The sequence below is a fragment of the Caldicoprobacter faecalis genome (assembly GCF_900115765.1).
Classification (GTDB): Bacteria; Bacillota; Clostridia; order Caldicoprobacterales; family Caldicoprobacteraceae; genus Caldicoprobacter; species Caldicoprobacter oshimai.
The window spans coordinates 57,672-156,898 of the sequence record NZ_FOXR01000003.1 but is presented as its reverse complement, the minus strand read 5'-3'; the positions used below and the strand labels follow the sequence as shown (position 1 = coordinate 156,898).

The 99,227-nt window shown below is 41.8% G+C and carries 90 protein-coding genes, 1 pseudogene and 1 CRISPR repeat array (1 of these 92 only partly in view); of the genes and pseudogenes, 14 read left to right on the top strand and 77 right to left on the bottom strand.

The annotated features are described in order from the left end of the window. Positions 1-238 precede the first annotated feature (238 nt). Positions 239-1,591, top strand: a complete 1,353-nt coding sequence (locus tag BM241_RS02395) for a sn-glycerol-1-phosphate dehydrogenase (RefSeq protein WP_025748573.1) — start codon at positions 239-241, stop codon at positions 1,589-1,591. A gap of 88 nt (positions 1,592-1,679) precedes the next feature. On the opposite strand, the gene BM241_RS02390 is transcribed toward BM241_RS02395, so the two are convergent. The 33 genes and pseudogenes from BM241_RS02390 to BM241_RS02245 all read right to left on the bottom strand — a co-directional run bounded on the left by BM241_RS02390 (position 1,680) and on the right by BM241_RS02245 (position 36,565). After that, complete coding sequence (locus BM241_RS02390; RefSeq protein WP_092281950.1) at positions 1,680-2,636, bottom strand: aldo/keto reductase; 957 nt, start codon at positions 2,634-2,636, stop codon at positions 1,680-1,682. 322 nt (positions 2,637-2,958) lie between these two features. Continuing rightward, positions 2,959-3,177 carry a hypothetical protein gene (locus BM241_RS12600; protein WP_025748575.1) on the bottom strand — a complete coding sequence of 73 codons (219 nt, stop codon included), beginning with the start codon at positions 3,175-3,177 and terminating at the stop codon, positions 2,959-2,961. 96 nt (positions 3,178-3,273) lie between these two features. Then, the gene (locus tag BM241_RS12595; protein ID WP_207648950.1) at positions 3,274-3,774 is read right to left on the bottom strand and encodes a hypothetical protein; all 501 of its coding nucleotides are present in this window, start codon (positions 3,772-3,774) and stop codon (positions 3,274-3,276) included. An 80-nt stretch (positions 3,775-3,854) separates the two neighbouring features. Further along, entirely contained in the window at positions 3,855-4,037 is a 183-nt protein-coding gene (locus BM241_RS12590) for a hypothetical protein (protein ID WP_207648949.1), read from the bottom strand. A gap of 288 nt (positions 4,038-4,325) precedes the next feature. Beyond that, entirely contained in the window at positions 4,326-5,000 is a 675-nt protein-coding gene (locus BM241_RS02380; protein WP_025748576.1) for a hypothetical protein, read from the bottom strand. Between the two features lie 60 nt (positions 5,001-5,060). Beyond that, positions 5,061-5,885 (bottom strand): RAMP superfamily CRISPR-associated protein, encoded by an 825-nt coding sequence (locus tag BM241_RS02375; protein ID WP_025748577.1) that lies wholly within the window; start codon positions 5,883-5,885, stop codon positions 5,061-5,063. Beyond that, the gene (gene csx7 / locus BM241_RS02370) at positions 5,869-6,717 is read right to left on the bottom strand and encodes a type III CRISPR-associated RAMP protein Csx7 (protein ID WP_092281949.1); all 849 of its coding nucleotides are present in this window, start codon (positions 6,715-6,717) and stop codon (positions 5,869-5,871) included. Before csx7 (BM241_RS02370) ends, BM241_RS02375 begins: the two co-directional genes overlap by 17 nt. Then, positions 6,710-7,477: a type III CRISPR-associated RAMP protein Csx7 gene (csx7, locus tag BM241_RS02365; RefSeq protein WP_025748579.1), complete on the bottom strand. Its 768-nt coding sequence runs from the start codon at positions 7,475-7,477 to the stop codon at positions 6,710-6,712. The genes csx7 (BM241_RS02370) and csx7 (BM241_RS02365) overlap by 8 nt, the downstream gene beginning before the upstream one ends. Positions 7,478-7,494: 17 nt before the next feature. Next, positions 7,495-7,836 carry a hypothetical protein gene (locus BM241_RS02360; protein ID WP_025748580.1) on the bottom strand — a complete coding sequence of 114 codons (342 nt, stop codon included), beginning with the start codon at positions 7,834-7,836 and terminating at the stop codon, positions 7,495-7,497. Continuing rightward, complete coding sequence (locus tag BM241_RS02355) at positions 7,837-8,997, bottom strand: RAMP superfamily CRISPR-associated protein (RefSeq protein WP_025748581.1); 1,161 nt, start codon at positions 8,995-8,997, stop codon at positions 7,837-7,839. Beyond that, positions 8,994-9,545: an RAMP superfamily CRISPR-associated protein gene (locus BM241_RS02350; protein ID WP_025748582.1), complete on the bottom strand. Its 552-nt coding sequence runs from the start codon at positions 9,543-9,545 to the stop codon at positions 8,994-8,996. Before BM241_RS02350 ends, BM241_RS02355 begins: the two co-directional genes overlap by 4 nt. Next, entirely contained in the window at positions 9,535-11,370 is a 1,836-nt protein-coding gene (locus tag BM241_RS02345) for a Cas10/Cmr2 second palm domain-containing protein (protein ID WP_051456405.1), read from the bottom strand. Before BM241_RS02345 ends, BM241_RS02350 begins: the two co-directional genes overlap by 11 nt. A gap of 106 nt (positions 11,371-11,476) precedes the next feature. Further along, the gene (csx20, locus tag BM241_RS02340; RefSeq protein WP_092281948.1) at positions 11,477-13,189 is read right to left on the bottom strand and encodes a CRISPR-associated protein Csx20; all 1,713 of its coding nucleotides are present in this window, start codon (positions 13,187-13,189) and stop codon (positions 11,477-11,479) included. Further along, positions 13,183-14,445, bottom strand: a complete 1,263-nt coding sequence (gene csx2 / locus BM241_RS02335) for a TIGR02221 family CRISPR-associated protein (RefSeq protein WP_177206068.1) — start codon at positions 14,443-14,445, stop codon at positions 13,183-13,185. Before csx2 ends, csx20 begins: the two co-directional genes overlap by 7 nt. Positions 14,446-14,805: 360 nt before the next feature. Then, entirely contained in the window at positions 14,806-15,354 is a 549-nt protein-coding gene (locus BM241_RS02330; RefSeq protein ID WP_143094037.1) for a hypothetical protein, read from the bottom strand. 458 nt (positions 15,355-15,812) lie between these two features. Continuing rightward, a pseudogene (tnpC, locus tag BM241_RS02325) lies at positions 15,813-17,383 on the bottom strand (IS66 family transposase). Between the two features lie 150 nt (positions 17,384-17,533). Further along, positions 17,534-17,803 (bottom strand): IS66 family insertion sequence element accessory protein TnpB, encoded by a 270-nt coding sequence (gene tnpB, locus BM241_RS02320; protein WP_092281945.1) that lies wholly within the window; start codon positions 17,801-17,803, stop codon positions 17,534-17,536. Continuing rightward, positions 17,797-18,075, bottom strand: a complete 279-nt coding sequence (gene tnpA / locus BM241_RS13075) for an IS66 family insertion sequence element accessory protein TnpA (RefSeq protein WP_394328172.1) — start codon at positions 18,073-18,075, stop codon at positions 17,797-17,799. Before tnpA ends, tnpB begins: the two co-directional genes overlap by 7 nt. Positions 18,076-18,212: 137 nt before the next feature. Continuing rightward, positions 18,213-19,712: a CRISPR direct-repeat array (repeat unit 30 nt; unit sequence GTTTCAATCCCTCATAGGTAGACTAAAAAC). A 302-nt stretch (positions 19,713-20,014) separates the two neighbouring features. Continuing rightward, positions 20,015-20,278, bottom strand: a complete 264-nt coding sequence (gene cas2 / locus BM241_RS02315) for a CRISPR-associated endonuclease Cas2 (protein WP_025748592.1) — start codon at positions 20,276-20,278, stop codon at positions 20,015-20,017. 42 nt (positions 20,279-20,320) lie between these two features. After that, positions 20,321-21,313: a type I-B CRISPR-associated endonuclease Cas1b gene (gene cas1b / locus BM241_RS02310; RefSeq protein WP_025748593.1), complete on the bottom strand. Its 993-nt coding sequence runs from the start codon at positions 21,311-21,313 to the stop codon at positions 20,321-20,323. Then, positions 21,310-21,804, bottom strand: coding sequence for a CRISPR-associated protein Cas4 (gene cas4 / locus BM241_RS02305; protein WP_025748594.1), 495 nt, complete (start codon positions 21,802-21,804; stop codon positions 21,310-21,312). Before cas4 ends, cas1b begins: the two co-directional genes overlap by 4 nt. Then, positions 21,798-24,170: a CRISPR-associated helicase/endonuclease Cas3 gene (locus tag BM241_RS02300; protein WP_092281944.1), complete on the bottom strand. Its 2,373-nt coding sequence runs from the start codon at positions 24,168-24,170 to the stop codon at positions 21,798-21,800. Before BM241_RS02300 ends, cas4 begins: the two co-directional genes overlap by 7 nt. Beyond that, positions 24,145-24,861 carry a type I-B CRISPR-associated protein Cas5b gene (gene cas5b / locus BM241_RS02295; RefSeq protein ID WP_092281943.1) on the bottom strand — a complete coding sequence of 239 codons (717 nt, stop codon included), beginning with the start codon at positions 24,859-24,861 and terminating at the stop codon, positions 24,145-24,147. The genes BM241_RS02300 and cas5b overlap by 26 nt, the downstream gene beginning before the upstream one ends. A gap of 12 nt (positions 24,862-24,873) precedes the next feature. After that, a complete protein-coding gene (gene cas7b, locus BM241_RS02290; RefSeq protein ID WP_025748597.1) occupies positions 24,874-25,782 on the bottom strand; it encodes a type I-B CRISPR-associated protein Cas7/Csh2 in 909 nt (302 codons plus the stop codon). Between the two features lie 39 nt (positions 25,783-25,821). Continuing rightward, a complete protein-coding gene (locus tag BM241_RS02285) occupies positions 25,822-27,603 on the bottom strand; it encodes a TIGR02556 family CRISPR-associated protein (protein WP_025748598.1) in 1,782 nt (593 codons plus the stop codon). Positions 27,604-27,839: 236 nt separating this feature from the next. Beyond that, positions 27,840-28,595, bottom strand: a complete 756-nt coding sequence (gene cas6 / locus BM241_RS02280; RefSeq protein ID WP_025748599.1) for a CRISPR-associated endoribonuclease Cas6 — start codon at positions 28,593-28,595, stop codon at positions 27,840-27,842. Between the two features lie 989 nt (positions 28,596-29,584). Beyond that, complete coding sequence (locus tag BM241_RS02275) at positions 29,585-29,773, bottom strand: ferredoxin (RefSeq protein WP_025748600.1); 189 nt, start codon at positions 29,771-29,773, stop codon at positions 29,585-29,587. A gap of 226 nt (positions 29,774-29,999) precedes the next feature. After that, positions 30,000-30,176 (bottom strand): cupin domain-containing protein, encoded by a 177-nt coding sequence (locus BM241_RS12735; RefSeq protein ID WP_242948228.1) that lies wholly within the window; start codon positions 30,174-30,176, stop codon positions 30,000-30,002. Positions 30,177-30,273: 97 nt separating this feature from the next. Continuing rightward, a complete protein-coding gene (locus BM241_RS02265) occupies positions 30,274-30,558 on the bottom strand; it encodes a 4Fe-4S binding protein (protein WP_092281942.1) in 285 nt (94 codons plus the stop codon). Positions 30,559-30,716: 158 nt separating this feature from the next. Then, positions 30,717-31,247, bottom strand: a complete 531-nt coding sequence (locus BM241_RS02260) for a nitroreductase family protein (protein ID WP_092281941.1) — start codon at positions 31,245-31,247, stop codon at positions 30,717-30,719. A gap of 170 nt (positions 31,248-31,417) precedes the next feature. Continuing rightward, positions 31,418-34,279: an AAA family ATPase gene (locus BM241_RS02255; RefSeq protein WP_092281940.1), complete on the bottom strand. Its 2,862-nt coding sequence runs from the start codon at positions 34,277-34,279 to the stop codon at positions 31,418-31,420. Further along, positions 34,276-35,562, bottom strand: a complete 1,287-nt coding sequence (locus BM241_RS02250; RefSeq protein ID WP_177206066.1) for a metallophosphoesterase family protein — start codon at positions 35,560-35,562, stop codon at positions 34,276-34,278. Before BM241_RS02250 ends, BM241_RS02255 begins: the two co-directional genes overlap by 4 nt. 55 nt (positions 35,563-35,617) lie before the next feature. After that, the gene (locus BM241_RS02245) at positions 35,618-36,565 is read right to left on the bottom strand and encodes an N-acetylmuramoyl-L-alanine amidase (protein ID WP_092281938.1); all 948 of its coding nucleotides are present in this window, start codon (positions 36,563-36,565) and stop codon (positions 35,618-35,620) included. A gap of 599 nt (positions 36,566-37,164) precedes the next feature. On the opposite strand from BM241_RS02245, the gene BM241_RS02240 reads away from it, so the two are divergent. The 5 genes from BM241_RS02240 (at position 37,165) to BM241_RS02220 (ending at position 44,333) form a co-directional block, all read left to right on the top strand. Beyond that, a complete protein-coding gene (locus tag BM241_RS02240; protein WP_242948227.1) occupies positions 37,165-39,237 on the top strand; it encodes a glycoside hydrolase family 65 protein in 2,073 nt (690 codons plus the stop codon). 127 nt (positions 39,238-39,364) lie between these two features. Further along, positions 39,365-40,852 carry a glycoside hydrolase family 43 protein gene (locus BM241_RS02235; protein WP_092281937.1) on the top strand — a complete coding sequence of 496 codons (1,488 nt, stop codon included), beginning with the start codon at positions 39,365-39,367 and terminating at the stop codon, positions 40,850-40,852. A 214-nt stretch (positions 40,853-41,066) separates the two neighbouring features. Then, positions 41,067-42,428, top strand: coding sequence for an ABC transporter substrate-binding protein (locus BM241_RS02230; protein WP_207648948.1), 1,362 nt, complete (start codon positions 41,067-41,069; stop codon positions 42,426-42,428). 139 nt (positions 42,429-42,567) lie between these two features. Continuing rightward, complete coding sequence (locus BM241_RS02225; RefSeq protein ID WP_092281936.1) at positions 42,568-43,455, top strand: carbohydrate ABC transporter permease; 888 nt, start codon at positions 42,568-42,570, stop codon at positions 43,453-43,455. 38 nt (positions 43,456-43,493) lie between these two features. Next, on the top strand, positions 43,494-44,333 hold the full coding sequence (locus BM241_RS02220) for a carbohydrate ABC transporter permease (RefSeq protein ID WP_025748616.1): 840 nt from the start codon (positions 43,494-43,496) through the stop codon (positions 44,331-44,333). A gap of 60 nt (positions 44,334-44,393) precedes the next feature. On the opposite strand, the gene BM241_RS02215 is transcribed toward BM241_RS02220, so the two are convergent. Both BM241_RS02215 and BM241_RS02210 read right to left on the bottom strand, forming a co-directional pair. Next, positions 44,394-46,166 carry a sensor histidine kinase gene (locus BM241_RS02215; protein WP_092281935.1) on the bottom strand — a complete coding sequence of 591 codons (1,773 nt, stop codon included), beginning with the start codon at positions 46,164-46,166 and terminating at the stop codon, positions 44,394-44,396. 1 nt (position 46,167) lies between these two features. Then, on the bottom strand, positions 46,168-46,998 hold the full coding sequence (locus BM241_RS02210) for a response regulator transcription factor (RefSeq protein WP_242948225.1): 831 nt from the start codon (positions 46,996-46,998) through the stop codon (positions 46,168-46,170). Between the two features lie 289 nt (positions 46,999-47,287). Between BM241_RS02210 and BM241_RS02205 the strand changes: the two genes are divergently transcribed. Continuing rightward, on the top strand, positions 47,288-48,016 hold the full coding sequence (locus tag BM241_RS02205) for a pseudouridine synthase (protein ID WP_092281933.1): 729 nt from the start codon (positions 47,288-47,290) through the stop codon (positions 48,014-48,016). Positions 48,017-48,092: 76 nt separating this feature from the next. Here the strand turns inward: BM241_RS02205 and BM241_RS12885 are convergent, their stop codons facing one another. The 23 genes from BM241_RS12885 to BM241_RS02105 all read right to left on the bottom strand — a co-directional run bounded on the left by BM241_RS12885 (position 48,093) and on the right by BM241_RS02105 (position 71,229). Next, positions 48,093-48,224, bottom strand: coding sequence for a hypothetical protein (locus BM241_RS12885; RefSeq protein WP_278291843.1), 132 nt, complete (start codon positions 48,222-48,224; stop codon positions 48,093-48,095). After that, positions 48,187-48,486 (bottom strand): family 20 glycosylhydrolase, encoded by a 300-nt coding sequence (locus BM241_RS13070; protein WP_207637403.1) that lies wholly within the window; start codon positions 48,484-48,486, stop codon positions 48,187-48,189. The genes BM241_RS12885 and BM241_RS13070 overlap by 38 nt, the downstream gene beginning before the upstream one ends. Further along, positions 48,458-48,544, bottom strand: coding sequence for a hypothetical protein (locus BM241_RS13065; RefSeq protein WP_394328171.1), 87 nt, complete (start codon positions 48,542-48,544; stop codon positions 48,458-48,460). Before BM241_RS13065 ends, BM241_RS13070 begins: the two co-directional genes overlap by 29 nt. An 81-nt stretch (positions 48,545-48,625) precedes the next feature. Beyond that, positions 48,626-49,057, bottom strand: coding sequence for a hypothetical protein (locus BM241_RS12575; protein WP_207648947.1), 432 nt, complete (start codon positions 49,055-49,057; stop codon positions 48,626-48,628). Between the two features lie 17 nt (positions 49,058-49,074). Continuing rightward, positions 49,075-50,790 (bottom strand): DUF4855 domain-containing protein, encoded by a 1,716-nt coding sequence (locus tag BM241_RS02195; RefSeq protein ID WP_092281932.1) that lies wholly within the window; start codon positions 50,788-50,790, stop codon positions 49,075-49,077. A 103-nt stretch (positions 50,791-50,893) separates the two neighbouring features. After that, on the bottom strand, positions 50,894-53,902 hold the full coding sequence (locus tag BM241_RS02190; RefSeq protein WP_092281931.1) for a DUF4962 domain-containing protein: 3,009 nt from the start codon (positions 53,900-53,902) through the stop codon (positions 50,894-50,896). Between the two features lie 21 nt (positions 53,903-53,923). Further along, positions 53,924-54,862 carry an ABC transporter ATP-binding protein gene (locus tag BM241_RS02185; protein WP_025748623.1) on the bottom strand — a complete coding sequence of 313 codons (939 nt, stop codon included), beginning with the start codon at positions 54,860-54,862 and terminating at the stop codon, positions 53,924-53,926. A gap of 61 nt (positions 54,863-54,923) precedes the next feature. Further along, positions 54,924-55,883, bottom strand: a complete 960-nt coding sequence (locus tag BM241_RS02180) for an ABC transporter ATP-binding protein (protein WP_025748624.1) — start codon at positions 55,881-55,883, stop codon at positions 54,924-54,926. Positions 55,884-55,917: 34 nt separating this feature from the next. Further along, positions 55,918-56,838 (bottom strand): ABC transporter permease, encoded by a 921-nt coding sequence (locus tag BM241_RS02175; RefSeq protein ID WP_025748625.1) that lies wholly within the window; start codon positions 56,836-56,838, stop codon positions 55,918-55,920. 6 nt (positions 56,839-56,844) lie between these two features. Continuing rightward, the gene (locus BM241_RS02170) at positions 56,845-57,804 is read right to left on the bottom strand and encodes an ABC transporter permease (protein WP_084054765.1); all 960 of its coding nucleotides are present in this window, start codon (positions 57,802-57,804) and stop codon (positions 56,845-56,847) included. Positions 57,805-57,903: 99 nt separating this feature from the next. Further along, positions 57,904-59,724: a peptide ABC transporter substrate-binding protein gene (locus tag BM241_RS02165; RefSeq protein WP_092281930.1), complete on the bottom strand. Its 1,821-nt coding sequence runs from the start codon at positions 59,722-59,724 to the stop codon at positions 57,904-57,906. Between the two features lie 283 nt (positions 59,725-60,007). Continuing rightward, positions 60,008-61,366, bottom strand: a complete 1,359-nt coding sequence (locus BM241_RS02160) for an FAD-dependent oxidoreductase (protein WP_092281929.1) — start codon at positions 61,364-61,366, stop codon at positions 60,008-60,010. Between the two features lie 11 nt (positions 61,367-61,377). Beyond that, positions 61,378-62,907 carry a DUF4127 family protein gene (locus BM241_RS02155; RefSeq protein ID WP_092281928.1) on the bottom strand — a complete coding sequence of 510 codons (1,530 nt, stop codon included), beginning with the start codon at positions 62,905-62,907 and terminating at the stop codon, positions 61,378-61,380. Positions 62,908-62,952: 45 nt separating this feature from the next. Next, positions 62,953-63,831: an ROK family protein gene (locus BM241_RS02150; RefSeq protein ID WP_025748630.1), complete on the bottom strand. Its 879-nt coding sequence runs from the start codon at positions 63,829-63,831 to the stop codon at positions 62,953-62,955. Positions 63,832-63,870: 39 nt separating this feature from the next. Next, positions 63,871-64,722 (bottom strand): MurR/RpiR family transcriptional regulator, encoded by an 852-nt coding sequence (locus BM241_RS02145; RefSeq protein ID WP_025748631.1) that lies wholly within the window; start codon positions 64,720-64,722, stop codon positions 63,871-63,873. After that, positions 64,695-65,438, bottom strand: coding sequence for an N-acetylmannosamine-6-phosphate 2-epimerase (locus BM241_RS02140; protein ID WP_025748632.1), 744 nt, complete (start codon positions 65,436-65,438; stop codon positions 64,695-64,697). The genes BM241_RS02145 and BM241_RS02140 overlap by 28 nt, the downstream gene beginning before the upstream one ends. A 236-nt stretch (positions 65,439-65,674) precedes the next feature. After that, positions 65,675-66,334: an SOS response-associated peptidase gene (locus tag BM241_RS02135; RefSeq protein ID WP_025748633.1), complete on the bottom strand. Its 660-nt coding sequence runs from the start codon at positions 66,332-66,334 to the stop codon at positions 65,675-65,677. Positions 66,335-66,431: 97 nt separating this feature from the next. After that, positions 66,432-66,926: a ferritin family protein gene (locus BM241_RS02130; protein ID WP_025748634.1), complete on the bottom strand. Its 495-nt coding sequence runs from the start codon at positions 66,924-66,926 to the stop codon at positions 66,432-66,434. 116 nt (positions 66,927-67,042) lie between these two features. Continuing rightward, positions 67,043-67,519: a hypothetical protein gene (locus BM241_RS02125; RefSeq protein WP_025748635.1), complete on the bottom strand. Its 477-nt coding sequence runs from the start codon at positions 67,517-67,519 to the stop codon at positions 67,043-67,045. 166 nt (positions 67,520-67,685) lie between these two features. Continuing rightward, positions 67,686-68,807 (bottom strand): epoxyqueuosine reductase, encoded by a 1,122-nt coding sequence (locus BM241_RS02120; RefSeq protein WP_177206065.1) that lies wholly within the window; start codon positions 68,805-68,807, stop codon positions 67,686-67,688. Positions 68,808-68,850: 43 nt separating this feature from the next. Then, positions 68,851-69,846 carry a tryptophan--tRNA ligase gene (trpS, locus tag BM241_RS02115; RefSeq protein ID WP_092281926.1) on the bottom strand — a complete coding sequence of 332 codons (996 nt, stop codon included), beginning with the start codon at positions 69,844-69,846 and terminating at the stop codon, positions 68,851-68,853. 92 nt (positions 69,847-69,938) lie between these two features. Next, the gene (locus tag BM241_RS02110; RefSeq protein ID WP_242948224.1) at positions 69,939-70,577 is read right to left on the bottom strand and encodes a uracil-DNA glycosylase; all 639 of its coding nucleotides are present in this window, start codon (positions 70,575-70,577) and stop codon (positions 69,939-69,941) included. A 70-nt stretch (positions 70,578-70,647) separates the two neighbouring features. Then, positions 70,648-71,229 (bottom strand): uracil-DNA glycosylase, encoded by a 582-nt coding sequence (locus tag BM241_RS02105; RefSeq protein ID WP_025748639.1) that lies wholly within the window; start codon positions 71,227-71,229, stop codon positions 70,648-70,650. Positions 71,230-71,683: 454 nt separating this feature from the next. Between BM241_RS02105 and BM241_RS02100 the strand changes: the two genes are divergently transcribed. Beyond that, complete coding sequence (locus tag BM241_RS02100) at positions 71,684-71,980, top strand: DUF6951 family protein (RefSeq protein WP_092281925.1); 297 nt, start codon at positions 71,684-71,686, stop codon at positions 71,978-71,980. Positions 71,981-72,078: 98 nt separating this feature from the next. Here the strand turns inward: BM241_RS02100 and BM241_RS02095 are convergent, their stop codons facing one another. The 12 genes from BM241_RS02095 to BM241_RS02040 all read right to left on the bottom strand — a co-directional run bounded on the left by BM241_RS02095 (position 72,079) and on the right by BM241_RS02040 (position 81,775). Continuing rightward, positions 72,079-73,014, bottom strand: coding sequence for a thiamine pyrophosphate-dependent enzyme (locus BM241_RS02095; protein ID WP_025748641.1), 936 nt, complete (start codon positions 73,012-73,014; stop codon positions 72,079-72,081). A 12-nt stretch (positions 73,015-73,026) separates the two neighbouring features. Then, a complete protein-coding gene (gene porA, locus BM241_RS02090; protein WP_092281924.1) occupies positions 73,027-74,208 on the bottom strand; it encodes a pyruvate ferredoxin oxidoreductase in 1,182 nt (393 codons plus the stop codon). A 16-nt stretch (positions 74,209-74,224) separates the two neighbouring features. Continuing rightward, on the bottom strand, positions 74,225-74,530 hold the full coding sequence (locus tag BM241_RS02085) for a 4Fe-4S binding protein (RefSeq protein ID WP_025748643.1): 306 nt from the start codon (positions 74,528-74,530) through the stop codon (positions 74,225-74,227). Then, on the bottom strand, positions 74,527-75,105 hold the full coding sequence (locus BM241_RS02080; RefSeq protein WP_025748644.1) for a 2-oxoacid:acceptor oxidoreductase family protein: 579 nt from the start codon (positions 75,103-75,105) through the stop codon (positions 74,527-74,529). The genes BM241_RS02085 and BM241_RS02080 overlap by 4 nt, the downstream gene beginning before the upstream one ends. Positions 75,106-75,391: 286 nt before the next feature. Continuing rightward, on the bottom strand, positions 75,392-75,667 hold the full coding sequence (locus BM241_RS02075; RefSeq protein WP_092281923.1) for a pro-sigmaK processing inhibitor BofA family protein: 276 nt from the start codon (positions 75,665-75,667) through the stop codon (positions 75,392-75,394). A 229-nt stretch (positions 75,668-75,896) separates the two neighbouring features. Beyond that, positions 75,897-76,169 (bottom strand): DUF2508 family protein, encoded by a 273-nt coding sequence (locus tag BM241_RS02070; RefSeq protein ID WP_025748646.1) that lies wholly within the window; start codon positions 76,167-76,169, stop codon positions 75,897-75,899. Between the two features lie 211 nt (positions 76,170-76,380). Further along, positions 76,381-76,968: a rubrerythrin gene (gene rbr, locus BM241_RS02065; protein ID WP_025748647.1), complete on the bottom strand. Its 588-nt coding sequence runs from the start codon at positions 76,966-76,968 to the stop codon at positions 76,381-76,383. Positions 76,969-77,051: 83 nt separating this feature from the next. Beyond that, positions 77,052-77,435, bottom strand: coding sequence for a desulfoferrodoxin (locus BM241_RS02060; protein ID WP_025748648.1), 384 nt, complete (start codon positions 77,433-77,435; stop codon positions 77,052-77,054). A 178-nt stretch (positions 77,436-77,613) separates the two neighbouring features. Further along, entirely contained in the window at positions 77,614-78,459 is an 846-nt protein-coding gene (locus tag BM241_RS02055) for a glycosyltransferase family 8 protein (RefSeq protein WP_025748649.1), read from the bottom strand. Between the two features lie 36 nt (positions 78,460-78,495). Beyond that, a complete protein-coding gene (locus BM241_RS02050; protein WP_025748650.1) occupies positions 78,496-79,320 on the bottom strand; it encodes an MBL fold metallo-hydrolase in 825 nt (274 codons plus the stop codon). A gap of 33 nt (positions 79,321-79,353) precedes the next feature. Continuing rightward, positions 79,354-79,857, bottom strand: a complete 504-nt coding sequence (locus tag BM241_RS02045; protein WP_025748651.1) for a GAF domain-containing protein — start codon at positions 79,855-79,857, stop codon at positions 79,354-79,356. A 250-nt stretch (positions 79,858-80,107) separates the two neighbouring features. Then, positions 80,108-81,775: an FAD-dependent oxidoreductase gene (locus BM241_RS02040; protein ID WP_092281922.1), complete on the bottom strand. Its 1,668-nt coding sequence runs from the start codon at positions 81,773-81,775 to the stop codon at positions 80,108-80,110. Between the two features lie 201 nt (positions 81,776-81,976). Between BM241_RS02040 and BM241_RS02035 the strand changes: the two genes are divergently transcribed. Further along, positions 81,977-82,852, top strand: a complete 876-nt coding sequence (locus BM241_RS02035) for an EamA family transporter (protein WP_092281921.1) — start codon at positions 81,977-81,979, stop codon at positions 82,850-82,852. A gap of 92 nt (positions 82,853-82,944) precedes the next feature. On the opposite strand, the gene BM241_RS02030 is transcribed toward BM241_RS02035, so the two are convergent. The 5 genes from BM241_RS02030 to BM241_RS02010 form a co-directional block, all read right to left on the bottom strand. Further along, positions 82,945-86,694, bottom strand: coding sequence for a right-handed parallel beta-helix repeat-containing protein (locus tag BM241_RS02030; protein WP_242948231.1), 3,750 nt, complete (start codon positions 86,692-86,694; stop codon positions 82,945-82,947). A 74-nt stretch (positions 86,695-86,768) separates the two neighbouring features. Next, positions 86,769-87,662 carry a carbohydrate ABC transporter permease gene (locus BM241_RS02025; RefSeq protein WP_035147463.1) on the bottom strand — a complete coding sequence of 298 codons (894 nt, stop codon included), beginning with the start codon at positions 87,660-87,662 and terminating at the stop codon, positions 86,769-86,771. Positions 87,663-87,678: 16 nt separating this feature from the next. Continuing rightward, the gene (locus BM241_RS02020; protein WP_035147509.1) at positions 87,679-88,617 is read right to left on the bottom strand and encodes an ABC transporter permease; all 939 of its coding nucleotides are present in this window, start codon (positions 88,615-88,617) and stop codon (positions 87,679-87,681) included. A gap of 117 nt (positions 88,618-88,734) precedes the next feature. Beyond that, the gene (locus tag BM241_RS02015; protein WP_177206064.1) at positions 88,735-90,405 is read right to left on the bottom strand and encodes an extracellular solute-binding protein; all 1,671 of its coding nucleotides are present in this window, start codon (positions 90,403-90,405) and stop codon (positions 88,735-88,737) included. Between the two features lie 208 nt (positions 90,406-90,613). Further along, positions 90,614-92,926 carry a helix-turn-helix domain-containing protein gene (locus BM241_RS02010; RefSeq protein WP_092281918.1) on the bottom strand — a complete coding sequence of 771 codons (2,313 nt, stop codon included), beginning with the start codon at positions 92,924-92,926 and terminating at the stop codon, positions 90,614-90,616. A gap of 550 nt (positions 92,927-93,476) precedes the next feature. Here BM241_RS02010 and BM241_RS02005 point away from each other — a divergent pair. Beyond that, on the top strand, positions 93,477-94,349 hold the full coding sequence (locus BM241_RS02005; RefSeq protein ID WP_025748657.1) for an EamA family transporter: 873 nt from the start codon (positions 93,477-93,479) through the stop codon (positions 94,347-94,349). A gap of 126 nt (positions 94,350-94,475) precedes the next feature. Here BM241_RS02005 and BM241_RS02000 read toward each other — a convergent pair whose 3' ends face one another. Next, positions 94,476-95,321, bottom strand: coding sequence for a metallophosphoesterase (locus BM241_RS02000; RefSeq protein WP_092281917.1), 846 nt, complete (start codon positions 95,319-95,321; stop codon positions 94,476-94,478). A gap of 208 nt (positions 95,322-95,529) precedes the next feature. Here BM241_RS02000 and BM241_RS01995 point away from each other — a divergent pair, with 208 nt between their 5' ends. From BM241_RS01995 to BM241_RS01985, 3 genes are read left to right on the top strand one after another with little or no spacing between them, the layout of a single operon-like run. Beyond that, positions 95,530-95,907: a GntR family transcriptional regulator gene (locus BM241_RS01995; RefSeq protein ID WP_092281916.1), complete on the top strand. Its 378-nt coding sequence runs from the start codon at positions 95,530-95,532 to the stop codon at positions 95,905-95,907. Continuing rightward, the gene (locus BM241_RS01990) at positions 95,900-96,598 is read left to right on the top strand and encodes an ABC transporter ATP-binding protein (protein ID WP_025748660.1); all 699 of its coding nucleotides are present in this window, start codon (positions 95,900-95,902) and stop codon (positions 96,596-96,598) included. Before BM241_RS01995 ends, BM241_RS01990 begins: the two co-directional genes overlap by 8 nt. Further along, positions 96,592-97,383, top strand: a complete 792-nt coding sequence (locus BM241_RS01985; RefSeq protein WP_092281915.1) for a hypothetical protein — start codon at positions 96,592-96,594, stop codon at positions 97,381-97,383. The genes BM241_RS01990 and BM241_RS01985 overlap by 7 nt, the downstream gene beginning before the upstream one ends. Before the next feature lie 334 nt (positions 97,384-97,717). Here BM241_RS01985 and BM241_RS01980 read toward each other — a convergent pair whose 3' ends face one another. Next, positions 97,718-98,254 (bottom strand): immunoglobulin-like domain-containing protein, encoded by a 537-nt coding sequence (locus BM241_RS01980; protein ID WP_092281914.1) that lies wholly within the window; start codon positions 98,252-98,254, stop codon positions 97,718-97,720. 527 nt (positions 98,255-98,781) lie between these two features. Between BM241_RS01980 and BM241_RS01975 the strand changes: the two genes are divergently transcribed. Beyond that, a protein-coding gene (locus BM241_RS01975) for a cupin domain-containing protein (RefSeq protein ID WP_025748662.1) crosses the window boundary here: on the top strand, positions 98,782-99,227 show its 5' portion. It continues 88 nt past the right edge of the window; only the first 446 of its 534 coding nucleotides appear in the window; its start codon is at positions 98,782-98,784; its stop codon lies beyond the right edge, outside the window.

Genomic DNA, 99,227 nt, shown 5'->3' with positions numbered 1-99,227 from the left:
GCTCTTTAAGCCTGGTAGTAGGGCTATTGGCTTGCCCCACAGGTGTGAGGTACACACCACACCTGTGTTGCCCTATTGAGTGGAATATCCACCCAATAGGGAAGACGGCCTGAAATTCGGAGCTGTCAAGAATCCTCGCCCCTTCCAGGGCGGGGAGAAGTCAATTGTAATATGCAATATAGTGTTGTAAAATGGATTTGATCTACTAAAAATAAACATCAGAAAGGGCGAATCCAAAATGTCCATACTATCATCCTACAAAGACATGTTTGGCTCTTCATTTTACTGTGAATGCGGCAGACAGCACACAGTACCTCTAAAACATGTGGTCATAAAACAAAACGCTGAAAAAGAGATTCCTCCAATCCTCGGTAGAGAAAATCTGGGAAAGCGCGGCCTGATGGTGTGTGACGACAATACCTGGGAATTGGCAGGCAGGCACATAGCCCAAACGGTGTCCTATTACGGGTACTCTATAAAAGCATGCATACTTACTCAAAAGCCCATAGTAAAACCCGACGAAAAAGCCATTACGCAAATACTGCTGGAATTTGAGCCCTCAATGGATTTCTTGATAGCAGTAGGCTCCGGCACCATCAATGACTTAACGCGTTTCATAAGCCACAGGACAGGCAAGCCCTATATCGTATTTGCCACCGCCCCTTCAATGGATGGTTACGCTTCCACCGTGTCCCCTCTCCTCATAAACGGATTCAAGCGTACATATATCACAGTTCATCCACTTGCCATAATAGCCGACATCGATATGCTGTGCTCGGCTCCGGCCGATATGATATTGGCAGGATTTGGCGATATACTGGGCAAGGTTACCTCCCTGGCTGATTGGCAGCTGGGCATCATCCTGGCACAGGAAAGACTTTGTCCTACGGCTAAAAACATGGTCAAAAGCGCTATGGAAGAGGTGATCTCCAGAGCATCCGAAATAGGTCAAAGGGAGCCTGAAGGCATACAGTCCCTGATGGAAGCCCTCATCGTATCGGGCATAGCCATGATGCTGGTGGGCAACTCCCGGCCGGCTTCTGGCAGCGAACACCACATATCCCACTATATTGAGATGAAATATTTTATGGAAGAGCGCCAGCCGCTTCTGCACGGCACAAAGGTCGGCCTGGCCGCGCTTTATACGGTGGCATTATACAACCAACTGGCATCCTTGGATCCCGAAAACATAGACATACCGCAGCTAATGAGAACAAGAATTTCGTACGAAGAATGGTGCCAGAAGATAAAAAAAGCGTTCGGGCCCATTGCTCAAGAGGTAATAGACTCCAACAACAGGCAAAACTGGGATGCAGCATTTTATGAACGCAGGCTACACGACATCAAAGAAAAATGGGAAACTCACCTTAAACCGTTGCTCTCATCAGTACCCCAACTCGATATGGTAAAGGAATGGCTGCACAAGGCAAGAGCTAATTTTACCCCCCAGGCCCTGGGTATAGAACAAAACCTGGTCGAGGAAGCCCTGCTTTACGCTAAAGAAATTCGGCCTCTCTATACCATCCTCCGCCTGGCAGATGATCTGGGCATTTTGGAAGAAAAAATAAAAAAGATAATAAGTCTTGTATAAGGAATTATAAACCAAGAGAGCACCCACGATAAGCCGTGAGTGCTCTCTTGTAATTTTAAACCGGGAAAGCTAACAGCCTTTTATGAGATTAATTCATATCCTCGGAACCAAAAATCTTTTTATAAGCCGCTTCAATTCGTTCCAGCTGCTCTTGAGACAGCTCCCATTCACCAGCTCCCGCATTTTGCTCGGCCTGTGCAGGGGTTTTGACACCCACCAGCGCTGTCGTCACACCATCCTGCTGATTTACCCAGTTGATGGCAACATGTGCTACAGGCTTGCCCACCTCTTCAGCAATCTCCCTCAGCACGTCCACCAGCTGCATGGCCTTACTCCATAAAGGTTCACGGAAAAACGGATAAAACTTATCCCTGTTGTCGCCTTGTTCGAACTTAGGCTTCTCCTTAAACTTACCAGTCAAAATACCCGCTCCCAGAGAACCGTATGTAAGGATGCCAATCCCCCTCTCTTGACAGAAAGGCAGCACGTCCTTCTCTATACCTCTTTCCAGTAAGGAATACTGCGGCTGCAGGCTGACAACCTCCGTCATAGACGTAATCTCCTCCATAAGCTTCCTGTCAAAATTGGAAACCCCGAGATATCTGAACTTGCCAGCCTGTCTCAGCTTAACCAGCTCATTCACTGTATCTTCCAGAGGAGTATTTTTGTCAGGCCAGTGGATCTGGTACAGGTCTATTACATCAACGCCCAAACGTTTTAGAGACTCGTCAATCTCTTTTCTTATGGATTCAGGCTTTAAATTGCGTATAAAGCGTGGCCCTTCACGGACAATGCCGCATTTGGTGGCAATGATTACTTTGTCACGCCTTCCCTTTATGGCTTCACCTACAATGCGTTCAGCATGGCCATTGCCATACGCCGGCGCCGTGTCTATAAGGTTTATACCACAGTCTATCGCCCTCTGAATGGTTTCAATGGAGCGCCTGTCATCCACACTACCCCAGAAATCTCCTCCAATAGCCCAGGTTCCCAGGCCTACCACTGAAACCTCAAGGTCGCTTGTCCCAAGCCTTTTATACCTCATTATGCATCCGCTCCTTTTTATGTTTCTGTCAAATTACAGCTTATTATATTTTCAGCTGCTTTTCAACCATTTGAACGCCACTATCGACAACTTATTCTTACCCAACCTTTAGCATATATTCCCTATCGCCACATAAGAAACATCTTTCAATCTCTTATAGGTAGACTAAAAACTTTTCAACATCTTTGAGAAGTTGCTGCATCTGTGACCGGTTTCAATTCCTTATAGGTAGACTAAAAACCGTTACAAGTTGCTTTTGACAAGGCTTGTTATTTTTTGTAAAAAATATTATACCTCTAGGTTCTAGTGTTTATTATAGCATTTATTCCCCGAAAAATAAAGGTTTTATAGCAAAAATCAGAAATTTCGCATCTAATTTCCAGCATAAATTTTTTCGTAATAAGGAATTAGCGTTTTTCCATATAGTCTCTGCTCTAATATCCTTGCTGGTGGTTACTACCCAAATCTCTTTTAGCTCCTTGTTATCCCCTTCATAAACCTCCTCTAAAAACCTTATAAATCTTACTTTAATCTCCTCCATACCCCCCACTTCAAATCCATCTTCATCCCATGCTCTAACAATAATTCTCTTCCTGCTCCCCTCTTCTACTTCCCATTCCCTGTCAGCTTCACGGTTTCAATACAAACCTAACGCATCCTTTACAATATGCAACCTCTCATCCTTTACCCTGACAACTGCATCCATCCCAATCAAAACTACTTCCTTAATCCATGTCGCTCTGCAATACAGAGCATCTGCTACTATTACATCCGCAAAATGATGAAATTGCTTGTATAGTTTCCTAATAAGCCTTTTACCCCCAGTAAGTTCTCCTTCATCCTTATCACAACAATCTTTTTTAGGTTCTAACATCTCATAACCCAATACAATATGAGGATCAGAACCCACAGTTGCATAGACTACTGCTTTATGAAAATAATGGGTTACTCCTTGTTTATCAACGCGCGTAAGACATCTCTCACAACTCTTCTTGGTACTCTCAAATACCTCCACTCCGTCAATAGCAGCAACCTTTAACCCATCTATTGTGCCATTCTTAAATACCTTATTCCTAAATGCAGTCTTTACTATATGCTCATGCATGCCATTTAAACTGTCTATATCAAAGCTGCTCAACGAACGCCTAATAGTATCCTATTCGAGGCAATCTTACTTACTCTCTTATGAAATAAGTTTTTGAATCTTCCCTTCTCTAGTCAACGTTCCAGCCTATTGAAACTCTTCAGCCCACAGATAAATGCAAACAAAACTATAACTGCTATAGTCGAGGTTTCTACTTGGGGTTTTATCCTCCCGTCTTTTAACCTCTTGACTTCTTCTCCAAGATAATATATCTTGGAGAAGTAAGAGAACATCCTTCTTATATGCCTTTTTATCATCTTGGACCATCCTTTCTTTTTTTGGATTTGTTACACAAAATTTGATTATAGAAAGGATGGTCCTATTTTTTAACCCTAAATTTTTTCCAGTAAAAATCGGAATTTATATATTCCTACTATTATCCTTTCTAAACCTCTAAATACCAAAGGATTACGCCATTTTTATTTATCATTTTGCGAAACTTCTGTGAAAACTGAAGCAAAAAAATTGTCGTCGATCTCCAGGAGTTTTTACGCTATTGGAGGTCGACGACAGGTGAAATTATGTTCTATTACGCTCTACCTTCTTCAAGACTTTTTGTTTTTATGCACCAGCTTTGCCAGCTGTTCCTGCATCTGAGTATTAAAAATTCCTTTATCGGCATTCTGAGAGCTGCCTTTTGAAGTATCTCCTAAAGAGTGCCTTTTCGCTGCACCACCGCGTTGGGAAGTATTCAAACCTGAACGTTGTAAAGCACCATCCACATAATTACTCGCATAATTACGTGGGTTACCATACCTGTTATTACAAGAAGAATCCTCCATATTCCTTGCCTGTTTTTTCTCATGTCTTCTCCTATCTTCCTCATCTAACCTTGAACTTCCTTGCGCCTTTATCAATCGTCTAACCCAACCAAACACATAATGAAGCTCGTTTAAGCTCAAATCTCTAAATTCTTCATTATCAACATTATATTTGTTCGGATAGGCTGATACCTTTGATAGCTTCAAAAAATTCTCAATAAAATCAACATAAGCTCGCTTGAGCCTATTTCCCCCACCTATAACTTCCATATTAGAGCTTTTAACGTTATAAAGTATCTCATACAAATTCTGGACCTTTTCGATATCATGCTGCTCCGTTTCGGACACAAAGTCTATCATATCCAAAATAAAACTTACAAATCCACCGCCTCCTGTTTGATTTATATAATCGGCGGCGCTTTCTGCACAAAGCAGAAGCTGTTCTTTGCTTTTGGGCATGGCAACCACCTCTGCTTAGAAAATCAAAACATCCCAATCATATGCGGTTCTCAAGTACTTCTAATCATAAGACCTCAAAGCATTTTTATAATTTAATACGCTAATTAAAACATTGATGTTTTGCCTTATATCATCACTACAGGTATCGATATACTCCCTGGCAAATTTTGCCCATTCAGATTGTGAACTCACCTCAATGCTGCCGTAAAAATACGATTTTCCATAACCTATCTTGGGGTGTATATCCCCGCTTAATCCCAAAGAAAAACACAAAAGCCTGAGCTGTTCAATGGTCAGCCCTTTAAACATCACCTCTCCTTCAAATTCAGCACCTACCCCTACGAATTCGCAGAGAACAGGGCCTGTAAGCTGGATACCGTTTATACCATGTTTATAAAACTTGTATCCCTTATATTTGCCGTTTTCAATATAAAAACTGTTGTCAGGATGTGGCCGAAAGCTTTTCGGTATCCCCCTTATCTCTGTTCTATATTCTATCGCCTTAAGATCGCTAAAGCGCACTTTGCTTTTACTCCCCATCGTCCCAAACATATCGCATATTATGCATTTTTGACCCCCAACATGGCTTTTGTTAGCAGGCAATTTGCTACCATCCCGCAAAGCGGTCTGCAAACAGCTGTATGACACGCTTTCGGCAATGGTCCTTATACACCCTTTAAAGCTAGTACCGGGAATAACTATTCTGCCGTTAACTTTGACAAATTCTTTATAAACATTTTTATTGTCCTGTATCCTGTAACGGCCTGAGGAAATATGAACCGGAGTTAAAGTTTTTACTTTAATAGGGATCCGCCCTTCCAAATCACCTTTCTCGTTATACCCCTCACATCTTAAAAAAGGCACAAAATCATAAGGCTTTGTCATCTTCCAACTCACATCCTTGCAAAACAGCATTATCATTGATGGATACATCGATCAATAGAGCTAAAATTGTCTCTCTACCCGTCAATTGCTTTTCTATATAAAATCCTTTGTCAATATAACCCTCTGCTTGCTTTTTCTTATCGTAATATTTAACTTTTAATGCCACATTTTGAATTTTCATCTGCCCAAAACCCTTGGAAGTAAAACCTCCAAAGGTAACAAACCCCTGGTCTATTCTATCAAATACCTCAAACAGCAGTTTTAGATGCCACCTAAAAAAGTTCTTAAGCCTTATTTCACATTTAAACGAGGCATCCTCCACATATTCAAATTCGTAAAGCGCATTTGTTTTTGCCGCTCCTGTTATGCGGTCTATAGCAACCGACGTCCTATGGCCTACCCTAAAAGCTCCTACTGGATAAGCGTCATTGAAAGCTATACGGCTCTTAAGCACGGTTGAGCCAAACAGCTTACAGGCCGGGCAGCTAGCCTTATATCGTTCTTTTCCAATTTCATTTTCCTTTATTTCCTCCGTTTTTGTCTTTTCCTCCTTTTTTTTCATTTTCTCTTTTCCTTCTATTTTCTTCGCACAGGGATCCCTGAATATATCACAGCTGCCGGGAAGCAGCTGTTCAGCACTGCTTCTGAAAACCCCTTTTAAAGACGAACCCGGGATGACCGGTACCAGCTTTCCGTCCCTGTACATGGTCAAAAATGTGTTGTCAGCTGCAGTGGGATCTAACTGGTCCTTATCCCCTGCATTGATAAAAAGCGGACTTACGGTCTTCATTTCAAAGTATATACTGGCTTCATTGTATAACCTCTTAAACATACTGCCACCTCATTTCATCCTTCAATCCTTCAAGTAGATATTGTTTAAGGTTTTTATGCTCAATTTTATATGCGCTCACATCTGTAAGCCGTATACAGCCTAATCCCACCGAGGTTTTACCTCCCACTCTTAATTCACCGCTTTTAAGCACGTTTATCATAAGTTTCAGCAGCTCCTCATATTCGGGTTCCAGGTTATCCACCGTCATACAAAAGTCAAACTTGGCACCCGCTGCAAGCTGTTCAAAAGTATACTTTTTCTTATCGGCTGCCGTACCCGTATCCCGATCTATACCCACGCCATCCCTTCTCTCAACATAAGCCTTGTCTTCCTTCAAAGTGCAATCATTCACCACCAGTTTGGATGCAAAGTATTGGTTGCCAAATATCCTGCACACAGTACACATTTTTTTGTATATCTCCTCAGCAACTAAACGATCCACGTTTTGATTGCTTTGGCTTGATTTACAGGTTTCCTTTATGCTCTTTACATCATCGTTATCCAAGCAAGGCTCGTTTACTATAAGGCAAGCATTAAACCTTTCATCAACCCCGCTTATGAGAAGAGTCTCTAAATAGCTCCTCAATACCCCTTTAAGAGAGCTGCCCGGAATATAGGGATTGCCATTGCTGTCCCTTATGACGGAGTTATCAACCTGCACCGGGTCAAAGCTCTCTTCCCCTGAACCGATATGTATAGGTGTGTCCGCAATCAACGTACCTTTTATTATGTATTTATTGTAAAATCTATCAAGCAACATCACAGAATCATCCCCCCTCATCTCTCCAAGGCTTTCAGCTTCCAGTACAAATAGCCGAAAAACTTGCCTATGTGCTTAAGCGCTTCTTTGTCATCTTTCTTACATTTTTCATATATCTCATCCATATAGCCCAGTATGACATCACCAAAAAGCTTGTTACCCTCAAATCTTTCATCCCAACCATTGCCCTTACCCTTTTTGTATTCTATGAACAGCCTGAACTCCTTATAGCAGTCGGCATTAGTGGCCATTGCAGCCAGGTTTCTTATATTGCTGCTTCCGATTCTCCTGCCGTTGTTACGCCAAAAACCCGTATTTCTCCCCAACTGCTCCACATAATTCAACAATAACTCGGTCATTTAACACACACCTCCAAAATGGTAATCGAATTTTCCAAAGCCATCACTGGTATCCATACCAAACCCTTCTATAGAGCCGAAATAATCAACCACATTACCGAAATCCAGAGAAGTTTTGAAAACTATCACGCTGCCTTTTTCAACCATATGGATCGGCTGTTCCCTTTTGTCATCTTCCACCTTGGAAGTATCATAGCCCCTGAAGTTGATAACCTCGGCATACACCTTCTCAATCTCGACATCCAAATCAATACCCAGGGCTTTAAACCACAATGCCTTATACTCATCAGTGGACATGTACTTGTCTATGCCATTTTGCTCAAAATTCAACTTGGCATCCGACACGAACTTAATCGCAAAATACCTCCTGTTAGCATCATCTATACCGTTGTACTCTTTATACTTAGCATCAAACTCTTCCATCCTTTGCACAACCTTCTTTACATCCAGTAAGATATCCTGCCCTTCATCTTCAACTGAAATGCTGCACCTACCAAAGCCAACTGAGGTGTATTTCCCAATTCTAAGCTCATCTATCACTCCAAGCTCTTCTGGCGTAAGTCCCTGAATTTGTCCAACAAATACATTGTCCTCATAATCCTTATCCTTATAAGTTGCAGATACAGCAAGTACCGAGTAAAGCGCACCATCTTTGGCAGTACCTGTATACCTGTTTATTGCCGTTTTAGTGATAAAACTCTTTATAACGCTGTAATTCTTTCCGTCTTTTAAAAAACCCGATACAAACTCTACTCTACCCCTTCCACCTTCACATTTAGTACATTTAGGTTCTTGTATGAGCCTATCTATAAATCCATGCTGAGGGTTTATCTTACACACCATAACAGTGGAAGGGATTACCTTTGTGGCCTCAGGATAGAAAAACGAAAACTTGATGCGGTCAAACTTTTGGCACAAGGCTCTGACCAGGCACTCGGCACATTTAGGCTTGTCTTTAAAATACACCCAGTTTTTTCGCTTTGAACCTCTTACTATAACAACCTCGTTTGGGTCATAATAAAAACAGTTGTTTAGTATGTATCTAGCAAAGGCTGCCCTAACGACATTGCCCGGTATGTAATCTATACTTTCAATATAATTCGAAACCTGCTTTATCCCTCCCACTATAAACGGAGAGGCAAAATTTAGCTTGACATTCATTGTGTCACCTCCTCCAGATAGACCTTTACCCTGCCGTATCCTCTACTCCTTCCGTTACCCACGCTGTCTATCATCCTTATTGCAAGCTCCAGATCTTCCTTATAATTCAAAGTGTTTTCATCGAAGTACACGGTTATCTGTCCAGTAAACAAGGCAGGCCTTGCAACTTCAGTTACAAACAATGCATCCTCTTTAGCAGTCTTTTTATACCTATCCATGGCATTGCCGAATCTTATGAGCAGGTTTTTTCTCTCTTTTGCCTCACACTTTTCAAGCGTAAAATCGTTTACGTATATTCGCGATGGCTTAAAGCCCTGACCGCCAAAGATGTTGCATGCCGGGCAATCGCAAATGCCATCAATATGTTCTATCGATGCTATCTTGCAGAAATTGCTACGAATCTTCCCTTTTATGGTGCTACCGGGTATATAAGGTTGACCTTTAAACAACACGGTTTTTTTATCCACAAACCCGTCGCTGTCCTCTCCCGATGCTATATTAAATGGCGTCATAACTTCTATCTTAACATCGTATCTTTTAAGAAGCACTGCTCCCACCTCCTCTAATGCAATCCCACAGTACCACGATATCCTCCCACGGCGATTTAAACGGCTTATCGGCCTCTCTGTCTGTATTCTCGATAAGTCCGCTAAACTTTTCAGGCCTTACATCAAAAAGCTCAGCCACAAGGGAGCTATACTGCTGTGAAAGCCTGGTTATCTGATATGCATAAAAAAGCTGAAATTCGTATGGGTTTAATGTTCTGGAAGCATGCCTCAGCTTATAAAGCTGGGAGCGTTTTACCTTAGAGTTCTTCATTCTCTTTATGATATTTATAAATTTAGATAACTGCGTACTGTCAGCAGGAAACAGGTTCAAGGTTGGCTTTGATAGGTCTATGTTTATATTGCTCTGTATGACTTCTATATCCACCGTACCCTGGTTTGCCCCTATGTTTCTGGCAAGGTTTTTGGCGCTCTTAAGCTTGTGTTGTGCCACCTTAAACATGTTCTGTATAGGAGTGGTGTGTTTTGCTATACATATCCCTGCTGACATGGTAATTATATGGTCAAAGCTCTCATCAAACCCTTTTACTATTTCATTGGCTATCTCAAGGCTGACATCGCCCGGTACAATTATGAATACGTCATCACCGCCCAGAGCAATTGCCTCAAACCTTGCATCATCTCCCATAATACTGCGTATAGCGTCATATACACACTTTTTAGTAATATAATCCACTTTTCGGCTGAAATACATGTGTTCAAACGGGCTTTGGATGTTCATGACCACGTTACCCATGTTGTTGCCGTCAGCATATATGACAGCAACACGGCCGTTTTTATCTTGCAGGTCCGATATGCTCGACACTTCCATATTGGGATATGCCCCTGTAAACTGTTGATATTCCTCATAAAATATGGCTTTATAGTTACCGGTGAGGCTCTTTCGCATACACGAGGGACAAACAAAGACCTCGCCTTCGGGAGTAAACAGCTTATACTTTGCATCCCTCACAGCACATAACTTGCATACCTCACGTTGACCTTCTATGCGCTCAACCCTGCTAAAATCAATCTTTTTATCCCCTATTTGGATAAACTTTAGCTCGTTATCGGGATTTATAGGATAAACTTTTATCTTCTTCCTCTCTTCTAAAAGATGATTGAGCTGATTCATTTTCCGGTTGTAATTTCTAAATAACTCATTAAGGGTACAGGATATGTACTCAAAAGCAGTTTTAGCTGTCAGCGATATCTCTGCATACCGACTTTCCAGCTGCTTGCATATCACTTCACCGTGCCCTTTAGGCACCAATACCAAGACATTGCCACCGCCGCAGTATACAGCGCATTCTTCTATATAATTTCTGGACAAGAATTCCATCGTAACATCTTCATTCATGTATTTAATAATAGCGCTGGCGCCCCTTATATCCTTTATCCGATTGTTCTCCAGAAAATATCTCTTTATCTTATATATTGAACCCAATACTACATCCACTTCTACATCGCTTTTCAGCATAACAGGTTTTTGAAAAGCAATGTCGCAAATACACTGCTTGACTTCATCCATCTCATCTGTGAAAAATTGCTCATAGTACCTTTTTCTATCAAAGCTAGAACCGGGCTGCCCGTACAGCAGATAATTGATCAATACGTAAAGGCGTGCTGCATCCCTTATAGAAGGCATAAAGCTGTTTTCCTGTTCTTTTGTAAAATAATATGGCACATCCCAGTAATCCTCCAGCAATGGTACAATGTCCTGATCTCCTCTTTCGATTTTTTCTATAATGCCTTTTTTCACCTTTTCAAACTGCGAAAAAGAAATGGGGTTTGGATTTAAAAGGCGAATCATATCCTGGCTTCTCATAAGCATTACCTCTCTCCAATTCTTCTATTTTTATCATCTGAGAACACAATCACATTGCTTCGGTCATTGTTTCGCGTATCCCAAATGAAACATACACATACTTCCATCAGAACAGTTTATATTCCCTAAATTCCACATGCTCAAATTCCCTTGTTGTCAACACTTTGTCCCCCTCTTTTTCCTCGCTTACCACTCTGCGAGTGGTTGCATATACTGGCCTTAAATTGCGCTTTAAACAATGCGCCACAACTATCATGGTGGCACCATAGTCCCCCTGTACCAGCACATAATCTCCACCGCGAGCGTTATGGTCAATCCACTTCAGCACATCCTTCAAATAATCATCCAATTTGTCCAGTTCAGGCGGAACATTGCTCCATTTATTTAGTAGTTCTGGGCTGAGCGGCACAAATCTTGATATACCGAGCTTCTCCTTCGCTTGCCGCTGCTGCGCATCGGTAAGCTGATGCGAAAAAACAAGGAGCATTTGTCTTTCAGATGTACGAGAACGCAAAATATCCTCCGCCTTAACTATAAATTCCTCCAATTTTTCTTTGAAAGTGACCGGCCTTGAGTAATGCTTTGCCCAGCCGGCATGATTTATGTCATTTCGGATATTACCTAGATTATAAAGTAACTTATAGAATTCTTCAGTAGCATTCAAATCCAATCCATCGCACAACCTTACTGTCGCGGTTCCTTCTTGAATTTCCTTATAGTAACCGCTATATCCTTGCCTATTTTCCTTCTCCTTCTTGTCCACCCCATACATATCACAGGCAAAGCTTATAAGCCCCTCTTCCAGTATGGTAAGCCCTTGCTGGTACATATTGTTCTCAAGGCACCACCTGACCGCTTCCAACATGTTCACATATTCATCCTGTCCAAACCTGTCAAAGCGGTTTTTCAGCATATCCATTATATACGCAAGCGGTTTTACATAGTGGTAGGCATCACTTTCCACCACGTCATTGATAGCTTTTTTAAGCTTTAGTGCTGCTTCTGACAATTCCTGACCTCTGCAAGTAAAAATCGTGTTGCCGAATTCTATCATAGCTCTTGATAGATCTCGCAGAAGGTTGGAGTTTCTAAACAAAGAAGCCGGATTAGCAGGCAACTTCCCCTCAGAAATATCCTGACGGATGCGTCTGGACAACTTACCGCTTTCCGAACGGGTTAACCTCTCTACTATAGAAGCATCTCCCGTTGCAATATACCTATCAATCCCTAAAATCCAATCAAACAAAACCACAAACGGCGTTAAATCAAACACAGGGGCATTGCGCACACTTATATCCATCGCTTCTACTTCTTTCGTACTTCCCAACACTTCAAAAGCCCCATAGTATATGCCTTTTATCTCGCATCGCTTGACAATTCTCGCAAAGCTAAAAACTATAAAAGCAAGCATGGGCAAAAAACGAAATGAATGCGTTATATCCAGTATTATCTCGTCCCCTTCATCAATTTGAGCCAATAGTATATCAAACAACTTCCACAGCTCTTCTTCACTGTTGCCACTGGGGATAAACACATTCTTCACTTTATCAGGGCAATCCTTAAACACATCCTTTAAGACCATCTCAAGCCCAGGCCTCTGTTCGTTATATCGCTTGTTGTACGCATTATCCACCCAGTTTTTAAGATAAGCCTCCTGAGTTGTAAAAACCAACACATTATCAAATTCCATCCCCTTTTTAGTCAATATCCTTATAAGCGCTTCTTGGATATAACAGCAGTCCTCTGCTTTTATGTCATCTAAATAATAATTACAAGGCAAATAAGCATTTGTCCCCAAAAGAGAAATGAACTTTAACATCCATACCTCTCTCCTTCACAATTTACTATATCTTCATAAAGTTTGACTCCTTGCGTAAACAACTGTTCAAAGCTATCAAGCTGTTCTAAGGTATCCTGAGTACCCCTAGGAGGTGTCCCATGTACAGCAGCATTCCTTGTATATTCAAGTTTGTAATATATTTCCTTTTGATGTTCAGTAGCAAAAACCAATTGTACGTTATTCTTAATGAATTCCCTTATTCGTTCTCTTGCATCATATTGCAAATAATCGCTAAACTTGTGTTTTCTGCCTATGCCTATTATTAATCCCTCATATAAAAGAATAAGCGCCTTCAAATACTGCTTTTTGTCGAAGAAAAATTTTGCCCTTTCGATCATTCTCTTATCCAGCGTAGCTCCTATCAAAGGTTGTAGTTGCTGATTCAAATAATTTGCAATAGGCGACCGATAACTATTTTCATCAGAAATTGCACTTAGTCTCTGAATTATTTGAGTAAGCTGGCTTCTGGGCTGTCTGTTCATCTCAAGCCAAAAATATGTTTCCTCAGTATCGTGTATATCCAAAAGCTTTAAGAGGTCCACAAAGTATGCCGAATTGTTAAACGTCGCAAGGCTTTCAGCGAATGAAACCAGCTTTGTAACAAAATCAATCTTAAGCACCGGGACGCAATTGTTATGTGAACCATTTATAAAATTCTTCATGTCGAGAGCACCATAATATACGGTAACATCAGATATATTCTTAATATATTTCAAGACTATTAAAGAAAAAGCTATTATTACAGGCATATGCCTAAATGCATGGGTAATATCAAGCACTACTTTGCGTTTTTCGTCTACTATTTCATTCAACATGGCGTTTATGTAAACCTTATAATCAAGGGGATCAACCGGCAGAAGGCGTATACCCGGGATATCGTGTCTAAGAGCCTTTTCCCATCTTTTGAGAAGTTCGTCAGAAATACCTGCCTTTTCTTCTTCATATACTCTTTCACAAAGTTCCAGCAGATAATCATGATAACATTTGTCGCTTGTACTATCTTCGATCGCGCTTAAAAGCTCAGACCAATTGGATTGTTTTGTACCAAATATAAGCCATTGGTCAATTTCATAATTCTGTTTTTTTAAAGTTCGATATAAAGCTGAGCCAAAAAATGACGTGCTGATTACATCACCGGTCTCTTCGAAAAAATAATCTGCTTTTTCATAACCTTTTTCTTTTATTTTGCCTTTGCCTATTAAAGAGATGAGAATGATTTTATCTTTCGTACACATCGTTACCATCCATCCCCATCAAAAGTTCATTAGTTATTTAACATCACAAAAAAGCTAATATTGCTTTTTCACAAACCAAATAGGATTACTTTAATTTTTATATTTCTACTTATATTTCTACATTTATGAACAAAATCCTTCTTAAAAAACATCTATTTATGAAAAATTTACAAGTTTTTCATAAATAAATGATAGACAGTTTCAGATTTGATGTTTGAACAGAAAGGCAAATTAGGAAATCTATAAGCCTAAATTGGAATTGTTGACATGAAAGCTTGAGGCTTAATCTAAAATTTTAAGCCATAGATTGAACATTTGAAAAATTTTTAGGCTAAATCCTATACAAACAAAAAATATGCTCTACTTCAATTGTAAAACTGTTTTAGCAAAAGCGTTATCCCCTTCAAGCGTAATTGTGGCTCCCCAATAGTTTCGCGAGCCGCCACTTACTGTTTCATAATTAAACACCCAATAGTCAAGGTCATGAACAATCCGGTGTGCCCATATGAGCAGATCAACGTCTTTTTCCTCATAAGCTTTTGAAAATGCCAATACAAACGCTTCCAAATCCTGCTTCAAGGTTTCCGAATCAATCTTAGCAATAATATCATATACTCGATCAACGATATTTTCTTCACCCGCTAGATATGAAGCAACTGTATCCCATCCAGAGCCGTTTTCATCTGAATATTTATCAAGTTGGCCCCAACCTGTAAGGTTATTCATTATAATATGGAGCTGTCGAACTTCTTCTTGAATTGGTGGTAGCTCTTGGGTCTCGATGCTCTTCAACTCCTGTTGCGCTTTCTCTACTTCTTCGTCATTTGGTTTTGCTGATTTTGACCTTTCTGAAAGATTTTCCGGCAGAGGGACACCAAAACATCCAGTCAAAAGTACTACGATAATCAAACTTATCATCAATAAAAAATACTAACGTTTTATCATTATATTTTTGTATCCTCCCACATTGTTTTTTGTCAAAAAGCATTTCCTTAAAAATATTTCCCACAAATTCATCACAAAACTTTTATCAGCCAAATTATATTATCACCATATTTTGACTATTTCAATCCCTACTCGTACAGTAAAAACTGCTATAGCTAGAAAAAATACATATATGGAGTGTTGATTCTTTAGAGATAGACTGAAAATTATGCTACTCCCGATCCAGGCTTAGATATAGCCAGAATTTCAATCCCTTCATAGGTAGACTAAAAACTGACGCCGGCCTCTGTGAGCTGGTTAAGCTCTTCCGCGTTTCAATCCCTCATAGGTAGACTAAAAACAGTACCTTCGGGGAAAGTAACCACATTGCTACATAAGCGTAAAATAATACCCACCTTATGTAAGGCGGAGATTTCATATCTTTATTTCACCCTGCAACAGACTAGCAAGCTGGTTAACCATGGTAAAACCTCATCCATCGCTTCCTTATCCTCTACATCCATATTCGGTAGCTTTTCAAACAAATACTTCAGATACTCAAAAGGATTTAACCCATTCTCCTTGGCAGTCTCAACTATACTGTAGATCGTCGCGCTGGCTCTTGCACCCTTCGGCGTATTGCTAAATAGCCAGTTCTTCCTCCCTATCACAAACGGCTTTATTGACCTCTCGCTTATATTGTTATCTATCTCCAGCCTACCATCCAATAAAAATGCTGTAAGCTTATCCCACTGGTTTAGGCAATACCTAATAGCCCCACCTAACACGCTCTTAGGCAGTACCCTCGACATATGGTATTTTAAACACGAATAAAACTCATCCAGTATCGGCTTACTCCGCTTCAGCCGCTCTTCATACCTCTTCTCGGGTGTAACATCTCGAAGCTCCCGCTCAATTGCAAACAGCTTATTGCAGTAATCAAGCCCCTCCTTTGCCACGCTTGCTATACCTTCACTCGTCTCAGGTATCGCCTTTAATGCTTCATCAAACTTCCTTCTCGCATGTGCCCAGCATCCAACCAATATTACATCAGGTATACCCTTGTAGCCTTCATATCCATCTACATGCAGGTATCCTTTGAATCCCTCTAAAAACTTCTTCGCATGCCTCCCTGCCCTCGTCGTCTGATAATCATAAAGCACTATTGCCGGACCATCCCTGCCTGTACGATAAAGCCACATGTATGATACAGTGTCAGCTGCCCGTCCTGGCTCGTGTAATACCTGCAACGTCGTCTCGTCTGCATGCAGTATATCCCTCTTAATTAGATGTTCCCTCATCCTCTCATATACAGGCCTCAACCACCTCTCTGACCCCTGTACCATCCAATTAGCCATCGTCTGCCTTGATAGCTCTATCCCCATTCGTTCCCACTGCTGTTCCTGCCTGTAACGCGGCATCCCTTCCACAAACTTCTGTGTCATTACATACGCAATAGCAGATGGTGAGGCAATGCTCCCAGGAAGTGCAGCTTTAGGCATTGTTGCTGTTACTATGGGCGTGCTCACTTCATTTTGCTCACAATTGCGGCAGGCATATACATAGCGTACATGCTTCACTATGCTTACCTTGGCAGGTATAATCTTTAGCTCTTCCCTCACCTCTGTGCTCATCTCATGAAGCTTACCACCACAACATGGCATATCTGTTCTTCTTCTGGTAAACGGTACTCTATCACCTCAAGAGGAAGGTCCTTTATGTTCTCTTCTCTGTATCCCTTCCTCTTACGGCGCTTGTATGTTATCTCCTCTATAGCAGGCTCGGCAGCTTCTGCGTTCGATTCCTTCTCCGCTTCATTGAAAAAGCTGAGCTGTTCCCCCTCCCCCGAATTCGTCTTCTCGCTCGAACGCCCGTACATCTTTTGCCGACTTAAGCGAAACTGCTCCTCAAACCACCTCAATTTCGCTTTAAGCTCCTCTATCTCCTGCTTTAAAAGGCTGTTCTCTTTCATTAACTCTTCAATTGTAACTGCAGCAGTTGATGTATTTCCCATAATATTTATTGTATTCGACATCAAATGCTAAAAACCTTCAATTCTTCAAAAAATTTTTAAAAATTCTTTATATTACCGTATTCACAATGACTTTTTTATGAGCACTTCTCTGCTCCAGCGATAATCCATCCAGTAACCATCTCAGCTCCCTTATGCTATCTCTGCTGTACCGGTACCTCCCTTCGACCAATCAAACTTCCCTTTCTCCAGCCTTTTGTAGTAAAGCCAGAATCCATTGTGGTCCCACTGCAATATCTTTATCTTGTCCCTGCTCTTATTACAGAACACGAACAAGGCTGCCCCAAAAGGATCCAATGCAAAGCTTTGCTGTACGATAGCTGCCAAGGAATCTATTGATTTCCGCATGTCGGTACTCCCGCATGCAAGATAAACCTTTTGAGTACAAGCCAGCCCTAACATAGAGTACTCAACACCTTTACTACATCCAGCAGCAGTTTCTCATTAAAACCCTGTCTTACCTCAATTACAACAGGACCTACTTTTACGGTTAAAAAGTCGCATCCAGATGTGTCTTCTTGGCCACTTAAACTAACAGATAACCATTGCACTGTATTATCAGTTTGTTCTTTTGGAGATTCTTTTCTTAGCCAATAGTACAGCTGTTTTTCGCTTATGTTGTGCTGTTTGCAAAATTCCTTCGCACTTAAGCCGCTGGCTCTGTAGGCTTCAATCCTAGCTTTCTATTGCTGCCTACGTTCTGTATGCGTCATAGACAATCCCTCCTTATCATTTCTATGGAGGAATTATCTCACATTTGCTTGCAAATTTTTAGGTGTGCTCTATTTGACGCTTACATTGCTACTATTTGGTTTCAATCCCTCATAGGTAGACTAAAAACAACATTCAAAAAGGGGCAAAAGAGCGCTGCCCAGTTGTTTCAATCCCTCATAGGTAGACTAAAAACTTATTTTTATATGTCCCTTTAACAAAAGCGCCTTAAAAAGTTTCAATCCCTCATAGGTAGACTAAAAACTAAAATTCTATCGTGTTCCAGCCGGATTTGAGATATCGGTTTCAATCCCTCATAGGTAGACTAAAAACGCGGTTGGGGTATCAAAGTGGGGTTGTTACGAGAAGTGTTTCAATCCCTCATAGGTAGACTAAAAACGCAGCTTTGAGCGTATGGGGGGAACCCGAGGAGCTTAGTTTCAATCCCTCATAGGTAGACTAAAAACCGGGCCTGTATGCCCGTTTGCTCATAGGCTGGGAAGGGTTTCAATCCCTCATAGGTAGACTAAAAACTAGGATATAGAACAAGCTCAAAATCATCAGGTTTAGTTTCAATCCCTCATAGGTAGACTAAAAACGCACAAGTACCACTAGTCAAGATAGAGTGCAGGCCCTGTTTCAATCCCTCATAGGTAGACTAAAAACTGGGATTCATTTGTAAACCTAATTAGGAAATATGGAAGTTTCAATCCCTCATAGGTAGACTAAAAACGCAAGCGATGAGGAAAAACACCAAGGAGGCTGAGAGCAGTTTCAATCCCTCATAGGTAGACTAAAAACTAATATACTGCTACTGCTGCAGCTGCAAGTCCTGCTAGTTTCAATCCCTCATAGGTAGACTAAAAACTGGAATTGTGCAGTTACGTGCAGCGGTGTAATGATAGTTTCAATCCCTCATAGGTAGACTAAAAACACAACCTTAATCCAAGGTTCCAAAGTGCAATTAGAGTTTCAATCCCTCATAGGTAGACTAAAAACTTTCTTTTGTACCATGATGTGTAACAATAATACTTGGTTTCAATCCCTCATAGGTAGACTAAAAACTTAGAAATGTGAAAATTGAGAAAGGCAACAAAGCCACGTTTCAATCCCTCATAGGTAGACTAAAAACTTTATCTGATATGCATATTGCGTATTCTGCTGTACATCGTTTCAATCCCTCATAGGTAGACTAAAAACTTTGTTCAAATAGAACGCCGTCAAAATAAACAGACGTGTTTCAATCCCTCATAGGTAGACTAAAAACTATTTGCAAGGTATAGGAATAATGCGTTTAGGAGGGAGTTTCAATCCCTCATAGGTAGACTAAAAACGTTTACCCGTTGCCTTATTAACCGTTACGGGGAGGCGTTTCAATCCCTCATAGGTAGACTAAAAACGAAGTAGAAACGATGCCAGATGCGTAGAAACGAGCAAGTTTCAATCCCTCATAGGTAGACTAAAAACGTTTGCGTGAAAAGGTTGAGGATACAGCAGGTAAGGGTTTCAATCCCTCATAGGTAGACTAAAAACTATCCCGAGGACGGTGTTTTGTATCTCGGGATAGAATGTTTCAATCCCTCATAGGTAGACTAAAAACCAATTACAATCCGCTTATAATAAGGGTTTGTTATTTTTTGTAAAAACATTATCACCTTCGACTTTGAGTTAATTATACCACTCTTTCCCTAGAAAATAAAGGTTTTGGTGAAAATTGAAGCAAAAAAATTGTCGTCGATCTCCAGGGGTTTTTACGCTATTGGAGGTCGACGACAATTTTAATCTTTCCTATTTCAAACTCATGCGCATTTATTGACTAAACAAGTCCAGTGTTATATAAAAAACATTATCTTCACTTTATTCTTTGTAAATAAATTCAATGCCACCAACGGGGATCCATTGTCATATAAAAATATCATCCCCACCCTTCTTTATCCCCATAATCTGGCGTTCAGAATATTTAGTCGTTCTTAATATATAAAAAATAACAGAATCTTCCTCCTCAACTATAGCTTTTTTAAGTTCAAACTTCAATTTTTTGAAATTTGCATCCGATATCTCTCCTTCAAACACCGAGTTCTGTACCCAGTTTAAATATTTTCTGCAAATTTTGAGTACTTTTCCAACTCTTTTTTCTCCTACATCATAAACTAAAATCAAGAACATCAATATCACCTATATACCAAAATATATATAAATCTACAATATTTACCACCTTGCAACAAAGGCCTTGTACTCCTCCTCTCCAATCAAATGCTTTTCCAGCTTATACAATTCAAGCCTTATAAGCCGCCTGTAAGACACATTTCTCCCCAGATGTCTGTGATTGAACGTGGTCTTAAGCTTATTCTCCATCTCCTCTACAAAGGTTTTCTGTGCTTTTTCTTTAAGAAGTAGGCCTTCCGTACTTTTTTCAAAGTGGTCCTTGGTTATCATGTTTTTACCTATTAAGGTAAAAATAACCCTATCAACAATTATGGGTTTAAATATTTCGGCTACATCCAAATTTAGTGTAAACCTCCTGAAATTAGTGGCATGCAAAAATCCGATGCGCGGGTCAAGATGGGTTTTATAAATCTCACTCAGTATAATAGTATACAATAGCGAGTTCCCAAAACTTATGAGGGTATTCAAATAATTTTGAGGTGGCCTTTTTGTGCGCTGTTCGAAAGCAAACTCCGCTTTCCCCAGAATTAAATCAAATGCTTTATAATAATGATCTCTTATGTTGCCTTCAATAGCCATAAGCTCTTCAATATCTGTGCAACAGCCAATCCTATCTTCCAACCTCTTTATGGCCTGTTCTATCTCTTCCAGGCTCTTGCCTCTGTTTATGTAATACCTGAGAACCTGCTGAATATTTCTTGACGCACCAGTGACAAACTCCGCAGCTATCCTAAATCTCTTTTCGAAATCGAGATAATGCTCGGCCTGCTTCAATATCATATACCCCGAATTGAGATGCTCTCTGGGATAAAAGGTGCCCACATAGTATCCATAACGATTGAAAAAATGCATTATTATTTCAGCCTGTGTTAAAAACTCAAGAAACCGCTTGTTTATATCCACCTCGCCAAACACATATATTTCACCAGTGTTTTCAACTGGTATAAACTTTTTCCCTTCTTCGTTTTCAAAGTAAATGGTGTTATCTTTCCTCTTTAGCTCACCACTTGAAAATATGTAAATCGCCTTTTTCATGACCAACAAAACTCCCTGTATCCACAATTTTTGCAATAACCAATTTTCTCAGGCGGCGGTGGCGTATCTCTCAATACCACCGCATTAATTCCCTTGAAGATACTCTCCAACTCGTTTTCCAAATCAGGAGTAAGCTCCACAGGTATTCTTTTTCTCTCTTCAGGAAATAGCAAAAGCCCCTTGGCATCTACACCGCTTTGTTTTAACTTATATAGGTAAAAGGCGAGCTGCAGTCTCGCGCTTTCCTGGGCCTTTGAGCTCTTTTTGACCTCCCCGACTACTATATCTCCTTCATCCGACCTTATGATATCCAACACGACGTTTTCAAAGTTGATCTTCTTCTTATCCCTGCTGTATGTTTCCTGGTCAAGCAGCCGGCCTATCTCTATATACGGATGTTCCTGATCAGGGATTATCTGATGAGCCATAAGCCATGTCTGGCGCTTACATATGCCATAGCTCTGTACCAAAGTGCCCGTTATGGCTACCACAGTGCCGTCACCCCTTGGGTTATAAAACCGGTATTTTTATCATAGTACTCGTCCAAGTTGTTATTAGCAACATACCTAAAACCGGCTACTTCAGGAGGGAGATTGTCAATCTTCAGTGGAACCGAAATAGTATATTTGTAAAAGTTTGATTTTATACGGCTAAATTGTAACCTTCTTTCAAACAAGTCGTTTATCTCTTTTATTTCGACGTATCTTTGCCAAACCTGTTTTGCCTCATCGTTTAGCTCAACAAATACGTCAATTTTGGGATAATCCTCTTCAATTAACTTGAAATCTGCGATACATGTGCTGCCATCCACACTTTCATACTTCATCTTATAGACTGCCGTTAGAAGTTCCCTGGAGACATCGCTGGATTTTCTAGCCTGCACCTGAGCATAATACTCCTCGATTATCCGCAAAAATTCCTTTTCCTCAATAGTTTCTCTATCGCTTAATATGCCCCTGGTTATATCCAGAAGCACTGAATCGTAAATATAGGAGGCATACAGCCTCTTTTCATCCCTCAATGAAACAACTATAACTTCTCCCTTGCTTGTCCAATTGCGATTACAGCGACCGGCCGCCTGATTTATGGAGTCAAGCGGCGCCAGATCTCTATACACCACATCAAAATCGATATCCACTCCTGCCTCTACTACTTGCGTGGTAACAGCAAGCCTGACCTTTTTATCTTTCATGAGCTTTATCCGCTCAAGCCTTTCATAAGGAACCACATGGGTCGAAAGATAAACAACCTCTTCCCCCGTTTTTTGCTTTAAGAGCTCATAAAAGGCCTTAGCCGATTTTATGGTATTTAAGATAAACAAATAGCTCTTCTCATCTTGTATTTCAAGCTTTTCAGCAAACTCTTCCAGAGTTAAGCTAGTCTTAAGCTGCGGTGTAATGGTTACCCTCCCCATGCTGTTGAAATAGAATTCCCTGTTTACCAAAGGAGTAATCTCGTCGCGGGAAAAAATTAGCGGCTCGGTTGCGGTTACGAAGATTATATACGCATCAAGCTCCTGTGTTAACTTCTTAAAGAGCTCCCCAATGAGCAACCAGTAATGAGTAGGGATAGACTGCACCTCGTCCAGTATAATTATGCTTCCGCTTAACCGGTGGAATTTACGCAGGTCGTGATTTTTGTTTGAAAGCAATGTATGAAAAAGCTGTACAAACGTGGTAACCACTATTTCCGCATTCCAACCCTCTATCAGAATTTTAGCATCATCCGTCTCAAATTCTTCCTGCCCTTTTCTGTAATACACTTCCGAAAGATGGTGGTGCTTTAACAATAAGCTGGTATCGACATCAAACCCATTGGCAACCAACACTTTTTCAAACTGCTCGGCATTTTGTTCGATAATACTTAAAAACGGAAGTGAATATATAATCCGGGGAGTAAAACCCTTTGTAGATTGTATCTGTTTTCTCAACTTCAAGGCAAACGCTAGCGATGTCAAAGTTTTCCCTAAGCCAGTGGGAAGATTGATTGACATAACTTTAGCATTTAAATCTACCGGCGTAGACAAAACTTCATCGTATGCTTTTTGCCTTAAACTATTAAACCAGCTATCTCTTATACCCATAGTTGCTTTGTAATTATCCACAACATGACGATCCAAATCAGCATTTGCCCGCTCCACAGTTTTTCCCACTGTAACCTCGCTCTTATCAGCATCTATTAACAATGAAAACAGGAAATTGGTGAGAATATACGGCTCAATATCCTTCATCCGTTCAAGCTTTCGCAACCTCATTCTCAGTCGCCTAAGCTCATCTGGAAAGGCAAGGACCCATTCTTTAAGGTGAGCGTTGGTTATATCTACGTTTAAACCTGCACGGCGTAGCTTTTCATTGATTACGGACAGTTTTGTTTCATCTATGCTTTCCACCTGGGCCAATAAAACGCCTCTTTCCCTTTCCTTCCATATTACTTCATCCAGCACATCCCTAAAATTGCCATGGTGCCTGCGAACAACTAAAAAGGCGATGAAAGGCAAAAGTTCCCTCTCCTCGCCTTTTAACGCATCCACTCCTTCAAATTCAGCCTTTGTAGCAAAATAGGCCGCGATAGCTGATAAAAACCCATGATGGGTCTCTTCCTTGACTTTCAACTTATCCTTTACGCTGTCAGGCGCAAACAGATACTCCTGAAAATATGATGTGGCCTTACCGATATCGTGACATAGAGCACAAACCTTAACTAACCTCGATAAAACATCTTTGCCATGGCGTTTGAAAATATCATCAGGTGCCTGATTTAAATTCTGTATCGCAATGTCCGCGACATTAATAAGATGTTCCTCCAGAGCCTTCCCTGGATGAGAATACAATTCAGAAAAATACAATGCGCTCTCCATTTTCAACCTCCCAGTATACCTTGGTTCGGGCATAAATGGATTTACCCTGCGCCTCAAATATGACGTCTTCATAGCGTTCTACTACGCGATCCTGATTCATATTCACGGATATCTTTTCTTTGAAATACTTCTTACCTTCTTCAAAACGTATGCCATATTCTTCAACAGCGCTCATAGGTATTACAGTGGCGATTTCCCCCTCACCATTGCCGCATTCCCTCACTTCCCACAATCCTACATATCGGAAATTGGCCAATAGTTCACTCAAGCCCATTGAAAGAGTATAAACAGTCTTATGTTCCATTACATTCTCCACTAATCTACCAAAAACACCCTCATCCTTGTGACACACATATATCCTGTAAGCCGGATTTTTCAAAAACTCGGTCCTTATCTGGGTACGCGCTTCATGGGTTCCCTTTTTAACAGGAATCCAGTAATTCCCTTTGGTATTTATATGGTTTATACCCATCCTAATCTTTTTGATGGGTGAAAGAATCCTTATAGCAATTCTGCATTCTTTATGGGAAAAGACGTTTAAATACTCGCTCTTATCCACCCCAGCTATAGCTCCCAACATTCCCCGCACAGTAGGCGGTGGAGGAAAAGAAAAGGTGAGGGGGGACGATGTAGTATAGAACTTTTTAAAATGCCCGAAATCCCCGTATATATCAAAGACCAACGCCTTCATGTCCCATACCCCTCAAAACAAAAGTTCATTCGAATTAAATCCTGCTAATGCGTCTTGTATAGATACTTCCCCTCCATTTAACATCAAAACCACACGCTCATCCACCTTATAGTTTATCCTTTCAATGGCATCTTTGTGAACATTCAAAGCATTTACCAGCTCAGTAATATCCAGTTTACCATCTTTTATATCCCTGATCTCTTCGTCGTTTTTGTCGCTCACAAACTTTATCCTCTTGTCCAGCTCACCCATATGGAAATTCTTTTCTTTGTATACAACCTGAATCAGCAGCCTGGGCATCTGACCGGCCTTTGAAGTGGATATAAGATTTTTAGTACCGTTCCACAATCCTTCCAGAAGGTACAAAATATCCTGCTCTGTTAAATCAATCCCCTGGCTTGCTGCTACATTTTCATTGACAATGCCATAGAAAGCTATCAGTGAGTAGGGAAGTATGTACTTCTCTGTAAACGTACCCTGTTTTTTGTCCTGCTGAGAAGGCATTACAGTGGTCCCTTTGACGTATACCACATTCACCCTGTGCAACGACCTGCCGTATTTGAACTGCACCGGCCCCGTCAAGGTCATAGTCTTGCCTTTAACCGCAGTGGTCGCCCCAAAAAGCCTTACATCAATACACTTCTTTACAATATCTTCATTGTCTTTAAAATCAGCCAATCTCTCCTCTTTGGTCTTTAAATTCCCATCGGTATCTCGTATCTCCAGCACAAACACGTCCAGACCTTTATAATAATGCAGGTAATCCCTCACAGTCCTCTTCAGCCTTACATCTGTGACTATGTTGACCCCTGTCTCCTCATCTATTCTAGGCTTGTTTTCATCCACCGGGTCCCCATTGGGATTGGCATCGGTCACATCATAAAGGAAAAGTATCTCAGACCTATTTTTTATGGTCGACATATTGCATACCTCCTCATCGTTTCATTTTTTATTCTTGTTTTATTCTTGAATTTGAATTTCCTCAGGCTTTTCATCTGGATAAATTATCTTGGCCACTTCATCCACCATGTTCATACCAGCTGCAAAATAGAAATTGAGCTCATCAACCGGCATCTGCCATTTGTCCTGAGCAAGCAATATATAGTTGGCCGCTTCCCTTGCCAGAATTCTCTTGCCTTTATCAAAGGCATTGTATTCCTCCAGCTTGTTTTGCACCTTCGGCAAGAGCCCTTTAAAATCGCTTTCGTTCATCTTCAGGCTCTTCAAGTTTTTCATAAACGGCTTTGCTCCTCTTTCCTTGTACTGCTTCCTGAGCAACAGTTCGGTAAGGGCTCCCAGGAGAAACAGGCCTCTTTTCAAAGGCGTCTCAAACGCAGGGCCATATTTCTTAAACAATCCATCAAAAACCCTCTCTTCCATGACCTCCTCCTCCATTTCTATCAATCCTAATTTTTGCAAGAAATATATCGTCATCAGACCATCCCTGACAGCCTGATAAAAGTAGCCATCGTTTACAAATTCATGCCTGACTTTCTTCATGATGAACTGGAGCAAGAAATGATAACTGACCGGCCTATCCTTAAACACCCTGTCTACAACATCAAGGAAATACCCATCCAAGTCATAATCTCTCTTGTTTGGATCAGACTTGGAGAAGAAGCTCCTTATTGAACCGAATGTGAACTTGCTTGCAAAAATCTCATCAGTTTTATATTTTGCGTCAAATATCCTACGAAGGCGGGACGGAAATACGTCTTCTATCAATAGAAGGATTCTTTCAGCAGCGTTTATCTTCTTGAGAAAAAGGAAATTTAACGCTATGACATCTTTGATATCTTTAAGATAATACAATATATCGTCTTCATCGGTTGTAATCCTGTCTATTACTTCTTGTTTCAGCGAAACCAACTTGGAAGTGTTAGCAAATATATCAAGAATCTCATCAGGAATCATTTCGGCCCCTACAATGAATTTAGGAATAAGATTATACTCTATCCCACAGAATCTAAAAGTCAAGTGCTTTTCGATGTATTTTTTCCCTTCGTCCAGTGCCAGCTTACATTCCCTACATACAGGAAAGTTCTTCCATGCGTCGTTTTCTCTAAACCCACCAGTTATATAACCGATTTTATCCAGAGTATAAAATGCATATGTATCTAAATTGCCAATCACCAAATCCTTTTTTGCACCGCATATCGAACACACCTTATCTTTTGCCGCACATTTTTCATTCTTCTTATCGACCTGATACATAAGGAGTGTTGTAAAGATGGGAAAATCTCCGACATATCGTACTTGGTCATTCTGTCGAAACTTTAGAGTGACCAATATCCCTATTTTATTTGGCGTCTCATCTCTTATCCTTAAGATTTCTTTCTTTATGTAATTGGCATTTAAGTCTAATTGTTTCCTGACCTGACTTAAAAATACTTTATCCTGTTGAGAGATCTGTAAACCTCTTTCATCAAGTATATTGAACCAGCCAAGTATCTTTCTATCAAAAGTTCCTTCAGGCTTTCCGCTCAATTTAGCTGTTGGAGTAAGGTCTGCACCATTGGCAGCACCACTTCTGTATAAATATTTCATTATCTTTGTCTCATCATAGTCCTCAAGCTCAATCCCTTTAAAATTCCATTCGTCATCGTTAACCTCTTCTAAAACGATGGCTATAACCTTTCCATAATTGCCGGTAGAATTAGGGTCCTCCACAAGAACCTCCAAATGACTCAGCCCGCGTTGTTCAATCCTTAATCGACCTATCTCCTTTACTGCCGCAAGCATGGTCCTTCCCCCCCTTGTTACCCAATCGGATAATCCTTATAAAAAGACACCGGTAAATATTCCTTTTTTCGTCGGCAACCAAGTATTATACTACTAAAAATCTAAATCATTTACTGATTTAGCTAAAAATTTCATATTGCATCTTTTACAACTATTATACCACATAAATAGACACTATATTTGTCTCATAAAATTTTTCCTCAAAAATTTTTTGCAAAAATTTTCCCGAAGTACTCTCACCTTCTCAACCCCTCTATGACCTCAAAGCAACCAAAGCCCTGAGAGTTTTTGCTGCCCAGTCCGGCCTCATAGGCAACCTTTATAAGCCGCCTGTCTCCCTTCAGCTTGTATATGCCGTTCCAGCCCTTTATAACCGTGTTCTTGTATTCAAGCACCTTACAGTATCGGTCATCCTTTGGCCCCAAGGGCTCTATCCTGATATCGCCGTCCTGCAGCTTTTGACCGTATATAAGCTGATATTTCCGCTCAAGGTTTATCCTTATAAGCTCGGAAAACCACTCATCCCATGGTGAAAAATAGATGGTTCGCGAGCCACCGCTCTTTCTAACGGTGTTATAAGCCACAACGGGTGAGAGCATCTTTATGGTTACCTCTTCGCTGAAATCCACATCCTCAAACCCCTGGAATACCGCTACACTGGTAAGCATCAGTCTCTGCCCACATATGTTCAGGTTATCATTTCTTAGCATGCCCTCCGCCAGCTCGCGGAGGAACCTTTCAACCGGTGAAGCCACAATAAGACTGACGGGGGGCGTAAACTCGATCTTACTGCCACTTATCTTGAAACGCCCCTGCAGTCGAGAAAAGGTAAACAGTTTAAACTGCCTGCCGTTTATGACAAACCCCTGGTCATGGAGAAAATCCGAAAGTTCTCGAGAGATATTGTTGTATATCATAGCCTGTACAAGATAGTTATACTGTAGCGGTATAACGATGTTTTTGTCGGAAACAAAAGTAAGCTTTATCCTCATAAGCTCTTGCACCCCTAAACCATTTTTTAACTTTAAGAAACCGACATGGTTGGGGTATTTATAATCCGCCGTTTAAGCAGCCCCATCCCCAACAAGCGGTAGCTGGGACAATTTACCCATATTTAAATTTAATCAAATTGAAATAACTGTGGTTTTACATCTGTATTCGACAATACAATTGCTTAAAAAGTCCGTTTTATTTTTAATTCTACATTATTTTACCGATTCCTTCTTTGATCGGGCAATATATGAGAAAAAAACCAAAAAATAAATTCTGTCCCGACAAAACAATTGTAAACTTTCGTATTTGATTTGGGTTTATAATTGTGACTTTTTGGTTTATAAAGCCATTGAAACTTACAAAGGTATATTTAAATTATCAATGAGGAGGAGAAAGAATGATAACATACGCCATAGGGATTCCATATTTTTATGCGATATATAACTTTTATCTCGGCAAATCGCTACCCTTTACGGCAGCGTAACCATGATGATACCTTACATGGTAAAAGACCTAATAACTGGCCTTTATAGTCGCGCTGACCTCGTGAAGGGTCCTGCCCATACTGAGGCGAACAGGTATAGTCCCATCTCCCACCCTACAAAAATATCATAAACTAGATCACCTTTTGATCAGACTGTATATAGCCTCTGGTGCATAAGCTTTGGCACATAGCTTAATCATCATTAATGCACAGTTTTGATACAAAAAGAGGGCTACATCGGAAATCAAATCCCAACGCAGCCCTCTTTTTATAATCTTGCTCTCACTTAAAATACACATTTTGTGTTAGCACCACATTTTATTGAGTAACGTAGCGCCTAACAGGCTCCCTTACACCGACCATACAAAGGACAAAAAGCCCTCAAAAGCAGACATACCTGCTCTTTTTCTTTTAAAACGGCATACTCCTCTATACGTTTGAATCAATGAGAGGCACTTGCGATGATCAGTAGTCACTGCTTGCCCATTGAGAACGCTCTTCCCCCTACTCGATGCTTATAGCTCCGCTTGGGCACTGCTGTTCAGCGTCCTTTGCGCTGTCGAGAGCATCCTCGGGTATATCAGCATCTATAGCCACGGCCAGTCCGTCATCGTCCATGCTGAAAACCTCAGGGCATATATCCGCGCAAAGTCCGCAACCGATGCATGTATCCTTATCGACATGTGCTTTCATTCAAAATCCTCTCCCTTCATCAAAATCGTTATTTGTATATTTCAGCATGCAGTACAAGCTTTTAGATCAAAAAACTTCACTGCTTGCCGTAAAACCTTGGACTAGGTGCCTTCACCACGAAGAACTCCAGCACGTCATCATGCTGGTTGTACACGTTCATCTTCGTATTATACGGAATATTCACTATGGTCCCTGCAGGGTAAACATGCGGCTATTGATCGTCCAACTACAGCGTAATATTCCCCCTCACCACAATCATGTACATGTTGGAATTTGAATAGTGCTGTGGCAGAGCATCACCCTTTTTAAGTATCATATGGTTTACGTTCACATTCTCATCACCCACTATTCTTTCTATAACCCTATCGTCCACCTGTTGAAACACAAATTTTTTCTCAACCATAAAATTTACTCCTTTTGTATGTACTTACAGCATTCCATCTTTTGGATCTCTATCCATCTCCTTTCTTTGATATCTTTAAAATTAAGCCTATGGCACGCTAAATAAACAATTTTTGCCACTTGACATTACGAATACAAACATAAGAAATAAAAGCCAAAAGAGCCGCATAGCGATAAACCGGCTTCTTCATAGACTCCGGCACAGCCAAATCCTTGATGCGCAACCTGCGTTTAACCCTGGTTACAAGATTCATAAGAGTATTTACGGGACATATCCATCCACAGTAAAATCTCCCAAAAAACGCCGCCAAAACCACGGTTAAAAGAAATATGCCCATCCACAGCTGAATTCTGCCTGACGCAGCAAGCTCAAAAAACAGCACAGCAAAGAATGCCTGAGACAGCGCCTGTCAAACCCTTGCCATTTACCCCCCTCATTCCATTTTCACGCGTCTATTATACAGCAAACAGATACAAAAATCGGTATCTGCAGTTACAATCTTTGAGGAGCGGGAAAAATACAGGGAGCCTTATCTCGTTATCAGGCTCCCTGAAAACCATTCCAGCGCACTATGTCATCAAGCTTCTTGCGCTGGGCCTGATGCCTATCGGGATTCCCCTTATCGGCAGGATAACCTATTGGCAGGAGAACCACCGGCTCAATATGTGCGGGTAGATTGAGAACCTCGCGGCACTTTGCGGCATCAAAAGCACACACCCAGCACGTACCCAGCCCCAGCTCTGCTGCCGCCAGGGTCATGTGGTCAACCGCGATGGCCACGTCGATATCGCAGTGGTCCTTGCCGTCGGCCCGCTTCCATGACTTGCTGTGATCACCACAGGCCACAATGATTGCCGGAGCATCTTTGATCCATTGCCCCCTGTAACTTGAAGCCACCTTTTGTTTTAAATCCTCATCGGTAACCACGACAAAATAGAAGGGCTGCAGATTACAGGCCGAAGGCGCTATCCTCCCTGCCTCAAGTACCTGTTCAAGCTTTTCCTTTTCCACCGGCACCTTCTTATAGCTGCGGCACGAATACCTGTTCTTTGCAAGCTGCAAAAAATCCATAAAACACACCTCCTGTATTTTTATGTAAATTTTACTTTTTACACTAAAATCAATATATTATTTTGCTGCAAACTTAATCTTCTTAAGTACAGCTTGATAAAGTAACGCTTATGTATGCTTTTTCTCACGATATTTTGTCACGCCTGCAAGACAATTTACCGCTGCACTTCTCAAATCTGCAGCTCCACTACCTGTACATCCAGTTTGCCAACCAGCCTCTCTACCAGCCAATCGTGGCATGTGAATATGAAAACCTGGCGCTGCTGTGCCAGCTCCTTGAGCAAGCCAAAACCATTATCCAGGCGGAAACCATCCCAGTTGACAAACACCTCGTCAAGAAATACCGGCATTGACCTTCCTCCCGGGTCCAGATGCTCTATAAAAGCCAAGCGCAGCGAAAGATAGATCTGCTCCAGTGTACCCCGGCTCAAAAAGCCCTCTCCAACCTCTATCAGCTCATCGCTGTAGCCACATTTCACAAGCAGGCCAGCCTGCTGCCCCTCTTTTGTAAACAAACGGGTGTATCTGCCATCCGTAATGATGGAAAGATACCTGCCGGCCTTCTTTAAGACATCGGGCTGGTGTTCTTCGCGGAAGCGCTTTTCGGCCTCCAGAATCAGATTCTTGAGCAAGAGAATTCGATCCCTCTGACGGACTATTTTTTTCAATTCCCATTCAAGCACAGCAATCTCGCCTTCTATCTCGTCCATGTTCCCCTGCCCCATGCCAAGCTCGATCTCCTTCTTCAGTGTACCTATCTCACTATTTAAAGCATTCAACTCCTGCTCTATCTGATCCCGCTCTGCCTTTGCCCGTGCCAGCATCTCATCATCAAATATCCACTCTTCATCTTTTTGGGTAAGCTCCATAATCTGCTGCCGTATATCGTCCAGGTCAGGATAATCCCGCCTTAAATCCTCCAAAAAGCTGTCAGCCTGACGGGCCAGCTCCCGAGCCTTCATGAGCCCATCAATCCTGGCATTTATGTCCTCACCGGGGAGCTCCTCTAAACGTCCTAATATGTAGTTTTTCTCCCGCTCAAGCTGCACCACCGTCCCATTAACCCTGGACAGTTCCGACTCTAAGTCCTCCATCTGGCTTTTCGCCGCTTGTGCGTCCTGATAGCGCCTTTCGGCCTCCTGTAGCGCAACCTCAAGAAGGTCTATTGCGCTGAGCACATCCCCCTGCCTGGCAACGTCGATACCGTGGCTGTAGCCGCTATATACAACTCCAAAATTCCCCGCACCAAAGTCGCTGCAGGTGTTAGCAGATGAAAGCCTGGAACCGCTCACATTAGAATCGCCGTCATGGTGCTCGCTATCACATAGCAGTCTAAAGCTCTCCACGCCATTTTTATCCAATCCGCATGCCTTAAGCAGCTTCAAGACCCTGTGCTCATTCTGCTTTATCCGCTCAACAAGCACATCCCTTCTTCGAGAGCTTTCCTTTATGCGCTCCAGCAACTCCTTGAGCCTGCCTATGTCGACCAGCAAAGTGCTGTCGGGGTTCTCAAGCCTTTGAAGTGCAAGGGGAACCCCTTTGATGAGCTTTTGAATCTGGCTGCGCTCCTCGTTCACCCTGTCATGCAGCTGGGCAAGGCGCCTTTCCTCCAGCTCCAGCTCGCCGTATTCCGCTGTCCTGCCACCAAAAAGCCACCATGCCAGCAGCAAAACCACGCCTGTCACCATCACAATGGCGGATACAAATCTCATTGCCGATGCGCCAGATAGGATAAACCCCAGCATCCCCATAATTGAAAAAGCCCCGGAGAGCCATGGCACATACCTGGCACCGCGCCTTTGCCCCAGCCTTACCCTTAAAGCCTCAACCCTGTTTAGCTGCTCCTGATACTGCTCCCGTGCCTGCCTGAACGAGTCTATCCCCGCCTTTAATGCAGCCGCATCAACGGCATTTACTATCTCCGCAAGCTCTGGTTTCCATCCCCCCACTAATACTTCAGAGGCATGCCGCCTGAGCTGCTCACCCCAGCTCTTTATATCCGTCTCTATATTATTAAGCTCATCCTGGTCGGCTTTTATCCGGTCATACGACTTGACCAACAGCTTGATCTCCCCGGCATGATTGAGCAGCGCCTTATCCCGTTCTGTACAGGCTTTGATCACGCCTTCAAGCTGGCGCTTTTTTCCCTCCAGCCTTGCTCTTTGGAGCCTCAAATCCTCCAGCTGCCTGTCAATATATTCAAGGCGCTGTGCAGGGTCAGGCGGCAGGTCATCATAATCGGACGCATAGGCCGAAGCCTCCTTAAGCTCCTGTATTCGCTTGAGCTTTTTTCGCACGGGATTCAATCGCTCGCAGCGGTCTATATATGCCATCAACTCGGCCTTTCTGGCGATATCCTTTTCAAGCATACGCTGGCGCTCGACCAGCTCCATTTGCGCACGGCGCAGCCGTTCTTCCCTTGCCCTGGCTTCTTCCAATGAAGCCCTAAGTTCCTTCAGCCGTTCCCCAATATCCCTGGCCCGTGGCCTGCCCCTCCTGTCAGGGCGCCACAGACGATTGGCCTCATCATCCAGTTCCCTGACCACTTCGCTGACCGGCCTGAGAAAAGAGCTGAACTGTCCTCCCAGCAGCTGTTGCTGCATGGCCTCCCATGCGCTGTGCTCCGGAAACTTTAAATTGCGCAGCTCAATGGCATAGACCTCCCTGAAGACGTCCCGCGGCAAAACCTCTACATACGGCAGCGTCCTGTTTCTAATCTCGACCACCTCGTCTTCTTGGATCAACATCCCTATGGGAGTGCTTCGCAGCCTGCGGCTTACGGTAACGACTTCCCCTTCTTCAAGCAGGAGCTCACCTTCGCAGGCAGCTTCTGCCTCGCCCCAGGGCACATAGGGATTTGCATCCCTGTTTGCCGGATACCACCCGTAAAACAGCGTGGTTATAAGGTTGAAAAGCGTGCTTTTCCCCGATTCATTGCGTCCGCACACCAAGATAAGCCCTGGTTTCAGCGGTGGACTTTCCCAGTCTTTTAAACACCCAAAGGCTTGTGCCTTTAACCTTTGAAACCTCATGTCAGTTCTCCCCCCAGCAACCGGGCCGCCAACTCATAATCCAGCCCCTCAAGCAGCCCCTGGAGGTACGCAATGGTTTCGCTGGCGTCCCCACCAGGGCATCCGGCCAATACTTCCGGCTTTAATTTGAGCAAAACCTGTGGATCGGTCCTGGCCTTCTCCAGAATATCCAGGGCAACGCCCAGCACATGAGGCTGCCCCCTGTAATCATCGGGCACCACAGGGCGCGTGAGGCCGTCGAGCACCACTTCCACACATCTAAAACCCAGGACGTCGGATAAATACTCCTCCAGCACCTGGATATTCTCCTCCTGAATGCTTCCTTGAGTCCCTTGAGAGCGGAGCTGGTTATACAGAAAGCACGGCCCTTCGAGCAGCACCCTGGCTATGGTCTCATGGTGGCCATCAGCATGCCCATGCCTTTCAGCCTGCTCAGCAATCGCCCTGTACATATGTTCCTGCAGCTCGGCCAGGGTCCTCACTTGAGAGAGGTTATTCACTTTAAATGTGGTCCAGCACACCGGCGCCACAGGATAGAATTCAGCCTTAACTCGCCCTGTATCGCCTATCTCCACTACATAGACACCCTTTAAACCCTCCTCGCCATGGTGGCGTCCCATCAGGTTGCCGGGATAAACCACCAGCGGCTGCTCGGAAAGATGTGCTCTGGTGTGAATATGTCCCAGCGCCCAGTATGTATAATTCTTGTCCGCCATATCCTCAAGAGTACAGGGAGCATACCTGTCATGCTCCTCTTCTCCCCTGGCACCGGTAACCCAAGCATGTACAAGCCCTATATGGGGTATGCCGGTATCCCGGGCACGCGGAAAATCTTTGATGATATTATCCTTTTCACGAGGGCTTTCATGCCCGGCTCCCGTGATCCAGGCCACAAGCTGCCCATCCCTGTCATAAACAGGACAGGTTTCGGGCTGCCTGGCATTAAATACCTTTACGTTGTCGGGCCATTCAATCAAGCTTCTGCGGTACATCACCCCGGCCGGATCGTGGTTGCCCGGCGCATAGAATACTGGAATCTTGGCCTCAGAAAGCCTTTTCATCTGTTCTACTATAAACTTCTCGGTAGCAAAGCTCAAGGTCTGGTTATCAAACAGGTCCCCTGCAATGAGTAGGGCGTGCACCTTTTCGGATATGGCTAAATCTACTGCCCTTTGAAAAGCCTGACGAATTGCCTGGCGCAAAAACATGCGCATATCCTTCGTCCTGGCCTGGAAAGGCGTATCCAGATGAACATCAGCCAAATGCAGAAATTTGAACCCCACCATACGGCCCTCCTTTACTCCCACAAGCATATTTTACCACATTTTTTTAGGCAATTCAGCTGCTTTTGTAGGAGAGGGCATTCCCTTGATATTCTCCTACTTCTTTTATCAGCTGGTTAAGCAGCCTGAAAAATTCAATAAATCTCTTGTTCCTTTCCTCAAACTCCTTCATACATTTTTTCACAGCCTCATTGGTGGATTCAAACGCCTTTTTCAGCTCACCCTCCAAGAATTGTATCCTGCTTCTCAAAGCGGCATTTTCCTGCTCCAGAGCGACTTTACTCTGCAACAGTCTCTCTGCCATGGCTATCATGATAGTAACATCCACAATCCCGTTCTGCGGCAACCCGGCTGACTTTTTAAACGCATTTACCGCAGCCTCAGTTTCAGCACCGAAAATTCCATCTATCCCGTATTTAGGGAGCTGATAACCTAATGCCATTAAAAGCCTTTGCAGCCTCTCAACCGCCGGTCCTCTGTCTCCCTTCTTCATGTCATCCACCTCCTCAATATTAGGGCTATTGGTTGCGGCTATAACAATTTTCTTAAGTGGAAAATAGCTGCCGGGACAGGCAGTAGTAGATCCTGGCACCTCGTTATGGCCCTTGATCCACTTAATATAAGGATATTCCTCCATCAAATCCTTTACGACCTTCACCAGAGCATCAAACTGCTCCGCGGGCATTTCCCTGTCATACGGCTGGCCGCTTAAAGGATGATACATGCCTTCAGCACATACGCCGATACTCTCGGAGTTGACCCCTTCAGCATGCGCCCCGACAGCCCATAACGGCCGCAGTTCCCACACCGAGCCGTCCTTGCGCACGTAAACGTTATATCCTGCACCCAGCCATCCTCTCCGAAGATGCCATTCGTGTATTTGCTGCGGCGTAGCTCTTTGAGCCGCGGCGTGATGTAGTACAATGCCATTGGTAGCAGCCCTCGGCCTTAATTTACCATTGAATTTTAGATTGGCATTTTTCATGTAGTCTCTAATGGGCATGGGTACCCACCTTCCCCTTGCTAAACAAACTATGTAAAGTTTATAAAGAGGTACCTTAAAGTCTGGCTGATTAAAGTTTACAGCGGTTATTAAACATAACAGACTTGTTTAATAATACTAAAAGTCTAATGAATTGCGCCGAACTAGAAATACTTACTAAATAGTATAAAAAACACATCAAAAGTGGCACCTATAACACCCCGCCAAAACAGCACTATTATTTAGCCATTACCAAAAAATAAAAGTTGATAAACTTGACAACCAGTGCGTCAAAAACGTAAGCATAAAATAATCCCCACTTTGAACAAAAGTGGGGATTATTGTGTAAAGTTGTTGACCATAGCAAAAGCTCCTACAATGCATTGAGATTCGTTGTAAAATTAAATGCAACACCAAAAATTTTAACTTGTAAAAGCGGCATTGCGTGTACAGAGGATAAACGATTCCCAGGCCTATAACAGTTGACATCGAATAAAAGGTCTTGATAACATCTAAGTGATGTCATGGTCACAAAAGCAGTTAAATCGGACAAGGAGTTGAACGTCTAAACGTAATTTACAAAATTAAGAAAATATGCTTAGAAAAGGAAGTGTATTGCCATGTCAGTGAACATCGACAGGTATGAACTGGTGAGAAGGCACAACCCTGTCCTCAAAGATATTGACCCTTGGTCTCCCTTATCGGTGGGGAATGGCGAATTCGCATTTACGGTAGACATAACCGGGCTTCAGACATTTACAGAGATATATGACAGCTATACGCCCCTTTGTACACAGTCGCAATGGGGCTGGCACTCCTTCAAGCCAGCCGACAACAAAAATTTTTTCAGAGATAACCTTAAACTGGAAAAGTTTATTGTAAACGGCCGCGAAGTAGGATATGCAACGTCTGCCGAGGGGCAAGAGGAGCTGTTCAACTATCTGAGGCAAAACCCCCACAGGCTCAATTTAGCCAACATAGGCTTTGACTTTTCTTCTCTAGGTGAAAAACCCGTCCATTTAATTGACAGGGGGAGTATCCATCAAGAGCTTGACCTATGGCAGGGCGTCATCACCAGCCGTTTTTGCATAATCGGTTATCCCGTTTGGGTGAAAACCTGCTGTCATCCCGAGCTCGACGCCGTCGCTGTCAAAGCACAATCTCCCCTTATAAAAGATAAGAAGCTTAAAATCCTGTTTCGATTCCCGTATGGCTCTCCTGCCAAAAACGCTTCTGACTGGGAAAGCGATAACAAACACGATACAAAGGTTATTCTTGCCAATGAAAACACTGTTGACCTGCTCAGGATAATCGATGATGAACGAATTTTCGTAAGGATATCGTTCAACAAGGGAACCCGTCTATCAAGGCAGGCCAGGCACAAGTTTGTCCTCGAAAATACATCGAGTAACGACACCATCGAATTTACCTGTATGTTTTCTCCCATACCCATCCGCCAGAGAGAATTAACCTTTGAAGCCGCAGAAGAAGCCAGCAAAAAGCACTGGGAGAGTTTCTGGCTGGAAGGCGGTGCCATTGAACTGGCTCACAGCCAGGATGAACGCGCAATTGAACTCGAAAGGCGCATAGTGCTTTCCCAGTACCTCACTGCCATCCAGTGCGCGGGTTCCATGCCCCCTCAGGAAACGGGGCTTACCTGCAACAGCTGGTACGGCAAATTCCACCTTGAAATGCACTACTGGCACGCAGCCCATTTCCCCCTGTGGAACCGCGCCAGGCTTCTGGAAAAAAGCCTGTGGTGGTATATGTCCATAATGGACAAGGCTGAAGAGCTGGCTGCCTCACAGGGATACAGGGGAGCTAGGTGGCCCAAGATGGTAGCGTATGACGGCCTGGACAGCCCTTCGCCAATCGGGCCCCTTCTCATATGGCAGCAACCCCATCCCATAATGTACGCCGAGCTGTGCTATAGGGCGCATCCTGACCGCCAAACCCTGGAACGTTACTGTGAGCTGGTATTCAAAACAGCCGAGTTTATGGCCTCGTATGTCATATATGATGCAAAAAATGACCGATATGTCCTGGGGCCGGGCCTTATACCGGCGCAGGAAAACCACAGCCCGCATATTGCCCTCAATCCAACCTTTGAGCTGGAATACTGGAGGTTTGGCCTTAAGATAGCGGGATTGTGGCGCAGGCGCCTGGGCCTTCCCCTTAAGCCAAAGTGGGAAGAAATTATATCCAAGCTATCAAAGCTTCCTGAAAAGGACGGCGTATATCTTGCCCATGAGAATTGCCCCGACACCTTCACCAGATTCAATCACGACCATCCCTCCATGCTTTGTGCACTGGGAATGCTGCCCGGTTCAATGGTGGACAGGGACGTGATGGCCGCTACCCTTGACAGGGTGCTGAGCAGCTGGGACTTTGAAAGCATGTGGGGCTGGGACTTCCCGGTAATGGCAATGACTGCCACACGGCTGGGGCAGCCCGAAAAAGCGATAGATATTCTGCTGATGGATGCGCCTAAAAACACATACCTTCCAAATGGGCACAACAAGCAAGGCGACAGGAGCGACCTGCCGCTCTATCTGCCGGGCAATGGGGCACTGCTCATAGCAGTGGCTATGATGGCAGCTGGTTGGGATGGGAGTGCCGATAAAGATGCTCCCGGCTTCCCCAGAAACTCGAAATGGAAGGTCCTGTGGGAAAAGATCAATCCATTGCCGTAAGAACAGAAATGTACATTAACTTTACACCACCTGCAGATATTATCCTTAATAAGCTATAAACAAATTTTCTTACAAAGAAGGCCTATGTCCAGTAAAAAATAAAATAAAAAGCGGAGGAGAGAGAATCATGGCCGACAAAACCCTTCATGCTAAACCCCGCCCATGGGGCGACCTAGGAAACGGATATTACAGGAATCCCGTGCTCAATGCCGATTATTCCGACCCTGATGTCATAAGGGTGGGAAGTGATTTTTACATGGTATGCTCAGATTTCCACTACATGGGCATGCAGGTGCTTCACTCTAAAGACCTGGTGAACTGGAGGGTCATAGGTCAGATATATCGCCGCCTTGGCATTGACCCACGGTATGACGACATGGAAGGCTATGGCAAGGGAAGCTGGGCTCCCTCTATCCGATACCACGATGGAAAGTTTTATGTGTATTTTTGCACGCCAGACGAGGGGCTGTACATGAGTACCGCAACCAACCCGGCAGGGCCCTGGAGCCCTCTCCATGAGGTCAAACGGGTGTCGGGCTGGGAAGACCCCTGCCCGTTCTGGGATGATGACGGCAACGCCTATCTAGGCCACAGCACGGTGGGCGCCGGCCCTATAATAATCCATAAAATGAGCCCTGATGGCAAGACCCTTCTAGACGACGGCGTAGTGGTGTATGTCGGTAAGATAGCCGAGGGAACCAAGATATACAAGAGAAACGGCTATTACTACCTGGTCATTCCCGAGGGCGGCGTGGAAACGGGCTGGCAGACGGTGCTGCGTTCCCGGAGCATATACGGCCCCTATGAGAAGAGAGTAGTCCTCAAACAGGGCTCAACCAACATAAACGGCCCTCATCAAGGGGCGCTGGTAGAATTGGAATCGGGAGAGACCTGGTTTATACACTTCCAGAGCGCGGGAATTTTGGGCAGGGTGTGCCATCTTCAGCCCGTAAAATGGATAGATGACTGGCCGATAATGGGAGCCGAAGGCGAACCGGTCACCATTTTTCAAAAGCCCAATGTAGGCGGCGAGTATCCCATCAGCTTTCCTCAGACGTCGGACGACTTCGACAAGCCCGAATTGGGGCTGCAGTGGCAGTTCAACCACAACCCTGTTGATGAAAACTGGTCACTCACCGAACGGCCGGGATATTTCCGCATCAAAGCCATGTACGCCGATGATATACTGCGAGCCAGAAATACCATCACTCAAAAGTTGATGGGAGAAAAAGGCGTAATAACGACAGAGCTCAGCATAGAATACATGGCCGAGGGCCAGAAGGCAGGGCTGGCCTATCTGGGTGGTACGCAGCAAAACTGGATTGGCGTTGAAAGGCGAGAAGATGGGTACTTCATAAAGGCGGTCACCGGCGGCATAACCCATCACGGCCCCAAAGTTGCCGGCAATACCGTCTGGCTCAGAAGCACCCTTGACCTGTCCTCCTCTACGCGGTTTGCCTTCAGCCTGGACGGACAACATTTTATGGAACTGGGCGGAGATTGCAAACTGGCATGGGGATTCTGGAAGGGTGCAAGAATAGGGTTGTTTTCCTACAATAGTATCAGAGATGGCGGTTGCGCTGACTTTAACTGGTTCAGATACGAATTTGAATGATAGCAAAAAGAGCCCCTATGAAGTATGGGGCTCTTTTTTATGGGTATCATTTTTTTATATTGCTTAAATTTTGATACCTTTTTGCAAAACTCATTAAGAAATGATACCAAATCTAATGTCCGATTACTTTTTTATAAAGAAGGCGTGTGATACTTTTAAAATAGGCTAAAAATCAAGCATTGGCCGTTAATCAAAAATTTTAGGAGGTGCAGTTATGAATGTCAAAAAGTTCATGTACCTGTTTGTTGCAATTCTTCTGTGCATATCACTGATAGCTGGTTGCACAACTCAAAAGGATAAAGCAGATGAACAAAATGCAGGAACCGGAGGAGCAACGCAGGACGAGGGCAACAAACAGGAAAAGCCTGAAGAAGTGACGCTGCGCTTTATGTGGTGGGGTGGAGAAGCCCGTCACCAGGCAACTCTCGAAGCAATAAACACGTATCAGAAAAACAACCCTCACGTAAAAATCAACGCTGAATATGGCGGGGTTGACGGCTATCTCCAGAAGCTGGCCACTCAATTGAGCAGCAGAACAGCCCCAGACATAATACAGATCGACGTCACCTGGATACTCGAGCTCACTTCACAGGGTGACTTCTTCGTTAATTTAAACGAAAGAGATGAAATTGACACCAGCATATTTGACAAGAACTTCCTTGACCAATTCTGCTACCATGACGGTAAGCTGATAGGTTTGCCAACAGGCGTAAATGCAGGGGCTTTACTGTACAACAAGGACTTTTTTAAGAAATACGGCATAGATGAAAAAATGGAATGGACCTGGGATAGTCTTCTTGAGGTTGCAAAAGCAGTTCATGAAAAGGACCCCAACGCCTATCTCCTAAACTTCGATGCAATACGCAGCTACTACGCTTTAAAGGCCTATGTGATCCAAAAGACCGGCAACTATTGGATCAACGACGACTATACCCTTGGATTTGATAGGGAAACGCTGGTTGAAGCCTTCAATTATTTGAATAAACTGTTTGAAGCAGGGGCCATAGAACCATTTGAACAGAGCGCACCCTTCCACGGAAAACCCGACCAAAATCCAAAATGGCTTAACGGCGAAATCGGGATGTCCTGGAGCTGGACATCGACATACGCCGCCGAGAAAGCAAATATACCCAATCTATCGATTGCCATGATACCGATAATGGAAGGTGCCAAGGACACCGCTTTGGTGGTAAGGCCATCGCAATTGCTCGCAATCAATAAAGATTCTAAAAATGTAGCTGAAGCAGCCAAATTCCTGAACTGGTTCTTCAGCGACCCAGAAGCGGCCAAAATACTCAAAGACGTGCGCGGCGTACCGGCCACCAAGGCTGCACGCGATGTCCTTGTAGAGAACAACATGCTGGATCCCGTCCTCAATGAAGCCACCACAATGGCCATGGAGAAGATGGGTAAGCCCGAGAATGCCATAAGCCAGAATCAGGAACTGGAGAAAATAACCACCGACGTTATACAGATGCTGGCTTATAAGAAGTTGACTCCAGAGCAGGCAGCCGATGAGCTGATTGACCGCTTCACACAGAAACTCTCTGAGCTTAAAGAACAGCTCAATAAATAAGGTGACCCCCTATCATCAAATAAAACCGACCTCTATTATCCTCAATATCCGAAGTGCTGGATAAGCCCAGCACTTCGGATAACATGGTTTTTTAAATCTTTGAATGAAATTAAAAATTTTTCAGGTGGGGATTGCAGAAATGAAGTACTACAGGAACAAAAACTATATAGGCCTTCTATACATCAGCCCATGGATCGCAGGATTCCTGCTGTTTAAGCTGTATCCATTTGTGATGTCATTCATATACTCCTTTACGGAGTTCAGCATATTGGATAAACCCGTATTTACGGGCCTCGACAACTATATATATATGTTTACCAAGGATAAGCTCTTTTTCCCGGCTTTGAAAGCAACGCTGGCGTATGTCTTGATGACAGTGCCTATGAAAATATCCTTTGCTCTGTTTGTAGCCATGCTATTAAACATGAAGCTCAGGAGCATAAACATCTTCAGAACCGCTTATTACCTTCCCTCCATATTTGGGGGCAGCGTGGCTGTATCGGTGCTGTGGAGATTTCTCTTTATGAAAGAAGGCATCGTCAACAAGTTTCTCGGCTTTTTCGGCATAAAATCCATCGACTGGCTGGGAAATCCGGATGTAGCGCTGTTTACCGTAAGCCTTTTGGCGGTATGGCAGTTTGGTTCATCGATGGTGATATTCCTTGCAGGATTAAAGCAAATACCAAATGAGTTATATGAAGCTGCGATTGTTGATGGTGCTTCTAGGATGAGAAAATTTTTCTCAATTACCCTGCCCATGATCTCGCCTGTTATGTTCTTTAATCTCGTCATGCAGACCATCAACGCTTTCCAGGAGTTTACCGGCCCATACGTGATAACGGGTGGAGGTCCCATGAATGCAACTTATGTATACAGCATACTGGTATACGATAACGCGTTCAGATACTTCAGGATGGGGTATTCTTCGGCGCTTTCGTGGGTTCTGTTCCTATTGATAATGGTATTTACAGCGCTGCTCTTTAAGTCTTCTTCCTACTGGACATACTATGAGGACGGTGGTAAATAACTATGAACGCAGCAACATTGCACAGAAAAAATGTAAAGATGATGAGACACGGCATCGCAAAGGTGCTGCTTTATACCTTCTTAATCGCGTTCGGAATATTTATGGTCTATCCCCTGTTGTGGGTAATAGGGGCATCCTTCAAGCCCAATGACGAAATATTTAAATCCATAAACATCTTCCCTTCAAAAGTGGTCTTGGACTCTTATGTAAAGGGCTGGCAGGGTACAGGGCAGTATACCTTCGGCACATTCTTGATAAACTCCTTCAAGCTGGTTATACCGGTCATCATATTTACGATAGTATCGTCTACCATGGTAGCCTATGGCTTTGCTCGCTTCAATTTCCCGCTCAAAAAGCCCTTATTCGGGATCATGATTGCGACGCTCATGCTGCCCGACTCGGTCACGTTGATTCCCAGGTATATCCTGTTCAACAGGTTTGGATGGGTGGACAGCTATCTGCCATTCATAGTGCCGGCGTTGTTTGCAAGCCACTCGTTCTTCATATTCATGATGGTACAGTTTTTGAGGGGACTTCCCAGGGAGCTTGAGGAATCGGCCACCATCGACGGCTGCAACTCCCTTCAAACGCTTATAAAAATAGTGGTGCCGCTTTGCAAACCCGCCATAATATCCATGAGCATATTTCAGTTTATATGGACATGGAACGACTTTTTAAACCCATTGATATACATCAACAGCGTGGACAAATATACGGTAGCTCTTGGCCTCAGGATGTCGATTGACGGAACCTCGGTGATACACTGGAACCAGATAATGGCCATGACGGTTATTGCCATGTTGCCATCCATAATAATCTTCTTCCTGGCACAAAAGTATTTTGTCGAAGGCGTTGCCACCACTGGCCTTAAAGGTTAAACACAGAAAACAAAACCGGCTTTGCACCAGACCAGGTGCAAAGCCGGTTTTTAATATTCTTTAATATTTCTCTTCAGAATTCACTTCCTCCAAATCGGGAATATACAGATATATGGCTGTACCTAAGTTTTGTTTGGTCCTTATAACCATCCTGTATCGATCCCCGTATATCAATTTCAGCCTGTAGTGCGTATTTAGAAGCCCTATCTCCTCCGAATATTCCCAATCTCCGTTCAACTTCTCGTAGATTTCTTGCAGCTTATGACGGGGTATGCCCACGCCATTATCAATGACTGAAATTTTTATAAAATCCCCTCTTTTGAAGGCCTTGACTTTAATAAGGCCCAGCTTTTGCCGGCCTCTAATCCCATGATAGATGCTGTTCTCGATAAGCGGCTGAAGGATCATCTTAACCACTTTCTTGTGAAGCAACTTTTCATCGTACTCCCATAACACATCAAATTGCTGACCATACCGGATTTTTTGTATGTCTACGTAATTTCTCGCATTGGTTATTTCCTTCTCAAGCATCACCATCCTCTCAGGATGGCTGAGCGAATAATCTAAAATATCCGAAAGCTTCTCCAGCATATCGCTTATCTCATTAGGCCCTTTGGTCAGAAGGAGCAGTTTGCAGTTGATGGCATGCAGGGTATTAAACAGGAAATGGGGATTGATCTGCGATTGCAGCGCCAAAAGCTCCATGGTCTTGAGCCTGTATTTCCTCTCGGATAACTGCATTTTCAAATAATGCTGCTCAATAAAGTTGTTTAAAATTTCCTCTATTATATAGCTATATTCGTCCTTCTTTTCGGGAACCGCCGCAGGAGAAAAGTATCCGTTTTTGGCCGAATCTATAATCTCCCTTATGCGAGCAATCTGGAGATACTTTTTACTGGTAACATAATAGGTCAAGCCCAGTGCCAGCACAAAGGATATGGCCAGCGAGAATAACGTGATGTTGCTAAGTTGAATTGGAACTCGATACAAAAAAGCCTGCGGTACCATTGATACATATCGCCAGTTGTATTTAGCAGAGTGTACCTGCATCACGACATAAGGCTTATCCTGTATGGCAATCGTCCCTTCGCCTTCTAAACCAGCCAGCTTTTGCCTGATCTCATCCCGCAACCCTGAAATCAAAGAGTGATTGCAAAACAGCAGCTCATCATCCTCGTTTAGAATCATAACTGTCTGATTGGGCTGGATGGTCAGCTCGCTCATCATCATGTGGATGTATTCCGGCAGGATATTGAGCACAATGACTCCCTGCCGTAAAGGCAGCCTGCGATATATGGTAATTACTTTGGTGCTCTCAAATTCATATTGCCTTATTTGTCTTATCTTGGTCCACATAAGTTGGCCTGTATTGTTTACGAAATCTTGATACCATTGAGTATCATAAAAGCTGTTCAATTCCACCAGGCCTTCCCGAGTCGTCAAAAACCTGCCCATATCATTGTCGTAATACACATAAATCGAGTGGATATAGGGACGGGCATTGGCGGGAGCGTTTATAAAGCTCTGAACTATCCTGTAAAAATTTATATTTTCTATAGAAAATTTGGTACCGGTCAAAAAGGAGCGTATCTTCATAACGACCTCTGGATCGGTATCAAACAGTATTACCAGGGGATCCAATTCATTGAGCATCAACTCAACATTTTCCTTGATCTGATTCAGCATGTTCAGGTTGTTATGCCTTATCTCCTGCTTTACAAAACTATGGGTGACCGCAAAGGACAATACTCCTAGGATCAGCAGGGAAATCATGGTGGGAATCAAAAACAATGCAAAATCCTTGAAGAAAAATTTACTTTCAACGAGCTTCATATCAGTTATTACCACCTTTGTGCCTGTACTGCTTAGGGGTTACACCAAAATATTTCTTAAAGCTGCGGGCAAAGTTTTTGGCATTGCTGTAGCCTACCATTCGCCCCACCTGATGTATTTTAAGGTCAATATTCTTCAATAGCTCGGCGGCATTCTTCATCTTTACTTCGGTTAGAAAATCCGAAAAATTCTCCCCCGTTTTCTGCTTGAAATAATAGCTCAGATAGTTAGGGTTCATATGAACCACTTTAGCTACATCCTCCAGAGTCGCACTCCTGTAATTGCGCTGTACATAATTTTTGATGGTGCTGATCACTCCGTCTTCCAGGCTGAATCCCCTATCCTGGCCTTTGTCATCCGAAGTACGTGTATCTTGATTCTCATAACGTGACCTCTCTTCATCTAATTCACTTTTAATCCTAGAGAATACATCCACCAGTTCTTTGTACTTGGCCGGCTTTAGGATATAATTTTTCACCCCAAAATCCAGCGCTTTTTTGGCATACTCAAAATCCCTGTATCCGCTTAAGAAAACCACCTTGGTAGGTGACTTAGACAGATACAGCTCTCTGGCGAGATCTATGCCTGAAAGCACAGGCATACGTATGTCGCACAGCACAACATCCACCGGATGCTGCCTTATATAATCGAGGGCTTCTTGCCCATTATTGGCCTGAAACACGATATTAAACCCTATATCTTCCCAGGGGAAACAGCTGCACAGAGTATTTCTTGTGCCCGGCTCGTCATCAACCACCAGTAAACTGTATAGCTTCTTATCGGCATTCATAAAACATCCCACCGCCTGTAATAATTTCTTAAATCTTTCCATACAATTACTTTAAATCTTCTTGGAAATTTATTCGCTATATAGAAAGTTGTATAGAAACCCGTATACAAACTTCAATTTTATTATACAGTTAATCAGCCGTATATGCAAATATAAATCAAAATGCATTTGATTAGACCCGTTTAAATACCTTCATTAAAGAGAGTAGTATCTTTGGAGCCATTTAGGTACACCTTAAAATATAAAACCGCGAAACATGAGCGTACTACAAAGCATGCTTTTTATGATATAATTATACGATAGTTGATTTAAAGATGAGGGGGCATAAAAAATGGCCAAGATAAGGCTAGACAAGCTTCTGGCGCATTCAGGCATCGGTACTCGAAAGCAGGTTAAAAAATTCATCAGGAAAGGACTTGTCACAGTGAACGGCAAAGCGGTAAGAGATGCCGGAACGATTGTAGATACCAAGCACGATGAAATCTTTATCGGCAACGAAAAGGTAAAATATAGAGATCTCATATATATAATGATGAACAAGCCCAAAGGCGTTATCACCTCCACATATGACCCGGCGGAAAGGACCGTTATCGACCTATTACCACCTGAATTGACAGCCGTAGATCCTTTTCCGGTAGGGAGGCTGGACAAGGATACAGAAGGGCTGCTCCTCATAACAAATGATGGGGAGCTGGCACATCAGCTTCTATCGCCTAAAAAGAACGTTGTAAAAAAATATTACGCCCAAATACAGGGAATTGTTGACGAAAATGACGTCAAGGCTTTCAAAGAAGGCATAATCCTGGAAGATGGATATAAAACCCTTCCTGCCGGCCTTGAAATTCTCCGCGCCGCCGACGTATCCGAAGTGTACGTTTACTTGAAAGAAGGGAAATACCACCAGATAAAGAGGATGTTTAAAGCGTTGGGTAAAAAAGTCCTATACCTTAAGAGATTGGCAATGGGCAGTCTCGTTCTCGACGAGAGGCTAAAACCCGGAGAATGGAGGGAATTGACTGAAGAAGAGGTGTCTTCTCTGAAAACGTCGATTTCACGATAAAGTATATAAGGATTTGGGTAGGTTAATTATTTGAATAAATAACAATGAGCTGGCTCATGAGCCAGCTCATTGTTATTTACCTTATACCCAAATCCACCCTTCCTGCAGCTGACCAGAATTTACCCTCAACTATCTCAAGGCCTTCAGGTTTCCTTTCAGCAAGCCAGAGCCTAGCATATGCATTTGCCAGTTCTTGGTATTTTACCACATTTTTCTACCATTTCTATCATAGTGCGATAATGAGCTTCATATAGTTGCGGCCCCTGAAAGGTCCATGTTTCATCAAGACTTTTACCCCGCCCTAAAGCCCATGTTTCATCTCCACCAATATGTATGTATTTGGACGGGAAAAATTCTAGCACTTCCTCAAGAAGATCATACGCAAATTTTCTCGCCTCGTCATCTGAGAGATTTAAACATCCCTCTCGAGGCAAATGCCATTCACTGTATTTTGAAAACTCTGGTAGCATTAATATATTGTTCCATATGACCTACTAGCTCAAGAGAAGGAAATACCTCTATTCCCAACTCACGCCCATATTCTATAATTTCTTTAAGCTCTTCTTGCGAAAGTCTACCCCTTGTACTCCCTATTTGGGGATACTTCTGTCATGGAAATAAGTCTTCTAAATAGATAGCAAAATAATTGTATTTAAGCAAAAAAAGCCAGTTCAATATATCTTTAAAAGTAGAAACAGTGGGAACACCTCCGCGCGCTATATCGAGATGATAACCTCTAAAAGAAAAACGAAAGCTCTCTTCTATTACGATTTCTGGTAGGGCATCCTTTTTTTGCATTAGAAGTTGTATTATTGTAGCATAGGCAATATTCGAGTTACCCCATATTTTCACTTTACCCTCTTCTATTGATATGCCACATCCTTGTTTCTCTACTTTTTCTATAGTCCATGAACCTTTAGGTATGGAAAAAGTTCGTACCAAAAAGCATGGCATATTTGAAAAACCATCAAAAGAAAACCATCGTCCCATAAAGTTTACTGATTTAGGTTGAGGCACTATTTGAGGTACTGTATTAATCATAAAAACCAAACCCCTCCTTAGTATTGCTTTCCTTTAAGGAAATTATAGGTCCTATCATATACTTCTCGTGCAGCAGGATCAGAGGACATGGCTGCCTTTAAAAGAGTTTTTACCTGCTGATAAAAAGCTGTATAAGCCTTTCTTGCATATTTGTATTCAAACGCTTTATCAATATACAAATAATATTTTTCTCTCATCTTTTCATTTGTCAGTACTGCATCACTCATCTCCATTTCTATTCCCATACCATAATCATAAGCAGCTCTCAGAATAGTATCTAATCTGTCTTTTCCTGTTTCCGCCCACATATAGTTTGGCTGCATTAATACACCATCAAAACCAAGTTCTTTCCACTTATACCAACCACGCGCAAAATAATAGGGTATCCACTGAAATATTCCACCTTTGGAATGAATATACTCTGACGTCCATTTAATCAATTCTGCTTCCAAAGAACTCAAGTAATAACCAATAAACTCTGCATACCAATAAAACCCTACCAATTCTAGCTCAGTATACTCGGCTTTTTCCCAGCGATTATACACTTCGTCAATAAACCATTTAACCACCTTTTGTCGATTAATAAGTGCTTGTTCTTCTCCTATTTGGGAAACATTAAGATTTAAGCTAACTCCACTGCCATCGACATCTCCAAAATTGGTTTGATCTGTGCGTGGATATGGGATGGCTATAATAACCTTGGCTTTATAATTTTTGTACTTTTCATTATTTAGCTCCTCCTTAATCTCTTTTACAGCCTCATTTAAAGCTCCTAATTCGCGGTCCTCTCTAAAAAGCCTATTTAAAAAATATTCAAAATGAGTTTTGTTCGAAGGTTTGCCCCCCGTGGGACTAAAAGTTGCTCCATCCAACAACTTTCCATACGGCAGAAATAAGAAAGTATCGAACATAATATCCACAGGTTTTAAATCTTTATTTAGGTAAGCCACATAAGGTTTAAAATCTTCTTTTGTAAAAGAAATCCAATTTTCGCCCGGTTTATCATATTCCCAATCTCCTGTGTAGATAAGTACCGCGTTTTTAATTCCTCCTACAGATTGTGGTTTTGGATATCCTTTTAACCTTTTATCCCCAAATGGCAAAATATTTTTAATGTTGGGTATCAGCTTATCCCCAACTTGAGAATTTGTTCCCCATACTTCTACTTCATCGGCAAACAACCACCCTTCAACAGGTACAATAATCTTTACATAACGAGCAATTTTATGAATCCCTTTTTTAGAAATCTTTTGCTTTATCGGCCCTTTTTCAGTAGGTAAAATCCCGCTTTTTTCCCTTCCTAAAAACTCCCACTTTTCACCATCTATAGAAAGATAAAACTCTACTTCCCGTGGAAAATGAATACCCACCGGTACATTCTGAAGGACACTTATAGCAATTTCTTCCACTGTAACAGAAGATTCTAAATCAACAGTAATATCTCTAAAAGCTTGGTGCAGATAACCTACATAAGCTTTATCCGTAAAACTTAAGCTCCCATATTGACCATCAGTAAGTTCACCACCGCTATCTGGATAATTTACCTCATGAACTTTAGTATAAAATTCATCTGGAGGATATACTGTATTTACTCGATAACTTTTACCTAAAGCTAAATTGACAAGCTCCTTAACATGACTTTGTTTGTCTTTTTGGGCATTTCCTTGTATAGGTGAAATTACTACGAAGAAGATCACTAACATTAACCACGATAAAAAACGTTTTTTATACATTATTAACCACTCTCCTTTCTAATATTTTTCACTTATATAAATATTCCGCTTTAAACAAAAAATTCCTCTTTTTATATATTTTTTAGAGAAAATATCTTTCTATTTATCCAATTAAAGACATTAAAGATGGCAAATTTAAAGTTGTAACCCCTTTAGCTATATCAATTCTTTCTTTATTTATCATAACTTTCTGGTTATTTGCACTCCAAATTACAATATATCCCAATCCATTTTCTGCTTTATACCACAATACATCAACAGGACTTTCTGAACTCAAAGTTAACCGTGTATTATAATATAAGTAGGTTCCCCCAACTATGAATAAACCATTTAATTTCTCTTTCTTTACTAACTGAACCAATACGTTACCATCTGTTCTAAAACTTTTATATACTATTTCCCGGTTATCACTAAACGAAATAAAACATGAACATACATCTTTATGTACTAATACCGAATTATCACTAATAAAATTTACAAAAGCAGACTTAGAAAAAACGTCATTTAAATCTAAGACGTTTAAAAAAGTAACATCCGACGCTTTATTCTCTGTAACAAATTCAGTATGGTATTCCTTTAAATGATTGTTTGTAGGTATCATATTTTCAGGATAACCTTCTAATATCCTGACTAGCAAAGGCCTATTACTATTTAAATAAAAGTTTAAATTCGTATTTCCGCCTTTGATTTGCAGACAATGTAAATTTATTCCTTTTTTTGTCATGTCAATATCTGGCTTATTAACTGTATGAATCAAACTAGAAAAATTCTTTTCTACTTCTGAAACAATGCGATCAAACATTACTATTAAACCAGAGTTATTACTATTTTTCCCCTCATTGAAGCGAAAGAACAATACCTTCCGTATAAAGCTGCTGACTTCTCCACCATAAGAAGGAGTCGCATCTCCTTCAAAATAATCTATTATATTACTGTGAATAAACCGTAAAATCCTCCCATCAGCTCCTGGCTTTTGGCAAATTTGTCCTTTCCCATCTACCAAGATTGTATTATGAGCTTTACTTTGAACATACCAGCCATAATAATGAGGGCTCCCATAGTAATCATAAACTCCAGAATCTACAATTAAGGTATCTCCTCCTGCATGTAGTATATAGCTATTCTGATCTGCATGTTCGTGGCCTCCCATTATTCCATGATAAGGACCACTTTTAAAAGCAAAATGCACTCCTTTCTGATTTTCCAACGTCGTATGAGCTATAATAATACCGCTTTCAGGAAAATATTTTGTCAGCGGCAAATCTACTGGTGGTTTTGGTACTATAGAACTATCCCACCAGTTCATCAACCGAATTAATAAACCTGGGCGTGCCAAACTATCATTCTTTAACGCCTCAATCCCATACCACTGAGCATATGGATCATTTTGTATTTTAGCCAAATAAAACATCACTGCAGCATCTTCACCATTGGGTAGTCTCTTGTGCGTATCTCCGAAACTGAGACTTATACCTCCAGGAGGTGCAATATACAGCCTAAATACGGCGGTCTTCTTCAACCACGGATGCTCCCGCAAGTTAATTCCAGTTACCGAGTAAATCGCCTCAACAAATTCAATAACAAATCCCATCGTATAAGTCCAATAATCACTTCCTTCATGCCATTCTCCGTCAACTCCACCCAGCGATAAGAACCGACCAATATAAAGTTTTATTGCATAATCGACCCAATCTTTAGCTTCTTCAACCTCATCCCAAATAGTAAGAGCTCCAATTGCCAATGCATTCGTTTGAAACCAAGGATGATTATTGGTTTCATCGAGGACAAATGGATTTAAATATCTCCATAAAGCACGACAACGCATTTCAATAGCATTTCTTACAAGTACTCGTTCTTCCTGAGAAAGCTCATTATACAAAAGGTCATAACCAATCGATAATCCTACAAGAACATCATGAGCTGCATGATCAACACTATCAATACCTGTCGAACCTAAAGGGTCCCAACCTGCCGCGTGTAACAACCATGTTTTTACATTTTCGCCGTACTTTTTTTCCCCAGTAACTGCATAAATATAGCTATATAAAGTAATAGCTTCTAATACCTTCGCTCCTGCATTAACAATTTCACGCCAACGTTGTAGATTCCACACGCCGTTCTCAAACATAGGTGGTTCATCTGGTAATTCTTTCTTATTCTTTTCTTTAACTTGCATATTTTTCAGTTGCGACGTATGCCTAATTTTATCTTGCGCCAATCTTTCGATTGCTTCCCAGATATGTTTTTTAGGCCCATTTATATCGTACAAAACTTTTTTCTTATCAATTAAGGTCCAAGGTAATCTAGGATGAGTAGTTTTCCACGGTCCTCCCCAATATGGAATGTAATTAATTTCTCCTACTTCAATAGTACAGGGATTGGACCATTCCCCTTTCCCAGATTTTAGTACAGGTGCAACACGGCAATACCATCTACCTGGCTGTAAATAATGTGTAGGCATAAAATAATTTTGCTCTACGTTTACAGTTTCAAGATATTCCCCCTTAAAGTCGATGTCTCTGCTATACTGAACTATATAACCAACAGCTTGTGGTATAGGCTCCCACGTAATAAAAAAAGGATTTGCTCTTGATTTTAAATTAGACTGCAATATGATTGTTGTTGATGGTTCCCCTTTTCTGGGAGAGGAACTATATACTTCAATTTCCGCTACTCCTAAAACATTTACCATCTCACCCGATTTGCCACCACCGGCAGGCATAAAGAGACGAATTCTGTCAGTTTCAAAAGGCAAAAAAATAATATGGGTATATTTACCATCCTCAGCTTCCTCACGAGATATTTCATCGATCCTCTTCCATTCGCCCTCTAAGCAATACTCTAACCAATATTTCTCAGGCTTCAAAAAGCACCCCTTATCTCTGGCCCAAAAAATTGAAACTGACTCTATAATTTGCTTACCTGGGAAAAGGAGAACAACCCAATGAGGCTCAAACGTAGCTCGTGAAAGCCATTGAACTTTATTTAAGCGACCAGTTTCATCTTCATCATTTCTGACACCATCATTTATTGGATACACTCGGTACCATGGCGCAAAACTATCTACCCCAACTCTCGTCCCAAAACTAGACAATGCTACATTAGAAGACACTCGTATCACCCCTTTATTACATCAATATAAATGACAAGCTATACTATGCCCCTCTTTTATTTCTTTTAAAATTGGTTTTTCTTTTGTACATATTTCCTTTTTATATGAACACCTAGGATGAAAAGGACATCCAGAAGGCGGATTAAGGGGTGACGGTATCTCCCCGCTGATAGTAATATTCAGGATTTCACCACCTATTACTGGAACAGATTTTAGTAGTGTTTGCGTATAAGGATGTAATGGTTCATTCAATAAATCTTCTGTCTGCGCAAACTCGACTAGAACCCCCAAATACATTACTGCGATTAAATCGCTAACATATTCTACCACTGCTAAATCATGAGCAATAAAGATATATGATAAATTTTTTTCCTTTTTTAACTCTAAAAGCAAATTTAAAATCTGCGCTTGAATAGATACGTCTAAACTAGAAACTGGCTCATCAAATATAATCAATTGAGGTTCCAAAGCCAACGCCCTTGCAATTGCTACTCTTTGTTGTTGCCCGCCGCTTAATTCATGCGGAAATGAGTTATAGTAATAATGAGGTATCCCCACTTGTTCCATTAAATTAAGAACTATCGACTTACGAGTTTGCTTAGTACCTATATTATGCAAGCGTAAAGGTTCTTCAATATTTTTACCAATTGTCATATGAGGAAAAAGAGACAAGTAAGGATTTTGAAATACCATTTGAACCTGTCGTCTTAAATGATAATTTTCACTTTTTGTAACCTTAAAAACCGATTTACCCAATAACTTCACGTCACCTTCTGTTGGCGGGATAAGCCCTAAGATAAGCCTAGCGAGGGTTGACTTACCACTCCCGCTTTCTCCCACTATACCCAAAGACCTGTGTTTCTCTAAATTAAACGAAACTCCATCCACAGCTTTTAGATCTTTTTTACCTACTTTAAAGTACTTTTTTACATTCTCAACTTGTAGAATAATTTCTGCCATATCTAAACCTCCTGACTTTTAAAACACTAATAAAGAAATACTGCCTTATATCCTGTCTTAATTATTCATAAAGCCAACAATATACAATATGTGTATCGGATAATTCAATTCTGGGTGGATTCTCTTCCTCGCATCTCGACATCTTTTTCCCACATCTTTTAGCAAAAGGACATCCCACTTCTTCCAATTCTCTTAAATTGGGTGGCTGTCCTGGAATAGTGTTCAAAGATTTTTTACTTTTGAGAATGGGAATAGAATTCAGTAGTCCCAACGTATAAGGATGTAAAGGCTTCTTTAGAAACTCCTCCGTAGTAGCTTTCTCTACTATCCGACCTCCATACATGACTATAATATAGTCAGAAACCATCGTAGCCACTGCCAAGTTATGAGTAATCAATATAACTGAAGTCCCTCTCTTTTCCTGAATCTTTCTGATAAGCTGTAAAATTTGTGCTTGCACAGTTACATCAAGTGACGTAGTAGGCTCGTCAGCTATCAGTAAATCAGGCTCGCTAATAAGGGCCATCGCTATCATAACCCTTTGCCTCATGCCACCACTAAATTCAAACGGGTATTGATGAAATCTTTCTTTTGCTGAAGGTATACCTACTTCTGTAAGTATTTGTATGGTTTTATGGCGCGCTTCATTTTTTGAAACTTTATGATGCCATAAAAGCGGCTCCATTATCTGTTGCCCAATTTTTATTGTAGGATTAAGGGAACTCATAGGATCTTGGAAAATCATGGAAATATTATTCCCTCTAATTTTCCTCATTTTTTTATCATCGTAGGTTAACAGATTTTCCCCTTTAAATATAATTTCTCCATTAATTTTTGCATAAGGGGGTAAAAGTCTCATAATACTTAAAACTGAAACACTTTTTCCACTTCCGGACTCACCTACGATAGAAACCGTTTCTCCTTTCTTTAACCCATACGAAATTCCATTGACTGCTTTTACTATTCCTTCTTTTGTATTGAAATGCGTTTTCAAGTTTTTTATTTCGAGTAAATATTCCAAATGTCTCACCTCTGCTATATTTTTTAAAAATTTGTCATTCTGTTTTAGGATCAAAGGCATCTCTTAAACCATCACCAAAGAAAGTAAACGCTAGTATCGTTAACGCAAAGATACCAGCTGGGAACAAAATCATATGAGGATAAGACAGCATCCATTTACTACCTTGCGAAATAAGCCCTCCCCAGCTTGGCATTGGAGGCATAACCCCTAATCCTATTAAGCTAAGACCGGACTCCATCATCATAGCTCCCGGAATATTGAAAGATAATGCCACTGCTATAGGACCTATTGAGTTTGGAATAACATATCTTAATATAATGGTTAAATTAGATGCTCCCATAGCCTTTGCTGCTTCGATATATTCTAGCTGTTTAACTGCTAAAACTTGACCGCGTACTAATCTAGCCATACCAGCCCATGAAGTCAACCCAATAGCCAAAAGAATTGTAAAAAGGCTCCTACCTAATACAACAACTAAAACCAGATTTAATAAAAACGATGGCAAGGCAAACATAATGTCAACAAATCTCATTAAAATATTATCGACTCGTCCTCCGATATATCCGGCTACAGCACCCACCAACACTCCTATACAAACCTGGACTAATCCTGCTCCAAAGCCCACAATCAAAGCATTTCTTAATCCATATACGATTAAGGTGGCCAGGTCTCTGCCTCCATCATCCGTTCCCATCCAATGCTTTGCATTTGGAGTTTGATATAAAGCAGTGTAATCCATCATTGTATAATGATATGGAGAAACAAAAGGCCCTACAATTGCAATTACTATCAGAAAAATAATAAAATATAAACTGATTACAGCCATTTTATTTTTTTTGAACCTTCCCCACAAAATGCCAAAATAACTTCTCTCTTTTACTTCTATCTCACTTTGACTATTTACTACGTGTTGAATACCGCCTTTTTGTAGTTGAACATTGTAATTTTGTCCCATAAATCATTATCCCTCCAACATGCTGTGTTTCCTAATACGAGGATCCAATATCCCGTAAATTATATCTACTATCAAATTGGTAAACATGACAATGGTAGCAAAAAACACAGTCGTACCCATTACCATTGGGTAATCGCGATATATCGCCGCACTTGCATAAAACTTACCTAACCCTGGTATATTAAAGAGATTCTCTACGAAGACAGTACCTACAGTCAAATATGCTAATTGGGGCCCTACTACAGTTATTAGAGGAATCAAAGAATTTCGCAGCGCATGTTTCAGCACTACCTGACGAAAACCTCCCCCTTTGGCCCATGCTACTCTTATATACTCTTTGTTTAAGGTTTCTATAAGGCTTGCTCTCATATAGCGGGTTATGCTTCCTATAGGAGCAATGGCTAATGATAACACCGGTAATACATAATTCTTGGGTTCTCCCCACCCAATAGAAGGAACTAAATGAAGTTTTAAAGCCAGAATATAAATTAAAAATACAGCGATCACATAATTAGGCAAACTTGTTCCAATCATAGACACAAGTGTGGCTATTCTATCAATAACAGTATTCCTTTTGAATGCCGCTATTATTCCTAACGGAATACCGATAACAAGAGCTAATCCTATAGCCATAACAGCCAGCCTAAACGATATGGGGAATGTACGCATAATAATCTTTTCTATTGTTGTACTTGGATATTGGAAAGAGGGACCAAACTCGAATCGAGCAGCATTCGATAGAAAGATCAAAAACTGTTGCCATTCTGGCTTATCCAGCTGATAAGCTTTTTCCCACGCTGCTTTAACCTCAGGTGGTACCGTTATATCCGTAATATTTTGTGATAATAACCGTTCTGTCTCTATATAACTCCCCGGTGCGCTCTTAACAAGTATGAAAGTTATTAAAGATACAAAAAATAATGCCACAATTATAAAAGCCACTCTTTTAACTATATATTTTAACACCACTTATCACCCACATTTCAATTGTTTACTTTTTTAAAAACTTTTATGATGGTAATTAGCTGACTGTGTAGTCAGCTAATTACCATCGCTAAAAGGAGTTTATTCTTCAATGGTAATGTCGTTAAAATACAACGGCGGAGCACCTAACCTTATAGGATCACCCACATAACCACGAATATAAGGTTTTATAAGTTTCGCAGCATTTTCCCAATCAATCGGTATGAATACCGCCAATTCTTCACGTAGCTTAGCCGCCTCTTTAAGCAATCTTTCTTGCTCTGCGGGATCTTTAGCCTCCAACCCTGCTTTTCTCAATTCAAGATATTTTTTAGCTTCTGGAGTAGTATGTTGCTCTACAAACTCTTGAAGTATCTTACTCTTCTGCTGAGGATCTATTGAGTTATCCGCTTTCATTTTTAAGTACTCTTTATATTTATCTGGAGGTAACAACTCTTTACCTACAACAAACATATTCCTAAAATATCCCGAATAATGATATTCTGGGGTTCCTGCACCACTAATCCAATAACCAATTTGATCCTTAGGCCATATCTTATTGTCACGTTCATCAACGAACTTAGCCCATTCATAATTTATAATTTTCGTCTTTATACCCGTCCCTTTTTCAATCATGTCTGCTATTGCTAACTCACGTGCTCCCGGATTCCCGGCTATCATAATGGTCAATTCAGGGAAACCTTTCCCGTCCGGGAAACCAGCTTCCTTCATCAATTCCCTAGCTCTATCAGGATCATACTTAAGCCCTATCTCTGTTCCCCAAGGTGCAAATATCTCCGGAACTAGTGATAAGCCAGGTCTTACCGTACCTTTCATTATATCGTTAGCAATAAGTTCCCTATTGATAGACATTGCAATGGCTTGGCGTACTTTCGGATTTTTCTGCAATATATCATTTTCACTTTGCATAAGACCCATGAAATAAACTACTCCTGTCTTATAAAAATGCATCTGCGATTTCAATTCAGGATCTTTTTCTATCTTTTCCATATCTGCTTGACCAGCTGTTGCAACGTTTATATCTCCATTTTGGTAGGGCAATAATTCTGAATCTAATTTAATTACTTCTACCTTATCCAAGTTCACCTTTCCATAATAGTGGGGATTAGGCTCTAATACCAAATTTACACCTAATTCATAGCTTTTTACCTTATATGGTCCGTTGGAAACAATCTTGTCTGCTGCTACCCACTCTTTCCCATACTTTTCGATTACATGTTTGGGTACCGGCACAGCCCACGGCTCGGCAGCCGAAACATCCATCATTGGCCAAGGCTCTGCTAATCTTACCTCTAACGTCTTCTCATCTAAAGCTTTAACACCTAATTCATCAGGATTTTTTTCTCCTCTGCGAATCTCTTCAGCATTCAATAGCGGAACACCTGTAATGAAAGCTGTTCCTTTACCATATTCCGCTGCTGTTGCAGGATTAACAACTCTTTTCCAAGAATATTCATAATCATAAGCAGTCAAAGGCGTACCATCAGACCACTTCAAGCCATCCCTTAAATAGAATTTCCACACTGTATAGTCTTCATTGTGTTCCCAGCGCTCTGCATTCGCAGGCACTGCTTTAAGGTCTTTATCCAACTTGGTTAAACCTTCAAATATTCCCATTTTTGCATATACTGTTCCCCATGTCCACACATGAGGCTCTAGAATTTCAGTAGTAGACCAAGGTAAGGACAGCTTCAGCTCTTTAGGTACTTGCTGTTTAGATTTCTCTTGTTGAGGTGTCTCCTGTTTAGCTGTTTCCTGTTGAGAGGTTTCTTGTTTAGGCGTTTCTTGAGTTTGTTCTGTTTGAGACTTATCAGTAGGCTGCTGACCACATCCCGATAACATTACAGATAATACAAACATGATAAGCATAACTACTACAAAATATCTTTTAAATTTTATCATTTTAACATCCTCCCTCTTTATTTAGTTTTATCGACTAGTAGTATTGAAAAGTAAATAATTAATGAGAAAGTCATATTTTCAATTTCCCCTACTGTCACCTCCTTATTTATAATTAATCCAATAACCATCCCCTTTAGTTTTTGTTTATTATTCACCACCAGTTTCAATATATTATATTCGACATATTTTAAAAAATTCCTCCTTATAATTTTTAAATAAAGAAAAATTTTTTTATATAAGTATATACTATGCCTCTCTTTACGTTTTTACTGCATCACATTCCTTACAACTTTCCTCCTCTTTCCCTCATGATGCTCCTAACCTCACGCCCATCCACATCACGGCAAGGGATGTTTCTCTGTATTGCTAATTTAGCAGCTATTCCGGCTGCTTCTCCCATCGCTCTACAGGTCTGTTGTACCCTGATTGAGGATTGGGCAATGAAATCAGCTCCTATACAACGCCCTGCGACAAGCAGATTATCAACCCCTGCAACCACCAAACTTCTATATGGTATCTCATAGTATTTCTCGGTTATCCTTTGAGAAGCACACTCCAGCTTACCCGATGCCCCGTGTATATCTATAGGATAATTAGTGCGCGCAATACCGTCTTCGAACTTTCTGTAACTTAGCACGTCCTCTTTCGTCAATATATACTCTGTCTTCGCTCTTCTTGATTCACGAACTCCTACCATAGCCGCAATATCACATATATATGAATTTTTAAAACCAGGTATATACTCCCTTAAAAATTTTGCTAGCCTTAAAATAGCTCTTTTGCCTTCGATTTGTTTTTGAGAAAGGTATCGCGCATCTATCACATTTTTTGTTCCTCCCAGTTCGGGACAATTGAAGGCAAGGTCATTGGGTTTCCCCGGAACAGAAAACACCTGAAAGTAGTTCAAGTCCTGTTCCGTCAAAATCCCTTGTTCTACTTTTTCCTCAAATATCCTGTTTAAAGGCCAATTACCACCTTTTACAACAGCTGTGTGAAGATAAGGATATCTGGTGGCCCATTTCTGCCCCAAACTTTCTAAATATTCACCAAACCTATCACAATCTATATTAGTCATCTGAAATCTTAAAGATATTGCCTGATTGACTCCCTCTTCATTGCCCATCTCATAAGGAAGCCCTGCATAGTACACCGCATCAGCATCACCAGTACAGTCTATAAACACTTTAGCTTTCACGGCAAAAAGTCCATCTTTATTGTGCAATATAACCGCTTCTATGATTTGTCCATTACGGGCCACATCAACCAAGGATGTGTGGTATAATATTTCGCATCCCGCTTCAACCGCCATTTCTTCCAGCACTATCTTCAGCATTTGAGGGTCAAACCAACCTTTATTCCCGCCAGCGTCTTTATAGCCGTACCCGTAGGATATAATTCTATCACAGATCTCCTCATCAATAGCCGAAGAATAAGGATTTCCTTCAATATGATTGTGCATCATGGGGGTAACCAAGGCCATGGTTTGTGAGCCGCCAAGGCAGCCAAACTGCTCAACCACCAGAGTTTTTAACCCTTCCCTCCCAGCCGAAATCGCTGCTACAGCACCTGCGGTTCCCCCGCCGACAACCACTACATCATATTCTTCAATAACCTGAATTTTTCTACTAAATTCTATTCTCATAACCTTTCTCGTCACCCTTTAATACCCATTTCAATCCCAACTTCAAACATCCGATTCCAAGGCATATAAATTCTTTCTATGGTTAGGTGATAGTCCTTATATTTAGGGAAATACCTTTCCAGAATATTTTGAAACTCCTCTTTCAGTACACATGTTACTTTGTCCTGTTGATCTCCTAACCAGAAATAATTTAGTCCAAGGCGTGGTAAAAGTTCGTTGGTAACTTTGCTCCTTAAAACACTTTGATAAGCCCAGTCATCAAGAAATCTTTCAAATAAAAACCGCTGATGTTTGGGAGACTCAAGGCACTTCCCTTTTACCGCTATCATGCTATGGGATATAACTGTCCCCAGGGTGTTACCACATGTATTCCATCCAGCATATCCATACAATTTGTAGTACAATTCCTTTTTAGAGAGCAACTTCACCAAATCCCCGTCTCCACCATTAGCATACGCCACATCAGCCACCGCACAAGGTTTATTTTGGTCGATATAATATTGCATGGCTTCAATCATTTCTCTAATATTCCTCATGCGCTCATAAGAATTGTCGTATATATCATTTGCACTCGTACTTTCCTTCATTTTATCTGCTGGAGCATTTACAAATAATATGTAGTCAGCGGTGCTCTCATCATGTACAATCACTCCACCTGCAGCACTTATCTGTGATTTAATGCTTTCACAGAGAGGACGATCTTCATAAAGCGGAATCGTCCTGTAACCAATCTCAGAATTGTAACGCACATAAACCTTTGGCAGCCAACCCTTAGACTTATTAATCGCACGGGCCATCAACGTACAACCCACTTCATCAGCACCGGGATAAATATAAACCTGATCCCACAGCTCGTACTTCCTAATAAGGGCCGAAAGCTTTCTCTGGGTAATTGTAAAAAATCCATAAGGGCTGCAATCATCCTGCGGAATTATTAAGAAATCAATTATCCCCTCTTTTACCAATTGAATGGCCATCTCATTTATGGATTCATTGACTTTTCTTCGCTGTATATAATCCTCTATGACCTCTCTAGGTATTTTCTTATTTAACGATTCATATTCTTTTTTCTCGTCTTCTGTTGCTTTATTCATTTGGATCTTGTCAGTAAGACAAGAATACATGAAAATGTCTCTGCCATATTCCTGATAATAGTCCGGCTCTTCCTCGGAAGAGTTGTAAGCCGGAACCCTCATTATGAGATTATATGCATATATCTTTAGATGTGAATTTTTGTTCTTTATCTCCTTCAGCTTGTATAACCGTTGTTTCACTTCGTCAACAGTATAATTATGAATACGAGACGGGACAATGCCTCCATACAGTAACAGATCCAGCGAAACAACAGCCACATCGCAAGAGCTCGCTTCCTGTTCCAAAAAAGCCGTCAAATAATCGATATCAGCGGGCTTTTTCTTCTTCCCCATATGGCTTATGTCGGGTCTAACTACCTCTATATCCTCTAATAGATCAGCAATCCTAACTGGGAACAGGTAATTGCATGGGCGCTCATCCAGCGGTAAATATAATATTCTAGTCAAAAAATTCCCCTCCTGTTTTATTCATCCAAATGCTTTAAGCGCTTATCACAATACTAATTGGGCCGCGCCAAACATTGTAGCTTTATTGCCTAGCTCGGCGCTCACAACGTTTACATTGCTTCCAATTAATGCTTTCCAATCGTCCCACCAAAGCTCCTTTGACTCTATCACCCCTCCTCCTATGATAAAAACTTCGGGATCCAATATATTTTTAATGCTCATAATAGATATGGAAAGCCACCTTACAAAGTCACCTATTACCTTTGCTGCTATTTCATCCCGCTGTTTGTACAGTTCAAAGACCTGCCGTGCATTATTTACTTTTAAATTTTTGCTTAATTCATTATATTGCTTGTACAAGGCCGTACCTGATATATATTGTTCCAGACAGCCCTTCCGGCCACAATTGCATTGTTTCCCTTCAGGATACAAGATCATATGCCCTATTTCCCCCGCACTCCAACTGCTACCCCTAATCAGCTTACCATCGGCAACGACCGCTCCTCCCACTCCCGTACCTATTGTCATCATCAAAATATTCCTGTAATTTCTTCCTGCTCCTAACCACATCTCTCCCAGGACAGCAGCATTTACGTCGTTATCGACCGCAACCTCTACGCCATACCTGTCCTCCAATACATCTTTAAGAGCCAATCCTGTCCAGCCGGGCAAATTGTCCGTGGCATAGACGACTACGCCCCTTTTATGGTCAATCCTTCCGGCGCTGCCAACTCCTATGCCATCAATGCTCCCTTCTGCAATGAGGTCGTCTATGAGCCTGAACAAATTGGCTAAAATCGTCTCCTTGCCCTTCTGTGCTTGGGTATCCACCCGCTTAACCTTTAATAAGGTCCCATCCTCCTCAACTATACCGCCTAATATTTTAGTGCCTCCTATATCGATGCCTATAACCCTTTTCCCCACCGGTACATCCCTTCAATCTGCTTTTGATGCTTCACCCCATCAATACAGCTTATCAAGAACTGCTTTTGCGGTCTTGTCAAGAGCCTGAACCGCTTTATCCTTCAGCCTTATCGCTACCGCGGTATACAAGATATCTAAGACGTGCAATTGTGCAATCTTGGAAGTCAAGGCACCACTTCGCAGCGGCGTCTCTTTTGCCGATGTCAAAAGAACTATATCCGCTACCGTTGTAATAGGCGACCTTGCATAATTCGTAATGCATATGACAGTTGCCCCTGATTTTTTGGCCAGCTGGCATGTCGCCACCGTGTCCTTTGTACTGCCCGAAAAGGATATGCCTACCGCCACATCTCCTTCTTTAAGATTAACAGCCGATATTGCCTGAATATGGGCGTCCAAGTTGGCATCCACATTTAAGCCCAATCTCATGAATTTATACTTTGCATCCAGCGCCGTATAACCCGAAGCCCCTACTCCGTAAAAGTCTATCTTCCTTGCCTTCACTATAGCGTCAACAGCTCTTTCCACCTCTTCTAAAGATAACAATTTAGTAGTGTTGGCGATTGCTTGAACGTTCTCGTTGGTTATCTTTTGCACCTGTATATCAATAGGGTCGTCAAATGAAACATTTTCATGTATGCTGGTCTCGGGTTTTATTACATCTTTTGCAAGGTTAAGCTTAAATTCCTGAAAACCTGATAAGCCTATGCGCCTGCAAAACCTCACTATTGTCGTCTCGCCTGTATTACATCTTTCGGATAGCTCGGTTATGGACAAGTATATGACTTCCTCTGGATTCTCCAATACATAATCAGCAACCTTTTTCTCTGCCTTGGTAAGCGAATTGTATACGCTTCGTATCTTTAAAATGACGCCGTTTTGCTCTTGCAAGTTTTATTAACCCCCTTGTTATTTTTTATAAACTCAACAAACCTCTTGGTAATCTCCTGAGGTCTTGTTATGGCTGTTCCAACCACCACAGCATATGCGCCTTTTTCGAGAGCCTCTAAAGCTTGACGGGGCTCCCATATACGTCCTTCAGCAATAAGCGGCACCTTGATTGCCTTTGCCAACCTCTCCACCAGTTCAAAATCCGGATCATCCCCGTGTTGGCTGTATTCTGTGTATCCGGACAGCGTCGTAGACACCAGATCAAAGCCTATTTCAGCCGCCTTAACTCCCTCCTCATAGGTGGATATATCAGCCATAACCAATATGTAGGGATACCTTCTCTTTATTTCTCTCAAAAAAACCTCTGTAGTAAAACCTCCTGGCTTTATAGATTTTGTAGCATCAACTGCCACTATTTCTGCCCCTGCCTTTACCACCTGCTCTACTTCCTCTATTGTAGGAGTTATATAAGGGGCATAGCCTTCGTATTTCTTTTTCACAAGGCCTATCACCGGAAGGTTAACCTCTTTTTTTATAGCCACTATGTCATCATATCCGTTGGCCCTTATGGCTACCGCCCCTCCCATTTCTGCTGCCTTTGCCATTTTTGCCATTATGAAAGGACTATGAAGCGGCTCTCCTTCCAGTGCTTGGCATGACACTATCAGACCATTTTCTAGCTTTGATAGCAGTTCATTTGCTACGTCCATCTGCATCCCTCTTTGTTTTTGGATTCGTTTTTGTATTATATATATTCTACGTAAATTAAAAAAATCCTTCTTTTTTTATTAAAAAAAAGAAAAAATTTTTTGGGTTAAGAATAAAAAATTTTCCCGTTTGAACCCATAATAGGGCACAGGCCTTTCTTAATAAAACGGATGATACACATAAAGTTTTAGTGTAATAAAACAGGATAAGGGAATGAAAGCATGCTTGGAAAAATTGGATACCCTCAAAACATCTTCATCTGCTCGCCATACATACCTTCTTTAATTTTGTTGTTTATTGCATCCTCGCACCTTTCAACCGTAAATTTCGCTCCTGTTTTTGCACTCAATATTTCCTCCACAAGCTCTACAGGAGTGTCCTTATTCAGCCACATGTCCACCCATTCTTCTTTAATGATTAAAGGCATTCGCGGATGCACTTCCCTAACACCTTCTTCTGCATCGGTGGTTATGATGACAAAGGCAAGCTGCGGGCCCAGGTCTTTGTCAAAAGACAGCTTGTAGAGCCCGCCTAAAGACATTATGCTAGCATCCTGAAGGCCTATCCTGTACCTTACCTTTTTCCCTATCCCCTCAGCCTTCCACTCATAAAACAAATTGGCGGGCACTATACACCTGGCATACCGCGCGGCATCCTTAAACATTGGCCTGTCCAGAATTGTCTCGGCCCGAGCATTGACGACAACCTTTTTCTTCGAGCTATAATTAAAGCCCCATCTCGCCAGAGTTATGACCCTGCTTTTTTGCTCCAGCACAACTGGAACGCTTTGCGCTGGGTAGAAATCCCCAGCCCGGTAAGCATTTGCCCCTTCATCCACCGATTCAACTCTATAGTTGCGTACCAGCTCTTCAATCCCAGTTTTGAGCAAAAACCTTACGCACATCCTATTGCCCTCCTATCGATGCAAACCAAAATAAAAACCCGGCATTTCAGCGTTCAAAAGCTTGATAAATGCCAGGCAATCATAATTCAACGGCATTTTATTCACGTTTCAGATAGGCCTGAAGGTCAACGAGATGCCTCTTTTCTTCTTTAAGCAGCCTGCGAAAAGCATCCTTGGCTTCAGACAATTTTGAAGATATGATCATCTGAGTATACAAAAGGATGGAGTCCTTTTCAGCCTGAATGCCAAACCTTATGACATCCTCCAGACTTTGCAGCTGATCCACCACCCTCGCCTGTTCTTCTTCATTCGGGAAAATCAGGCTGTGAGCAAGGGCGTTAAAATAGGCAGCCACATCTTGGTCGTACAAATATTCATCGTCAAACTTACCCTTGTTTTTTAGAAACTCCTGATACAGCCCTTCAAAAACCGCTTTGTGTTCCTTCTCGTCCTCTGCCAGCCTTTCAAGCAAAACCCTGGCTGTACTATCACTCACTTTGCGGGCCGATTGGCGATAAAACCTCTCGCCTCTCTCCTCAATAGCAATGGCCAGCTTAATAGCCTCCAGGTCATTGAAAATGTTGATGGACACCTCTGTTCTCCCCCTTTACAAAACTATTACAAATCAGCAAACAAAGCTCATTTCACCTTGAGAAAACAGCAATTCTTTTCTCAACCTATCTATAAATTCAGACACATCTAGCGCGCTCAAATTCCCTCCTGTACGTTCTTCTCGTTGTTTCCCTGGGTCATTTCTCCGCCGGCATTCTGCTTTGTTTCTCCACCAACATCCTGCTTTGTTTCCTGGGCACCGCCAGGCTGGGCACTGTCCTGTTCCCCGGTTCGAGAGGCATGTTGAGCCTCAGGCTGCTGTCTCTCCGCCTGAGCTCCTTCTTCCTGCATCTCTTTTTTTATGTTCTCCACTCGCTTCTTTAACCCTTCAATCTTTTCCCTGTGTTCGTCAATCTCCTGGCACAAACGATAGATGGCATCCAGGGAGTTATTCTCCTGTTTGTAAGCCTCGTATACCGCCTGCCCGATCTCCCTGTACAGCCTCTTTATGGTATCCTCTTCTTTGAAGATCTCATAATTGAGCTTGCCCAGCTCTACCAGCTCTTCCGACTTTTCGCCAACTTTTTTGACAACCTCACCAAGCCTTTTGGCCAGCTCATCGATAAAAGCCATCCTCACACCCTCCTTTCACACTTTTTATGCCACCATATAACCCCACAAACACCATATCTACATAAGGCACCAATTTTGAACCACACCAGCATTTTCTTCTCTATCTCTAATATACTCTTCCCCTATTTGAATGCATTCATACTGTTTTTTCTCACCAGTCCAATCGTCAAGCATCGCTTCTGCACTCACTCAACCCAGCTATCTCTTGTGCTCTTTTGATCTCCTGTATAACACGCTCATCGGTTTCATCTTTCAGCGCATCGGCTAAAGCATTCATGCTCTCTCTGCCGCCTATTTTACCCAGTGCCCATGCGCTGTACGCACGAATTGGAGGATGAGGATGTTTCAAGGTTTTAATCAGCAACGGAACAAATTTGGGCTGACCAAAATTGCCTGCCACAATGATAGCACTGGATAGCAATCGTTGAGGCCTGGCGTAATTACTCCCTATCAAAGATGCCACGGCCTCTATCGATTTCCGATCGTTTTCAACCAATGCCTTTATCAATGCATAAACGTCAAACGGCCGTAAATGATCATCTTCTGGAAGACGAGCCTGGCGGGTTATCCTGCTGTTCCTGTGGCATACCATCTGGCATATATCGCATCCCAGCAACCTGGTACCCAACTTCTCCCTTATGTCCACCGGGACAAATTCCGAGCTCAACATATAGGCTCTCAAACAGCGTCCCGGCAAAACAGCGCCATCATCGGCAATGGCATGCGCAGGACAGGCCTGTATGCACCGATTACATTCCCCGCACAGGCACAAATCTTGAGACTGACTGTCACAGGACAGAGGCGCATCAGTTAAAATGAGATGAAGGGTAACCCACGAGCCGTATTCCCCTACATATATCAGGCCGTTTTTCCCGAAGGTTCCCACTCCTGCTCTATAAGCCGCCGCCTTGGCCGGCAAAGGCGGCTCAACCATGACCTTGTAACCCCGCTGGCCAATAACCCTGGCCAGCTCCTCAACCGCTTTCCTGGCGCCAGGATACTCCACATAATGCGCCGAATACCTGGGCACCCCTTCAGGAAACTCCTCGGGATACGGCAGATAAGGATGAACGGCCACCACAATGGCTCTGGCATCTGGCATCAAATCTTCAGGATAAGGGGTAAGCCTGCTTAGAACTCTTTCCACTTTGCTGTCCATCGTTCTCCGTACTTCAACCGCCTGGCACCACAGGTCAAACGGCCGTGCATCGGTAATGCCTATAACAGGAAATCCCAGATGCTTACCCCGCTCTATAAGCTCTGCCTTCAGAATATCCAAGTTTTCCACAACAGCTGCCCCTTTTTTGAGCAATTTTTGCATCTGTTAAAAATTATACAATCAGACCTATCCGCTCATACACCTTTTTGAGCGTCTGGGAGGCTATTCTTGCTGCCCTTTGAGCCCCTTCCTTCATCAATTTTACCATATAATCCTCGTCCTTCATAAGCTCATAGTAACGCTGCTGAATTGGCTTCAAAGCCTCAACCACGCACTCACCCACGGCTTTTTTGAAGTCACCGTAACCCTTACCTTCAAACTCCCGTTCGATCTCTTCATATGTCTTACCGGTAATGGCGGCGTATATATTCATCAGATTGCTTATACCTGGCTTGTTTTCTTCGTCATATTTTATTTCCCTTCCCGAGTCGGTGACGGCTCTCTTAAACTTCTTCATGATCACGTCTGGCTCATCCAGCAAAGAGATATAGGCATTTGGGTTTTCATCGGATTTGGACATCTTCTTGGTGGGATCCTGCAGGCTCATCACCCTGGCAGCCACTTTGGGGATATACACCTCCGGCACGACAAACACGTCACCATAAAGGCTGTTAAACCTCTGGGCTATATCCCTGGTCAGCTCCAGGTGCTGCTTCTGGTCCTCACCTACCGGAACAAGATGGGTCTGATACAGCAATATATCAGCCGCCATGAGTACCGGGTAGGTAAACAATCCCGCATTGATGTTGTCCTTGTGCTTCCTGGACTTCTCCTTAAACTGGGTCATTCGGCTCAGCTCACCCATGTAGGCATAACAGTTCAAAATCCAGGCCAGCTCCGCATGTGCGCTCACATGCGACTGAACGAACAGGGTGTTCTTTTCCACGTCCAGCCCGCAGGCCATATAAAGCGCAAACAAAGACAAGCTCCTGCGCCGGAGCTCCTCAGGGTCCTGACGTACCGTCAAAGCATGAAGGTCAACTATGCAATAAAAACAGTCATACTCCTCCTGAAGAAAAACCCAGTTTTTAATGGCCCCCAGATAATTGCCAAGGGTGAGATTCCCCGACGGCTGTACACCACTAAAAATCCTCTTCTTTTGTTCCATCACTTATTCATCCTCTCCATCGAATAATCGAATAATATATATCATATATTAACCTCTTCACCTTCTTGCCGGCTATTTTATAGCCTTTATAATTACAATATCCCCTTCTCCTCAAGATAACGCCTCAATTTTTCCACATCCTCGAGATATACCTCTTTCAACTGCGGGCGGTATATTATGCTGGCCGGGTGATACAGCGGGAACAGGGTCATCCTTACCCCTTCCTCGCCCACCGCTATATCGATAGGAGTACCGTGTACCTGCCCTATGGTAATCCTATTGTCATCGCTCAGCACCTTAAGGGGGACATTGCCCAGGCTTACGACAAGTGTCGGGCGGATGATGCACAGCTCTTTATAAAGCAGGCCTCGGCTGAGCTCTATCTCCTCCCTGTTGGGTGGGCGGTTGGATACGCGGCCACTTGCCGGATCAACCTTCACCGGCCTGAATTTAACAGCATTGGTGATGTAGATATCCTCACGCTTTATGCCCAGTATCTCCAAAAATTCGTTCAGGTTTTGACCGGCCTGCCCTACAAAAGGCCTTTGCTGTACTACCTCCTGCTGCCCGGGTGCCTCACCTACCAGAACCAGCGGTGCATCGGGATTTCCCTCGCCAAACACCAAAATCTTCTCTTCATCCCTGTATATCTCCCTAAAAAAAGAAATGCTCTCCTGTTTCAATTTCTGGAGCTGCTTGGCTTTTTGCTTGGCTTTTCTACTTGTTGGCACTCTCACATCTCCTCTTTAAGATACATTGTTTCAATAAGATACATTGTTTCAATTTAAATAATATTTTTTGCTACGGCTTCAACCCTAATTCGTGCAACTTATCCCTTATCTTTTTAAAATCCTCCCAGGCGTCATACTTTTTGTCCGAATCCCTGAGCAGCGCAGCAGGATGATACGTGGCCATCAACCAGTAGCCCTTTCTCTCAAACCACTGACCGCGTATGCTGGTTATGGAAGCTTTTCTGTCTATTACGTAGCGCATGGCCGTGGCACCTAAACACACTATTATTCGCGGGCGTACAAGATAAACCTGCCTTCTAAGATAAGGCAGGCAGCTCTCAGCCTCGCTCTCGCGCGGCACCCTGTTGCCCGGCGGACGACACTTTACAATGTTGGCTATATACACCTCTTCCCTTTTGAGCCCAATGGCCGCTATCATCTTATTGAGAAGCTGCCCCGCTTTTCCCACAAACGGCCTCCCGGTCAAATCTTCGTCACGTCCCGGCCCTTCACCGATAAACATCAAATCGGCATTCCGGTTTCCTTCACCCGGGACGACGTGCGTCCGGGTTTTGTACAGGTCACATTTTTGACATGTCTCTACAGCCCGTATGAGCTGTGCCCACAGTTTCTCGGTATCCACAGCATCCATAAAGCAAAAGCCCCTTTGTCTCATTTATATCAATTTGGCAGAAAAATGTTATGCCTCTTGTGAATTATTTATCCTTCCTTCCATTATACTATAACCTCACATATAACTTCAACCGTCCAAGCTGTCAGCCCCCATAGAGACGGCAATTCATAAAAAGCGCAGTACATCGCCTTAACAGCGGATTCGCCGGCCACTTTAAGCAATATACGTCATTTACCTTACCTGCGATTCTGCCATAACGGCACTTTACTCAATCTCGCTCACGCCAAAAGCCAAAAATATAACAAATTAATGTGAAATTTATAACATCATTAATTTCATTTGTCAAAAAATTTACAATTATTAAATAAAAAATAAGTTTCTCTCTCCCTCCGCCCATGGTATAATAATAGTACAGAATATATGGAAAATCAAGTCCAAAAGCACAGCATTTCTGAGAAAGGAGGTCCCTCGAATGTGCAAATATGCCTCCAGGTGCGCATTGTGCAACAGAACAGTAGAGGTCCAGGCTCAGCAACAAGATGTGAATACTGTAGAAATAAAAATTTCATCTGACTGCCCCAACCTTCAACCACTGGTAAATAGACCTATTCATTTGGATGCTATATATGAAGTAATAGCCTCAAAGGAACAATCCTTGCTGTACGGCTTGCTCAAACAATACCACAGGCAAATAGAAGACTGCACAGTGTACGACATAATAAAAGATTCAATAGGGCAAAATTTAGGCCGTTATTATGAACTGGCCTGATGCACGCCTTTAAAATTAAAGTCAAGAACTGGAACCAAAAATAAAAAAGCACGCATGAGAGCAAACCCCATACGTGCTTTTTTTATTTTTTACCAGCTTTATGCCTCTCCACACAGCTCCAGCAGCCTATTCCATCTCCTGTCCACTTCTTTCTGGATCTCATCGAGCAATCCTTCGTTTTCCTTGGTGAACAGATGACGGAACCTGCCCTGGGGCTTCAGATATTCTACTACTGGAAGCTTGTTCTTGGGCTTATAGTTCAAGATGAACTTGCCTTCAATCACCTCATAAAGAGGCCATACACAGGTCTCTATAGCCAACCTCACAATTTCCATCAGCTGAGGGGTATTGTATCTCCATCCGCGTGGACACGGCGCCAGTACGTTTAAAAACGCCGGCCCTGGAGTGTAGAGAGCCTTCTCGGCCTTCTCGTAAAGGTCCTTCAGGTTTCTAAAAGGAGCGGTCTGAGCCACATAGGGAATGTTGTGGGCAGCCATGATCATGGTCAAATCCTTCTTAAACTGAACCTTACCGGGTATCTCGCTTCCAGCAGGCGAAGTAGTGGTATCGGCATATTTAGGCGTGGACGAAGACCTCTGTATTCCCGTGTTCATATAAGCCTCGTTATCATAGCAGACATATACCATATCATGGCCTCTTTCCATGGCTCCAGAAAGAGCCTGGAAACCTATATCATAAGTGCCACCGTCCCCGCCAAAGGCAATAAACTTGGTAGTACCCTTCACCTTGCCAACCTTGGCCAGCGCACGATATGCAGCCTCGGCCCCCGAAACGGTAGCAGCAGCATTCTCAAACGCACTGTGGATAAACGAATCCTTCCAGGCGGTGTAAGGATACAAGCAGGTCGAAACTTCAAGGCAACCTGTGGCCACTCCAATAACCGCATGGTCCTCGGGCTTCAAAGCTCTGAGTACAGTCCTCACCACGATAGGAGCGCCGCACCCTGCACACATCCTGTGCCCGCCAGTGATGCGCTCCTCTTTTTCCGTCAAAGTCTTAAGATTGTATGCCACCTTGCACACCTCCTATTCTCTTACGCCCAGGTAGTTGAAGGTCGATTTTACCTGTCCGGTCCTTGCGATTTCCAACAGGTCCTTATATACGCCCATAATATCATCAGGACGCACATCGCGGCCACCCAGACCATATATATAGCTTACAGCCTTGGTATCTTTCGCATAATCAAACATGGCGCTTCTTACTTCTGTAAACAAGGGCCCACCTGCTGTCGAGAAGCTCTCAGCCTTGTCCATAATGGCCACAGCTTTCAAATGCGACAGGGCTTTACCCAGCTCCTCAAACGGGAATGGGCGGAACACCCTCAACTTGATCAAACCGGCCTTGATGCCCTGCTTGCGCAGCTCGTTCACAACAAATTTGGCAGTACCGGCTGTAGAGTTCATTATGACAATACCCACTTCAGCATCTTCCATCTTGTATTCCTCAAAATATCCGTACTTCCTGCCGGTCAGCTTCTCAAACTCCTGTGCGACCTCCAGGATCACCCTCTTTGCATTCTTCATGGCCTCTGCCTGTGCCCGCTTGTGTTCAAAGTAAAACGCAGGCATATCAAGTGGACCCATAGAAATAGGATTATCTCTGTCAAGCAAAGAGTACTGCGGTTTATACTCTCCAATAAATTCCTTTACCTTCTCATCCTCAATAAGCTCTATATTCTCCACAGCATGGCTGGTGATAAATCCATCGTAACACACCATCACGGGCAGCTGCACGTCCTTGTGCTCGGCAATGCGAATAGCCTGAATCAGGTTGTCGTAAGCTTCCTGATTGTTTTCGCAGTACAGCTGAATCCAGCCCGAATCCCTGGCACCCATGCTATCGCTGTGGTCATTGTGAATGTTGATGGGGCCAGACAAAGCTCGGTTTATAACCGACATGACGATGGGCAAGCGCAGCGAAGCAGCTATATACAGCATCTCCCACATCAATGCCAGGCCCTGCGAAGAGGTAGCCGTCATGGTCCTGGCACCAGCCGCCTCAGCGCCTATACATGCGCTCATCGCACTGTGCTCTGACTCAACGGCCACAAACTCGGTGTGTACCTGGCCATTGGCAACAAACTGAGAAAAGTATTGGGGCACTTCGGTCGATGGCGTAATAGGAAATGCCGCCACGACATCCGGGTCGATCTGGCGCATAGCCACAGCTATAGCTTCATTACCGCTCAACTTATCCTTGATTGCCATTCCACATCCCCCTCCCTTACTCTTCTTCCACAAAATCAATGGCTTTAAACGGACATACCTCTACACAAATTCCACAACCCTTGCAGTGGTCAAAGTCAAAGTCCTTCCTCTTGCCGTTCTCCACAGGAATAGCCATATCGGGGCACACCGGCCAGCACAGCAGACACTGCTTGCACTTGTCTGGCAACCACACTGGCCTCATGGAACGCCAGTCACCAGTTTTGAAGTCCTCTGCATTACCGGCATCTATGATATGTCCACCCTGCAGCATCTCTTTCCATGACGCATCTTCCCTTATGTTCATTTTCCTCTCTTTGGTCATAGCCCCTTCACCTCCCGCATGGCCCGCTTGAGAGCCCTCATATTCCCTTCTATCACGTGGGGTTTGGTAGCAAACTTGTGATGGAAGGACCTTTCCATGGCTTCAATAAACGCATCCTCGTCCATCAACTTGGTGATTTTGGCAATTGCACCCAGCATAGGCACATTGGGGAAGTAACGTCCCAGCTCTTCCACCGATATCTTTCTCGCATCGATGGTGTAAATCTTGCCCTCAAAGCCCTTCAATAACGGTCTGAACTCCTCAGGATCCTTAGCCGAATTTATCACAATAGCCCCATCTTTCTTGAGGCCAGCCGTTACATCCACCGCCGATACCAGCGTCTCGTCCACCACTATGACGTAATCAGGCTCATAAATGTTGGAGTGTATGGTAATCGGTTCATCGCTGATGCGGTTATAGGCGGTAATAGGCGCTCCCATTCGTTCCGGACCATATTCTGGGAACCCTTGGACGTATTTGCCCGTGTCAAAAGCAGCTTCGGCCAGTAAGAGAGATGCGGTCTTGGCACCTTGTCCCCCTCTGCCGTGCCAGCGGATCTCTATCATCCTACCCATTTAAAGATTTCCTCCTTTCATTTTACGGTGCATAAATAAATTCCTTAAATTTACAGCATCTGTACTAATACAAGCGGCAAAAATAAAATTGTATTATAACAGATGCTCAGATGCAATTATAACAGCTTCACAAAACCCACTATTATAAATACTTGGTGGGCATATAACACTTATCAAATTAATTATAACAGATGAGTTTTCCACTGTCAACAAATTATAAAAATAAACAGAAAGGGGATGAATTATAGATGAGGAGGATGTGGCTTAGCAGAAAGGAATCGATAAATCAAAGCAAAATGAACTGCAAAACCAAAATGAGAATAATCCCTGGAATTCCTAGAAAACCCACAATTAAAGCGGTAACCGGATTTATGGCCACCGTAACGCCAATTAGACCCCCTACCAGGTTTAACAGCCATAATATAATGCCACCGATAATGGCGTTGTATATCAATTTGAGGATTACTTTAAGCGGCACCAGCAAAAACCATCCCACAACGTATAAGAGCACCAGACCAGCAGCATAAGCCAGTATTACTTCCCACGGAATTGTCCCCGGCATATCAATCACATCCTGACTAAAAATTAATGGCAAGCAAGCCCAAACACAAATTGCCGACACTTTATAATATGATGCTAATCCAACTTTTATGACACAGTCAACCCATCCTCCAAGACCAAGCTAGGCCTGTATGCTTAAATATTTGTACTAATTATAAACCACCAGTCGAGCTTAAATCATCATATACGCTATAGCACAGCTGCAATACCTGTAGCAAGTGCCAAGCACCTTACTCATTAAAATACTGCAGGCTCTGTATACCTTCGATGCCCCTCAGTTTGGCTTGTTTAAGCATGTACATATATTTCCTTTTTGCGGCCTCCATATTATATATGGCATAATCCACCAATTCAGGTTCACTCACGCTATTGAAATAATTTTGTGCATTTATCCATTCAGCATGCGCACGATTGACGGCTTGTAATATGTCAAAATACTCTTCGTCGTAATTCGAAACATTGTTATGGCGTGTATCCAAAAGGTTTAGTATCCGTATCCTCATATTCTCCCCTCCATAAATGGTTGGTTTTTTATAATATATTATTGCCATATTTTCTCATCATTATCCGTCAACTTTGCCTTTTTACACGCCACACCCTAAACCAATTTCTAATCATAGTTCATTTTTGCCAATTTGATAAAAATGGAGCTTGCAATAAAAAAATGAAGGAACGAGAGGCCTCGTTCCTTCATCATGCGCATGCTTGTTCTCATCAATAAGGCTCCACAAATACCTCGAAGAACCCTTGAGGATGCGCACAGGCTGGGCATTGAGCAGGCGCATTTTTGCCTTCATGTATGTATCCACAGTTGCTGCACTTCCAGAGAATTACCGTATCCTTCTTGAATACCTTATCATTCTCTAAATTCTCAAGCAATTTTCTGTATCTCTTTTCGTGGTTTTGCTCACTTACACAGACCCTCCTGAACACTTCTGCGATCTCTGGGAAGCCCTCTTCCTCGGCAACCTTTGCAAATTCAGGATAGAGATTAGACCACTCCTCATGTTCGCCGTTGGCAGCAGCAAGCAGATTGGCCTTTGTATCTCCCAGCGCAACAGGATAAGACGCAGAGGTTATCTCCACCATTTCGCCATTGAAACTCTCGTTCAAGAATTTGAAGAATCTTTTTGCATGTTCTTTTTCGTGGTCGGCAGTCTCCAAGAATATATTGGCTATCTGTATATAACCCTCCTTCTTGGCCACGGAAGCGTAGTAGGTATACCTGTTCCTGGCCTGTGACTCGCCAGCAAAAGCCTTCAACAAATTCTCAGCAGTCTTTGTACCTTTAAGTGATTTCATGCAACCATCTCCTCCTTTTTAAATTTATATCATGCATGTTATAGATAAAAATTTATTGCAGCCACACAAAACGCAGCATATTTTTACTTTACTTCTGCTTTCCAAAGCCCGTGGATATTGCAGTAAGCGTAGACATCCACTTCTTCCCCGGTATCAACAACCTCGGCTTTTGGCTCCTGACCTGGCGCCAGGGCGATCCTCTGCATGCTCTTGTCACTTACCACAGCTATCCATTCAATATAGTGTTCGGGTACCATGGGATGTAGTGCCGACCCTACCTGGATATACAGCTTACCATCCTTTTTAGTAACAGCCGGCACATGCTTTTCAACAGATGCATCCACGGTGTTGGGTTTAAGCTCCGTCATCGGCTGGCCACAGCACACCAGTTCTCCTCCACCCCTGTTAATTAACTCAACGAGATTTCCACAAATTGCACAACGGTAAAACGCCACCTGATTTCTCATAATATCCCTCCTTTGATAAAAATTTTCAAAACTCTTAGTTGCTATAAAATATATACCCCCGACGATTAAATTCAAACTATTTTTTTCGATTCAGCCAACATTATCTAAAAGAAACCCTAAGTGAAACGCAATAATAAAAAAGCGGGGCAGCTTTTAGTTCAGCTTGTTACCCCGCTTTTTATCTAGCAGCCTGGGCCACCGGTTCATATTCTTGAGAGGCCTCAGCCCTGTTTACCAACTTTTGATAATGTTTATAAAGGATGCCAAAACGGTACTTGTAATTAGGATGCCATGGCTTTTGTCTGCCACAGAAATGCAATATAACGGTATTGTGTATAACAAAATCCAAATTTACGCGACCCTTCGTAGCAATTAAATAAGTGTGATAACGCCGTGCATCATAGTTATACAAATATTCGTTTAGCGGCTTGATCTTATGCCAAAAAAGCCCGTTTAGCACATCCTGGTCAGGCAGTATGAGCTCATGGGCATGTTTTTGTATATAATCAAATATTTGCTGAATATCCACTTCCTTCCTGAGCAGTTCCACATTGATGAGCAGCACTCCCGAATTATAATATTTGTTTGATTCAGTCCTAAGACGGAGTCTATTGATATAATCTATCACCGGCTTCGAGTGGGCAGCAGCAGCAAAATAATAATCACCTAGCTCTGTATAATACAGCGTTTCAATAGGATTAAGCACGAGTATATCGGGGTCTAAATATAATACCCTATCAACATGCTCAGGTAATACTGTATGCGCGATAAGGCGATAATACATCTCAAGGGGGTAGTAAAAATTAACTGGTGCTTTAGCAAATATTTCCCTGTCAACAGTCAGCGGGTACAGGGCATGTCCATAAGCTTCTACAAATGCTGAAAGCCGCTCAAGTTCCGGTTCTTTTATGTCAGAGTGCATCAAATATACCTCTACCTTCTCGGAGCAATTATCGAACAGCGACCTGAGCATCACCTTAAGCGGTGGAACGTAAGCAGCATTCAAAGTCACCAGTATATTCACACATACCCACCTCTCGCGCACAAAATGATTTAACGCCTAAATAAACACCTCAAACCCATCATAAGCAACGTCAAATCCATGAGGCTTTGCAAGCTCTACCAATTCATCGTGCAGCAAACCACCGTTATGCGAAAAGTGCGTTAACACGAACCTGGTGGCCTCATCGGCACACCCCATCTCAATCAACCGCTCCTTAACCTTTATGTTATCAGGCAGCCCCATATGGTTGTTTCCATCTTGTCCTGGCCCCATGGTACAATCCAAACTCACCAAGTCAAAATAACATCCTTTTATATATTCCCATGTTTCCTCCGGGAATATTCCCGTGTCGTTTCCATACAACATGCGCTTTCCATCTCTATCTTCAAATATATAAATATAGCAATCTTCGGTTCGGGCATGCAACGCCAATAACGGCGTTACTTTTATATCTCCCGCTTCAAAGGTTTCAAAAGGCGGCACATAATGGATATTCAAATATTCCTTCAAGATATCGCTATTGTTCAGTATTTCATTCATAATAGACTCCACCGCTCTGTTGCCGTATATCTCTAACACGCTACCCTCATCAAGGTGAGCAAACACAGACCTTCTAAGCTTCAAATCATCAATATAAAAATGATCCTGATGCGAATGCGTTATAACCAGATACCTCAGCTGGCTTAGGTCAATTCCAAAATTGATGATATGACAGTATGTATCGGGCGGGAAGTCCACCATCAAGCTGTCGTTGATGAGAGTGCTTGAACGCGTACGAATATTTTTCCCTCCTCTTTTTCTGGCCTCCTTGCAATACTTACAGCTACAGAATACCCCCGGCCACCCTTCGGCAGCAGCGGTACCGAGATATTTGATTTTCATATACATTTCCCTCCCCAACATTTTTCGCAAAACCTATTTGAATTCCTGAGGCCAATCAACATATTGACTCAAAATACTCACAAACTCATTCAAACCCGCTGCATCCTGCTGATCAAATCTAGCCTTATATGGGCTATCGATATCCAAGACTCCGATCAATCTGTCGTTTTTCACAATGGGCACCACTATCTCAGACCTGGATAGTGGATCACAGACAATATGCCCCGAGAACAGATTCACATCCTCAACCACCTGAATTTGCCTCGTACTGGCCGCAGTCCCACAAACGCCTTTACCCAAAGGGATTCGAGCACACGCCGGTTTTCCCTGAAACGGGCCCAATACAAGTTCTCCTTCCCTGTAAAGATAAAAACCTGCCCAGTTGACATCGGGAAGCAGCATGTACAACAACGCAGCAGCATTGGATAGGGCAGCAAGCCAGTACGACTCTTCTTCAACCAATCCGATAAGATATGTATTGAGCTGTCTGTAGAATTCTTCCTTATTATTTGCGTCTATTTTCTCTATCGCAAACACCGATGAGCGTCCCTTCCTTTTTTCATATTTTATGAAAAAGCTTATGTACACACAATATAGCCATATTCATTTTACCATATTATTACCCGATAAAGAAGCCATTTTTTATACAACGGTATTTTCCGCCACGTAAAGCCGATCTGTGCGTGAAAATAAAAAGCCACATCCCTTGCAAAAATTCAACCTCAAGGATGGGATGCGGCTTTTTTACCCTTTGAACTGTCAACAGACGCCTGTCAACAAATTTTGTTTATTCCAACCCGTATTTTGCTATACTATACGTACTATAACCGCCGCTTAAGTTAAATACCCTGCTAAAACCACGCTGCATGAGTATTCGAGCGGCTATATACCCTCTCAAACCCACCTCACAATAGATCACGATTGTCTTATCAGTGGGAAGCTCATTTATACGTTCCCTCAACGAATCCAAAGGAATATTGATAGAACCCGGTATACACCCTCGCTTTTTACATTCAGCCTCAGTTCGAACATCCAGCAGCACGGTATCGTGTGGATCCAGGCTATCGAGCTCATCCCAGTAAATGACGGGATGCAGCCCTTGCAGGATATTTGATGCAACGTACCCGGCCATATTGACCGGATCCTTGGCCGACGAAAAGGGCGGAGCATAGGCCAGCTCCAGCTCCTGCAGGTCATACACGGTCATCCCGGCGCGGATAGCGGTGGCCAATACGTCTATGCGCTTGTCTACCCCTTCATAGCCCACAATCTGGGCTCCCAGTATTTTCCCATCCTCAGGGCTGAACAGAAGCTTTATGGCCATGGAAGTTGCGCCAGGATAATAGCTGGCATGGGAACCCGAATGAGTGTAGGATTTCAGGTATGGGATGCGGTATTTCTTGAGTACCTTTTCGTTGTTGCCAGTATACGCAGCTACCATGTCAAACACCTTTATAATAGCCGTTCCCTGCGTAGCCTTATAGGTATCCTCAATGCCGCATATGTGATTGGCTGCAATGCGCCCCTGCTTATTGGCCGGCCCGGCCAACGGTATCAGTGCAGGCCTGCGGTTCACAAAATCCACAACTTCAATAGCATCCCCTATAGCATATACATCGGGATGCGATGTCTGCAAGTGCTGGTTGACTTTTATGCCACCTGTCTCGCCAATCTCCAGCCCGGCTTTTTTGGCCAGGGTAGTTTCGGGCCTCACCCCTACCGCCAATATCACCATATCGGCCTTTAGCTGCTTTCCGCTCTTTAAGTTCACAATTGTACGTTTCTCATCTCTGTCGAACGATACCACCCCATCGCCGAGATACAATTCCACAGAGTGCTCTTTCAGGTGCTTGTGCAGATATGCTGCCATCTCATAATCCAGCGGTGGCATAACCTGATTCAACATCTCAACCAGCGAAACCTTTATACCGTTCAACCGCAGGTTTTCTACCATCTCCAGGCCGATGAACCCTCCACCAATCACCACGGCACTTTCAGGTTTTGCCTGGTCAATATAATCCTTTAAGGCATAGATTCGGGGTATATCCCTCACGGTAAAGACATTGGCCTTATCAATGCCGGGTATAGGCGGCCTTGCGGGTTCGGCACCAGGTGCTAGTATAAGCTTGTCGAAGCTTTCACGGTACCTCTCTCCCGTTACCGTATTCAATACAATCAATTCTTTTTTATCAAGATCGATGTCCTCAACCTCGCTGTTCAATCGAATATCTATATTGAACCTTTTTGACATCCTCTCAGGGGTCTGGACCAGCAGATCCCGCCTATCCTTTATAACCCCGCCTACGTAATATGGCAGGCCACAGTTGGCATAGGAGATGTACCCGCCCCTTTCAAAGATTATAATGTGGGCGTTTTCATCCAGCCTGCGCAGGCGCGCCGCTGCGCTAGCACCGCCAGCTACTCCTCCGACAATTGCTATTTTTCTACCCTTCACATTGATCCCTTCTTTGTTTATAGAATATCTAAAAGACTCTTATCTTTAATATCTACCCTGCTGGCATACAATTAAAACATAAAATTGATATCTGCAGTCAACAGTTTGTAATTGACAAAAGTTGTTTATAAATAATATTATTAAACGTAAGATACAATAAGCGCTTGTTTTTTATTTTTTTAAGAAAGTGGGTCAGGAATAATGTGGATACTGTTTGCTTTCGGTTCAGCGCTATTTGCAGGTGCAACAGCTGTTCTCGCCAAGATAGGCGTTAAAAAAGTAGATTCAATGCTGGCAACCGCCATAAGAACAGTCATAATATTGATATTTTCATGGCTGATGGTGTTTATTGTAGGCTCATGGGACACAATCCTGTCAATCAACCCGAAATCGTATGTATTCCTGATTTTATCCGGGCTGGCAACCGGCGCATCATGGTTATGCTATTTTAAAGCCCTGCAGCTGGGAGATGTGAACAAAGTCACCCCCATAGACAAATTTAGCACCGTGCTTACCATGATAATGGCTTTCATAATACTGGGCGAACCCATCACCCTCGCTAAATCCATCGGAATAACCTTCATTGCGCTGGGTACATATCTAATGGTCGCCAACAAGAAAATGCAGCAGGAGCAATCAACAGCCGGCACTGCAGGCAGCGCATGGCTCATATATGCCATACTCTCAGCCGTCTTCGCCAGCCTTACAGCAATCCTGGCCAAAATCGGCATTGTAGGTATTGAGTCCAACCTAGGAACAGCCATTCGCACTGTGGTAGTCTTGATAATGGCCTGGCTTATGGTTTTTATAACCAATAAACATGGGGAAATCAAAGAAATAGACAGAAAGAGCTGGATATTCCTCTGCCTGTCGGGCATAACCACCGGCCTTTCCTGGCTGTGCTATTACAAAGCATTACAAGACGGCCAGGCCAGCATAGTGGTACCAATTGATAAGCTAAGCATTGTAATTACAGTAGCATTCTCCTATTTCTTCTTAAAGGAGAAGGTGACCGCCAAATCCTTCATGGGGCTTATACTGATCGTAGCCGGGACCATGACGCTTCTGCTTCCGTGAAGTGCTAAAATGGCATGCAATTACATTATGTCAATTTCCTTTTAGAAAAGAGGGATTATTATCTAAAGCGGGCTGAAAATATAGGTGGTTGTTTAGCCCGCTTTTCTAAACATATTTTCATTTATTTTTCTTTTTTCTAAACACATTAATCCCACCCCTATTGTTAATAACATAATCCCTATGATAAACAACGCTTTTATATCTATCCACGAACCAGTTTTTACTAATTCGTCCTTTGCAGATTGTTCATCATCAGTTTGTTCTGGATCCTTCGAATCATCCTCGCTATCCGATTCTACACCATTTCTATCCCCCGACGTCTCTTCATCATCCGATACCTCTCCGTCGTCCGAAGTCTCCTCATCGTTTGAGCTCTCTTCATCCTCCACAGGTCCTTCGTCATACGAAGTACCCTCGTCGTCCGGCACACTTTCATCATCTGAACTACTTTCCTCATCAGTAATACCACTAACTGGTTCCTCATCTATTTCAGAACCGGGAGTGGGACCAATAACAGCTCCTACACCTTGCGGCGCGGCGCCAGTTAATTCAAACAGTCCTTTCATATCAATAGTTCCTGAAGCATCTCTCTCAGGAACAATATTGATATCCGTACTTACAAACCAGTCTTCAGTAGCAGTCTCACCGTTAATATTTTTACCATCAAAGTAATTGCTGGGGTCCTGCCTTAAACTTGCCAATTCAATATTATCCGGTTTGCCGCCCTTATAGGAAATGTTATTTCTTGCCTCAAAAGAGCGTTCAATATCGCCTTTTCCGTATAAAGCATAGTTGCTTCCTCCGTTAAAAGCTGAAGTAGTATTTTCAACTATAATTGCCGGATTGCTATTACTTGTTATACCATTACCATCATTGGCAAAAGCGATAGAATTTCTAATTACATGCCTTACAGGAATACCTTCTCCACCAAGCTTAAATCCATTTCCTTCACCGGATGCACTACCATCAAGTACGGTTCCGTTCCTGTAGGCCACGCAATTCTCAATAACAACTGCTCCAATTGGACCAGTATCCACTTTGGCATACAAGTCCCAACCATCATCCAGATTGTTATAAGCAATACAACCTCTAAATACGTTGCCCTCTCCAACAGTTAATTTAGCAGCAAAACCATCAGCGTTATTATGCCCTGGATCACAATTGTTGTAAGAAGTACAGTTCAGTATTAAGTTATGGGAAGGCCATTTTTCAAAAGGTTCTGTTGACGTACCGCTAATCTGAATTCCTGTATCGCCGTTGTTATACGCATTCACCGATTCAATGATATTATGGTGCCCGGCTATCTGCATACCCTTTATATTTCCATCTGTATTGCATATGTCAATCCCATAAATATGCCAGTAGCTCCCCCAAAGTTCAAAGCCTCCGCCTGCTCCAGCAAAATCAAGTATGGCTCTTTCACCCTTCATTGAAGTCATAACAATTCTGTTCTCTTCCGTACCATCAATTCCTCTCGGAATTTTTAGCCCGGACGTCATTTTATAAACTCCGCCATCAAGTATAATAGTCTGTCCTGGCCTTACATAACTTACAGCAGTATAGATATCCAGCGGGGCCTCAATAGTTCCATCGCCGTCAGGGCTTCCATCCGGAGTTACAAATATAGTATTGTTTTGGGTTTCATAAGTCTTATGAATTACAGTAAACTTTTGTTCTACTGTTTCATAAGATGAGAGAATTTCACCTTTTTCGGTAATATAACCCTCTTTAGGCGTAAATATAACGGTATACTCATTAATACCTTTTTTAAGCTTAAACATCTTCGTGAAATCCACAGAAGCTTTTACTTCGGCATTATCAATCAAAATATTGCCTTTGCTGTCTTTAACTGTAAGGTTACCGTCCGCATTTGATAGGAACACAAACTTATAGTCCTCATTGCCTGTTTTAGTTGGTGACACAACACGATAGGAGGGTTCAATTACAGGCCGAGGTTCAGGCTCAGGAGGCGGATCAGTTGCAGGATCTGATGTAATGAAGGATATATCGGTAACAGTTACATTACATCCTCTAGCCACTGCCAGCCCTACATAAATCTTCTCTGGGTCCAATACAGTTAACTTCTTCCAATAATTATCATACATGATTATCTCGGTGCTGGGGTCATTATTTAGTATAGCATGATAGCCCGTATTGGTCTTTTTCAAAGTCAGCGTATAACTTTCTCCCTGTTTAATAACGTTATTGGGATCCCAGCTAAATGCATTATATTCTACAGTCGCTCCTTCAGTAGTATTTTTTTCAATATGCTCTTGAGTTAAACCATAAGTAAAACGAGTACCCAGTCCATCTTTTAAAGTAACTTTGGTACCATCTGGAAAAACCTTTTCAAGTTTTGTTGCCAAAATAGCAGCAGAATTTGTCATAAACAATTCAGTACTTCCATGCTCGCCTATACTGTCTCTAATAATAATTCCAAATCCTTCCTGGCCATCTACATTGGGATTTAAATAGTCAACATGGAAAGTAGCAGTAAATACAAAATTTTCTTTATATGGATCTACTTCGGTATAGTAATACGAAATCCCATCAAAGAAAGACGTGAATTTTCCACCTTTCTTATCAATGGTTCCATCTTCCTTATAGGTAGCAGAGTACAGCTTAATAACTTTTCCACCTTCGAGTACTTCGCATCTATTTGCTATATCGCTGGTTGACTGCCCAAACCGTGCAAACTTCCACTTACGTTCAGGATGTTCGGCCACAACCTTACTGATTTCACTTGACGCCGAATCTTCTCCCCTCACAGCTGTAACTCTAATGACATATTCCTGACCAACTTCCAGGTTAGATATTGTATAAGAAAGCTCGGTTACGTTGTCAGAAGCTAGCTTAAATTCAGCCTCACCGGCCTTTTTGTATTCTACTATATATCTTTCTGCTTCTTTTACCGGCTCCCACTCTACAAGCAGTGAATTGTCTTTAGCAGTATATGCACTTACGTATGGCGGTGTAAGTGGAAGTAAGAAATTAAAGCTGACTATATTCGATTCCTTTATCGTTTCCTCATCATCTCTCATTGCAACTATCTGAAAACTGTATTTGCCGCTGCTTTCAGGTACGAAAGTAACCGTTCTAATTGTATCACTGCTTCTACCAACCAAAATAGAATCAACTTCATTTCCATCACTGTCTTTTATGTATACGTATGCTTTGTCGGCACCTTCGTCTCCTGTAACAAGTTCAAACGTAATAATAATCTTGCTTTTATCGTTTTCATCTAACTCAACTGAAATTATGGTTGGGGGTTCAACCTCATCCCAATCAGGCCTTTGAACCGACTGAGAAGAGCCTTCCTGCACGCTGATATAATACACATTTACACCCGAATCCGGCGAAGCAAAATAGTAACCCCCCGCTTCCGTTATTTCTATGGTGTTCTTTATAAGTGCCGAACCTAATGCATTCACACTGGCCACCAACGTACCATCAAGCTTATACAGGTTGAGTTTCCTATCGGCACTGCTGCTAGCACTCATGGCATATACAGTCACAACTGCTTCCCCAGAAGTACTGAAATGAATGGAGCGATATTCGGCAGTTCCACTTCCGCCAAGCTTTAACCTTTTTGTAAAGCTTTCACCGTCATCAGCTGTTTTGTTATGGGTTTCAATTACAACCGTTTTATCAGAAGTAGCTGTTACTGTAAAATCACCAAATTGCTGAGTAGCGGTGAGAGTTTGGTTCTCTAACTCACTGATGTTTAATACTTTAATATTTATTTCTTGAGAAGTCTCGGCAATTATTGTAATGGGAAAGGAAGGAATCGCTAATAATAACGTCAGCAGCCACACAATGATGGCTTTAAACCCTCTATTCATCTCCCCCACCCTTATTCCCCTTATTTAAATATGCCTATATGCAAGACTTTTTAATTCAATATTATTAATTACCCCTACCCTTTTATAGCCCCTATCATGATTCCTTTTATAAAATATTTTTGTAAAAACGGATACAAGCAAAGAATAGGTACAGTGGATACCACTATAACCGCATATTTAATGGTTTCGCTTATCATCTCTTTATCATCCATACCTGCCCCAAGGGTCATCTCGGTTAAAGAACCCTGAATTAATATTTCGCGCAGTATAAGTTGTAATGGATACTTTGATCTAGACCTTGTTAAGAAAATCATGGCATTAAACCAGGAATTCCAATGGCCAACCGCATAATAAAGTATTAAAACAGCAATAGTGGGTACAACTAAAGGCACCATTATTTTAAAAAGTATAGTGAAGTGACTTGCACCGTCCAATTTTGCAGACTCTTCCAAACTATCCGGAACAGCTGCAAATGCTGTCCGCATTATTATCATATTGTAAGTATTTATTGCAGTAGGTATGATTAAAGCCCATAAAGTATTATCCAATTTAAGAGCCCTAACGGTAAAATAAAATGGAATAAGGCCCCCACTAAAATACATGGTAAATACAATTCCTAAAGATAGCGGCCTTTTAAATAACCAGTTTTTTCGCGACAGGATATATCCTCCTATAATCGTTAAAAGCATATTAATAGTTGTTCCTACTACAACTACAAAAAGCGTATTCCGATATCCATTCCAGATATTGGGGTTTTTAAATACGGCCTCATAAGAAACCAATGTAAAATCAAGAGGATGCCACAATGGTCCATAATGCATCATAAATTTCCCTGGATTGCTAAAGGAAGCAAAAACCACATACAACATAGGATACAGTGTTATAATAATCATAATTATCATAAAAATAACATTTACAGTGTCAAAAATTCGTTCCCCCACACTTGGCTTAATCTTATTATTCGCCATCTACATAGCCCTCCAATTACCATAAACTTGTATCAGTGGTTTTTCTACTTAGCCAGTTAGTAAATACTACTAATGAAAAATTTACAACAGAATTAAACAATCCTACGGCTGCACTGTAGCTCCAATCAGAGTGAAGAAGCCCCTGCCTATATACGTATGAAGAAATAACATCGGAAGTGTCATAAATAGAAGGATTATACAGAAGAATTATCTTTTCAGCTCCCACGCTAAGAATATTGCCTGTTCTTAATATAAACAATATAGTTATTGTTGGTAAAAGTCCAGGAATAGTTACGTATAACGTTTGCTTCCATCTCCCAGCACCATCAATTTTTGCTGCATCATATAACTCTTGGTCTATTCCTGTTAATGCAGCAAGATAAATTATACTTCCCCACCCAACGTGTTGCCATATATCAGAAATTACATATATAGGTACAAACAACCGCGGATTATTAAGCATAGTTTGTTTTCTAAAACCTACATATGAAAGCAACTGTGTAATAAAACCTGTATCGCTGGTAAACTGCTTGATCATACCACATATTACTACTAGAGAAATAAAATGCGGCATATAAGTAATTGTTTGAACAGTCCTTGCAAATGCTTTATTTTTCAACTCATTGATCAACAGAGCAAGTATAATAGGAGCCGGAAAACCCACTATTAGTTGGGTTATACTAATAGTCAAAGTATTCCTAAGTGTTCTACCAAAATATACTCCACTAAAAAAATTTTCAAAATGTTCAAATCCCACCCACGGGCTTTTCAAAATACCTCTTGCTGGTGAAAAGTTTTTAAATGCTATAATCGCTCCATACATAGGCCAATAATGGAATAATAAATAATATAAAATTATGGGAATGGCCAATAAATATAGCTCTTTATTTCTCATGACATCCTTTTTGACTTTATCAGGCAAAGACAACTTTTTACTGGTATCCCCCAAATTCATGCTTATTTCATTACTGAGTTTGTACATATAACCCCTCCGCAAATTTTTAAAATTATTCTCCACAGGATGACCTTAAAGGTCATCCTGTGGAGAATAAATCAGATTTAAACCCAGACTTTATCTTGCATAATACCTATCTAGAGCCCTCTGATAAATCTCAATAGCCTTGTCAATCCCCATATCCTTTATTGTCTTCTGAAACTCATCTACTTTGGAGACTGGCTCTGTCCCCATAATAATCTTCATGGTCATTTCATCTACATAGGTATTGATCTCATTCATAATCTTAGCCACCTCAGCACTTTCCTCCGGTGTAAACGTAATAGGTGGCATTACCGAAGTATTCTCATCAACATCAGACCACTTCACCAGAGCGTCTTTTTGCTGTGGCATTGTATAATACTGCCTTATATAATTTACATCTTGTATAAAAGGCCCATTAATGGGTGCCAAACAGTATTTTGACATCGCTTGAGCTATGGTCAAGCCCTCTGGATTATTCATAATGAGATCAGTATATGTTGGAACACCATTTACATATTCAAAGGATACACCTTCAATACCGTAATTGTATAGTATATGACCTTCTTCACTGTATGCATAATCAAGAAATCTCATAGCTATATCGGGATGCTTACACGAAGTTGTAATTACTGCGTGACCATTGGACGTAAATTCAAACGAATTCATATATTTAGGCTTTTCACCTGGATTTTTAACTGGATAAGGTGCAGCAACTAAATCGTATTCTGGATTTTCTTTCCTTGCGGTATTAATGTAAGGTCCCATCTGTCCTCCGCCTGCAGCCCTAGTAGCTCCTGCTCTTCCAGTAGTCATCTTGGAATCCTGAATGGTCCTATCAACTGTAGAAAAGTTCTGATCAATAAGCCCCTTCTTGTACCAGTCTGCCATGGTTATTAAGAATTCCTTGTAACCATCTTCGACAGGACCAAATTTGACAACTTTATTGTCTGGATAAAATGTTCTGTCAATGCCAAAGGCATTTACAAAAGTCATTCGTATTTGATCTAAATTCCCAGTAAATGGAGCTTCACAGCCTTGATTCTCTTTAAACGCTGTCAACACCTTCTCCCAATCAGCTATGGTTATGGGAACATCATGTCCATTGGCTTTGAGCCAATCAGCTCTCAACACAGGGCCACTCGTATGTCTTAACTCTTTATGGCCTCTAATAAAAGGAACCAGATAGAATTTACCGTCATCGCTTTTTACCTGTCGTGCAACCTCTGGATTAGCTTCATAATAAGCCATAAGATTGGGCGCATACTTTTTCATGAGATCTGTAAGTTCTATAATTACACCATCATTGTAGAGCTTCATCACTCCACCGGGATAGCTGGGCCATTGATATACCATAATATCAGGATACTCGCCCGAAGCAAGTAAAACATTAAGGCTTTCCTCTGCCTGCCCCACAGGAGGATGTATATATTCCACTTTCACTCCTGTCCTTTTTTCTAATTCCTGTCTCCATGGAAGTTCACTATAATTAGTACAATAAGCCGTAACATTTGCTGCCAATTCAACCCAATAGGTCAACTTATAATCTCCCTTAATCGGATAAACAGATTCTGCATCTCCTGAATCCTCCGAATCTTCTTGTTGAGATTGTTGGTCTTTACTTTGTTCAGTATCAGTAGAAGTTGAATCTTTCGGCTCAGTAGTAGTGTCAGAACCAGTGTCAGCTTCTCTTGAGCCGCAACCTGCAAACAGTACGAAGCACAATACCAGAACCAAAATTACTGATAAAATTCTCATCTTAGACATATACCTTATCCCCCTTTTCGTTAAAGGTTTAGTTTGGAAAGTTAAAACGTGATGTGCATGTTGGCGCCACATGTGGATTTAGCTTTGCAAAGCTTTGCATTACCAATTGTATTAAGAAACGAAAGGCAGGTAAATTATTAGATTTTACTTTATTTCATTTTTTTAAACTGTGGCTGTTATTAATTTTTAAACATTACAAAAATTTAAACTACTCATTCATTTTTTTGTATTCTCCGGGAGTAAAACCCGTGTATTTCTTAAAAACATTAATAAAAGTTCCTACACTTCCAAATCCTGACTTTAGTGCTGCTTCTTTCACCTTTTCGTCCTTCAACAAATATTCCTTTGCTTTTTCTATTCTTTTATAGTTTATATAATCCACATAATTCACATTAAAATGTTCTTTAAAAAATCTACTTAGGTATTGAGGAGTAACATTAAACTCCTCAGCTATTTTTTCCAAGCTCAATTGATTATCCAAAAAGTTCTTTTCTATGTATTCTATAATCTTATTTTTTAGTTCAAGTGAAGTATTCTTTTTTCTATAATTAACCGCTTTACAAGCGTAAATGACCAGCTTTTTTATATCCAACAAAAAGAAAGATAAACCTTTCGAATTTATATTTTGATTGTTTAACTCCCTTAAACTGTCAAATAGAAGTTTGGTATCTTCTATTCTTGCTTCACCCATAGCCTTAATCAATGAACAATATAAATTATATATAAAAAATTTCATCATATCGTATGTAAGCTGCTTATTGCTAAAATTTTCATCATACAAGTTTTGCACAAGCCCAAGTGCTTTTTCTTGCTCCCCATTTTTTATATAATTTATCAGCTGCAGTTCCTTCTGTATAGGAAAAGTGAAAAGGTTATCATCTTTCTTCGATATGCTCTTATAAAATACAACACTTTGATTCATTAATAAAGCGTAACTAAGGGCCTGTTCTGCTTCTTCATAGGACTGTGACAACTTTGTACTTCCACTATATACATTACCTATACCTACATGCAGTACAAAGTCGAATCTATTCTGGACTTGTTTTTTTATTTCTGTTATCAATTCCAATACATTTGTTTCTATTTCACTGTTGTCGATATTTGAGTTATATGCTCCGTAAATACAGGCAATCTTATCGTCTTCCAACTCAGTAGTGTATAATACTTCATTATGTTTATCAGACATTTCTTCAATGGTTGTACGCAAAGCAAGCTTAAATAACTCTTTTTCAGCATGATCCGCATTATCGTTCTCCTCAGCTTTTTTAATTCCGAATACCATCACAGCTGACATAACGAAATCGAAGTTTATATTTAACAATCTATTAAAAGAGTTAGAACCACTATCCATCTCCCTAATTTTGTGGCTTTCCTTTAAAATCTTAACGAGATAATTCTGTTTTATCATAGGGATATGGCTCTTTAAAAGTTCTCTATTCAGCGTTAATTCTCTATATGAAGATTCCAATATATTTGAGATAACTTCAAAATCATCCCGGTTATCAGCTTGATAGCCATAGCTGGATTTAATAAAACTTATGATGTTATTTATAGGCTTATAGCTTTTATTAGCAATCGCTAATGATATCCAAAAACCCATAAAAACACACGCGGTGATAATAACTGCAGTCGATATTTTCAGCCTATCGATTTCTTTAGAATACGCTTCATAAGGTATAACGCTGACAAATTTCCAATTATTATATGTTGAAGATACATGAGTCATAATTACGCGCTTTCCTGAGGCAAGCTTCATTGTAATGGCAGGTAATCCCAAATTTTTTGATGAAAATAAGTAATCATAGTCCGTAGAACCCTCGAAAACAATAATATTAAAATCTTTGTCCAGAATATAAAAGCTACCATTATATTCTTTTATCGTATCCAAAAATGCATCTATAAATTCTGCTCTATTTATAAAAACCATAATACAGCCTAAATTATCGCTAAAATTCGGCAATGAATCTTGAAATAATATTTTTTCTGCATTGCCAAAATATTTAGATTTTACCGTTAAAGGCATAAATTGTCTAAAATTAGAATGTTCCAATGAACTTAGCCATTTTTTGTATTCGTACTCATCAAACTCATTTGTATATATATTGCTGTAAAATATATCAGGCGTATAAAGACCCGTAGGTGAAATAATAGCATTATTAGCTTTTGAATATATAAATATATCGCCAATAAAATCGTTCAACACAGTATATTCTCTTAGATCCATCATTATTTCTCTAGCCAATAAATTCAGGTGTGGTACACTGGTATATCTGGTGTACAAAAAGTCAAAAATCCTTTGGTTAAGAGAAAGTTCGCTAGATAATCTATATAATCTTTCAAGAAACGAATCAACCATATACGACGATTGTCGAAGGGAAACCATATTATCTTTTTTGATTTTATCCTCTACAATCTGCAGAGTTTGAAAATAGTTTACCGTACCCAGAATTATCATTGGCAATATAAATATTATCAAATATGATATGAATATTTTATAGAAGGTCCTTGTACGTTTAACCAAAACAGACCCTCCTTTTACAATATAACAGAAATGAAAAATACTTAATTATAATGTCTTTAAACCTTATACATATATTCTATCTTTTAATCATTATTCCTCCTGATTGAAATCAAAAACTTTACTATTACAAAATCAACAAGTTGACCTCCCTCCTTCTATATGGTTAGAATAAAACTAAGGAAACCGGCGAACGGTTAAATCCTTCTTAATTAAAAAGAACTCGATGAATTAGAAGCGCTAGCAATACTCCATGACATTGACAAAATAGGAATAAGCGATAAAATATTGAACAAACCGGACGAACTAATCGATGAAGATGCGACAAATTCCTCCTCTTCCACGTATATTGGCAGTGGCTGAGCTTGTAATGCCATAACAGAAAACGGGGTTTATCGCAAAGCCGTGAACAAAGAAGCAGCAATTGAAGAATAAAAACGGACGCAGGTACTCGGTTTACCCCAAATATTATAAGGATATTCCTGGAAATATTGAATGTACAAGAAGTCCAAGTAAAAAACGCTTAATTTAAAAAGAAAGGATGTTGGAGATGATGTGGATAGTCTTTGCATTTAGTTCAGCATTATTCGCAGGAGCAACTGCAATTCTTGCAAAAATGGGGATTAAAAAAGTTGACTCGATGCTAGCCACGGCCATAAGGACCATCATCATACTTATATTCTCATGGCTCATGGTATTTATTGTGGGATCGTGGAATACCATCCCGTCAATTGATTCCAAAGCATACATATTTTTAATTTTATCAGGTTTGGCAACGGGCGCTTCGTGGCTTTGCTATTTCAAAGCGCTGCAGCTGGGCGATGTCAACAAAGTGACGCCCATAGATAAATCCAGCACCGTGCTTACCATGATTTTGGCGTTCATCATACTTGGAGAGCCCATTACCCTCCCCAAACTGATTGGCATGGTAGCAATTGGAGTAGGCACCTATCTGATGATCATCAAGAAAAAAACGCAGCAGCAACCATCCACAAAAGCGGAGGGTAACGCGTGGCTTGTGTACGCCATCTTATCAGCAGTCTTTGCCAGCTTAACGGCAATCCTAAGCAAGATCGGCATCGTTGGCATCGAGTCCAACCTAGGAACAGCCATCCGCACTGCGGTAGTTTTAATCATGGCATGGCTCATGGTCTTCATATTAGGAAAGCAAAATGAGATTAAGGAAATCGACAAAAAGAGCTGGCTATTTCTCTGCCTGTCGGGTATAACCACCGGGCTTTCCTGGCTATGCTATTATAAGGCCTTGCAGGACGGTGAAGCCAGCATTGTAGTACCGATTGACAAGCTCAGCATTGTAATTACAGTAACTTTTTCTTATTTCTTTTTAAAGGAGAAGCTAACAACAAAATCTTTACTGGGGTTGATACTCATCGTGGCTGGCACTATGGCGCTTTTGTTACCATAAAAATATATCAATTTGTTCTTATCTCCTTGTCTGTATTTATGATTTCATTTACAAAGGATTATCGCCTGTTAAATCAACGACCAAATACCTCCTTTGATGCCTCCAGTATTTCTCTGACTTTATATTTTAATCCTTCACCAGTGTCAAGACAACAATTTCCGGATGATTAAAAAGCCTTTGAGGAATAACACTGTTCCCCAACCCCCTGCTTACAACCATAAGCGAATTTCGGCTTTTATATACCCCTGATGTATATTTCGGGAAAAATCCTTGATTCGGAGCAACCAACCCTCCTACAAAGGGTAGTCTCACCTGCCCACCGTGTGCATGGCCACACAAGATCAAATCAAAGCCATGCTCACTGTACAAAGGAAACATTTCGGGCCTGTGAGCTAGTAAAATGCTAAACGTACCGGTTTCCCCTATCCCATTCAGCACTTGTTTGATTTCATTTTCAATTATATTTGCTTCTTCTTGCCCGGCTTGATCTGCTGCAGGGTCATCTATTCCCACAATGTAAATCCCGTCTTTCCCTTTACTGAGCCTGTCATAGGCATTCCGTAAAACACGAATGCCATTTGCCTCTAGCAGTTTTCCCAGAACATCAAACTTCCCCGACCACCATTCATGATTTCCAGTAACAAAATAGACTGGAGCGATTCTGGAGATTTGCCCCACCAGCTCCAAAACAGGTTCTGCATCATAATGCCTGCTGTCAACCATATCCCCTGTACACACTATCAGGTCAGGCTGTGCATCTTTGATTTTCTTAACAAGATTCTTTTGTCCTTTGCCAAATTTCTTACCATGTAAGTCTGATAAATGAACTATCTTATACCCGTCAAAGGCATCAGGCAGCTTATGCGATTTAATAGTGATATCTGTAATAATAATGAAGTTGTTTTCATAATACAAAAACATCCATATAAGGATAAATACAATAATTAATTTCAGGCTTTTTCCTTTGTTCATAAAACCCGTCCTATCCAAAACTTTTATTTCTAATATTCTTTACGAACACACCTTTTTCCTCTTTATTTAACTGTCATTTACTGAGAGCAGCCGTTTTGGTAGCTGACAAAAATATTTTCTAAATTCATTCAAATCTTATTGACAATCTAGCATCATACATGTATTATTGTATTAAGATCTTAATACAATAATACAAAGAGGTGATTAAATGCCCTGGGACATAAAACCAGATCGCCCAATTACTCAGTTAATAGAGCAAATACAGCTGAAGATTTGTTCGGGTGTATATCCACCAGGTTCAAGATTGCCTTCAGTACGTGACCTTGCACAAGAAGCCTCTGTAAACCCAAATACCATGCAAAGGGCCCTTGCAAAGCTTGAGGAAGACGGATTACTGTACACCAACCGCACAAGCGGGAGATTTGTAACGGAGGATACAGATATGATTAAACAGGTAAGAAAGAGACTGGCCGAGAAGCATGTACAGGATTTTCTTAAAAAAATGACAGAACTAGGCTTTGACTACAATGAGATTATATCCATTATATCAGCAATGATAAAAACGGAGGAGATGAAACATGAATAATATTTTGGAGTGCAGAAACTTAACCAAAATCTTTGGCACAAAAAAAGCCCTGGATAATGTCACCCTCAGCATTCCCCGTGGGAGGATTGTCGGGCTGTTAGGGCCAAATGGCAGTGGGAAAACCACTTTTATTAAGCTTTGCAACCAGCTTTTAACTCCCACAAGCGGCGAAATACTGATTGAAGGCAAAAGACCCGGTGTTGAGACCAAAAAAATAGTGTCGTATCTTCCAGAAAAAAACTATTTGAGTGACTGGATGAAGGTATCCGATATCATTGGACTTTTTAAGGATTTCTATGATGACTTTAATGCAGAAAAAGCTTACGATATGTTAAAAAGCCTAGGTATCAAGCCAAACGATAGGCTTAAATCAATGTCAAAAGGGACAAAAGAAAAAGTCCAGCTTACCTTAGTCATGAGCCGTGAAGCCAAGCTTTATTTGCTGGATGAGCCCATAGGTGGCGTAGACCCGGCTGCTAGAGACTATATTCTTGACACCATACTCCGCAACTATAATGAAAACGCAACAATCATTTTGTCTACACACCTTATATCAGATATTGAGAAAATCCTCGATGATGTCATATTTATCAAGGGAGGGCAAATTGTTTTGGCAAAAACAGTTGATGAGATCCGAGAGGAAACCGGAAAATCAGTAGATTCTTTATTCAGGGAGGTATTCAAATGTTAAAAAAGCTGTTAAAATATGAAATTAAAGCAACTGCACGTTTCTTTCTACCGCTGTACGCAGCTTTAGTGGTGTTTTCGTTAATAAACAGGTTTTTAAACCCCTTCGGCCTGATTTCATCTTCAAACAACCTCAACATGCAGGTAATTATTAGCATCCTTAGCATAGCAGTTTATTTTGCATTAATAATAGGTACATTAGCTATGACCGTAGTCATCATGATCCAAAGGTTTTACAAAAATCTCTTAGGCGATGAGGGGTATTTGATGTTCACTCTACCCGTTAAAACTTGGCAGCACATCATAAGCAAGCTGCTTGTGGCCATGATGTGGACCGTTCTGAGCTTTTTGGTAACCATAGGCTCCATTTTGATCATCGCCAGTATTGAGGGTTTAATGGACAAACTGAGCGAATTGGTCAAAATATTTAAAAACTATTTTGGTGCTGCTGGATTTTTCGTAACACCGGTTTATGCTATTGTAATGGTTGCCTTTTATATAGTTATGGTTTACGCTGCCATCGCCCTGGGACATCTGTTTGAAAAGCATAAGCTTGCAGCCTCTTTCGGTATGTTTTGCGTTCTTTACTTCTTCTACCAAATTGTATCGGCTTTGTTTATTCTTTTGTTTAGCAGGACAATTTTTAGTTTCCTTATTGCTGCCAGGGTACCAACGCCGCAAGAAATAAATATGTTTTTATTGACGTTTGCCCTTCTTTCTGCAGTGCTAACAACAGTAAATTTCACGCTGACAAACATCATCCTACAAAAAAGGTTAAACTTAGAATGATACGAGCAGGAGCTGAATAGTTATTTTATTCAGCTCCTGCTTTTTCCTCAAACTCAATCCATCTTACATTATACCTTGCCAATAAAAAATATTTTGGCATGGGATAGATCAAGGAGCAAGTAAAAAGGGATAAGTATTCATCTCACTTATCCCCTAAACCATTGATTTATAAGCCTTTTTAAAACTTCTTTTACAATTTATTTTACTACCTCTTTTTATCCTTTTTTCTCTTAATAACCCTATCCTGTAACACAACTTTATTTTAAGTAACAGGAGTTTTTTGAAATAGAATCAAGTTCATAGGATTACAACTTATTATGCATATTCTGTTTGACTAGTGAATTATAAACTCCGCAGCTAAATAGTAAGTGTCATATTCCCCTGAATCTGTTGAAACCAGTACATCTTTCACAATACGGTATTCGCCCGAATCCAGGCTTCCATAAAGCCATTCCCAATCCACTGTCCATTCACCATAGCCTCCAGCAGCTAGAATATAGCCAATATCCTCAAATCCATAGTCACCATCAAAGGCTACAGGAACCTGATACCAGCTTCCATCAATTTTCTTTTCTAACCAAAAGGATTCACTATAGATACACTGACTGCTAGAATTATTCTCAAATGTTACTGTTAAACCGGTAGGTGAAGCTGTTCCTTCCTTTACTGCCTTGGTAACGCCATCAATGTTGTTGACGGTTTGAAAAGTTGTAGGCTCCCAGTCAGTTATCTCAGCGGGCTGGCATGAAACAGCTCCCATCACACTGTTTTGTTGTTCCGCAGTTGAATTGATGTTACCAAAATTGCCACATCCCGCCAAGAGAACCAAACTCCCAGATACAAATGCCAATAAAAATAGATATTTTTTCATACAATCACCTCTCCTACTCAGTTTGACGCAAAAAAATAAAAAAGCTCCATCAATAATATGTGGGCATTCATAAGCTCCCCTCTACATTTTCATGTAAAGGATACAGGAAAAACTCAACATGTACTCACATAAGGGTTAAGAGGAATATATAATCAGTATCTTACATACACAGGTTCACCTTTCTTAGCAGATTCCATAATAGCTAAAATCCAACGAAGTATTAACTGCATCCTTTAAAGAAACTAAAAATCCTTCTCCCAACAACAATTTATCCATTTATTACTACTAATTCCATCTTTAACTTTCTTTTTCTCTGGTGTCGTGGTATATCTTTTATAACAAAATTTTGCCACCAAAAATCCTTTCCGTCCATATAAAACAACAACAAAAATAGATGTGCGATGTCCTCCCCTCAATAAATTGAAGGGAATTACTATCCCCTCGCACTTTTCCAATTTCTCTAAAACACCTTTAGAGAATATAGATCATATTATATAATGAAATATACAAAAAGGAGGGAAAACAGCATGTACAACGACCGCGACTATTATTCGCGCCCTTATTACCCCAACAGGCCAATATACACCCCATACGATTATCCTTACTGGGTTGACATGCCAATGTATAGTCCAGACTATTGGAGAAAGGCAATTCCATTGAGGGATTACGGGCCTGAACCTTTTGTAGTCAATATAGAGCAGGCCACACTGCAAAACGATAATTTCCGCATCGCCTTATGGACAGGAGAACACCTGCAACTCACATTGATGAGCATCGATGTGGGAGAAGATATAGGTTTGGAAATGCATCCCGACGTTGATCAATTCATACGCATCGAACAGGGGCAAGGGCTTGTTATGATGGGAGATGACAAAGATAACCTGTACTACAGGCGAAGGGTATACGAAGACTATGCAATCTTGATACCCGCCGGTAAATGGCATAATCTAATAAATACGGGCCGCGTACCGCT

Excerpts from the sequence above, each read along its gene's own strand:
- BM241_RS02395 (WP_025748573.1), top strand. The coding sequence starts at position 239 with ATGTCCATACTATCATCCTACAAAGACATGTTTGGCTCTTCATTTTAC.
- BM241_RS02390 (WP_092281950.1), bottom strand. The coding sequence starts at position 2,636 with ATGAGGTATAAAAGGCTTGGGACAAGCGACCTTGAGGTTTCAGTGGTA.
- BM241_RS12600 (WP_025748575.1), bottom strand. The coding sequence starts at position 3,177 with ATGGAGGAGATTAAAGTAAGATTTATAAGGTTTTTAGAGGAGGTTTAT.
- BM241_RS12590 (WP_207648949.1), bottom strand. The coding sequence starts at position 4,037 with ATGATAAAAAGGCATATAAGAAGGATGTTCTCTTACTTCTCCAAGATA.
- BM241_RS02380 (WP_025748576.1), bottom strand. The coding sequence starts at position 5,000 with ATGCCCAAAAGCAAAGAACAGCTTCTGCTTTGTGCAGAAAGCGCCGCC.
- BM241_RS02375 (WP_025748577.1), bottom strand. The coding sequence starts at position 5,885 with ATGACAAAGCCTTATGATTTTGTGCCTTTTTTAAGATGTGAGGGGTAT.
- csx7 (WP_092281949.1), bottom strand. The coding sequence starts at position 6,717 with ATGTTTAAGAGGTTATACAATGAAGCCAGTATATACTTTGAAATGAAG.
- csx7 (WP_025748579.1), bottom strand. The coding sequence starts at position 7,477 with ATGTTGCTTGATAGATTTTACAATAAATACATAATAAAAGGTACGTTG.
- BM241_RS02360 (WP_025748580.1), bottom strand. The coding sequence starts at position 7,836 with ATGACCGAGTTATTGTTGAATTATGTGGAGCAGTTGGGGAGAAATACG.
- BM241_RS02355 (WP_025748581.1), bottom strand. The coding sequence starts at position 8,997 with ATGAATGTCAAGCTAAATTTTGCCTCTCCGTTTATAGTGGGAGGGATA.
- BM241_RS02345 (WP_051456405.1), bottom strand. The coding sequence starts at position 11,370 with ATGAGAAGCCAGGATATGATTCGCCTTTTAAATCCAAACCCCATTTCT.
- csx20 (WP_092281948.1), bottom strand. The coding sequence starts at position 13,189 with ATGTTAAAGTTCATTTCTCTTTTGGGGACAAATGCTTATTTGCCTTGT.
- csx2 (WP_177206068.1), bottom strand. The coding sequence starts at position 14,445 with ATGTGTACGAAAGATAAAATCATTCTCATCTCTTTAATAGGCAAAGGC.
- tnpB (WP_092281945.1), bottom strand. The coding sequence starts at position 17,803 with ATGTTAGGGCTGGCTTGTACTCAAAAGGTTTATCTTGCATGCGGGAGT.
- cas2 (WP_025748592.1), bottom strand. The coding sequence starts at position 20,278 with ATGTTCTTGATTTTAGTTTATGATGTAGGAGAAAAAAGAGTTGGAAAA.
- cas1b (WP_025748593.1), bottom strand. The coding sequence starts at position 21,313 with ATGAAAAAGGCGATTTACATATTTTCAAGTGGTGAGCTAAAGAGGAAA.
- BM241_RS02300 (WP_092281944.1), bottom strand. The coding sequence starts at position 24,170 with ATGGAGAGCGCATTGTATTTTTCTGAATTGTATTCTCATCCAGGGAAG.
- cas5b (WP_092281943.1), bottom strand. The coding sequence starts at position 24,861 with ATGAAGGCGTTGGTCTTTGATATATACGGGGATTTCGGGCATTTTAAA.
- cas7b (WP_025748597.1), bottom strand. The coding sequence starts at position 25,782 with ATGTCGACCATAAAAAATAGGTCTGAGATACTTTTCCTTTATGATGTG.
- BM241_RS02285 (WP_025748598.1), bottom strand. The coding sequence starts at position 27,603 with ATGCTTGCGGCAGTAAAGGAGATAGGTCGATTAAGGATTGAACAACGC.
- cas6 (WP_025748599.1), bottom strand. The coding sequence starts at position 28,595 with ATGAGGATAAAGCTTACTTTTGTTTCCGACAAAAACATCGTTATACCG.
- BM241_RS02275 (WP_025748600.1), bottom strand. The coding sequence starts at position 29,773 with ATGAAAGCACATGTCGATAAGGATACATGCATCGGTTGCGGACTTTGC.
- BM241_RS12735 (WP_242948228.1), bottom strand. The coding sequence starts at position 30,176 with ATGGTTGAGAAAAAATTTGTGTTTCAACAGGTGGACGATAGGGTTATA.
- BM241_RS02260 (WP_092281941.1), bottom strand. The coding sequence starts at position 31,247 with ATGGATTTTTTGCAGCTTGCAAAGAACAGGTATTCGTGCCGCAGCTAT.
- BM241_RS02255 (WP_092281940.1), bottom strand. The coding sequence starts at position 34,279 with ATGAGGTTTCAAAGGTTAAAGGCACAAGCCTTTGGGTGTTTAAAAGAC.
- BM241_RS02245 (WP_092281938.1), bottom strand. The coding sequence starts at position 36,565 with ATGCCCATTAGAGACTACATGAAAAATGCCAATCTAAAATTCAATGGT.
- BM241_RS02240 (WP_242948227.1), top strand. The coding sequence starts at position 37,165 with ATGTCAGTGAACATCGACAGGTATGAACTGGTGAGAAGGCACAACCCT.
- BM241_RS02235 (WP_092281937.1), top strand. The coding sequence starts at position 39,365 with ATGGCCGACAAAACCCTTCATGCTAAACCCCGCCCATGGGGCGACCTA.
- BM241_RS02230 (WP_207648948.1), top strand. The coding sequence starts at position 41,067 with ATGAATGTCAAAAAGTTCATGTACCTGTTTGTTGCAATTCTTCTGTGC.
- BM241_RS02225 (WP_092281936.1), top strand. The coding sequence starts at position 42,568 with ATGAAGTACTACAGGAACAAAAACTATATAGGCCTTCTATACATCAGC.
- BM241_RS02220 (WP_025748616.1), top strand. The coding sequence starts at position 43,494 with ATGATGAGACACGGCATCGCAAAGGTGCTGCTTTATACCTTCTTAATC.
- BM241_RS02215 (WP_092281935.1), bottom strand. The coding sequence starts at position 46,166 with ATGAAGCTCGTTGAAAGTAAATTTTTCTTCAAGGATTTTGCATTGTTT.
- BM241_RS02210 (WP_242948225.1), bottom strand. The coding sequence starts at position 46,998 with ATGGAAAGATTTAAGAAATTATTACAGGCGGTGGGATGTTTTATGAAT.
- BM241_RS02205 (WP_092281933.1), top strand. The coding sequence starts at position 47,288 with ATGGCCAAGATAAGGCTAGACAAGCTTCTGGCGCATTCAGGCATCGGT.
- BM241_RS13070 (WP_207637403.1), bottom strand. The coding sequence starts at position 48,486 with ATGCTACCAGAGTTTTCAAAATACAGTGAATGGCATTTGCCTCGAGAG.
- BM241_RS12575 (WP_207648947.1), bottom strand. The coding sequence starts at position 49,057 with ATGATTAATACAGTACCTCAAATAGTGCCTCAACCTAAATCAGTAAAC.
- BM241_RS02195 (WP_092281932.1), bottom strand. The coding sequence starts at position 50,790 with ATGTATAAAAAACGTTTTTTATCGTGGTTAATGTTAGTGATCTTCTTC.
- BM241_RS02185 (WP_025748623.1), bottom strand. The coding sequence starts at position 54,862 with ATGGCAGAAATTATTCTACAAGTTGAGAATGTAAAAAAGTACTTTAAA.
- BM241_RS02175 (WP_025748625.1), bottom strand. The coding sequence starts at position 56,838 with ATGGGACAAAATTACAATGTTCAACTACAAAAAGGCGGTATTCAACAC.
- BM241_RS02165 (WP_092281930.1), bottom strand. The coding sequence starts at position 59,724 with ATGATAAAATTTAAAAGATATTTTGTAGTAGTTATGCTTATCATGTTT.
- BM241_RS02160 (WP_092281929.1), bottom strand. The coding sequence starts at position 61,366 with ATGAGAATAGAATTTAGTAGAAAAATTCAGGTTATTGAAGAATATGAT.
- BM241_RS02140 (WP_025748632.1), bottom strand. The coding sequence starts at position 65,438 with ATGCAGATGGACGTAGCAAATGAACTGCTATCAAAGCTAGAAAATGGT.
- BM241_RS02135 (WP_025748633.1), bottom strand. The coding sequence starts at position 66,334 with ATGTGCGTAAGGTTTTTGCTCAAAACTGGGATTGAAGAGCTGGTACGC.
- BM241_RS02125 (WP_025748635.1), bottom strand. The coding sequence starts at position 67,519 with ATGGCTTTTATCGATGAGCTGGCCAAAAGGCTTGGTGAGGTTGTCAAA.
- trpS (WP_092281926.1), bottom strand. The coding sequence starts at position 69,846 with ATGGAACAAAAGAAGAGGATTTTTAGTGGTGTACAGCCGTCGGGGAAT.
- BM241_RS02105 (WP_025748639.1), bottom strand. The coding sequence starts at position 71,229 with ATGGATGCTGTGGATACCGAGAAACTGTGGGCACAGCTCATACGGGCT.
- BM241_RS02100 (WP_092281925.1), top strand. The coding sequence starts at position 71,684 with ATGTGCAAATATGCCTCCAGGTGCGCATTGTGCAACAGAACAGTAGAG.
- porA (WP_092281924.1), bottom strand. The coding sequence starts at position 74,208 with ATGGCAATCAAGGATAAGTTGAGCGGTAATGAAGCTATAGCTGTGGCT.
- BM241_RS02085 (WP_025748643.1), bottom strand. The coding sequence starts at position 74,530 with ATGACCAAAGAGAGGAAAATGAACATAAGGGAAGATGCGTCATGGAAA.
- BM241_RS02080 (WP_025748644.1), bottom strand. The coding sequence starts at position 75,105 with ATGGGTAGGATGATAGAGATCCGCTGGCACGGCAGAGGGGGACAAGGT.
- BM241_RS02075 (WP_092281923.1), bottom strand. The coding sequence starts at position 75,667 with ATGCCGGGGACAATTCCGTGGGAAGTAATACTGGCTTATGCTGCTGGT.
- BM241_RS02070 (WP_025748646.1), bottom strand. The coding sequence starts at position 76,169 with ATGAGGATACGGATACTAAACCTTTTGGATACACGCCATAACAATGTT.
- rbr (WP_025748647.1), bottom strand. The coding sequence starts at position 76,968 with ATGAAATCACTTAAAGGTACAAAGACTGCTGAGAATTTGTTGAAGGCT.
- BM241_RS02060 (WP_025748648.1), bottom strand. The coding sequence starts at position 77,435 with ATGAGAAATCAGGTGGCGTTTTACCGTTGTGCAATTTGTGGAAATCTC.
- BM241_RS02050 (WP_025748650.1), bottom strand. The coding sequence starts at position 79,320 with ATGAAAATCAAATATCTCGGTACCGCTGCTGCCGAAGGGTGGCCGGGG.
- BM241_RS02035 (WP_092281921.1), top strand. The coding sequence starts at position 81,977 with ATGTGGATACTGTTTGCTTTCGGTTCAGCGCTATTTGCAGGTGCAACA.
- BM241_RS02030 (WP_242948231.1), bottom strand. The coding sequence starts at position 86,694 with ATGAATAGAGGGTTTAAAGCCATCATTGTGTGGCTGCTGACGTTATTA.
- BM241_RS02025 (WP_035147463.1), bottom strand. The coding sequence starts at position 87,662 with ATGGCGAATAATAAGATTAAGCCAAGTGTGGGGGAACGAATTTTTGAC.
- BM241_RS02020 (WP_035147509.1), bottom strand. The coding sequence starts at position 88,617 with ATGAATTTGGGGGATACCAGTAAAAAGTTGTCTTTGCCTGATAAAGTC.
- BM241_RS02015 (WP_177206064.1), bottom strand. The coding sequence starts at position 90,405 with ATGTCTAAGATGAGAATTTTATCAGTAATTTTGGTTCTGGTATTGTGC.
- BM241_RS02005 (WP_025748657.1), top strand. The coding sequence starts at position 93,477 with ATGTGGATAGTCTTTGCATTTAGTTCAGCATTATTCGCAGGAGCAACT.
- BM241_RS02000 (WP_092281917.1), bottom strand. The coding sequence starts at position 95,321 with ATGAACAAAGGAAAAAGCCTGAAATTAATTATTGTATTTATCCTTATA.
- BM241_RS01995 (WP_092281916.1), top strand. The coding sequence starts at position 95,530 with ATGCCCTGGGACATAAAACCAGATCGCCCAATTACTCAGTTAATAGAG.
- BM241_RS01990 (WP_025748660.1), top strand. The coding sequence starts at position 95,900 with ATGAATAATATTTTGGAGTGCAGAAACTTAACCAAAATCTTTGGCACA.
- BM241_RS01985 (WP_092281915.1), top strand. The coding sequence starts at position 96,592 with ATGTTAAAAAAGCTGTTAAAATATGAAATTAAAGCAACTGCACGTTTC.
- BM241_RS01980 (WP_092281914.1), bottom strand. The coding sequence starts at position 98,254 with ATGAAAAAATATCTATTTTTATTGGCATTTGTATCTGGGAGTTTGGTT.